Origin of the sequence: Leptospira fainei serovar Hurstbridge str. BUT 6 (genome assembly GCF_000306235.2) — a bacterium.
In the GTDB taxonomy this organism is placed as follows: Bacteria; Spirochaetota; Leptospiria; order Leptospirales; family Leptospiraceae; genus Leptospira_B; species Leptospira_B fainei.
Genome location: NZ_AKWZ02000002.1, coordinates 486,106 through 579,278, shown reverse-complemented (window position 1 = coordinate 579,278; position 93,173 = coordinate 486,106). Strand labels below are relative to the sequence as shown.

The following is a 93,173-nucleotide window of genomic DNA, read 5'->3' as shown; positions in this document are numbered from 1 at the left end:
AGAGATTGCGATCTACAGAAAAAAGGAAACGTATTCCTGGTAGGTTACAATGCTCAAGCGGCGGTCGATTGCAAATCCAACATGATCATTTCTCACAGTGTGGAAACGGAACAATCCGATACTAAGTTTGCGGAGAAAATGATTCGAAAAGTCGAATCTTGCTACGAATTCTTAAGATCGGAAAAACAAGATTTAAATAGAATTCAATATGTCTTAGATGCCGGTTATGCAAGCGAAAGTAATTTCCAGAGATTAAAAGACTTCGATCTTTATTGTCCCGATCAAAAAGTAACAAGGTTATTTCAAGCAGGGAAGATCCCAAAAGTTACCGATTTCTCCAAACGAAGGCCTCCGTTCATCAAATTTATCTATGAAAAGAAAGCCAACAACTTCGTCTGTCCATCGGGCAGAACACTTAAATTCCGATCCGAAAAGTATCTTCATGGACAATACAGTTATTCGGATTACAGATCGACGGGTTGCAACGGCTGTAAGTTGAAACATTTCTGCACAAAAGGTCGATCTAAATCCATTTTGGTGAATTCTAATAACTTGAGAAGAAACTACATTCATTTAAGTCCAAGTAAAAACTACCATCCGAGCGAGCTGAATAATTTCTACACGATGGAAATGCGCAAAAAGTTACAAAACCCGAAATCGAGAAAAATTTATGCCAAACGGTTTTCTTCGATTGAAGGCGTCTTTGGTGCAATGAAAGGATCTCGTGCAGGAAATAGATTCATGACAAAAGGATTGGAAAAAGTTTCTCTTGAATGGTCCGAAAGATGCTCCGCTCACAACATAGGAAAAATTTGCGGATTTCGGTATATTTAAACGATCTGCTACGGCAGTCCTTTCTTCTTTTTGCCATTCGCTTTAAAGAGGAAGAAGAATTTTCAGACAAACCAGGCCTCTTTTTCAACAGGCTCTGGGGGCCGGATCGGTGGTACTCGTTCGAAAACGACGTATCAGATAAGCGCAATTTCTTCAATCCGTTTTTTAAGCCGAATTTTTGTATGAGTTCCAGCAGTTAAGCAGGATCGCTATGCGAAATTGGCATTGTAGCGGATGGGTTGGGCTTAGAAGATTTTTAAGAGAAAGCAGTTATTACAAATTGTAATGTAGTCTTGCCACGAAACGTATTTTCTTCCAGGTATCCCCACAAATCTAGGCTCCCCTTATCCCGGAGAATTTCCGAGAATTCGCTCGCTCGATTCCAGATAATGCAATGAATTGAGTCTGAGGCGGACAATAATTTAAATCTTGCATGTTTCCCTTCGGAGAGAGGTCGGTAAGATAGGATTCTTGCTTCTTTTACGGAGATAATTGGGGTCGGGTTGCCTTGGCCAAATGGCTCAAATATTCCCAATTCCTTATGGATGGAATCCTTTAACTCCGCAGGGTAGAGGCTGACGATGCTTTCTTCCACATCCTGTACGGACAGATTTTTTTCTTCTTTTAGCCATAGTTCCGCTTCCTTGAATAAAATTTCCGCAAGCTCCGGAATTTTATCGATAGGTAAGGAAAAGCCTCCAGCTTCCTTATGACCGCCGAATTGTTGAAAAATCGGCTCGGCTTTCTTTAATAAATTGAGAACATTTTCCGATCCGTAGGCTCGGATGCTTCCTTTTGCGTGACCGTGATCCGGAGCAATAAAGATGACGGGGCGTCGATACTGTTCGACTAAACGAGTCGCAACAATTCCGGATACGCCGGGTTCGAAATCCGGTTCGTAACAAAAGATTACCGGACGCTCGGTTCTTTCCTTTTTTCTTTTTAAAAAACCGTCGACTCTAAATAAATTACGTTTCGTCCTCTCCCTTCTTTCTTCGTTCAGTTTTAATAAATCCTTGGATAGAGATTCAGCCTCGTATTCGGATTCACTGAGTAAAAGTTTCAAAGCTGTTTCCGTCTTATGCATTCGTCCCGCGGCATTTAACGCGGGGCCGATGCTCCAGCCAAGGTCTTTGGAAGTAATTTTCTTCTTACTCAATTCGAGCTGTTTCATCAGCTGGTTAAGACCGGGCCTATGGGTGTATTCGCCCATTCTTATTTTCTGCAGAGTTTCGCAGCCACGCTGAACGATGATACGATTCTCTCCCGTCAATGGCATCATGTCGGTGATCGTCCCGATTGCGGCTAAATCCAAATTCATCAAGATCTCGTTGAGGATTCCAGGATATCTTGAAATTTGAGAAAAAAATACGCTTCGTTCCGGATAATCTTCATTAACGCGTTCTTGCCAATCGACAAACGGAATAGGGTATATTTTTTCCGCCGAAGCTCTATCACCTTGAAATAGGCGCACTCCCTTATGAATGAGAGATCCTTCGAATAAAGTTTCGGTATCTTTGACCCAGACGTATTGGCTCGATTCCTTTAGAGATTCGTAAAGCCAGCCGGTAACTAATTTCCAAGCGATCACGGATGTACAGATTTTTTCGTAAGGATATCTAGAATCGCCGCGCTTAGGAGAGATCAGTTTGCCCGATGGAGAGATCTGCGCCGGGATTTCATGATGGTCTAGAACGATGACCTGAATTCCTTCTTTTGTGAGTTCCTCAATTTCGGAACTATTACTAGTTCCGAAATCCAAAGTAATTAAAAGATCAGGTTTAGCATCTCGAATAAACTTCATTGCCGGAGCGCAGAGTCCGTAATCTTCGCTGCTGGAAGTTTTAATAATTAGATTTCCCGAATGGACTTTTCTCAAAAAGGAACCGAGCAAGCTCGTCGAACTGACTCCATCGCTATCGCGGTCTCCAAATAAGAGGATTGTCTTATTTTCTTTTATAAATCGCCGGATAAGTTCTAAAGAGCTTTCTAAATCAGGTAATAAAAATGGAGAGGGGAGGTCTTCGTAACGATAACTTAAATGAGTTAGCCTAGGCTGGTCTTGTCGAAACCGAATTCGAAATAGATGGGATTGGAGCGCACTTAGACCAGGGATAGCCGAAGAAGAAAGTTCAGAAAGTGAAAGACCATGTTGGGGCATGGTTACATGATACAATTTCCGCTAAATTTTGCTCCTGATTCAATTTCTAAATCGGGAGTCCGGACATCCCCGACTACTTTTCCGGTCTTACGCACTGAGATTTTTTGAACTGCGTTTATATTGCCTTTTAAGTCGCCTTCCACTTCTAAGGTTCCCGTCTCCACATCGGCTTCTACTTGTCCTGTTTCTCCGACGATCAATGTGCCGGATGTTTCTATCGTGCCTTTGAACATTCCTTTAATTTTTAAGGCATTATTAAAGCGAAGTTTACCTCTAAATTGGATATCGTCGCCGATTACTGTGTCGATAGATTCTTCGTTCATCGGTTCCATTTTGATTTTCTAGAGGTGTCTTTCAAATGTTTTTCCCTAATTTACGCAGTTTTTTTCGGAATATTAAAGTCAGCAGTCGCAAGTGACATCTCAGATTTTGTTCGAGTATGATAAAAATTGTTTAGTAAGCTCCGAGCCCGCGGACATGAAGTCGAATTTTTCTTTTGCGCTTCGGGCGGATTTGGAAGGATTCCCCACCGGTACAACCCGTCTTGGGCGGGGGCTGGTCGGTGGTACCTTGCGGCCACTGAAGCTTTCATTATCATAACTTCTTATTTTGGGAAACCCTTTTTCTTACCGGTTTTTCCGTAGGAGCTCCTACACGCTTTCCTTAGAGAAGTTGTTGACTGTTCGTACATTTCGTGATAGCGATTTTTAACGTAAAACCACCCCCGGCCCCCACCCAGGAAGGGCGGGAATTTTCCAATTCAATCTCCACCACCGGGAAAAATGGGATCTTAAAAGGCCGCTACTAAAATCGTTTCAATTTCGTTTTTGGGTAATTCACGCGGTAAGCAGTCTAGAAAAGGAAATGAGGAGGCTAAACTGGCAATTCCAGGAAGGTCGATTTTTCTTACTTCATATTCCGAGAGTCTTTGAGGAATCTTCAACTCGATATAAATTTTTCTGATACCCTCAACCGCTTTAATTGCAGCCTCGATTACTGAAATATTGGAAATATCTTCATCTAATGCTTTTGCGATCAAAACGTATTTTCCGGCGGAAGAGGTCAAATTATATTCCATTACGTGAGGAAGCAGAATCGACATGGCTTGGAAAATATCCAGGTTCGTTAAATTCGAAGAGGCCAAAGATAAAGCGTAACAAAGGCCGAGGGAACTCGAGGAGTGGGACATTCCTACAAGTAAGCTTGCTCCAAAGATTGCATTACGATATTGTAAATTCTTCGGATCCCGAATCGCAGGTACTAAGTTTTTATAAATAATTTCGATTGCTCGTAGCGCGGAAGAGTTTGTAAGTTCGTTCGAATATTTCGATAAAATGCTATCAACTGCAGCGGCTAAAATTCCCACTCCGACTTTCGCGACGTCCGCCGACGTCATGAACGCACCGATTTTAGCGTCTGCGATTACCAATTCCGGAAAAAGATATTCGTGAGTAAAATAACGGACCGTCCTGTCTTCGTCCGTGTAGATGGTAGCGATAGGCGCACACTCCAGGCCCATAATCGGATGGGTCGGTATCAAAACCAAAGGAACCGGTCTTTTTAATTTAGGGACTCTTTTCGCTACGAAGATATCTTCGGCGAAAGTATCGTTCGTTGCAAGCAGGGAGACTAACTTCGCCGCATTAAGACTTTCATAAGAACCGTAACCGATAATGCAATTTGCGTTCGATATTCTCGCGAAGTAGGCAGCAGTATCCAGTTCTTTTAATGTAGGTTCCTTTTCGATATTATCATAAAGAATCACACCGTCTATGTGCTTTTCCAGGGAAGTCTTAATAATGGAAAACTCGTCCATGTTTTCCAACTCGTTCTGAGTAGAAAGTATGACGGCTCGTGTGCCTATATTCTTTACAAAACTACCCATTTTGAATCCGCAATCGGCCTCAAAATGGACTTTGGTGGGAAAACTAAAATTGATCCAGTCGGGGAGTATCGGCACCTGCGGTCCTCCCGCTAATCAGAACGGGGAGATGAATAGAAGCCCGGAATACAAGGGAATCATTCCGGGGTTTAAGGAAAAATCAGCGTCCGAGAAACGATTCGGCGATACGATCTGCAACCGCATTTAAGATCTCTGGACTAAGAGTATCATATTCGCCATTCTTAAGTTTCTCTTTGACTTCCTTAAGTTTGGCAGAGCGCTCGGAGTCTACTGGAGATGAGACGATCTTTTGCGAAATTGTCTGTACTTCGGCTTGCAAACGAGCTTCAGACGCCTTTTGCTTGGCTGTGTCTGAAATAGATATATTATCGAAAGATTCTTTGGCTTCGTTTTTCCTTACAGGTGTCGGTTTACGAGGCTCGTAGGAACCGCCACTGATGCCGCCTACTTTGTCAATGGTCATTGGATTTCCCTCTCACTCCTAAGTATCGGCAACCCCGACACGTCCGTTAAGCATTTTTTTTATATTTCCTTGGATTAGTAGAACAAATTCCCCTTTTTCTGCGAATTTTACCGTTTCTAAGGTCTGCTGGGGGGAAATTTTTATGATTTCTTCATGCATTTTAGTGAGTTCTCGACCGAGCAACAGTTCCGATCGAGGGAAAATTTCTCTGGCTGCTGCGAGCGTATCTCGGATTCGATGCACCGATTCAAAGAGAGCAAGAACTCCCTCAAACTCTTCCCACTCCTTTAACTGATTTCGTTTCCTCCCTTTTTTTTCCGAGAGAAATCCTAGAAAAATACAAGGCTGTACTTGCCAACCCGAAACGGAAAGAAGCGCAGTCAGAGCGCTCGGTCCTGGAATCGGTATAACTGAAATGCCATTCGCTCGCAGGACGCGAACTAATTGGGATCCAGGATCGGAAACGCCAGGCGTACCGGCATCCGATATTAGGGAAAGGGTTTGTCCGGATCTGAGATTTTCGATAATTCCAGCGAAGGGTTGCTCCGATTGATCCTTATATAAAGTTTTAGAAACGGTCCGGATTCCGAAGGTTTGCAATAGTCTTCTACTATGAGTCGCGTTTTCGCAATAAATCGTATCGGATTGTTTTAATACTTCGATTGCTCGGAGCGTGATATCCTCCAGGTTCCCGATAGGTGTCGCAACGACGTACGCAGTTCCCGGAATGATTTTAAACCTGGATTCCCAGGATTGATTCATAAATTGCAACCGGGCGGAAGGGTCCCGGTTGGGCAAGGACATCCCTTACTTGCTAAACTCGGATAAAGACAAGGGTTACAAATGGTTCCTATCGAACACGTCGCTTGAACGGTCGCAGTGCAAGCCGGATCTTGGCAGTACGTAGGATTACAACTCGTGTCCGAACCGCATTCAGTGGCGGGCTGAAGTGAACTGCACCTCGATACTGGCGTTGATTGATTCGACGTAACTCCCGAATTTAGAAGTGCGCGTAACGTGAATGTATAAACCTCGCATTTCTGAAAGGAGGTTATTCCTGGCGGGGGAATAAAATTCTTAATTCGATGGATTGTCAATGTGGTCGTGGAAGCCTGGACCGCCAATTGCGGAAAAGACGGTTGCGTTCCGTTTTCCAAATACAAGCCGCCGCCAGTAGAGGTTTCGGCTATCGAAGGCGTTGCCGAAGTAATATATAAATTATAGCCGACGAATTGAGGTTCCAAATTCGAAATATAATATTTGAGTAAATAATTAGGTTTATAATTTGCGTAATTGATCGAATACAGTGGATCGATTATATTGAAAAAATCATCCATTCCCGGATTTGTAGCTTGCACACTATAAACTTGCGGAACACTTACCGGCGTAATGAATACGAAAGGGGATTGGGCTACTTCGGTATTTGTGCCGCAAGTATTCACGTAAAAAATCAGAACCAGCGAGCCGAGTCCTGTCAGGATTTTCCGGGTTTTTAGGTTGCCCGGATTCCGGTGGTATGAGATCCCAAAAATACGACCCACGGGGATAGGATTCCCTCTTCGGACGGTCTTACAACAAAAAAAAGAGAGGAAGAAACCTTGGGCGGTATTCGTAAATTTTTATTTATCGGCGGGTTTATCGTATTTTTTATCCTACTAATTACCTTTCTTTTTACTAACGGAGATGATTCCGGCGGCGAAGCAAGCCGAAAGAAAGGAGAATTGGATGCCGTTAGCAGTCTTTTGGGTGGAGGCTCTCGTTCTTCTTCCGGTTCCGCTGGAACTGCCGGAGCTGCAGGTTCTGTCTTTGACTCTGATTTCTTTCGGGCAGGAAAAGGAGAATATGTAGAAACCGAAAAGCAAGAATCCGGGCAAGAAAATCGACCGGATGCAGCCGATGCGGATAATCCGGTAAATCCTCAAACCGGTAAGCCTTATACGAATGAAGAAATGGATCGTTTCCAGCAATTAAAGGAACGTTTTCCCGGAAACTCCTTGATTCCTTCTAAGTTAAGTCCCGCAGAAAAAGAACAGCGAAAGCAGTTTGAACAGACGGTTTCCGAGGCGACAAGAGCCGTTTTGGGACGAACAGCCTCACGAGAGCAGACCGTTACATATTACGATTTTATGGAAAAGCAAGCCAAAGATCGCTTGGATATCGTCACCTATTTAGTGGATCTACAAAAAGGTTCCGGCGATGAAGAGCAGGAAAAGAAGTTGGAGGCAATTCGCCAATCGATGGTCCAACAACTTGACCAGGTTCAACAGGATAAACGGAAGTCTTTTGAGCAAATAGGAAAATAAACAGTTTAATCCGGATCGATTTGTTGATCTCTTAAATAATCAAAATGTAATTTCGCTCAAGATCGGAAAACGAAAGCTAGATTTAGGGTCCAAGCCGTAGGAATCTAGATGAAAGGACGGCGGAAGCCTTTCCCGCTTCCATTGGCTAGCCGGGAAAAGACGCAGAAATTTCCGTACTCCTTCTTCGGTTTGTTTGGCATCTGCCCAAGAAATGCTTGCGTTCAAATTTTCCGGGGCTCGTCCGAGTAAAACAAAGGATTCTTCTAATTTTTGTAAAAGAGGATAGGGCATAAGATCGGTTTCGTCTTCTTGATGTTCTTCCAACGGTTTTAGCTCGGCGGTAGGCTTCGATTCTAAAATTCTGCCTAGGCATTTTATGGCAGGAAGAACATGGTCTTTGCCGGAATAAACATGTGCCAACCACCCTAATAAAAATTCCTTACTGATACCGGTTAACGGAGCGACAGAGCCCGATGAATCTCCGTCCATCGTCGTATATCCTACGCTGGCTTCGCTTCGGTTTCCCGTGGATAAAAGCAAATGACCGTTGAGATTCGTTAGGAGCCAGATGAGAGGCGAGCGGACTCTTGCTTGTATATTTTGCAGAGCCAGATTATGATGTTTCCAATCTAGGGGATAGCCTACGACTCCGGAAATTTTTTCGATCATCGCGGATACTTCGGAACCGATCTCAATTGCGGAATATGAAACCCCTAATTCGGCGGCTAGATTCTCCGCACTTTCGCGAGTGTATTCCGAATTATTCTCCGTTCCTTGATAAAGAGTAAAGAGTAGATGATTCTTATCTAGACCGATCGATTTTAAAAAAGAACCCCCCAATTCCGATTCAGCGATTAGAATACCTGCTTTAACCAAGAGAGCGCAGGCCGCGCTATCGGCTCCGCCCGATAAAGAGAGAGTATATCCTTTTGTCTTTGATTTTCTGAGATAATCGAAGAGACCCAGGGAAGTTGCTCTAGTAAAATCCTGAAATGATTGAGTCGGAAAATCTTGAATTTTCACGGAAGGGTTCTTGATTTCATTAGATAAAGCTAATTCAGAAATTCGAATTCGTTGAAGGTTTCTACCTTTGGATCGAAATTCTTTCGTTCCGGAAGAACGGAAATTGCGCGCTCGTCGCGTTCGCAAATCCTGGGGATCTAGATCCAAATGAGTTAATTCAAAATCCGTAAAATGCAATCTTGGTCCTTCCGCGACCAATTCCCCTTCTCTGAATCCTAAAGAACCGCCTTCGAAAATCAATCTTCCGGATTCATTTCCGTCAAGGTTCGCGTACAGGATTGCACCGGCGCCGTTTCTGGAAGCCTCGCCGAATAACCGTTTTCTTATATCTTGTTTTCCTAATGCGAAGTGAGACGCGCCGGGAGAAAGAATCAGGTCGGCGCCGGCATCCACTAATGTCTGACCCGGTCTAGTTTGAACCCAGGAATCTTCGCAGATTTCGATTCCAAAATCGAAGTCTTGCGTCTCAAATATCATGGATCCGAAAGGAATTTCTTGTCCATCGGGAGAGAGGGCATAAGATCCGGCTTCTTCTCCTTTGACAAACCAGCGGTTTTCGTAATGAACGCCTGTTTGGGCTAAATTTTGCTTGGGTACCAGACCCAAGATTTCCCCGTCTCGTAAGATAGCTGCGACGTTAAATAAGTAAGGGCTTTGAAAAAAAGGCAAACCCAGTATTACCGTTTTTTCGCCGACTGCTCGAGCGATTTCCTTTAGACTTTTCCATGAATGTTCCCAGACCCAAGGAAAATAGAACGCATCCTCGCAACCGTAGCCGCTTAACGAAAGTTCCGGAAATAAGACTATCGAAGAAGTTTCGCATTTTTCTAATGCGGATAGAATTCGTTCGCGATTTCCTTTGAAATCAAGCGGGGTCGTTCTGAGGCTTACGGCCGTACAACGGTAGATGGGCATTTCCTCCCCAGTCTCTGCGACCGAGCGGCAGGAGAAAACCTTTTTTCAAAGCGGAGAATGACTCCCGAACCAGGGCGCTTTGACCTGAAGATTCTTAGTCGCGCAAAGCTCTATAGATTCTATCTCCCGCTCCGCGTCCGGTTTCCAAGAAGGATCGATTTGTTTCCGCAATCTCCGTCTTTTTTTCTTCCGATAAGGAAAGGATCGGAATCACGTCTTCCCGATTTCGAATGATGAAGAGTCCTCCGTGACGGTTCAATTCCTTGGCCTCAGGAGAATGATCGATTCTTGGGCCGGTTAATAGTGGAAGACCGAAATACGCGGGTTCCAAGACATTGTGTACTCGGTTATGCAAAGCGCCTCCGACATAGGCGAAATCCACTACTTGGTAAGCATAAGCTAACAGGCCTAAAACATCGAATATGATAACTCGCGAATCGATTTTTTCGAAGGGCTTTGAACTAAATAGACAATAGTTTTCTGTCCGCTTTTTGACCTGGCCGAGAACCGATTGAATTCTGGACGAATCGGTTTTATGAGGGAAAATCCAGAACGCGAAATCCTGAAGGGAAGGTTCGGACAATAGAGGTAACAATAGATTTTCGCATTCTTCATACGTGGATGCGAGCAGAAATATTTTTGAAAAAGGATAGTTCTCAGGTCTTTCAAAGCGTCGAGGGTTCGATTCAACTTTTCGAATCACAGTATCTATTCTACAATCCCCCAACGTCTTGATTTTCGCGGAAGATCCCAATAAATTTCGAAAGCTTTGTTCGGCGGAAGTATGAGAAGGAAAAATTCGATCGAACAAACCGAAGACGGAACGATAAAAACGCTCTTTGAAAAAACCTTCGGGCGGAGTTAAGACCGCGCTTGCTAAAATCGTAAGAGCTCCTCGCCTTCTTGCCTCGAGTAATAAATTCGGCCAACGATCCCAAGCCATGAGAATCAGTAGTTCCGGATGAAATTTTTCGAAAATAAAAGCGTAAGCCCATGGAAAATCCAAAGGAAGATGAAATTTCACATGCGCTGGGAAAGCATCCAATTGAGATTCACGAACGGACGGTGAGAATACGCTTTGAAGTATGAGAGTTTCAGGTTCCTTTTCTCTAAAAACGACGGCTAACGCCTTACACTGATCCAGCTCTCCTACCGAAGCGGCGTGGAGCCAGACCACCCTTTGATTCGATCCGGGCAACGAAGCCGCAAGTATCTTTTTCTTGTCGTCCGACCGAATTCGTAGGAATTCTCGGGCTGCTGGAATAATGAATGAGAAAACATAAAGAGGAGGCCAAAGAAGAATCGTCAAAATCCGATATATGAAAACCATTGGGGTATGCGATCTCCGCTTTTCGTGTTCGATCTGATGGACACTCTCATCAAAGATCCGTTTCATACGGCTTTGAAGGCGCTCTTGTCCAAGGACCAATTGGAATCTTTTCGAAATGGCCGAGAAAGGCAAGCTTTCTTGGATTTCGAAAAAGGGCAGATCACGGAAGAAGAATTCTTTTCCCGGTTTTACTTGGAGTCTCATAGAAACGCCGGACTTCCATCCCCGCAGGAATTGAAGGAACGAATGTTTTCTTCGGTCCATCCGATTCAGGAATCTTTTCAGATCGTGAAGACTCTGAAGGAGAAAGGATTTCAGGTTCTGCTAGCCAGCAATTATTCCGTTTGGTACAAGGAGTTACTCCAATTTCCGGAAGTGGGTTCTCTTTTGCTCTCTTTAGATCGGCTTTACTTTTCCTGCGAAATGGGCGTGCGTAAACCCGCTCAGGAATATTATCAATGGATCCAAACGGATTACCCGGACAGAGAATACGTCTTCGTGGATGATAATGCGACTAATGTCGAGGTTGCAGGATATTTAAATTGGAATGCCTTTCGCTTCGATCCTAAGAATCCGGGGGAACTCCGTAATTTTCTTATAGAGCAGTTCCCCAATTGTCTTTGATCTCCGCTCCCGGGTAAATTTCGTCTCGATTATCGATCAGTATTCCGAATCGATCCAGATAAAATACGAATTCACCTTTCGGTTGAAACGGACTCGGTTTGATTCGAATTGCACTGACTTCCAACGGAAATCGAAGCGATTGGTTGAGACGTATATTTCGACCGGGAACGGAAAGTTTGGTTTCGATTCTCTTCCAACCCTCGAATTTTAAATCTCCGATTTCCAGGCGTACTTCTTTGGACTTTCTTTGTCGGAATACGATTTCGATCGATGCGTTATGGTTGGAAGAGTAGGCCCAGAAAAAAATTCGAATCGGAATGCCGATCGGCAATCGAATCGGTTCTTTCGGTCTGATTTCCAGATGTTCCTCCTTCGGGTTTTCAAAGAAGCTATGAATCATCATGGATCTATATTCTTCCGATGGAGCTTCCTTATAGAGTTCTTTTTCTTTTAAGAAAGCCGCGGAGGAGGGGATTTGGGACGTGAATTCGATTCTGTTGATAAACGAAATTCCTCGGTATATTTCCCAAGGTCTCGAACCTTCGAATGCATCCACTAGAAAAAGGTTGTAGTGTTTCCAATCTCCGAGTACTTTTTCAAGTTGCAAAACTCGACTTGCCTCGTCTTGATCGCGGGTGATAGGCGGAGCCCAGGATGAGTTTGCGGGAATAAAAACTATCGATAAGATCGGTAGTAAGCAGAATAATACGCGCCTGGCCACCCTAGTTCTTTCGGAAGAATTAGGGTTTCCCCTGAGGTAAACCGGGGTTTTTTACCCGTTTGTAGCCCTTAATAGGCCGATATTGTAGAAAGGAAAACGTATGAACCGGGATATTCTGAAAACTCTTCTAGGTGGATTACTAATCCTTTTGTTGGGATGCTTGATCGTTTACGTAATCTTCCAGCGGGATAAAATATCCGCATGGATAAAAAATCAACAAGCGTCGTCGAACGAACAGGCTCCGAACGAGAGAGTGATCATCGGCTTGGACGAAGTTCAACCTAGCAAAGAACTCCCGCCTCCGACGCAAAATTTCGATTCGGAATTCGCACCGCCGAAAGAGACCGGAAACGAAATTTCTAAACCTTTGCCGAAAACGGATTACGAGGTCCCCGGGTTAGGTCCTGAAAAAGGAAAATCTAAAGGAACGGATCGTCATGATGAGGCGACCGGCAAGCGGGAATCGAGTAGGGAAGAGTATCCTGAAGTAAACCAACCTTTACCGAAATCCAAGCGTCCTATGGAATTTAAGGGCGGCGAAGAAGAAACCCCTAAAAAATCAGAAAGGGTCGCCCGTAAACATAGAAAGCATTCATATAAAAAGAAGAAACCTCATGCCGGTAGAATGCAAACTCGCTTGCATTCACTGGAAAAAAGAGTCAATAGACTGGAAAAGAAACTAGGCGTAAAATCGGATAAAGCTGTCCGCGCAAAAAAGAATCTTCCTTTGGAAAAAAGAGTCGAACGATTGGAAAAGGAAATGTCCACTCTGAAAAAGAAATCCAAGGAAGAGTAGCAGCGTAGGATTGCGTCTTGGGAGTTTTAGAACAATATTCTTCATTGCGATCAGAAATCGAATCGATTCGGCCCGAAAATCCCGCTACGATCATCGCTGTCTCTAAATTTCAGCCGAAGGAAAAAGTGGCTCAGGCGATTTCGGGAGGCTGTCTGCATTTCGGAGAAAATCGGGTGCAAGAAGGTTGGGATAAGTTCGCAGATTTCGGAAAAGCCGGAGTGGATTTTATTCTCCATCATATCGGGCCGTTGCAGTCGGGAACTTTAAGAAAATATGCCGGACTATATTCTTACGCTCATGGAGTCGGTTCGACCGGCGCTTTGGAAGAACTGAGAAAACGATTGGAAAGAGATCGATGGAAAATGGGAATCTTCCTACAAGTGAATCTAACGGAAGAAACGTCCAAATCCGGCTTCTCACGTCCCCAGCTGCTGGAATTTTTAAGAAATCATTCTTCTTTTTCTTCGGAATTTTGCAGGATAGAAGGATTAATGACGATGGGCCCCAGTTCCGGAGATGAGGAAATCACACGAAACGTTTTTCATGAATTAGGACGAATTCGTCAGGATTATTTTCCCGAGGCCAAACTTTCTATGGGGATGTCCGGAGATTATAGAATTGCAGTATCGGAAGGAAGCGATTACGTAAGAATCGGAAGCGCAATATTCGGAGAGAGGACATGAGCCAAGAAACTATCGGAATCATCGGTTGTGGAAACATGGGCGGAGCGATTTATCGTTCGCTTAAAAATAGAAAAAAAAATGTTCTCGGCTTCGATCCATATCTGCCCGCAGAGAAAGCGGAGGGAATTCTTCTGGAGAACAACTGGGAAGAGTTTCAAAAAAAATCGGAACTCCTGCTGATTTCCGTAAAACCGGGAGATGTTTCTAAAACTCTTAAGACTTTAGATTCACCTAAGAAAATCCTCTCGGTAGCCGCAGGAATCGATACCATCGCGTTACGCGACTCTGCGCCGAAAGGATCCAAAGTGGTAAGAATCATGCCCAATCTGCCGATTCTCGTCGAAAAAGGAGCATTAGGCTATTTCGGAGATTCTGAACTTTACCCGACCGTTAGAGAAATTTTTTCTCCCATCTCGTATTGCTTAGAAGTATCTAAGGAAGAATTGCTAGACTCTGTTACAGGTTTGTCCGGATCAGGACCGGCTTATGTTTTTCGCTTTATACAAAGTTTGGCGGAAGGTGGAGTTGCATCAGGTCTAACATACAGTCAGTCCTTAGAGCTATCCATTCATACCGTATTGGGTGCCGCGAGTCTCTTGATGGAAGAGAGAGAAAAAAATCCTGACCTGCATCCAGAAGAATTGAAAAATCGCGTCACTTCTCCCGGCGGAACAACTATCGCCGGCTTGGAAGAGTTGGAAAAAAACAAGTTCGCTTATTCAATCCTTGCAGCGGTTAAACGAGCGACAGAAAGATCGAAAGAACTCGGTAAATCCTAATAAGTAATCCTTTCGAATTAGATTTATAGAGAATTCAAAAAGAAATTAAAACAAATTGTCGAATTACGCAAGTTTTGCGCGTCCAATTGTTTGCTTTTACGGATGTTAAGATTGGCGTGACACTCTAGCGCGGACAGGATTCGAACCTGTGACCTTTGGGTTATGAGCCCAACGAGCTACCGGCTGCTCCACCGCGCGGTGTCTTGAAACCATGTTTCACTCGCACGGGCTTAAAGTCAAGTGAAAAAACTAAAAAGAGTTTGATTTCCACAAGGAAACGTTTTTGATGCTACTACCTTGGAGCAAATCGACTTTCATTTCAGTCGAAAATTCTTCGCCGATATGGGCATAGCGAAATAGTAACCATTGTAACCACGGAATGGGAGAATCCAACTTGATCGGAAAAGACAACGATCCTCTAATGATCGAGTACTATGAGAAAAAGATCTACGATCAAAAGCAATTAATCGAGATCAGTAAAGCCCTTAACTCTACACTCGATTACAAGTATCTTATAGACGCCATCTTAAATATCTGCCTTGCTCAACTTCAAACGTTAAGCGCAGCGATTTTTCTGGCGCCCGAAGCGGATTCGAATTATTTCGAACTGGAACCTAGCTTTAAAGGATTCGATTTAAACGAAGATGACGTAAGCTTCCGCATTAAGACCGACGCGCCTTTGGTTACTTTTTTGGAAACCAAATTGAAGGCGATGACTCCCGATCAAGTGGAGGAGGCGATGGGTTTGAGCCCCGAGCTACAGTTTCTCAGGAAGATCGGAGGCGATCTAATCATTCCTCTGAACGCTAAAGGCAAAGTGAACGGACTCTTATTATTGGGAGAAAAAATCACTCTCGGCGAATGGATGGAGGAGGATCGGGACTTTCTAACGACACTGTCGACATTGGCCGGAATTGCGGTGGAAAATTCGCGTTTGTACGAACTCGCTACGGTAGATATGATGACCGGCTTAAAAGTTCATCATTATTTCCAGACAAAACTGAAGGAAGAAATGGAGCGATGCCGTAAAAAAAGGACAGGTCTCGCATTGTTATTCACGGACGTGGATAATTTTAAGAAGTTTAACGATACTCATGGCCATCAGGCCGGAGACGAAGTCTTAATTGCAGTCGCAAAAAGATTGATTGAAAGCGCAGGAAAACATGATATTGCGGCGAGATACGGCGGCGAGGAATTCTGCTTAGTTATGCCCGGAGCCGATCTGAAGAAAGGTTTCGAAATGGGGGAACGAATTCGTAAAGCTGTAGAAGCGACCTCGATTCCGAATCCGAATGGAGGACCTGATTTTAAAGTGACTCTTTCTATCGGAGTTTCCGAATTTTGGGTTTCGGACCGGAATAACAAAGATTTGATCGAAAGAGCGGATAAGGCCCTTTACGAGGCGAAACATTCCGGAAAAAATAGAACCATTATACACCAATCTCTCAACTCAAATTGAGCGCTTTCGAAAGGAATTTTACCTTTAGTTTCCGATTTTGCGAAAAATCAGCGGTTATGTCTTTTGGGTTTTTGCCGATGAATCTATCATGGAAAGACAACTTGCGCTGGACCATTTCTATCTTAGCCAAACTGAAGAAGCGGAGTTAGGCAGAAGGATTCGAAATCGGGCTCTCGGTCGGGAAGAATTCGATTTTTCGCCCTATGCGTGCTTCATAGAATACAAATCCAAGGATGCAAAGACCGGAATCGAATACAGAGATTGCGTAATCGATCATACTCGTTGTCCGAACAATCGTTGTATTAAAAAACTGACCTAACGTATCTCCTCCTTTGCTTGACGGTTCGTCGGAATACGTTTCCTCTATTAGGAGCGTTGAAAGATGGGAATAGTTTTTTTTACGGATCGTTTTTATCGGGTTAAAGATAGTAAACTTGTCGGAGCCGCAAAGAGCTTCTTAAATTTTTCCATCCTATTCATTCGCTTAACAATATTTCTTTTTCCGCTTTCATTCTGCCTTCCGATCCGGTTCTCGGAATTACTTCCGGAATATACTCATGTGGAAGAAGCTCCGGGAGGAAAGTGGTTACGTCTTCCGCTACGTAACGTGGATCATTTGCCGGTTTTGGAATTTTCCTTAGAAGAAGGCGCAGAGCCGATTCGATTTCTTTTAGATACCGGTTCCTTCGCATCTTTCTTGGCCGAAGAACACGTTCCCACGAATTCACCCACAAAAGTTTTGAGTGCAAGTTTTCCCGGCGGCAGCATTCGATCCGTACGAAGAGTTCATTCCGCTCCTCTATTTTTTAGAGGAGGGCGGGTTCCCGGCGAAATCCAATTTTACTCTCATACTTTTCCGCCCGAATTGAGAGTCCAAGGTCTGCTCGGGATGAATGCCTTTCTAGGTCATGTCGTTCTCTTAGAATTACCGAAACGGATTTCGTTCTGGAAGTCCGAGGAATCTAAACCGGCTCCCGGGTTTCAGGAAGATAATCTCTTTCATCTGCAGATTCGTTCCGGTCAGCCCTTGGCTTTTATCCTTAGACCGCCGGGAATCAATATGGAAGCTTGGGTCTTGGATACGGGTGCAAAATATACGGCGATGGAATGGGGAGGTGCGGAAGAACTTCAGTACTCGGAAGGCTCCGAAACGATGGTATTCAATTTCGGAGGAGGGCGTTTATCCGCTCGGACGAGAATTTTTAAACCCTTTTGCCCGGTCTTTGTAAAAAAAATGGGAGAAGCCACGGAGTTTTGTTTATCCGAATTGGAAGTATTTCCGGGTGGAATTCCTCCAGAGGCGATTTCGCAGGATTTTAATAAGGGGATACGAGGAATCCTCGGTCGGAATTGGCTAGAAAACTACCGAATTCTTTTGGACACAAAACGGAGTCTTATTGGTATAGTAGGAAAGGAAACTGGTGTAGGTCATGAGTAAAGGGAAGATCATCGTAGCAATGAGCGGCGGGGTGGATAGCGCCGTAACTGCGGGACTCCTGATGGAAGAAGGTTACGAAGTCATCGGAGTGAACCTTCGAACCTGGGAGTATGAGGCTCCCGCCTGCGATACCACAAAAAAATCCTGTTGTTCCCCGGAAGATATCCGGGATGCGAGAGACGTAGGTCTTTCTTTGAATATTCCTTTTTACGTAATCAAGATGGAAAAGGTTTTTCAAGAGAAAGTGATCGATCGTTTTGTGAACGATTATAAGGACGGAAAGACTCCTAATCCCTGCGTTGAATGCAATACTTTCGTAAAGTTCGGAGCATTATTCGAAAAAGCTAAAGCGTTAGGAATCGATAAAATCGCCACCGGTCATTATTCCAAAGTCGTAGAAGTCGACGGGCGATACGCAATTGCGGATGCGATCGACCAAAATAAAAACCAAGCTTATTACCTATACGGACTTTCGCAGGAAAACTTGAAGAACGTATTATTTCCGTTAGGCGGAATGACAAAGCCGGAAGTTCGCGATATTGCTAGAAGAATGGGTTTACCCGTCGCGGAAAAGGCGGAATCCCAGGAAATATGTTTTATTCCTGAAAACGATTATAGAAAGTTTTTGGCCCGCAAAAATGTGGACTTTACTCCGGGGTTCTTTAAGCTGCGTGACGGCCGAATTGTAGGAAAGCATTCGGGAAAGGAAAATTTTACCATCGGTCAGCGCAAAGGTCTTGGAATCGCTTGGAAAAACCCTTTGTACGTTCTATCCATCGAGGATGATGGCACCGTAATTTTAGGTGAAGATAGGGAAACGTTCGTGGAATCGTTTCTCGTTGAAGATTTAAATTTTCAAGCATGGTCTCCGCTACGACCGGGCCAAGAAGAAGAATGTCGAGTGCAAGTTCGTTATCGTTCTCGACCGATTCTCGCCAAGATCAGACAGGAAGAAGATTCCTCGATTCGCGTTTTCCCCATAGAGGATGTTAAAGGAGTGGCCCCGGGGCAATCGGCTATATTCTATCCTAAGGATGAGAATTATTTATTGGCCGGGGGAATCATTCGAAAAGGAAGCATTCAAACCGTCGAACGGATTCTTGAGAAAACCGACGAAATTCGGGAAATCGGAGCAGCCGTTTTTCCGTGAGTAGGAAAGTCGCAGGCAAAACCATCCTGATAGTGGGTGGGGGCCTCTTACAGGTTCCCATCATCCAAACCGCAAAGACGATGCAACTTCGGACGATCGTTGCGGATATGAATCCCGAAGCTCCCGGATTAAAGATTTGTGATCTTCCGTTGGTAATGTCCACGAAGGATATCGAAGGAATGGTGCGCGAATCCAAAAAGTTAGCGACGACGATCAAAGTAGACGGGGTCATTACTGCCGGAACGGATGCGAGTATGACGGTCGCTGCGGTTTCGAATGCGCTGGATCTTCCCGGGATCCGTTTCGTTGACGCAGAAGCGGCATCCAATAAGGTAAAAATGAGGGAGCGGCTTAAAAAGGCAGGAGTTCCGATTCCGGGTTTTGCTGCGATCTGGAGCATTCAGGATACCAGAGATGCATTAGAGTTTTTGAAATTTCCGTTAGTGATGAAACCTGCGGATAATATGGGCGCTCGCGGAGTGGTAAAAGTCAATAATCGCGAAGAGTTGCAGGCCGCTTTTAAACATGCTAAGAAATATTCACCGACAGGAGAAATGATCCTAGAAGAATACATGCCGGGTCCCGAAGTATCTGTCGATGCATTAGCCTGGGACGGGAATTATGCAATCACCGGAATCGCCGACCGAATCATCGAGCGCGAGCCGTATTTTATAGAGATGGGCCATAATATGCCATCGGCGCTTTCCGAATCCGTTTTGAAAGAAATCGAAGATGTTATGTTTCGGGGTATGAAAGCGCTCGGGATTCATAGGGGTGCAGGCAAAGGGGATATAAAAGTCACTCCCGACGGAGTGAAGATCGGAGAAATCGCCGCTAGATTGTCGGGTGGTTTTATGTCCGCATTTACTTTTCCTCTTTCAAGCGGGATCAATTTGAATCGCGCGGCAATCCTAATAGCTCTCGGAGAGGAACCGGATAATCTCGAACCTTTATATAAGCGCGTTTCGATAGAGCGGGCATTACTTGCGCCTAAGGGAAAGCTTCTCGCGATCGAAGGATTCGAAGAGGCCAAGAAGATCGACGGAGTCACCGATATTTTTTTGCTGCACAAAATCGGAGATATCATCCCGGAGCCGACAAACAATATCGAGAAGACCGGACATGTTATCATCACTGCGGATACGTTGTCCGACGCGGAGAAAATCTTCGACTCGGTGCGTGCTACAGTTCGATTCACCTGCGACGAACTTTATTCCGTTTCGGATAAAGAGATCGCCCAAAATGCAAGAATCAGATTTGGAAAGGAAATTTGTTGGGTTTGCAAAGTTTGCGACGGAACCGACTGCGCCTCCGGGGTTCCAGGAATGGGCGGGGTCGGAAGAATGCTCACGTTTCAGGATAACATAAATGCCTTGGCGGAATATGCAATTCTTCCCCGCTATATTCGCGAACACGTACACGCGTCCACGGAGATCGAATTCTTAGGCCAAAAGCTTTCCACTTCCATAATGGCGGCTCCGATGACCGGTGCGATTACCAATATGAACGGAGCAATGGATGAATACACGTTAGCGTACACCCTGTTGGAGGGTTGTATTGCCTCGGGCACCGTTGCTTGGTTAGGCGACGGCGCTAGCCCTGAAAAATATTCGGTAATGCTCGATGCATTGTCTAAAGTCGGCGGAAAGGGAATTTTAATTTGCAAACCTAGAGAAGACGAGGGATTGCTGAAGGAACGGTTCCAGGAAGCGGAAGAAAGAGGAATCATCGCGCTGGGCATGGATATCGATGCGGTAAATTTTAAAACGATGGTTCAAAAGAAAATACCTTCGATTACCCGAAACTTAGACGCTTTGTCTCGAATCCGGTCCTTAACCAAACTTCCGTTCATTCTAAAAGGGATTATGACTCCCGAGGATGCCTGCTTGGCCGTGGATGCGGGAGCTAACGGTATCGTGGTTTCCAATCACGGTGGCAGGGTACTTGACGATATGCCCGGAACCGCAAGAGTCCTTTCGTCGATTCGGGATTCTATAGGCACGAAAATTCATATCTCCGTGGATGGCGGCATTAGAAGCGGAGCAGATGCTTTTAAAATGCATGCGCTGGGCGCGGATACGGTTTTGGTCGGAAGACCGATGGCAATTTCCGCAGTTGGAGGGGGAGTCGCCGGTGTTCGATTCTTGATTGGACAATATACTGAAACTCTACTTCAAGCTATGAATACTGTCGGGGCTTCCAAAATCTCCGAGATCAAACGCGAATTTATTTTTAAAAAGAAAGAAGAAGAGCGTGTAAACTAGGTCGATTTTGTCCGCTGTCATAAAATTCCGGAAAGAAGAGATTTTTTAATAACTCAAAAGTCGTAGAATCCGTCGGTGAATGGAATATATACTTTTATATAGGCGGTCTTTCAAGATTTCCCTATTCAATCGCTTTCAGAAAATTCGAATGGAAATTTCTTCCCATTGTGAAGGGTATAAGTAAATTCGTCTCTTGATTGTCTGATTGCTAATTCTTTCGGGGGAAAGCCTTGGATAAAACGGTAAAGGAAGCCGATGCATTGGGGAAAATTCTCCAGACACTATTTACACGCCTTCCCGTATCCGTGGATATTAAGGGACGTTCCTATCCGGTAAAAGTCGTCGGTATTAAGGATAATCTTTTTCTCCTCGTGTCCGTTCCGGGTAAACCCACTAACGAAAAGATTCGTATTCTTTTTCTAACGCATAACTATCATTTTTTCCATGGCGTTTTTACCGTCGAAGCGCGTAATGAAAGCAACGGTTTGGAATTGCTTAGAGTCCAGGCCGTAAAGGTATCCGAGGCGAAGAGGGCTCAAGGACGAATCGAATTTGAAAATGCAAATAGCGAACCGATCATCATTTATAATATCATCAACCAACAGCATCTAAGAAAATCATTGGGTTTTGTGGATAAGTCCGTGGATGAGATTATCCAAAGACATTCCAAACGCATCAAAGAAAGCTATAACGATTCGCTCGTATATTTTTCGGATCGGATGGATAACCGTCTCAGGATCATGTACAATTTCGAGCAGTCTATCTTTATCATTGATCGTCATGATAGAAGTTCCGGAGGGGTCAATTTTGTCCCGATGGAAGAGTATTTGAAACTGATCTCATTAAATAAAATCGAGTCCCGTTTCGTTTCGGAAATTTGCGTACTTATAAGATATAAAAACTACACTCCGCTAGGATATATCCAGGTGCTTTCGGAAAAGCCGATGAATACGGAAGATTATAATAAGATTACCCTTTTTTCGGCAGCGATTTCACGCGATGTGATAGGCTCGGGCTTTTTCCAAGAATCGAAAGAAAAATGCCAAGTGGAAGACATTAGTAGAAATGGACTGGGTTTTTTTCATCAGCAATCCATCTTCTTTTCCCGAAGTTTTGCCGTCGGTGAGACTCTGTTATTCGATTTGCAATTGAATAAAGAACTCAAGGGGACGTTTCGTGCCGTGATTCGAAATATTGCGAATACGGATAAAATGTTTCGTGTCGGTTGTCAGTTCTTCAATTTGAATCCGAGAGAAGAGGAGATTTTAAATCAGTTTGTCGATTCCAAACTTGGAAAGGACGGCGGTAAGCAGGCTCCAAGTTCGGAGGAAAAGAAAGCGGAGGAAGAATCCGCAGGTTCCGGAGAATTGAATCAGGACGAAATTCCGACAGTTGGGAACTCGCTGGGCGCAAAAACAATCGAAGGCGATTCCGAATCTCAGGAGGTAGTTACGGAAATTCCCCATTCCGAATCGGATAGTTCAGTCATGGAGGAGATTCCTGAAATGGGATTCGATTCCGGAGAAAAGATCTGAATCAAACTGCGCTTCGCATTCGAGTCGGAAGAGAAGAGGCAGGTGAACGATTGGACCTCTTTTTAGCGAAACGGTTTACTTATCTTTCCCGTTCGAGTTGGAAAAAGCATTTGTCCGACGGAAACATATTATTGGATGGAAAGCCTTGTAAGGCATCGCATATTTTAAGAGAGGGGGACGAAGTCGAATATCTTCCCTCCGATTCCCCCGAACCGAGCGTCGATATCCGATTTTCTCTGCTTCATGATGAAGAACGTTTCTTTGCCGTTAGTAAATCCGGAGATTTGCCGGTACATGCTGCCGGGCGCTATCGAAAGAATAATCTCGTAGATATTTTGGAAGCCGACGGAAGATTCGGACGTCCGCATTTAGTAAATCGTCTGGACCGGGAAACTTCAGGCATTGTTTTGTTTGGCAAAGATGCGGAAACCGCCTCCCGTTTATCCTTCCTCTTTTCGAATCGGAAGGTGCATAAAATATACGCCAGTTTGGTTTGGGGAGATTTTCCGAAACGACTCGTTGCCTCAGGTTGGATAGGTTCCGATGCCGGATCTAAAATTCGGAAAAAAAGGGGATTCTATTATCCGTCCGACCCTAGAATTCCGGACATGCCGACCGAAGATTGGGAGACGAGCAGCACGGAATTTCGATTGGTAAGCGGAGGTTTTTTAGATGGAAAACGATTCTCCCGTATTCTTTGCTTTCCTAAGACGGGCAGAAACCATCAAATTCGAGCAACTCTCTTCTCTCTAGGATTTCCATTAATCGGAGATAAGCTCTACGGAGTTGACGAAACGGTATTTTTAGATTTTATAGAGGGTAGGCAACCGAATTTGATGGATCGGCTCGGGAGAGAGAGACAAGCTTTGCATGCAATATCCTTAAAGTTTCCGCATCCGTATTTTAAAAAGCGGGTAAGCATTTTCTCTCCTCTTCCCGAGGATATGCGGATATGAATCGAGAGGGCCCCGGACTCGCAATTTCATTAATTCCTTTTGCTTTTTTGGTTTTGTCTTTAACGGGAGCCGGATTCGTTTTCGGTCGAGGAATTGCGGAGGGGCCGGCACAGATTCTTTTGTTTAGCGCGGCGGCGCTCTCAGCAGGAATTTCTAGATTGAGGGGAATCCCTTGGGAACGACTTGAAGAAACCGTATTGGACTCTATGCGAAACGTTCTTCAACCGATTCTCATCCTATTATTGATCGGAGCCTTAATCGGTATATGGATTCGATCGGGTATCGTTCCGGGGTTAATCGTTTGGGGTCTCGAGCTTCTTCGTCCATCCGTTTTCTTACCGTCGGCATTGGTACTTTCATCGGTCGTGTCCTTAGCGACCGGAAGTTCCTGGTCGACGGCCGGAACGGTTGGCGTGGCTTTGGTCGGAGTCGGAGCCGCACTGGGAATTCCTTTGGGAATGGTCGCCGGAGCTATCGTTTCGGGAGCATACTTCGGAGATAAGCTTTCCCCTTTTTCCGAAACTACGAATCTGGCGTCCTCCATCACCGGAGTTCCTTTAGTATCACATATTCGTAATATGGCTAGGATGACGGTTCCGCTTTTTTTGCTCTGTATGGCGGCATTTACCTTTCTCGGATTAGGGCTTAATCTCGGAGCAGGAGAAACTTCGGTCGCAGTTCTGCCGGTAGTAAGTGCATTGCGTTCAGGCTGGGAAATCGGTTGGTATCTTCTCATACCGCCTTTCTTGACGTTTTTCATGATTTACCTACGAGTCTCCGCGGTCCCCGCATTGTTTATAGGAATTCTCTCCGGAGCCGTTCTGGCTCTATTTACTCAAGCCGATTTGTATGGACAATCGGGAGATTGGAAAGCCGCGATATCTACAGCATTTCAGAAACTTCTATTAGCCGCTTCGGAAGGAACGAAGGTAAAAACGGGACAACCCGTCGTCGATGATTTATTGTCTCGAGGAGGAATGTCTTCCATGCTCTCCACCGTTTGGTTGATTTTATCGGCAATGTTTTACGCCGGAACAATGGAGGGTGGAGGAATGACTAAAACGATAGCCGATTTCATTTTAAAAAGAGTGAAAACAAAAGGTTCCCTATTTTCGAGCACCGTGCTTACTTGTATCGGGGTGAATCTACTTTGCGCGGATCAATATTTAGCGATCGTCGTGCCCGGAAAAATGTTCCATGAGGCATATGTAAGAAGAGGAATCGATCCTCGAAACCTGTCGCGAGTGTTGGAAGACTCAGGAACGATGACTTCCGCTTTGGTTCCCTGGAACTCTTGCGGCTCCTTTATGGCCGCCGCATTAGGAGTTCCTACTCTAGTATATCTTCCCTTCGCGTTTTTGAATTTACTTTCACCGATTCTTTCCTTAATAACTGGTTGGCTCGGGTTCGGTTGGGCAGGAAAAATGCCCGCTAAAGAAACGGCTTCAAATTCTTAATAATAACAATTGATTGAAAATAAACTTTTTAAAAAATGATTGTATCAATATTGTTTTTGTACGATAATTGTAAAAGATGAGCAAAAGCTCATAAACGAGAGGAGTTCCGATGTCGATTCACAGGAAACACGTCAGGTTGCTTCCCTGGCTAGGACTATTAGTCTTTGGGATTCTATTCGGAGGGATTATTTCTTCCTGTAGCAAGGACGGGGGAACGGAAGGTTTCGCGCATATTGTGATGGTCGATAATGCCTTCTCTCCACCGATGCAAAGAATCCCGATCGGGGGGGTGATCGAATTCGTGAATACCGGAGCAAACCCGCATAATGCGATCGGCGTGGATCGATCCTGGTCAACGGAAAAAGCGTACGGTAATTTGGTGATGCCTAGGGGCGCAAAAGTAAAAGTTACATTTCCGAAGGAAGGAGTGTTTCCTTATTTTTGTTCCTTCCACGCTTCTCCGGACGGCAAGCAGGGAATGGTCGGGGATATCGTAGTCGGTAATGTCCCTTTTAATCCTGCGGCGAAGGCGGGAAAATCCTGGAAGTCCGTCGAAACTTTCTCTGGTGTCACTCGTAAAGTCCCGCAAATTTATCCCACTATTCAAAATGCAGTCGATGCAGCGTCCCCAGGCGATCTTGTATTGATAGACGAAGGGGTATATTACGAAGAGGTAGTCGTAACGACACCTTCGATTACTCTACGAGGAACTGACAGAAATAAAGTCATCCTAGACGGACAATTCCAACGGGGAAATGGGGTTATCGTAGTGGGAGCGAACGGCGTTGCAATCGAAAATATGACAGCCAGAAACGCGACCTTAAACGGCTTTTTCTGGACAGGAGTCAAAGGTTACCGGGGTTCTTATTTAACCGCATACAATAACGGAGACTATGGAATTTACGCATTCGATTCAAGCAATGGAGTACTGGAACATTCTTATGCTTCCGGCTCTCCTGATTCCGGAATTTATGTCGGACAGTGCTATCCCTGCCGTGCAATTTTGTACGATTTAATTTCGGAGAACAGCGCGTTGGGATATTCCGGCACGAATGCTGGAGGAGATTTATACATCCTAAGTTCCATCTGGCGAAATAATATTGTCGGGTTAGCGCCTAATTCTCTCGATCGGGAGTTACTCCCTCCGGAACGCGAAACTACGATTCTAAGCAATTTAATTTATGATAATAATAACCTTAACGCACCTGTTAAGGCTTTGGAATATCCGTCGTACGGAACCGGAGTCTTGATCGCAGGGGGGCTAAGGAACGTAATTAAGAATAATGTGATTATCGGGCACGATAACTTCGGGATCGCGATTCTACCTAACTTGGATGAGAACTTCTGGCTTTCCCATTCGAATATTGTGGAAGAAAATATAGTTCATTCGTCCGGACTCGGAGACCTGAGCCTGAACGGACCGATAAGTATAGGAAATTGTTTTTCCAAGAATAAGTTTCAAACTTCTATTCCGCCTATGCTAGAAAAAATTTCTTCATGCAACGGTGGAATGCGAATCCCTGCCGGTGGGGAACTCTTGCCAACTTATAATATTCTTTCCCTTATGGTCGACGCGACGTTAGGACGCTTCCGAAGCGGGGATTGGAAAAGCCAACCGGTTCCGCCTCTCCAAAAAAATATTCCAGGAGGAGCGGGAGCTCCGGTAAAACCCGCGATTCATCCCTACGAAGATTTCGGATTGAATTTGAAGAAGATCGCTCTTCCGGAAGAGTCGAAGAAAATACTCGCCGAACGAAAACCCAAGTTCGGAAACGTTCTAGGAAGTTTGTCTTTACCCAGGCCTCTCGATCTTCAAGTGTTGCTTTTCCGTTGGTTCGGTTATATTCTTCCGATGCTCCTGTACGTTTGTTTGACGAGTTTGAGCGTAGCGGACTTGATTTATTTGCATCCGGGAAAATCGAACCGATTCGGTTGGCTTGCCTTCATTGCCTTTGTGCCGTATATCGGCGGCGCCTCCTATCTATTATTTGGAAAGAGCGAAATTCCCAAATGGTTGAGACATACTTTACTGGGGACAGGTTTCGGCTTTAGCCTGGCGTTCTTGATAATTTTGGCAGGAATCATAATCGGGAGCGTAGGCGGTTGATGTAAAAAAATGGCGATTTTTTTTGGATCGAACGAGTCGGTATTTTAGTATATTAGGAGATTTTTATGAATACGAATGAAATTTTTGAACCCGGGTTTTTTACGCTTCTATTTAATTTTTACGGTTACTACCTTCCTTACATTCTTTTCGCGTTATGGGCTTCTTTGGCTCTCGTCGATTTAGCCAAGAGGGAGGATGTCACTCCTAAGCAAGGAAGTTTGTGGACAGCCGCAATCGTGGTAGTTCCACTTTTAGGCGCCGGGGCCTATCATATCTTCGGCGGATCTAAGATACCGGATTGGGCTAAGAAGTCTCTAGTTTACGGCGGGGGAGGCTTACTAATTTTAGTGATCCTTGTCTCCTCGTTGGCAAAATTTTAATAGAGGTTACGAATGGATCGTAAGGAATTCCTGCGCTGGTTAGGACTCGGCGGAGTCGGTTTGGCCGCAGGAACGGGGTTGGCAAGAATCGGTTCCGGAAAAAAAGACGATCCCGCCTTCTGCAAAACGGCTCCTACCTCCATCAATTCAAATCCCGCTTCCGTTCGACTTCCCGGGGCTATCGGGGGGAACTCCTACGGAAGTATGGTCCATCCACCCATGTTTATCGATTCCGGTTTTCTGGACCGAATGGAATTGCATAAGTCTTTGCCTCTGCCACCCCCAGGCGGGTCCTTTCAAACGGAAATTAACATTATAGAAATGCCGTTGACGGTCGCACATAATACGATCGTAAATGCTTGGACTTTCGACGGCGTCGTTCCGGGTAGAGTTCTTAGAGCGCGGGAAGGTCAGAGAATGGAAATTCTTTTTCGTAATCAATCCGCTCATCCGCATTCCATTCATTTTCACGGAACTCATGATCCGCAAGAAGACGGATGGGAACCGGTAGTTCCGGGAGGGGAACGATTATATAAAATCCAGGGCGGCCCCGTCGGATTTCATCCCTATCATTGTCACGTTCCTCCGTTGTCGAGCCATATGTCTAAAGGATTGTACGGAGGATTTATCGTGGATCCGCCCGGAGGTAGACCGCTGGCACTTGAATATATGCTGATTCTTTCCGGTTGGGATTTAAATGAATCGGGTAGGAACGATATTTATTCCTGGAACGGAATGGCAGGATTTTATGATCGCTTTCCGATTAAGGTTCCGGTCGGAAAGAAAGTTAGATTATACATTGCGAATATGACCGAGTTCGATCCGATCGCTTCCTTTCATCTCCATTCTCAGACGTTCGATGTTTTTAGAACGGGGACGAAACTGACACCTGACGAGCATACGGACGTAGTCACCCTGGGGCAAACTGAAAGAGTGATTGTGGAATTTACTTTAACGAAACGGGGAAGATATATGTTCCATCCTCACCAGACTTATATGGCGGATAGGGGAGCAATGGGATGGATCGTAGCGGTATGAATCGCATAGAGATCGTTTGTCCGAGTTATTAACGCAGGTATATTAGAATTTATGAATTTAAAAAAAATCATCATCGGTTTTATCGTTCTTTTTACCGGGGTTATGGTCGGATTGGCTCCCCGATTTTTTAAGAGAAAACCGGCTTTTGCCTCGGATTCCCCGATTGCCGAGTGGAAAACGATCTCTCTCAAGAATACGGAAGGGAAAGAAACCGTACTTTCCGGATTAAAAGGGGATATATTCGTCGTTTATTTCGGATTTTCCCATTGTCCGGATATGTGCCCATTGGCCATTGAAGAAATAGGTGCTGCTCTAAAAGGATTAAGAGGCTTTTCGGATAGAGTGACGCCAGTTTTCATCTCGGTCGATCCGGAACGGGATTCCCCGGAAATTTTAAAAAAGTATGTTTCGACGTTTCCCGGAAATTCATTGGTGGCCTTGACCGGTTCTAAAAAGGATATCGATTCACTACAGTCCGGATTCGGTGTAGTTTCCAGAAAAGTGATTCTTCCTTCTAAAGCGGAAGGATACGGAGTGGATCATACTTTGCTAATCTATCTAATAGACAAAAACGGAAATATTTTGGCTGCATTTCCCACGGGAACGAATCCGGAAGATCTCACGAAAGCGATTACAGTTTGGATGGATAAAGTTTAACGGTACGCTTAAGCATGTGCAAATAAATGCGAACTTTTTAGAGAAGCGGCGTGTATAGGCGATTAATATGAATCGTTATTTTTTATCATAGAATGCGAATGCCACTGCTAAAAGGATAAGAAGGAAGCTAACGGCATGATTCCATTTCATCTTTTCTTTTAGAATAAAACTCGCGAATCCGATAAAGATCGTGATCGTGATGATTTCTTGAAGTATCTTCAACTGGAAACCGCTAAAGCCTTCTTCCGAGAAACCGATTCTATTGGCGGGAACCATAAGGGAATATTCGAATAGCGCGATCCCCCATGATATCAAGATCGTTTTCCAGAGCGGTAATTCGTTGAAGAATTTCAGATGGCCGTACCACGCAAACGTCATGAAAAGGTTGGAGAAGGAGAGAAGAATTAATGTCTTCATTTATCCATGGAATTTGATTCGATTGAAGATGGCAAAAAAAAATCCCGGAGTGCAAGCCTCCGGGGAAAATCGGTTTGAACAGAGCATGGCTCGTTCGATTCAGGTGGAGAAGTTCGTTCTAGTTTGTTCTAACTTCGATTTTTTTAGTCGAGGGCTTACGCCGCGGAAGAGTGACTTTCAAAATTCCGTTTGAAAGGACCGCGGATATCTTCTCCTCATCTAACGGTTCTGAAATCGCGAAGCTTCTACGGTAATCTCCCGTTCTATATTCGGAATATCGAAGATCGCCTTCGGTCTCTATGTGGGAAGTTCTACCGATTATCTTGAGTTCATCTTTTTCTAAACTGATCTCAAGATCGCTTTCCTTGACGCCGGGAAGATCGAGGACAAGGAGATATTTTTCATCGTCGGAGTAAACGTCGGTCGCCGGCGTATAAATCGGCTTACGATTCTTTTCGTTCTTAGCGACATCCGATTTGCTATTATCGGTTGTTGTTTCTTGAGTTTTTGTAACTTCTTCAACGCTCATTTTAATCTTTCCTCCTGATTAGGCCTGGGTTTCGATTTTGATTTTTCTCGGCTTTTCACTCTCTTGGACGGGAAGTGTCAACGTAAGAACTCCATCCTTGACAGTTGCCTGTACCTTCTCCGAATCGACGGCGACCGGCAATTCGAGAGTCCGTTTGAATTTTCCGCGAGATCGTTCCAATTTACGAGGTTTCGTTCCTGTTTCTTGGGCCGGATCTTTGATCTCACCATGTATGGTAAGCAAATTATGAGCGACGGTAATTTCCAAATCTTCAGGACGTAAGCCCGGTACTTCCGCGGTGACGGTGATCCGATCGCCGTTTGAATAAACGTTTAATGCGGGAAATGCACGACCACCTTCCCAGACGGGATCAAATAGGTTATGAATTCGGTTTTGCATTCTGCGCATTTCATGGAAAAGGTCGACTTGATGTCTCATTTCTAAATTCTCCTGTGCTCTGGCACTCATATATATAGAGTGCCAATTTTTAAAAAGGTTCCAAATTTTTTTTATAAAATTTAGCAATCATTCTAAAAAAGTGCCAATTGTTGATTTGCAAACGGATTGGCGATATGCGATTTGCGGTAAGATTTGGTTTCGGCAAGGTTGCTCCCCGCCCTTCCTGGGCGGGGGCCGGAGCGGAGCGGCGGTACCCGTGCTCCATTTCACAAAATTTGCAGGCTGGCAATCTATTTTCTGAAAGGAGCCTTTGGGGAACTCCCACAACGGGTTACCTCGCAGGACCAACTATCCAGTAGGCAAAGCAAAAATTTGATTTTGCTTGAATTTCTGCCATTTAGGCCTTTTTGGTCCGTTCAATTCTTGAACAAAATTCTTGACACTCCTCTTTTACGCAATTTACTGGACTCGATTTAACCGGAATGGGACCCAAGGGGCGAAGCTACATCTAGGCGTTCTTTTCTACGGAACCGTCATTCCTAACTGCGTTTTCTTTCAAGTCTTCAGGGGAATTTCCCTTTTGCAAATTCAATGACCGACGAACTCAGGCATAAAATTTTAAAACTGATCGAAGATCGTCCGGACTTTAATCAAAGAGATCTGGCTAATGCGCTCGGGATTAGCTTAGGTAAGACCAATTATTGTCTTAAAGCGCTTCTTGAGAAAGGTTGGATTAAAGCTAAAAACTTTAAAAACAGTAAGAATAAGTTGGCCTATGCTTACATTCTTACCCCCGCGGGTCTTGAAGAAAAAATCAAGTTAACTCTTACTTACTATTCCATTAAAAAAAGGGAATATGAAGAGCTTAGGGAAGAGTTGGAAAAATTGGGAATCGGGGAAGAAGGTCTAACCGAAAATGATGCGCGGATATCAGATGGGCAGTAATTTTGCAATCTCAAATTGACGACAGTGTATTTTAGGAAAATGGATGATAAGTAACATTATACAGAAATTCGGGAAGCCGGAGGTCGTTGATCAAAAATGGGATTTGGTCATTCGTCCGAAAGAAGGGTTGTTTTCATTGCACTTGGCCGATCTTTGGAATTATAAGGATCTAATATTCTTATTTGTTAAAAGGGATTTTATTTCCCTTTATAAGCAGACTATTCTTGGGCCTCTATGGTATATAGTGCAGCCATTGGCTTCTACCGTGATTTATACGATAATTTTTGGTAAAATTGCCAACGTTTCGACGGACGGAGTGCCGCATTTTATTTTTTATTTATCCGGCACTGTCCTTTGGAGTTATTTTGCTGATTGCCTGATTGCTACTTCGAATACCTTTGTGGCTAATGCAGGGATTTTTAGCAAAGTTTACTTTCCTCGGTTGGCAGTCCCGGTTTCGATAGTAGTCAGTAGTCTTATTAAATTCGCGATTCAGTTTGCTACCTTTTTAGCATTTTATTTTTACTTTATTCTTAAAGGCGCAACACTAGAAATGCAATGGTCCGTAATTTTGCTTCCGATTTTTATTCTCCAAATCGCAATTCTAGGTTTAGGATTTGGAGTTATGGTCTCTTCTATGACTACCAAATACAGAGATCTATCGCTTCTTGTGGCATTCGGGGTTCAGCTTTGGATGTACGCAACGCCAGTTGTATACCCTTTATCGCTTGTTCCTGAGCAATTTAAGCTTTTGTATAATTTAAATCCCATGGCTAATTTGATTGAAAATTTTCGATTCTCCTTTTTAGGGCATGGACATTTGGATCTTTATGCCTGGGCGCAAAGCTGGATTATTACTGTTTTGGTTTTTTTCATAGGTATCGTGATCTTTTCGCGGGCAGAAAGGGATTTTGTCGATACCGTTTGATTTTGCGATGCATGTCTGATATATAATGTAAGGATAATATAAATGTTGAATAACTTATCTATTTTAGTAACTGGAGGGACTGGTTCGTTCGGGAAAAAATTTATACAGACTGTCCTGTCTAAATATCCGAATTTGAAAAGGCTTGTTGTGTTCTCTCGTGACGAGTTGAAGCAGTTCGAAATGCAACAGGAAATTCCTGAGTCCAAATATCCTCAGATGAGATATTTTATCGGCGATATTCGGGATAAGGATAGGTTGATGCGTGCGATGGAAGGTATAAATGTTGTAGTGCATGCTGCGGCTCTTAAACAAGTTCCGGCCGCCGAATATAATCCTTTTGAGGCAATAAAAACCAATATTTTGGGTTCTCAAAACGTCATCGATGCCGCAATGGATTCCGGAGTTAAGCAAGTCGTAGCATTAAGTACCGATAAGGCTGCGGCACCGATCAATCTTTATGGCGCCACTAAGCTTTGTTCGGATAAGTTGTTTGTAGCTGCAAATAACTATAAAGGAAAACATGATATTCGATTTTCCGTCGTTCGTTACGGAAACGTGATGGGTAGTAGGGGAAGTGTGATTCCGTTCTTTTTGAAAAAAAGATCGGAAGGCGTACTGCCCATAACCGATGAAAGAATGACCCGCTTTAATATTACTCTTGAGGAAGGAGTCGATTTGGTTCTATATGCTCTGGAAAGTATGTGGGGTGGCGAAATTTTTGTACCCAAGATTCCGAGTTACAATATCAAAGTCGTAGCAGAAGCGATCGGGCCGAATTGTGAACAAAAAGTAGTGGGCATACGGCCCGGAGAAAAACTTCACGAAGAAATGATAACGGAAACTGACGGAATGAGTACAATCGAATTTAAAGATTATTTCGTTATTCTCCCTTCCGTGGAGCTTTGGAGTATCAATGAATTTAAAAAGAAATTTAACGGAGAATATTGTACGAAGGATTTTCGCTACAGTAGCGGTTTGAATGAAGATTGGCTTACCGTCGAGCAGATCCGAAAGTTGATTGTCGAGCATGTAGATCCGGCATTTCACGTATGATTCCTTATGGTAGGCAAAATATAACACAAGCCGATATCGATTCGGTAATCCAGATTTTAAAGTCCGATTTCATTACACAAGGACCAACTATCGATCAGTTTGAAAAAACTGTTTCTGAATATTGTGGATCGCAATATGCATTAGCGGTGTCCAATGCAACCGCAGCTCTTCATATCGCTTGTTTAGCTCTTGAAGTTGGGGCAGGCGACGAAGTGTGGACTTCTCCGAATACCTTCGTGGCTTCTGCGAATTGCGCCTTATACTGTGGAGCTAAAATTGGATTCGTCGATATCAATCCTAAGACGTACAATATGGACGTTGATAAGCTTAGATTAAAACTTATTGAAGCGAGAAATAAGAATAGATTACCTAAAGTTGTGATTCCAGTGCATTTTGCGGGTCAATCTTGCGACATGGAAGAGATTTCGGAACTTAGTAAGCAATACGGATTTAAGATTATTGAGGATGGGTCCCATGCGATTGGCGGAAAATATTTGGGCCAGTTTATCGGAAATTGCAAATATTCTGATATAACAGTGTTTAGCTTTCATCCGGTTAAGATAATTACGACAGGAGAGGGTGGAATGCTTACAACCAACTCAAAGCATTTACATGAGAAATTATCGTTACTGCGATCGCATGGAATTAGCCGAAATCCTGATCTTATGGTTTCCGAATCGGAAGGGGGCTGGTATTATCAGCAACTTGAGCTTGGTTTTAACTATAGGATGACTGACATACAAGCGGCGTTAGGTATTAGTCAATTCGCAAGACTTGAAAGCTTTATTGAAAAAAGACATAGAATAGCTGAGAATTACGATAAGCTGCTGGATGGATTGCCGGTGGTCACACCTTATCGTAGTCCTGGAGTCAATTCTGCATTGCATCTCTATCCGATTAAATTATCGAAGGACGCAAAAATCGGCCGTAAACAATTTTTCGATGAGTTACGACGTCTCGGGGTGGGAGTTCAGGTCCATTATATTCCCGTTCATCGTCAGCCCTATTATCAAAAATTGGGTTTTAAGTTAGGGGATTTTCCGGAAGCGGAAGAATATTATGAATCTGTTGTTAGCCTTCCCATCTATTATGATTTGACGCACGAAGAGCAACTATACGTCGTAGAGATGATCCGAAATTTGCTGCTAAAATGAAGACCGCATTTGTAATCCAAGCTAGAATGACTTCCTCTAGGCTTCCGGGGAAGATTCTGAAAGAAATATTAAATAAACCTCTGCTCGAATATCAAGTAGAACGTTTGCGAAGGGTGAAGGAAGCGGATGGAATCGTAATTGCGACTACGATTAACGAGACCGATCTTCCTGTCGTTGAATTGTGTAAGAAACTGGATGTTCCTTATTATCGGGGATCGGAGATCGATGTTCTTTCCCGTTATTATGAAGCAGCTACTTATTTCGGTTTGAACGATATTATCCGGGTAACTTCGGATTGTCCCGTTATCGATCCGGGGATCGTTAGTAAGGTCATCAAATCTTACTTAGAATCCAAAAATTCAATCGATTATGCTTCCAATTCCTTGGAACGGAGCTATCCTCGCGGGATGGATACGGAAATTTTCTCATATGAAGCTTTAACTAGAGCTCATCTAGAAGCGAGAGAACCTGCTCATAGAGAGCATGTTACCGCCTACATTTACGCTAATCCTGACAAGTTCAGGTTAAAGAGCATAGTTAGTTCGATTGATAATAGCAATTTTAGATTAACTGTTGATACACCTGAAGACTTTCAGTTGATTAAAGTTATAATCGAAGCTCTTTACCCCAAGAATCATGAATTTGGAATTGATGAAATTATAAATTTTCTCAACGAGTTCCCTGAGCATTTAAAGATCAATGAACATGTTATTCAGAAAAAACTATAAAGGATAATCAATGATCAAGTATTGCAGAAGATGCGTAATGCCCGATACAAAGCCGAACCTTTTTCTTGATGAAGAAGGCATATGTAATGCATGTCGAAGTTACGAAAATCGCAAGGTCGTAAATTGGGATCTTCGTAAAGAAGAGCTTATGGTACTTTTGAATAAATACCGCTCCAAGGATTCATCCAATTGGGATTGCATAGTTCCGGTTAGTGGGGGAAAGGACAGTACTTTTCAGGTCGTTCGCTTATTACAACTCGGAATGAATCCGCTTTGCGTTACGGCTTCTACTTGCGACCTAACGGAAATTGGAAGAAAAAATATAGAAAACATTAAGCAGCTAGGAGTCGATTACTTGGAGTTTTCCCCTAATCCTAGAGTTAGGGCTAAACTAAACTACATAGGCTTAACGAAGGTCGGCGACATTTCTTGGCCCGAGCACGTAAGTATTTTTACGATTCCGGTAAGAGTTGCAGTTCAGTATAATATTCCTCTAATTATTTGGGGCGAGAACTCTCAGAACGAATATGGCGGACCCGCCGCCGACTCAGATAGAAATGTCTTGGATCGTAGATGGTTGGAGGAGTTCGGAGGTCTTCTTGGTCTTAGAGTTTCGGATTTGGTCGGAATTGACGGCATCGCGCAGAAAGATTTGATACCGTACACGTACCCGACGGACGATGACCTAAGGAAGGTTGGTGTCACGGGTTTATTTTTAGGTTACTATCTTCCCTGGGACGGCTATTCGAATTCACTTTTAGCTCAGGCGCACGGATTTCAAACTTGGTACAAGGTTACTGAAGGTTCGATCGTAAATTACGAAAATTTGGATAATTATCAGACGGCTATCCATGAATTTTTTAAGTTTATTAAGTTCGGCTTCGGAAGAGCAAGCGATCACGCTTCTTTGCATATTCGAAGGGGCCGATTGACGAGGGAGGACGGGATTTATCTCGTATCGAAGCATGACGGAAAGTTTCCTTCAACTTATTTGGATAGGCCGCTCTCCGAGATTTTAAAACCGCTCGGTATGACTGTGGATGAGTTTGTACGTGTTGCCGATAAATTTACGAATAAAAAGCTCTTTTTAAAAGATTCCCGAGGAAACCTAATTAAAGATAAGGAAATGAATCTTACAAAGGTTAATTATGATAACCTGGATTAACAAATAAGCTAGGTCGATTGAAAAGATGAACGTCATAATAATCGATTATGGAATGGGAAATCTCTCGTCTGTATTGAGGGCTTTTCAGGAATGCGGGGCATCTGCGGAAATTTCGGATAACCCTTTAGATTTGAAAAGAGCAACCCATATCGTTTTGCCAGGAGTTGGGGCTTTTCCTGACGGAATTAATAATCTGAGAGAGAGGAAATTCGATCAAGCGATCGAACATGTCGTTGCCGACGGTATTCCTCTATTAGGAATTTGCTTAGGAATGCAGCTTTTAGCCGATACCGGTTATGAAGTACGGAAAAGTGATGGTTTGGGCTTGATCTCCGGCGAGGTTAAAAAACTCGATGAGGGGGCAGGCGTTCGCATTCCGCACGTCGGCTGGAACGAAGTTAAGTATAAAAAAGATGATTCTCTTTTTGTAGATATTCCCGATAATTCTGATTTTTATTTTGTTCATAGTTATCATTTCGAGCCCGCGTCTGAAAATGCAATTGTTGGAATTACTCCTTATGGTCAAGGTTTTGTTTCGGTTGTTCGGAAGGATAACGTAATGGGGGTTCAGTTTCACCCGGAAAAAAGTAGTCAGTTGGGATTTAAGGTTATTCGTAACTTCCTAGATATTAATTAAAATTTGGAATCTCGAAATTAAAATATGTTAAAGACTAGGATAATCCCGACTTTGCTACTGAAGAATGTAGGCATTGTTAAAGGAATAAAGTTTAATAGCTGGCGTCGGGTAGATACTATATTACCTGCTATCAAAGTTTATAATATGCGGGAAGTCGATGAACTCATTGTAGTTGATATAACCGCTACGAGTGAAGCCAGGGAATTAGATTATGAATCTGTTGCCGAGTTTTCCGAAGAGTGCTTCGTCCCGTTAACTGTAGGCGGCGGAATAAAAAATCTCACAGATATTCGTAAGGTCTTATTATCCGGAGCCGATAAAGTTTGCATAAATTCAGCGGCTTTCGATTATCCGGAACTTATAACGGAAGCGGCTGAAAAATTCGGATCACAATGTATAGTCGGTAGCATCGATTTCGGAGAAGCAGCTCCGGGCGATTATATTTGTTACTCGCATTCGGGAAAGGTCAAGATAGATAAAGATCCGATTGAATGGGCTTTAACTTTGGAAAGGCTTGGTGCTGGAGAGTTGCTTGTAACTTCCGTAGATCGGGATGGTACGATGACTGGTTATGATTTAACAATGCTTCGGAGAATCGCTGATGCGGTAAAAATCCCGGTGATTGCCTCCGGAGGCGCCGGAAACTACGAACATATGCTCGAGGCAATTAAGGAAGGACATGCATCAGCAGTGGCAGCAGCTAGTATCTTTCACTTCACGGAGCAAACACCCTTGGAAGCGAAGAAATTCTTAGGGGCAAACGGGATTCCGGTTCGTAAGTTTCGGGTCCGTTAAGATTTTGATGCGTGCGACATTCTTGACCGAAGGCACTTCGCAAACAGGCTACGGTCATTTATCACGAACGAAATCTTTGTATCAGGCTGCGGAATCGTTAGGCTTCGATTGCTTCATTCTCGCTAACTATGATGTTAATGCATCAGTATATCTGGATGGATTGAATGTAGAGAATTTCGATTGGAAAAAACGATCATTCGAATCCGTCACTTATCTTAATGACTCTGAGTTGGTATTCTTCGATAGCTACCAAGCTGGAATAAAAAACATAAAGGAAATCGTCTCGAACGCGGAAGATTCCGTAAAATTCGCTTACATTGATGATTTTAACCGTCTGGATTATCCGAACGGCACGATCATAAATTATTCGGTCGGTTCGAATTCTGAAATGTATGAAGGTCAGTCCGGGAAAAAATCCTACTTGCTAGGACCGAGATATGCGCTTCTTGCAAAAGAGTATTGGCAACTTTCAAATCAGAGACCGGAAATTAGCAAGAGTATCGAGACGATATTACTTACATTTGGCGGGGCGGATAACGCGAATTTAACAAAAATCGCTTTGGAAACTCTAAGTAAAAACTTTCCGAGTATTTCATTTGAAGTAATTATCGGCCCCGGTAACACGTCCTTCGATTCGTTTTCCTCGAACAACAAAAAGGTCAGGCTTAACAGATCATTATCAATTTCTGATATGAAGACATTAATTGAAAGAGCAGACCTATGCTTGACCGCTTGCGGTCACACGACTTATGAAATTGCTGCTACCGGCCGTCCAATGATTGCGGTTTTAAGTGCGGATAATCAAAAATTAAATGCTCAAGGTTGGAAAGCGAAAGGTATTCCCGTGCTAAATGGACTTGATTCGAATTTTCGAAATAACCTTATCGAAATTTTTCTGAGAACATCGCCCTCAGAGGTCCGAAAATCTCTTTCGGAAATTGCCAGTACTGTCGTTGACCCGAGAGGAGCCATCAACGTGATAAAAACTTTCATCGCATCGAACTAAATTGGAGGAGTTTGTTTTAATAAAAGCGAAGATCGACTTTATTAAGGAAGTTTATGACCTTTCTAATAGTCGAGAAGTCCGAGAGAATAGTCTGAACCCTTCTGAGATCCCTTGGGATGTTCACGTGGAGTGGTATAATTCCAAAATCAAGGCCGCTCCTGAAAATTTATTTCTAATAATCACCGATGTCAATGGCGAGTTTCTCGGTCAAGTTCGATTTCAAGCGGCAAATTCGGAAGAGGCCGTAATCAGTATTAGTTTGTCTAAGACGGCGCGAGGGAGATCTTTAGCTTCAAAAATTTTAGAAGCTGCATGTAAATTGTATGCGGCTGAAAATTTGGAAAAAAGGACAATCCTTGCTCAGATTAGTAAAGATAATATTCCTTCAATAAAGTCTTTTTCTAGAGCGGCATTCATTTATGACTCTGATTTTGAGCTTGATAAAAAGCAATATATACTTATGAAAAAAGTAATATAATAAAGGATCCAATTTGTGGAATCTATAAAGATAGGCAATAAATTCGTCGGCGGCAAAAATGATCCTTGTTTCATTATCGCCGAACTTTCGGCAAATCATAATCAGGATTTTAATTTAGCAGTCGAAACGTTGCATGCTATGAAGGAATCGGGTGCAGACTGCGTAAAATTGCAAACATATACTCCCGATACCATTACGTTAAAATCCGATGCCGAATGGTTTAAGATTCATAAGGGAACAATTTGGGACGGAAAGACTCTATATGATTTATATTCCGAAGCCTACACCCCCTGGGACTGGCAACCGAAATTGCAAGAAATTGCAAAATCCTTAGGCTTAGAAATATTTTCATCGCCGTTCGATAAGAGTTCGGTCGATTTTCTGGAAAAGATGTCCGTTCCCGCCTACAAGATTGCGTCGTTTGAAATTACGGATATCCCTTTGATCAAATATGTCGCGAGTAAAGGAAAACCTATTATCATCTCCACAGGAATCGCTTTTATTGACGATATTAATTTAGCAGTTCAAGCGTGTCGCGAGGTCGGAAACAATCGCATTATCATTTTAAAATGTACCTCCTCGTATCCAGCTCCTTACGATGAAATAAATCTTAAAACAATTCCGAATTTATCCGAAACGTTCGGCGTTGTTGCCGGACTTTCGGATCATACGGAAGGATGGGCGGTGCCTGTAGCGGCAGTTGCTTTGGGGGCGAAAGTTATCGAAAAACATTTTATCTTGGACCGAAAAATTGGCGGCCCAGATTCTTCCTTTTCCATGGAACCGGATGAGTTTAGGACAATGGTAGACGCTATCCGTAATGTGGAGAAAGCTTTAGGTTCCGTAAATTATGATTTATCGGAAAAAGTCAAAACGAGTCGGGAATTCTCCCGCTCACTATTTATCGTTAAGGATATCAAAAAGGGCGAACAATTTACTCACGAGAATGTAAGATCCATTCGACCGGGTTTCGGACTACCTCCAAAATATTTCGAACGAATTTTAGGTAAAACGGCTTTGGAAGATTTTATAGCAGGAACTCCTTTAGATTTCGGTATGATTAGGAATTTTCAATGATTGTAATAAAGGCGGAATCCATTTCCAAAAAATATCGATTAGGCACATTTGGGACCGGATCATTCCGGAAAGATTTCCAAAGCTGGTGGGCCAAGCTAAGAAAGAAAGAGGATCCGAACGAAGTAATTCGCGAGGATCATGAATATCGGGTCGAGGATTCGGAAAATAAAAACCCATTGTTTTGGGCTTTAAAGGATATCGATCTTGAGATCAATGCGGGTGATCGCATTGGAATTATCGGTCGCAATGGAGCTGGTAAATCCACGCTTTTAAAGCTCTTCTCTAGGGTAACAGCACCCACGACCGGTATCATTAAAGTTCGTGGCAGGATTGCCAGCTTGTTAGAAGTGGGGACCGGTTTTCATCCTGAGCTAACCGGAAAGGAAAACATCTATTTGAACGGAGCCATTTTGGGAATGTCCAAGAAAGAGATCCGAATGAAAATGGATGAAATTATCGAATTCGCCGAAATCGAGCAGTTTATCGATACTCCCGTTAAGCGATATTCGAGCGGAATGTACGTTAGGCTTGCGTTTTCAGTCGCCGCTCATTTACAATCCGAAATTTTGATTTTGGATGAAGTATTGGCGGTCGGGGATACCAAGTTTCAAAAGAAGTGCATGCAAAAGATTTCTGAGGTCGGCGGCCAAGGGAGAACGATTTTATTCGTAAGTCATAATTTAAATTCCATATTAGCTTTATGCAATAAGGTCGCCCACTTGAGAGCAGGAAGGTTAGTTGAGTTCGGAGATACTCAGCAGGTAGTCAATAATTATTTGGATTCTCTTGCTGATTCGCAGCTTCAATCTAAGATTCGCAGTGCTGACGGTAATTTAGTCATAAAAAGAATTAGATTTTTAGATAAAAAGGATAAGGTAAAAAATATCTTTCCTATGTTAAGCGATCTTTGTGTGGAGATTACTTACGAAGCGCTTAAAGACATGGGAACGATTACGTTTACCGTCGGCGTCACCGGAGTGTCGGGAGCTCTTTTTATGGGTAGCATGATCTATGATGGCCGTAGACCTAATATCAAAAAGGGGACCGGAGTTCTTAGATGCACTTTCAAGGAAATGCCGCTAATGCCTGGTCAAATGTATTCGGTTTTTTTGGCGATTCGAGGGGTGGATTATGAAACTCCATTGATGGCAGCGTTAGACGTCGGTAGTTTTACGGTCGAAGGCGATTTAAAGAAACTAAAGTACAACGGTCCCTTGGCCAAGCAGACTGCCAAAGTCTCAGGTCCGATTATAATCGACTATAAGTGGGAGCACACATCATGAGCGCAGAATCTTCTATCATGTCGAAGGGGTTATTTCTTGCCGCTTGCTGCCATAGATTGGATTTCGAAGTAGAGATAATACTCAGAAATACTTTAAGAAATCCGCTCGACCCTCTGGCGACCGAAAAAAGAAAAGGGATAACCTATGCCCTGGAAATTTTCGATATAAACGGAAATTCCCTCTTCTCAAATCCGAAGTACGGAAATATTCCTTTTAACTCGTTTTCGAGAGTGCAGCCGTCGGACGCGTTAGATGTAGAGGAAGCAAAGAAAGCCGAATTGATGGTTATTATCCCCGAAATAGTAACGGAGCCTAACGTATGGTTCGAGCAAGAACACGAAATAGTCTACTCTAATAAAACGACGAAATCATTACCGGCAGTAATTTACGATCAATTGCCCCTTCGCTTTGTTGAAGAATATCCTCCTATAATTCTTCTCAATCACAAAATTTACGTATCCAAAGACTTGAATTCTTTTGTTGTCCTGGCCAATTATAGAGGATTGAAAAATAGAAGCGAATCCCCGCAGAATATGGAATTAAGTTTTTTTGATAATTCAGGAGCTTTACTTTTGAGAAAAACGGTTTCTATTCCATATAATTCAACCTTTTATATTGACGTGAAGGCGGAAATCGGCTCTAAGATTGCGTTAAGCGATTCCCCGGTTCTCTTAACCTTAACTGCACGTGGCGGGAATAGTTTATTTGCGATCGAAACGATAACGATTAATGAGAAAACAAAGAATGCTGCGTTAGAACATTCTTTGGCCCCAGTTTACTTTGTAAGTCAGAGCATGAAAGAAGTAAGATCGAGAGCTTTACTCTTTTGATGGATGGAGATTGACTGTGATTATTAAAGATTTATTACGACCGATTTATAGAGCATATTTAGAAATTAAGGATAGCCAAAAGGGGCGAGTAAGTCCTCCAGTGACGCAAATTTTCATAAATGACGAGACCCGGCGCACTAGTTTCTCGATAACCAACTACCCGTCTTTCCTGTTACCGTCACGCATCGGCAAAATTTGGTATGAAATCAGCTTGAGCGATCAGGACGGAAATAAGGTTTTTTCGAAGGATATAAAATTGGCAAAGTACGGAAGTATGGAAATTTCTCCCGACCAATTTTATTCTAAAAAACTACCGAATCGAGGTCTATTTTTCGCTAACATCAAAGAATCGAAGCTTTCATTCGTTCAGAAATTTCACTTGCGAAAATTAGGAAGACTGACCTCCCATTTTTATACGCTCTATCATTCCCCGGATTATAGTAATTTAGCGATGGTCCACCCACAAACGGTAGCCCCCGTTCCGGTCTCAGAAGGTAAGTCTAATTTTTGGTATTCGCAATTTTTAATAAAGGTTTCCGCGATTTCGTCCATAGAGCTTTTTCAAATGAATCCGAGTCCGAGAAAGGCCGATTTGAATCTCATAGTCATGAATATGGACGGAAAAGAGGTCATTTCTTCCGAAGAATCAGTTCCTGCGTTCGGTGTTCGAAATATAAAATTCGATCAAAAGATGTTAGGCGAAAATGAATACGTCTATATCGCTTCCGATACGCTTAGGGGAAATGAGAAACCTATCCTTTTTTCCCATTATCCTGACGGAACTTACACCGCTTTGCATACGTAAAACAGACAAGATTAAAATTAGAAACATTCATTTCGGCTTTAATGAGATTTACGCGGATGGCACCAACGTACCCATCTAAATCTTCCGCTTCCTTCTAGTAATGCCACTCTTTTAACGTTCGAAATTGGAGCGAATTCAGCACGATGGAACATGTGATATCGAAATATACGGATGAAGGCGGTCGTGATTTTTATTATATTCTAAAAACCCGTAAAAATGTAAAAAAGTTGGTGATTCATTTTACGGCATTTTTCGGCGATTGGGGTGATCGAAAGGAATACAAAGAAAACTATCAGGGCTATTTCCATCGTTTGAAAATGTTAGGTTTTCAAAAAGACTTCAATACACTTTTTCTTTGCGATCAGTTCGGTTTCAGCAAGAATGGAACGTACTATACGGGAGAACATGGTGATTTTTTCGTCGAGCGCGCGATGCTCAAAATTATAAAGCGGACAATTGGCGAACTTCAGATTTCGAGCGGCGACATTATAACTATCGGCTCGTCCATGGGAGCCACGGCCGCACTCAAATTCGGTTTATTGTTCGACGTAAAGGGCATAATATCAATAAGTCCGCATATCGATCTGGATATTTGTGCGGAAAAACAAGGTCGCTTCGATCACGTTGCATTTATTTGTCCGGATGGAAATCCGATGTCGGTAGATAACTATATCTATACTAGACAGGTGAATCGTTTGCTTGATAATTGGGATAGAGGTAGAAAATTGCCCGTTCTTTTTATGCATTCTTGCGAAGATGATTATGGCGTACACAGCGAGCAAGTTTTGCCTATCGTGACTCGTTGGAAATTTTTAGGTGGAACCGAGTATTCCGATTTTCGATTAGTTGGGGGACACGGAAGTGATTATTGTACTAAAGCGGTAATTTTGGACGTTATTGATAGGATTTTTAACGATCGAAAAATTCAGCCTAAGAAATACCTTTCTTTCAAATATTTACCCGATAAGGAAAAATTAGAAAAATATCGGGTTGTAAGGAAATCAATAATATTACTCCTAGAAAAATTGCATTTATTGAATTTAGCGAGAAACGCGCGCTCATACTTTCTCGCTAAATTGAAAAAGGATTAAGTCTAGAATTTCGTGAATTTAATAATAAACGGATTTCATAAAGATCAATATTTTCCGGTAATATTATATATAACTGATCGTCTTAAGCCTTCGAAGTGCCACGTGATTTTCGAAACGAATAGAGTGGCGTTAAATGTGGAAACTCAATATTATGCGTGTGCGGTATTATCGCACGAATACAGCTATAGTACTCCTGAAGACGAACTTTTGCCAGTCGGGGCCGATCTCCTTCGGGATCTTTCGGATTGTGAGGGTGTCGTTCTTAAAATGATGGAACGGGACGAAATTCGCGGAGAATGGTCGTATAATAAAAGAAAATCAGTTTATTTGAAACATTTGCGCTATTGGAATCATGTCATTGAAACGGACGATATCGGTTATTTTCTTTCATCGAATATTCCGCATGTAGTGTACGACTATATTATATATTCATTATGTATCCGGAAGGGTATTCCGACTATATTCTTTTATCAATTTCAGCCGGGGCTATCTTTTTTTATGCGCGATTGGAAGGATCCCACCCCGGGTATTGTTAAACTTTTCGAGAGACGATCTGCTGAAAAAAACTTGAATCTTTCCGATAGAATGGAGCGGGAATGGCAAACTTATGCGGTAAGCGCGGAAAATAAGAAGCCTTTCTATATGATGAATTCGATCCCCGATTTATTGAACGAACCGTCATTGAACAAAATTTCTCTGCTTCGGAGATTAGTGCGGGTTATTTTTTTTAAGCCCTGGCGTTTGATCGGATTTCTTTTTACCTTTCGCCGGAAGTTGCATAATTACCTTTCACTTTTTCAACGAATGTTGGATCAAAAAAGAATAATGCAAATCGATAATTTCTATCGAAGCCGATGCGTTGATCCTGTTCCGAATGAGAAATATATATATTTACCTCTTCATTTACAACCGGAGATGTCGACCTCTCCGATGGCTGGGGTGTTTGTGGATCAAGTTCTGATCGCTCAAATGTTAAACGCTTATTTGCCTAAAAATTGTTATATATACATTAAGGAACATCCGAATCAGGATTTAAAATATAGAGATGAGTCTTTCTATGGAACATTGGCCTCGTTGAAATCTGTAAGGCTGATTTCAAGAGATTATGATACTTTCGAATTGATTCAGGGGTGTACGGCCGTTGCAACGTGTACAGGTACGGCCGGTTGGGAAGCTCTCTTAAAAGGCAAGATAGTTCTTTTATTCGGTTATACGTTTTATCAGGATGCACCCGGAGTCTTCAAGATTAGATCCGTAGAAGATTGTCGTGATGCTCTCCATCGTATTTTTGATAGTAGCCTTTCTATCAATGTCGATAGAATTCGGCCTTTCTTGAAAGCGTTGGAGGATTACGCATTCTTTGGGAATATAGATCCTGATTATATGTTAGATGGGGAAATAGATTGGCAGTCTAACATCGATAGGATCTGCAAATCGATCGACAGGTTATTAATTTCCAATCATTCATGAATCTTATTATTTACGGTTTGTATAATTCTCATCATCTTCCGATGATCGAAGATCTCAATAGGGCATTTAAAATCGAATATTGCGAAATCATCGGGAACGCGGAATCGAATTCTATAAAAAGCAATTCCGTCAATGAGTGCCGATTCCATGATTGGCATAGTATTTCTCTCGGATATTCCGACGTCGACTGGAACGTTATAGCGCCGCTCGATCAACCTTTAATAGAGTTAATGCGCGATTGTGAGGTAGAGGTGTATCGCATGATGGACCGAAAATCCTTAAATGTGGCAACATCTTGGTCTTATAATATTCGAAAGAAAATTTACTACGAGCATTTGCGCTATTGGAATCATATTTTAAACGAGCGGAAATTTGATTGCTTCCTTTCTTTGAATATCCCGCACGAAATAATCGATTTCATCATCTATTGGCTTTGTAAGAAGAAAGGAATTGCGACATTTTTTTTCTACCAATTTCAGTATGATATTACCTTTCTGATGTCAGACTGGACTGATCCGCTGCCTAACTATAAGCGAGATTACGAAGCCCTTTCTGTTGAGCTGAAAAAGAAGGATAAATATTCGATCGAATTGTCGGAAAGAATTCTATCCGAATTAGCCATTCAGCGGAATTCGAAGGAAGATTATGTTCCATTCTACATGCGAAAGAGAAAGTCTAATTTTGGACTAAGATGTTTCTCTAAAATAAAGGAAATCGTGTCCGTATTGGCGAGAATCGCGGCTGAAGTCGCTAAAATATTAGCATCTCCTAATATAGATACTATCTATTCAATCATTAATCGATACAGAATAAAATATAGAGTTGAAAAGTATAAAAATGATTCCCTTAAGTCTTTAAGGGAATTGGAATATACTCCGAGAAGCGACGATCGATACATTTATGTTCCTTTGCATTTGCAACCGGAACTCTCGACCTCTCCGATGGCGGGGCGATTCGTAGATCAAAGATTAATACTTGAAATGCTATCATACCATATCCCGGATAATATCCTACTTTATGTAAAAGAGCATCCGAATCAGGATTTGAGTCAGCGTGAATACGGTTTTTATCGAGATATAGCTAAGATTAAAACCGTACGAATTATTTCCCGCGAATTTAGTTCCAGAAATTTACTTTCGAACTGTGTTGCGGTCGCTACTGCCAGCGGAACGGTTGGCTGGGAAGCCATTTTTATGCATAAACCGGTATTATTATTCGGTCATACTTTTTTTCAATATGCTCCCGGAGTATTTAAGATTAGCTCTAGCGAAGATTGTCGTAAAGCTATCGAACGCTTATTTTCAACGAATTCTGAATTTGCCTCGGAGAAGGATCTATTAAGTTTCTTAAAAGTTATAGATGATTCTATCGTTCGCGGAAACATAGATATCGAATATCGAAAAGAAAGCAAGGTGAGCTACGAGAATGATATCGCCGCTTTGAGCACTTCCCTTTCGCGGAAAATTCGGAATCATCTGCAAGAGGGAAGTACTCGGAGAGAAAGTTATTGAAAATTCTCTTTTTTGCCCCGCACTCCGCGATATGGGTGCATTCGTTTCCTGAAGCTTTGATTGCAGAATCATTGCAAAAACTTGGGAATGAAATCGTTTATATTACGTGCGATTCGCTTTACAATGAATATTGTACGGTTATGAGTTCATTAGGAATGGATCAGGAGTCAAGTTTGGATTCCAAATCTTCCGCATGCGATAGTTGTTATGCACGTCGGAAACTATTATATACGCGATTCAAATTTCGAGAAATCGAGATCGGAAAAAAGATTACAGCTGAAGAAAAGGATTTTGTTACGGCGCTTTCTAAAAGCGATTTCCCTGAATTGCTCGATTACACCCGAGACGGTATTCCTGTCGGACGAATTTCGCTATATGAACTCCTTTTGCAGACTAAAAAGGGAAATTTATCTTTTTCTCCTGAAGAGAAGGGTTTTTATCGAATTGCTTTTCGGAACGCTTTACATACTCATATTGCCGCAGAAAGAATTTTACTAGAGGAACAACCCGACATCCTGTTCGTATATAACTCTCTCTATGTTGTTAATCATTCGTTCGCTAAGGTGGCTAAAGAGAAAGGCATCCCGTTTTATTTTCTCCATGCGGGTGAAAATATTTCCGATCGACTATCGCGAATGATCATTTACAACGGATATACTTTCGAATATAGGAAAGAATTAGTAAAATATTGGCCACACTATCGAGATAAGCCAATTGGCCCAGAGGCCGTATCGAATGTCGGAAATCACTTCTTCGAATTGCTCCGCGGAAATCATTTTCTAGTATATTCGTCAAACTTAAAAGAAAGCGTGAGTATCAGAAAGACATTTGATATTCCGGAAGGACGCAAAATTGTTTCGGCAACGATGAGCAGTAACGACGAACGATTTGCGTCGGCGTGCGTCGGGGTTACGATAAAGGATGCTAACCGTATATTTGCCAATCAAGCCGAATGGATTCGCGCAACAATCGAGTATTTTAAGGTAAGGCGCGATCATTATCTAATTATCCGAGTTCATCCTAGGGAATTCCCAAACAGGAGAGATTCGGTTAAATCTGAACATGCAGGAGAATTAGAGAAACTTCTTCAGGATCTTCCGGAAAACGTAAAAATAAATTGGCCGGAAGATAATATATCATTATACGATCTAGCGAAAGAAACCGACGCCTTTTTGAATGCTTGGTCGAGTGTCGGCGAAGAGATGACATTATTAGGAATTCCGGTTTTATTGTATTCTCCCGATTTGATTTTATATCCGGCGGATTTAAATATAACTTGCGTTGATAAAGAAGATTACTTTGAGCAGCTCGATGAGGCCCTTAAACAAGGATGGAACGGCGAAAGAATAATTAAGGCATTTCGCTGGTACGAAATGAAATTTACGGCAGGTACATTTAAAGTTTCGAATTTTTTCCATTATCGAGAATCAGCATCTTACGCTTTCTCTAAACTGCCGCTTTGGAAAAGCAAATTACAAACTGCTTGGTTGCTATTTGCGTCGAAATTTTCTTCGCATTTAAAAAGTTTACTATTATTGAAGAGATCCTTTCCGATGGAATTTTTTGATCTAAGTTACGAGCCGAACATGGTCGAAAGTAGCCCGTTAGAACTGATGTTGGCGAAATCTTTTAAGAGTAAACTCGAGCTTTCTTTAACAGAGAAAACTATTTCCGCTGCTCAAGAAAAAAAAAATATAAAGAGAGAAATGAAGCGAATCTTCGAAGTCCTTTTTTCCGATGAATTAAAATCTAAATCTGGTTCGAATAAAAATCTTTATAGGAATATGGGTTCTTGGTTGTCTAAATAGCAGATTACATACCGTTATTTAATTTAGCCTCTCCGTGATATTTTGAATATTTTTAATTTCTCCAATGTTGTTGCGATTAGCTACCTTTGAATTTCCCAGCGCTTATAATTGTCGATTAATCTCGAGATTAAAATATCTTTTCGGGAAAGCTCGGAATTTCGAAGCGGGATGTCGAAAACCATGAAGAAGATGTTTTACGTTCAAACGATTGGGAAGTATACCGACCTGAATTTCTTCTTATCGAAGTGCTGGATTTTGTTCCAAATAATCCGGATAAGAGTTCAATTCATAATTTTTTGCTTGAAAAGCGATATACGCTAGTGGCTTATACCGGGCGAACGCTCTTTTATAAAGCAAAGTAAGTTTAATTAACCGTCGTTATTTCGATAGTTTAAGGGCTATAAGTTGAATAACAGTAAAGCGCCTATTGCACTTTTTGCTTACCGTCGAGTCGCTCATACTCGTAGAACGATCGAAGCTCTATTGCAAAATCCTGATGCAAAGGATTCACATCTAATATTATTTTGCGACGGCCCAAAAGGTGATGATGACCTCGAATCGGTAGTGGCATTGCGAAATTTTGCAAATACTGTTTCCGGCTTTAAATCGGTTAAAACAATTTTCCGGGAACACAATTTAGGGTTAGCGAAGTCGATCTTAACCGGGGTGACCGAGGTGTTAGAGAATTATAATTCTATTATCGTCCTGGAAGACGATATAGTAACACATCCTCAATTTTTAGAATATATGAATTTTTATCTGACTACTTTCGAGAATGATGAAAGGGTAGGATGTATTCATGGATATGTTTACCCCGTTTTAGGACTTCCGGAATTCTTTTTTTTAAAAGGAGCCGATTGCTGGGGTTGGGCAAGCTGGAAGCGAGTTTGGAAAAAATTCAATCAGGACGGTTCCGAACTTCTACAGCAATTGCAAGTTAAGAAGTTAGAGTCCGATTTTGATTTTTTCAACTCTTTCCCATATACTCAAATGTTAAGAGACCAGATAGCCGGAAGGAACGATTCTTGGGCAATTCGATGGTATGCGGATTGTTTTTTAAAAGGTCTGCTTTGCCTATATCCGGGACGTTCTCTCGTTCAGAATATCGGTTTGGATTTGTCAGGGACTCACTCAGGGTTAGACCCTTCACTCTCACCCGAGTTTTCCATAGATAAAATGAAATTCGATGATAGGCTTCCGATCACAGAATCCATAATGGCTAAGAAGAAAATTTCTCGCTTTTTTAGGATGAAACAAACGAGCGTTGCTAAGATCAAACGGCTACTTCGACGAATCGTTTCATATATTTTAAAATAGGATTCGCGAACTTGAAGCGTTTTGTTGGTAAAGTTTTGAGGCGTCTTTCTCGCTATTTCTTGGAAGAGAAGAAAGAGCATGAATGGTTTTATGGCGATTTCCGATCATGGACAGATGCGCTGGCCGAATGCGAAGGATACGATTCTCCGAATATTTTAGATCAGGTAAAGAAATCGCTTCTAAAGGTTAAATCCGGAGAGGCGGTGTATGAGAGAGATTCTGTCTTATTTGATAGAGTAGAATATTCATTCCCTCTCCTGACTGGCCTTCTCTATGCCGCGGTTTCTGAATCGGGAAGGCTAAGTGTTTTGGATTTTGGCGGTTCTTTAGGTAGCTCCTATTTTCAAAATCGAACTTTCTTGGACACGTTAAGTTCCTTTAGATGGTCTATCGTTGAACAAAAGCATTTTGTAGAAGAGGGAATAGAAAATTTTCAGGATGTTAGTTTAAATTTCTATTATACAGCTTCTGAATGCGTTTTAAAGGAAAGGCCGAATGTGCTTCTTCTTTCGAGTGCACTGCCTTATCTATCGGCCCCTTATGAAATACTTGAAAATTTAATGTCTTTCGGAATATCCTATATTATTGTAGATCGGACCCCTTTTTTTCTCGATGAGAAGCCGGATCGAATATTAGTAGAAAGTGTTCCCCCGGAAATTTACGACGCACGATACCCGATTTGGTTTTTTAACGAAAGAAAGTTTTTGGAATTTATGGACGCCAAATACATGCTAAAAGAGGAATTCTTGGCGATGGATCCTCTCGGGATCAAAGGTGAAAATACGAAGTATAAAGCATTTATATTCGTTAAACGATGATTGTGCTTTTGGTCAAAACCTTCGGTTCCGAAAATATCGAAGATTGGAATATGGTTCAGTTTTTGCTCGATGAAATAACATCAGCGCACTATGAAATAAGGAACTATCGATTTTATGCATGAATCAATAATCGTTAGTAATTCGGGTTACATTTTTTTAAAAAATAAAACCGGAGGATCGGTCGGGAACTTGGTAGTTTTGGAGGGGGAGCGTGATATTCCGTTTCCGATCAAAAGAGTCTATTATATAACTAAAATCGAAAGTTCGACGAATATTCGAGGAAAACACGCACATAGAAGTCTTGAGCAAGTAATATTTTGCGTTAACGGAAGTTTCACTTTAGAGCTGGATGACGGAAGAAAACGACAGAATATTGTCATGAATAAGGAGAACATAGGCGTAAGATTAGGGCCTATGCTTTGGCATACTATGCGGGATTTTTCCGTCGATTGTGTGATATTGGTGATTGCCTCGGATTATTATTCAGAAGCAGACTATATTAGAGATTATGACGAGTTTATTCGCCTTTTGGAATCTTCAATTTGATCGAGTATGAAAATTTAAAGGCAGTTAACGAGGCTTTTTTTAATCAGTTTGAAGAAGAGGCCATCAAAGTAATTCGGGGCGGTTGGTATATTCTCGGAGAGTCGGTGGATAATTTTGAGAAGGAATTTGCCGCATGGAATGGCAATCGTTTTTGCATAGGGACGGCGAACGGGCTGGATGCGCTAGTTTTATCGTTAGACGCTTTAAACCTTCCGAAAGGTTCTGAAATTATTGTTCCTGCAAACACATATATAGCGACGATCATAGCGATAATCAGAACCGGGCATCGGCCAGTCCTAGTTGAGCCTGATCCCGGAACTTTAAATATCGATGTGAATCGAATAGCGGCAAAAATCACTTCCAATACTAAAGCGATTCAAGTAGTGCATATGTACGGTCGGATCTGCGACATGAGCGCAATTATGAAAATTGCCGAAGATTTCGGTTTGTTTGTCCTAGAAGATTGCGCCCAATCGCATGGAGCTAGCTTCAATGGAAAGAAATGCGGAACATTCGGTATCCTGAATTCCTTCAGCTTCTATCCAACGAAAAATTTAGGAGCTCTCGGCGACGCAGGAGCAATTGTAACCGATAACCAGGATTTTGCGGAAAAAATAAGGGAGCTCCGAAATTACGGCTCAAAACGTAAATATCATAACGATACTATCGGCTACAATTCACGATTGGATGAAATACAGGCGGCTTTTTTAAGGATCAAACTTGCGAAGCTTGATAGTATAAATTTTAAAAAGAGAGAGCTTGCGTCGATTTACCGTCGCGAGCTGAGAAACGCTAATATCAGTATCTCGAAATATTGTTCTGATCAGGAGAATGTTTATCACATATTTCCCGTTTTTTGTAAGGACAGAGACGACTTACGTAAATATTTATTAAATTTGGGAATTAAAACGGAGGTGCATTATCCGATAGCCCCGCATAATCAAGTTGCGATGAAACATGCTGCCGCTCTCGGTTTATGGGAACCTGAATTATCCGGATATCCGGTAAGCGAACAAATACATCTTCAGGAAATTAGTTTGCCCATTTCTTACGCTACATCTGCGCAGGAAGTCCAGTCGGTTGCGGATGCTTTAAATAGCTATCGCCAATTCAAATAGACGTTGATCTCATTGTTTATTCAAAAAAATAATAAAATGGTATTTTAATATGGAAAAAGCGGCTAAAATTTATATCGCTGGAATTTACGGAATGGTTGGCTCCGCCATTGCAAGGGCATTGGTTGCTAAAGGATACCAAAATGTTATAGGCCATTCGTCCGAGGAGTTGAACTTAATTCGTCAAGCCGACGTGGAAACGTTCTTCAAGGCAGAACGACCGGATTATGTTTTTCTCGTCGCGGCGAAGGTAGGAGGAATTTATGCGAATAACACTTACCCTGCCGATTTTATTTATAACAATCTTCAAATTCAAAACAATATCTTTCACAGTTCCTACGTATACCGAGCGAAGAAATTATTTTTCCTAGGTTCGTCATGTATTTATCCTAAATTCGCGGAGCAGCCTATTAGAGAAGATTCGTTGTTAACCGGTGCGTTAGAGCCGACAAATGAAGCATATGCAATCGCTAAGATAGCCGGAGTAAAAATGTGCGAGTTTTATAATAAACAATATCATACACATTTTATCTCGGCAATGCCAACGAACTTGTACGGTAAAGGGGATAATTATAATGCAATGAACTCGCACGTAATCCCCGCATTGATTAGAAGATTTCACGAGGCGAAAGAAGCTAATTTGCCCGAAGTTATTATGTGGGGAACCGGGACGCCTTTAAGAGAATTTTTGCATGTGGATGATTTGGCCGATGCGTGTGTTTTTTTAATGGATAATTATTTGGATGATAAAACAATAAATATAGGTAGTGGCCAGGAAGTATCCATCGCAGACCTAGCTAATATCGTCAAATCCGCTGTCGGATATAAAGGAAAAATTGTTTTGGATTCGACGAAACCGGATGGAACCCCGCGTAAATTATTGGATTCTTCTAGATTGATGTCTATGGGATGGGCCCCCAAAACTAAGTTGTCCGACGGTATATTGGCTACTTATGAAGATTTTCTTTCCGGCAATGTAAGGATGTGAAAATTCTCGATTCATGTTAAATTTTTGCACACTCTTTAATTCTAAATATTTTTCGAGAGGTATCGTACTTCTTAAATCCTTAGAGAAATTTTGTCTGACTCCGTATCACGTTTATGTGATAGCTTTCGACTTCGAAACTTTTAACGCTTTAAAGAAACTGAATCTTCCAAATGTCACTGCCATAACTTTGGAGGAATTCGAAGATAAGGAATTGCTGGAGATCAAGAAGAGTCGTACGATCCAAGAATACTGCTGGACGTGCACTCCATCTACTATCGCCTATTGTATCCATACATTTAACCTGGATCAATGCACTTACATTGACGCAGATTTGATGTTTCTTTCAGATCCGAAAGTTCTTCTGGATGAAATGGGCGAAAGTTCGATACTTTTGACCGAACACAGATATACTCCGAAATATGATCAGTCCTCGATAAGCGGCATATATTGCGTACAGTTTATATCCTTCAAAAACGATGTAAGAGGCATGAAAGCGCTCCAATGGTGGCGGCAAAAGTGCATAGAATGGTGTTATGCAACGATCGAGAATGGAAAATTTGGCGATCAGAAATACCTGGACGATTGGTATGACAGATTTGAAGGCGTTCACGTATTAAATAATTTGGGAGCTGGAATCGCTTCCTGGAACGTACAACAGTATTGCTTTTATATTAAAGATAATTCAGTTTTTGGAATAGATTTAAAATCGAAGACGGAATTCCATGTTATATTTTATCATTTTCACGATTTTAAAATTCTAAGCGACGGCTGGTGGGGACACACCGGTGGATATGAAATCTTCGACGGAGCATATAAATGCTTTTATGAAAATTATTTAATTCAATTACTTGAGTATAAAGATCTTTACGCAGGCGTGGAAACCGACGAGGTGAAGTTACCGGATAATCTAAGCACTTATTTCCCGAAACCATCGGCAGCTTTATTAGGAAGGCTATCGGATCGAGACGATATTCTTTATGCTTTATCCATATTGGCGGGTAAAGCATCGTCGTTTGACGATGCTGAAGCGTTACACTTTCTGATCAGAAATAATTTTAGACTAACGTATTCCGATAATGTCTTATCTGAATTAAATTCCTTGATTGACGGCAAACAAGTCGGATTTCAAAAACGAATTCAATCAACATTTTTTCCAGCTAAAGAAAACGTTACCTACTGGGATAGAGGAATCAACGTAGGGCCGCTAGATTTAGAAAATAATTTCTTTGAAATTGATTTTGATTTAGGGAGATTTTCCTCGCGCGATACTCATATTTCTTGGACCCCAATTAATTTTGGATACCTTTCGGTTCGGCTGGAAAGTATTAAGTTTGAATCGACGGGTAACATAAACTCTGAGGTTAGGGTTGATCCCAAGAATATCCGTCACAATGGAATAAGCCAAAGAGGAGGATGGGTTGAATTTATTCGTCTAAATCCGGCGTTCTTGAATATACCGATTCCCGCCGGAGCAGGAAAGATGCGTCTACTCGGTGAATGGAAGCTGCATCGACCGGAGGAATTAGGGAATCGAATTTTTCAAATAATTCGAAGGAGTCCGTTCTATTGGCTGCAATACATGTTTATCAATCCAAGAAGATTTCTAAGGAACATTGTTGGTCGTATTCGCCGATTTAACGATTAAATGGCTGTCATTCCTTGATATTGAAATAAGTCCTCACTTCTGATCGTTGCAGCCGGTCCATTAACTGTTAGCTTGTTCAAGGATATTAATTGCTGTGTGATCGGCTCAATTGGTGATGCACACTAAGCGCATTTTAGCACTGTAAATGAATACCTCGGTTTTTTTAAACAAGGAGCATTCCTTAAGCGTCAGGGAATCGGGATCTTAAATGCTGAAATTTTCGAGACGCCATACTATTTGAACTTTTTTACTAATGCGATCAGCTAGAGATCTGAGAACGTTCAGATCTTGAAAAGTGATTTCAATGACTATTATTACGACTGTCACCCCATCATTCAATCAAGATAAGTACATAGAGAGAACTATACGTTCCGTTTTATCTCAGGAAGGTGAATTTTATCTCGATTATATCATCATGGACGGCGGTTCTACAGACTCGTCCGTTGCAATCATAAAGAAAATCGAAGCGATCATACTATCGGGACAGATTGTCGCAAACATTGACGGTTTGAATTATTATCTTCCGCGAAAAGATAACGAATTATCCGTAGGTTGCTTGGGTTTAAGCTATAGGTGGTTTAGCGAAAAGGATAAGGGGCAAGCTAACGCAATTAATAAAGGATGGAGATTGGCGAACGGTAAAATTCTTTCTTGGCTGAATTCGGATGACATATATGTTTCCGGCGCATTAGCGACAGCAGTATCTGCCTTTAGCGATTCTAATATTCATTTCTTATACGGAGGAAGTCTTCATATAACCGCCGACGATTTGGTCATTGAACCTTACCCTTCGGAGCCTTACGATCGGGAACGGTTATTCGATTATTGTTATATTTCGCAACCTTCCGTTTTTATCAGGAAGGAGGTTTTTGACCAAGCAGGGGAAATCAACGAAAAGCTCGCTTACTGTATGGATTATGAATATTGGCTCAGGATTTCAATGCTATATCCTTTGAATTTTATTTCGAGAATCCTTGCTTGTACAAGAATTCATGGTGAAACGAAAACCAGTTTTAGGCTGAAAGTCCATTCTGAGATATTGGCGATGCAAAATAGCCTCCTCGGAGTCGTTTCGGAGCATTGGTTATATCACTATGTGGGAATTTGGATTAAAGAAAATATCAAAAATTCCATTATAAAAAGAAAATTCGTTTATCGTTCAATATTCGTTCTAGTTTTTCTATTACTTGATTTTAGATTTAATTACGGTCGTATTTCTATAAATAGGTTTTCAACCATCGTCCGAGGGGGATCTCGGTGAAGGAATACTTTATGCATACGCAAAAAATACCTTATGGATGCGAGTTGATCTCCGTTTTGGAAACCGAGAATTCGTTCATAACCAGAATTGTATGTCATAATACGTGGAGCGGAAAGAACATTACATATTCAAATCCGGTAGGGCTAAGAATATCTATATCTTCCTCTATGATTCGAGTTTCTCGAACCGAATTCGAGCGATATGAAAGTAATATTTGATATATCAGTATTAGGTTGGGCACAGAAGGACAATAAAGCCAGAACCGGCGTTTTCCGAGTTATAGAGAATTTATTAACTCAGTTGCTTCAGGATCGAAATATCGAACTATTCCTTTGTTCGATTGATGGAAATTTTGAAAATTGCATTTGTTATTTAAGGGAAAATGAATATGACGATTCTCGTTTCATTTATCCAGGCAAAAAGAGTCGAATTTCCCTTTTCTATAAAGTTATATACAGTAAGTATTTCAGAGAAGAATGGTGGAGCAATCGGCCCCTTCTTTATCCGTTATTTTTTTTATTTGCATTCATCGATAGGATTTTCTTTCTAAAAAAAATGAGGAGAGCCGTTCCGAAGCAATATTTGAATTCTCATTTTATTTTTCATTCTCCTTTTTTGCCTATTCCCGAATATATCAGGTTGTCTAATATCCTCAAAGTCATTACGATTTACGATCTAATTCCGATACTATATCCGAAATATTTCGTTAATTCAGAATTTCATTTAATTCATAGGATTATCGGATCGATCGATCGTAAAACGAACGTGATAGCCATTTCAGAATCTACGAAGTTCGACCTTTGTAAATACAGACCCGATATTAATCCTGCTCAAGTTTTCGTAACTTATCTTGCCGCTTCGGAATCTTTTTATAAGGTATCCGATACGGACGCGATCGAGAAGGTAAAAACGAAATATGGAATACGATCCGAAAAATACATATTAAGTCTCTGTACTATAGAACCTCGTAAGAATTTGGAAGTCATTATTAAGGCGTTTGCGAAGCTGGTAATTTCGAGCAATGTTCCGGATACAAATTTAGTTTTAGTCGGAACGAAAGGCTGGAATTATGATTCGATTTTTGATGAAATTGCACTTTCTTCCGAGGCGAAGGAGAGAATTGTCGTAACAGGTTATGCAGCGGATTCTGATTTGGCCCAATTGTATAGTGGAGCTAGCTGTTTCGTTTATATGTCCTTTTATGAAGGTTTTGGATTGCCTCCATTGGAAGCAATGAAATGCGGAGTTCCAGTGATAGCATCAAATTCCTCATCAATTCCCGAAGTTATCGGAGACGCGGGCATTCTGTTGGAACCGACGGATGAAGAAGGCCTCGCACGAAATATATTGAATGTTTTAACGGATAGAACTTTGAGAGAAGACTTGAGCAAGAAGGCGATCGCTCAGGCTAGAAAATTCGATTGGAGAAGTTGCGAGAGCCGAACAGTGCAGGCTTATTCGAATAGTAGAATGTCCGAGACTGCTGAGATATTTTGAATTAGAATGAAAAAAATTTTAGTAACCGGTGGCGCAGGTTTCATCGGATCCAATTTGGTAGGTAATATATTGAAGAATACGGCCGATTACGAGGTCGTAGTATTGGATAAGTTGTCATACTCGGGTAATCTGAACAATTTATCGGATTGGTTTTCGAATAAGAGATTTTCCTTTAAAAAAATCGATATTTCTAATATTGCCGAGGTCGAGTCTTTTTTCGCTGGGAACGATTTCGACGCGATTATTCATCTAGCTGCGGAAAGCCATGTCGATCGGTCAATCGCATTTCCCGGTGATTTTATAAATACGAACATCGTAGGAACATTTAACTTACTCGAATCGGTTAAAAGAAAAATTATAGCGAGTAAAAGAAAAATACGATTTCTTCACGTCTCGACCGACGAAGTCTTCGGTTCCTTGTCCGAATCGGATCCTTCATTTACCGAAAATTCATGTTATAAGCCCAATTCTCCTTATTCCGCTTCCAAAGCGGCGTCCGATCATTTGGTGAGATCCTATTTTCATACCTATCATTTGGATGTGATTACGACCAACTGTTCGAATAATTTTGGCCCCTTTCAATTTCCTGAAAAACTAATTCCTGTCACGATTATAAATTGTTTGCAATGGAAACAAATACCTGTCTACGGGAACGGAAGTAATATCCGTGATTGGCTATATGTCGAAGACCATTGCAATGCTCTTCGTTTAGTATTAGAAAAGGGAAGAATAGGGGAAAGTTATAATATTGGTAGTCGGAATGAATGTAGAAATCTAGATATCGTAACTTCGATTTGTGAAATAATGGATCGACTAGCTCCTCAACAAATTTCCTATAAATCACTAATTCATTTTGTGGAGGATCGACCGGGTCACGATTATCGTTATTCGATTAATCCCGATAAAATTGAAACGGAATTGGATTGGAGACCTGAGTTCACATTCGATGCCGCTCTAGAGGAAACGATCAAATGGTACATAGCGAATGACGTGTGGTGGAAAGATATACTTACCGGAAAGACCGATAATAAGTTGGAATTTTTAGAAAGGAAAGATCGTTTAACATGAGAAAAGGGATAATATTAGCCGGCGGTTCCGGTACCCGTTTATATCCGGTTACTCGAGTCGTTTCTAAGCAGCTTTTACCGATCTATGATAAACCGATGATTTACTATCCGTTGGCAACCTTAATGCTTGCAGGTATTCGGGAAATATTACTTATAACTAATCCGGAATCGATACACTTATTTAAAACCCTCTTAGGAGACGGAACCCACTTGGGCATCCAAATCGATTATGCAGTGCAACCGAATCCAAACGGCATTGCCGAGGCTTTCATCATCGGGGAAAAATTTATCGAAGGAAGTCCTTCCGTTCTGATTTTAGGAGATAATATTCATTTCGGAAATGCGCTGTCGGAAATGCTGGAGAGGGCCGATTTAAAGACGGATCTATGCACGATTTTTGCTTACCCCGTACATGATCCGGAAAGATACGGAGTGGTTGAATTTAGCAGCGATAGAAGAGCCATTTCTATCGAAGAAAAGCCTGCGGCTCCTAAGTCGAATTTTGCAGTAACCGGACTTTATTTTTATGATAGTAGCGTCGTAGAAATAGCAAAATCTCTAAATCCGTCCTTTCGCGGCGAACTAGAGATTACGGACATTAATAAAGTCTATTTAGCGAATAACAATTTATCCGTCGAAGTTATGGGAAGAGGATTTGCTTGGTTAGACACCGGAACTCCGGAATCTTTGCTCGATGCGTCCGTATTCATCGGTACGATTGAAAAACGACAGGGTCTAAAAGTAGCGTGCTTGGAAGAGATTGCATATCGCAAGGGCTTCATTACTCATTCGGAAATGGAAAAAATAATCGGAAGCTTGAAAGGGAATTCATACGGTCAGTACTTACAAAGAATAATTACCGAGAATATTTTCTAAGGAGATAATCTCAATTTTTACGTGCTTTGTAGTAATTTGAAGATGGATTCTTCGTCGGTATAATCGGATGGGGAGATTTTGTCGTATCCGAGTATCTTTTATCATTAAGATACATATCTAGAAATAACCGAATACTTTCGGAGAATGAAGAAAAGTCTTTTCATCGACTTTTTAAAAAATAAACTCGAATCACCGATGCGCTATGTCCATTCGGAATACTTTAGCCGTTAATATATTATGAAATGATGAAAGTCCTTTTTGATCATCAGATTTTTTCTCTTCAAAGGTACGGGGGGATTTCTAGATATTTCAGTAATTTGATACAAGGATTTCGAACAGATTCGTCTTTCGGAATAGAAGCTGAATTAAGTCTCGAATTCAGTTCCAATGAATATGTCCGTGAAGTTTGGAATCCTCAATTCTATAATCGTCTTTTCCCTCACGACTTTAAAATTCCCGGCAAACGACGTTTGCTTCGTTATGTAAATCTTCCTTTTTCGCTAGCGAGCCTAATTTCTAACGAATTTGACGTATTTCATCCTACCTATTACTTCCCGTACTTTTTGCCTTTTTTAAAGGATAAACCTTTTGTTCTAACGGTTTATGATTTAATTCATGAAAAATATCCGAACGATTTTAAGAACGACCGGACTACCTACTATAAACCTACATTAATCGAAAAGGCCGCACGCATTATCGCTATTTCTGAATGTACTAAAAGAGATCTACTGAAGACATATAAAATCCCGGAGGAGAAAATCGAAACAGTATTATTGTCTATCGATCCTGCAGTGAAATTTTTAAGGCAGGAACGCGTCTCTTTGCCGGAAGGAAAATGTATCTTATTCGTCGGCGGTAGGGGGACATATAAAAATTTTCAGTTCCTTTTGGAGTATCTTCCAATCTTCCTAAAGGAAAACCCTGACAGTTTCCTATTTTGTGCAGGGGGAGGAGGATTTAATCGGATTGAGATAGAGAAAATTCGGAAAGCGAATATGGAAACGAGAATTATTCAAATGGATGTGGATGACGCGCAGCTTCGGTATTTATATCAAAATGCATACGTTTTTATTTTTCCGTCGCTATACGAGGGTTTCGGATTACCGGTTCTTGAATCGATGGCAAATGGTTGCGTGCCACTCTTGGCGAACCGTAGTAGTTTGCCTGAGGTAGGAGGGGACGCCGCTTTCTACTTTGACCCGGAATCGGGCGCTTCCTTTCTCGAATCTCTTGAGGAGGCGTGGAAGGACGGTCCAAAGCGTACCAGGATTTTACGATTGGCTACCTCGCGAATCTTGGACTTTTCTTTGAAAAAAATGGCTACCGGAACTGCAAACGTTTATCGAGCAGTTGCATTCGACAAAACATATTAAAGTTGGATGAGATTATCTATCCAGTGCGCTATTGGGAAGAAATGATTTGCGATTAAGTAGAATTATCAACAAGGGGAAATTTCTTCTATTCTTGCGAGTTCTGCTAAGTTCGCCCGCAATTCTTTTATTGTATGTTCGATTACTTTGGCTGAGTATTCGGTTAAAGAAGCGCGTCGTAGTTTATACCGGAACTTATGGGCAGCTAGGTAATCGATTGATCCTGTTTTTACATTTTATTCAATTCTGTAAAAAGTATGATTGCGTTTTTATTTGTCCTTCCTTCGGCGAATACGCCCATTTTTTTAAGCAATTCGATGCGAATTTTGTCCCGAGTTACCCGGCGCATTTGAAGAATTGGTCTCTTCTCAAGTCGAAAAACTGGAAGCGATATCCTTTTTATCTGAAAGTGATTTCTGCCTTACAATTGAAGATTCGTCTGTTCCCGTTTACTATCGCCGAGAATTTGCATTTTTTTGAATATTCTGATGCAGCTGATTCGGAATCCAATGTGAAGAATTTCTGCGGCAAAACGTTTTATCTTGACTCGGATTCTTTTTTGAAGAAGGCGTTTAAATCGAAAATTTTGCTGATGTCCGGCTGGCGTTATCGTATCGGCGGATTCGATACTAGCCGTCAAATGCATGAAGACGTATTAACATTTCTCGCTTTTAAGGACGAAGCGATTGATAAAGTTGTTAATAGAATTAAAATTCTTCGGAGTCAGTTTGATAAGATTGTCGCGGTCCATCATAGGAGAAAAGATTATCGGGAATGGTTAAATGGAAAATTCTTTTTCGAAATTGACGATATTAAACGGAAAATGGCCGAAGTAAGTGAAGTATTGAAAGAAGCAGGATTTCAGAAAATTCTATTTATTATTTTTTCCGATGAAAAAGATGCGGAGTATTCAATTCCTTCCGTAAATGTTCAAATGTCGGACGGAACTACGGCTGAAGACTTATATTTCATGTCACGATGCGACTTTATTATCGGACCCCCGAGCACGTTTTCAGGTTGGGCTTCTTTTTCCGGAAGAGTGCCGATTTTCCATATATTTTCATTACGCGAGAAAATTCGCCTAGAATCCTTTACTATAATCGAGACTTGGAATGGGGTCGAAGTCCCTCTACTTTCGGGTGAGAAATTTATTCTTTAACCGTAATTTTTGCATGGGAACCGGCGATGCATCCATTAATCGATCGAACTTCTAATTTAATGCGCTAATCGTTTAACCGGTAATCAGGATATATATTGATAGAGGAATTTTATGATGCCTAAAAGTAATAAGATTGGTTCCCATTTTAATGCATGAAATTCAGAGATTCGTCGCTCCGATTTTAAAAGGATCTGAATATCTTTTTTTTGGGACTTCTTCCGGAGTCGGCAATGTTTCTTACTCTCCAGAAAATGATAATTCGACATTAATTCTCTCTGCGAAGGAATCTCTGTCGTTCGCTTCCTATTTTAACGCGATTTTTCCTCGGCATTTGATTAAAATTTACGGACCCGGGAAATACTGTTTTGAATGTTTAATCGAAGGCGACGGGAATATAAGCATTGAATTTTGTTTTCGAGATGGCCGCAAGTCCACCTTCTTTACGAAAGATATAAACAATTCGGACGGTTCACTTTTAATAACAGTCGAATTGGAAATTAATTCTGAATCGCCGGATATGATTTATCCGAAACTGAAAGCCGGGAGTAATTTAAAATTTTCCAACGGAAATCTGAAGAAAACTTCAGCGGCTCGGAGATCAGGCAGATTAGCAGTTTGTATTTGCACCTATAAGCGCGAAGAATTTTTGTTCAGTAATCTAAAAACTTGGCTCGAAGATTCTGTCGTTGCAAAAAGACTTGCGATTTTTATTTCTGATAACGCCGGAACGATTCCATCTTCCCAAATGCCGACAGATTTGGAGAGCTATCTTTTTTCTAATCCAAATTACGGCGGTTCAGGAGGCTTTGCCCGAGCCTATCTTGAAGCAAAAGATAAAGGAAATTTCGATTATTTCGCATTTTGCGACGACGATGCAATCATTCATCCGGAATCTTTTTTTAGATTGATTTCGATACTTGATTCATCGATAGAACCGGATAAATTATTGCTTTCCGGCGCTATGTTCGATTTGAAGCGACCAAGGGAAGTTGTCGAAGCCGGAGCTAAATTTTACGTCGAGGATTCTCGGATTAATTCCTATTATGCAGGAATCGATTTGAGTCGACCGGAAAATTTGCAATCGTATGCAATGGCCGATACTCGAAATGTAAAGAATTATTCGGGCTTTTTTTTTACCGGGTTCGGTACGAAGAAAGATGAAACGACGGCATTATATCCGCCTTTCTTTATTAGGGGCGATGATATAGCATTCGGATTGGTTCGTTCACTTTCCGGATCGGAGGTCTTATCTTTTCCAGGGATGGCGGTTTGGCACGAACCATTTTATGCGAAAGTTAATCCATGGGTAGAATATTATAATTATAGAAATTACGGAATTTTGCATTTTGCCTTGAATAACGAAGGGCGGTGGTCATTAATCAAAGTTTATATCGTTCGTTTTTTCGGTTATCTATTTACATTCCAATATGAGACTCTGAAAGCCGCCATAGACGGGATAAGGGATATTTTGGGCGGTCCGAGCTTGCTATCTGGTTTGGACATGGAAGCGAAACACATCGAGGTAATGAAAAAATATGCTCCTGAAACTGTCGGAACTGGAAAGCCGTTATTAAGACGGAACGGAGTTATGCAAATTATATTTAATGCTGCATTGTTGCCGTTTTCTTTAATTAGCTTCAATTTGATTTCTTTCTCTTTTTTTCCCTCTCGCATGAATCGATCGCGGGGGGTTGCTAAAGCCGTTTTTAATTCTTCAGGGAGTTCCTTACTTTTTGATTTTGACGAACGACGTCCGGAAGTGTACGTGAGAACCAAAAGCGTTGCAAAAACTTTTCGTCTTGCGCTATCCGCTCTTCGTATAATATTTGAAATTGTTATTCATCATCGCCGTTTATCTTCGCTTTGGCGCGAGGAATTTAACGGATTCAGTTCCGAATCTTTTTGGAGACAAAAGCTTGCACCATTCAGGTGATCAAAACTCTCGCAAAATCCTCATCGTAGGCGCCGGTTTTTCCGGCGCCGTTGTCGCTCACGAACTATCGGAAAGTCTATCTCCCAGACCGCAGATAACCGTTTTAGACCAACGCTCCCATATTGCTGGGAATTGTAATACTCATCGCGATGCATCGACCGGCGTAATGCTCCATGAATACGGCCCTCATATTTTCCATACGGATGATTTGGATACTTGGGAATATGTGAACTCCTTCGTTCGCTTCAGACCTTTCGTGAATAGGGTAAAGGGTGTGCATCAAGGCGCCGTATATTCCTTGCCGGTGAATCTGCATACGATCAACCAACTTTTTGGAACTCAGTTAGGCCCCGCAGAGGCGAGAGAATTTTTAAAATCTCAGGCTGCGGTTAATATCGATGAGCCTGCAAATTTCGAGGAACAGGCTTTGAAATTTCTCGGTGAGAAAATATACAAAGCCTTCTTTTACGGTTATACTCGAAAGCAATGGGGTTGCGATCCTAAGGAACTCCCCGCGTCGATTTTGAAACGATTGCCGGTGCGATTTAATTACGACGATAATTACTATGCGGATCCGTACCAAGGTATCCCTGAAGAAGGATATACGGAGATTATCCGTAAGATGCTGGATCATCCTAATATACAGGTAACGTTGAATAGAAAGTTTTTACCTGAACGGGATTCGCTAGGCTTCGATCACATTTTCTATACCGGCCCGATTGATGAGTATTTTTCCTTTCGCCATGGTCGATTAGGATACCGGACCGTGACTTTTGAGCGTAATGAAGGAGAAGGCGATTTCCAAGGGAATGCGGTGTTAAACTATTGCGATGTTGACGTGCCTTGGACGCGAATTCATGAGCACAAGCATTTTGCTCCTTGGGAAGTGCATCAACGAACGGTTTGGTTCAAGGAATTTAGTAAGGAAACTTCGCCGAGCGATATTCCGTATTATCCGAAAAGATTAAACGAAGATATGGAAAAATTCGCTAAATACGAAGCGGAGGCCGTGCAGCAAAAGAACGTGACTTTTTTAGGTAGATTAGCCACGTATCGATATATGGATATGCATCACGTAATTAAAGAGGCAAGGGCGATAGCAAAAGAATTTATCGGGAAGGCGGAATAATAGTTCGTTTAATGACCCATGTCGGTTGCGGAATCCTTTTTATTATCTAAATTCAGATATTCGGACCAAAAAGGGAATCTATAATAACGGTCCGCATTCTTTCTGATTTTAGTCGAAAGCTCGGGAAAAATTTTCCAAATTCGAAACGTTAAAGACAAACATTCAAGGCCCAGCTTAATCAAAGAATCTGTTCCCGGCTTCAATGCAAGGACGGACTTCTGGAGCAGTTGAGCCTCGCTCGATTCGGGGAGCTCGCCGGTTTGAAAATCGTATAAGGCTTTTCTTGTATACTCTAACGCGAGATGGTTTCTCGTAAACGTGTTCTTTATCAATCGATAAAGAGAGAACTTTAAAAGATCGGTTCGGTCATAATTTTCAAATCTAAGGACGCTTAAGAAAAGATAATTTCTGATTTGATAATAGTAATTCCATTTTCGCGTCTTCTTCGGAAAGGCTTCGTGCCAGGCTGCAATACCGTTTACTGTAAGAATTTTCGATTCATTCCGCAAAGAATATTCGACGTCGTCTCCCTTTAGAAAGAATGGGAGAGGGAAACCTAATTTTTTAACCGATTTTACCGGAAGGCAGCAAAACCACCAGCCCGCATATAATCCTTGAGTTTCATCTTCGATCTCGTTCCGAATTAGATTCTCGGTTATTCTAAGGTCAAGATTGCTTCCGTTGATTCTGGTCGATACTCCGTTCCACGAAGCGTTTCTTTCGTATTGAAGATAAGGTATTTCTAAATCGATCAACCCGCCTCCTATGAAATGCTCGGCGTAGTCTTCTTTGATCGCCGATATAAACGAATAAACGATTTCCAAAGATGTAATGGAGAATTTTATATCGTCGTCTAATAGGAGGATGTGACTGAACGAGGAATTCGAAAGAACTTCAATAATTCCTCGCGTAAATCCGCCTGCTCCCCCTAAATTCGGGTTAGGAATTACGCGTATGAAATCCGGAATATTCTCATTGTTAAGCGTTCGTCCGTTATCGATAACGTACGTTTGAATGCGGTTCCTCAGAAGAGAATTCCGATGCTCTAATATTCCGGATTTTAGGTTTTTCAGATTTTCCTTGATAAAATCTTCTCGCTTGAACGTACAAAATACGACCGCGAGTCGTGCTTCATTCTCGCCGAATCCGGAATGATAGCCTACTTCGTATATTTCGCAATTAGCCTTCTTAGCGATGATCTCGGGGTACAATAGATCGCAGTCTATGACGTTTAAATTAATCTTTTCGTTAAAATTCCCCTGACATTCTCGTTCTAAAAGAACATCATACACAATTCCTGCCTTCGCCAATTTCGCTCCGACAATTCGAACCGAAAATTCCCCTTTTCCTTCAACACGTATTTCCAGATCGGACACGGAGGTGTATTTCTTCCATTTTCTGACCGAAAATGAATTGAAATAAGTGCCGAAGCTAATTTGGGTCCCTTTCTCCAAGGATAAGCGATTATCGACAATCGATATCGGACCGCTACTTTTTAGATAAAGTTCGGATTCCTCCGTTTTGCCTTCTGATGAAAATCGGATTTCGTACAATCGCATGAGCGGAATTATATTCGATTAAAGTAATATTTCTTCAAGGCCACTAAGCCCCATACGCCGGTATAAAACGCCGCGGCTAACCAGCCCAATCGTTCTCGGTTTTTCAACATTCGGAAATGTGGGAGAATTACGTTTTTCTTATTGGATGTTAGGGCTCCCTTTCGTACGCGGTAGCTCGCGAGTATTTTAGGATTTCCGACGCTGTATGGAATCTTTTTGAGAATGTCCAGCCAAAGTGCGTAATCGTCCCTAAGGCTTTTTAAGCTTACGTCGAAATACATTTTTCCGAGAGTTTCGGCGTCGTAAATCGCCGTTAAGAGACCTACGCGATTGTATAACAGATTTTGCCAATAGGTGATCGGGCCGCCGGCGGCCATATACGGTTTCAAAATTTCCCGATTCGTTTCGTCTACAATTCTGTAGGAAGAAAATGAAAACGCCACATTCTCATCCTGCATTAATTTGATCTGTTCGCTTAGAAACTCGGAGTCCCAAAGATCATCCGAATCCAAGAAGGCGATGTAACGACCTTTAGCCACAAGAATTCCCTGATTACGACTATCCGCCGAACCTGAATTCCTTTCTTTGAAAATGGATTTGATTCTGGAATCCCGCTTCGAATAGGCCTGCATAATCTCTCGACTGGAATCTTTGGACTGATCGTCGACCATCAACAATTCCCAAGAAGTGTATTTCTGATTTAAGACGCTCTCTATACTGGCTGCAATAAACTTCTCGGCGTTATAAACCGGCATGATGATGGATACGAGTTGTGTCATTAGGATAGCTTCTGAATTGAAGTCATTTTTTTACGGAGAGTTCGTCGGACTACAATTTTTTATGCCGAAGAATTCAAAGAAAGATTAAGACATAGCGCGCACTAAAGATTGACAGAATATGAACTTGTTGTTGGAATTCCCGAACGTTCTACTCTATTATCTCGATTAAAATAACATGACCAATACGTTCATAAAGCTCCTTATTTCAGTCCTTCTTTCCTTCCTTCCTCCTCTATGTTCTCATTTCGGCTTGCTTCCGTATTCCGTCGGAGCGATGTTTTCTATACTACTACTCGCTGCGTGTTTTTGGATTTTTGAAGTGATTCCCGGGCATGCGACTTCCTTGCTTGTCATTTTTTTAGAAATTTTGCTCTTCTCTAATCCGGGAAAATGGGAATTTTTGAATTTAATTCGCCCGATTGGCGGAAAAAATCCCGCACCAAACGTATTCCTTGCCGCAATTGCCGACTCTGCAGTGATTCTCTTCCTGGGGAGTTTCGCTTTGGCTAAAGGATGCGTAAAAGTCGGAGTCGATCGATGGCTAGCGAATCGAATTCTTCCCGCTTTCGGTGATTCTCCCCGTTTCGTTTTAATGGGTTTAATGCTTGTTACTGCGGGTATCTCTCTGTGGATGAGTAACACGGCAACCGCTTCGTTAATGATCGCGTTAGTGTTTCCTTTGCTGCAGATTCTGCCGACGGATGAAAAGTTTCGGAAAGGAATTTTAATAGGAATTCCTTTCGCCGCAAATTTAGGTGGAATCGGTACGCCTATCGGATCTCCTCCTAATATAATAGCTTTTGCTAATTTAAAAAATCACGGTTTTGGTGATTCCATTTCTTTCGGATCCTGGATGCTGGTCGCGATTCCCTTACTCTTGATACTTTTATTTTTTGCATGGATTTGGATTTTAAAAGCGTTTCCTCCCAGCGTTGATTTGAAGCTTTCATTGCGATTCGTCGAAGAAAGCGATAAGGCATCAAAACGAAAATTGCATTTTGTGCTAGCTAGTTTCCTTTGTACCGTTTGCCTTTGGTTGTCCGAATCGTTTCATGGAATTCCTGCCGGAGTGGTGGCGATGCTTCCTTTGATCCTATTTACTTCGTTCGGAATTTTAGATTCGAGCGATATTCGTTCTCTAGAGTGGGATGTACTGATTCTCGTAGCGGGAGGCATAGCGCTAGGTACGGGGATCGAAAAGAGTGGAGCGGGAGAATGGTTCGGCTCGTTGATCGGCTCGAAGGCAGGCCCTGGAGAAAGTCTTTGGGTTCTCGCGCTCTTCTTTTCCGTCGGATTGTTTCTTTCAACGTTCTTATCCAATACGGCGACCGCGAATTTGCTCGTTCCCTTAGCCTTACCTGTCGCAGCTCTACTTCTTCCGGGTGACGAAGCCTACGTGATTCAATTAGTGTTGGGCACCGCATTAGGAGCTTCTCTCGCGATGTCCTTACCTGTTTCTACTCCTCCGAATGCCGTCGCGTACGCGGTAGGAGGATTTGAGATAAAGGACATGGCGAAAATCGGAATAAGAATCGGATTATTAGGATTGGCTTTGGTTCTCTTAGGATTTTTTGTCTTCGGTTAACGAATAAGAATGAAAGTTTTGCTTACCGGATCGAACGGATTTGTGGGAAGTCGTCTTGTACCGCTTTTAAAATCCCAGGGTATTCAAATAGTCGTTGCATCCTCGAATCGCTTAGCGACCGGGGATACGTCGGAATTGGATGGGTTATTGTCTAATGAGTCGGGAAATATCGATGCCATCTTACATTTAGGAGGGCGTGCTCATGTCGTACATGATAGCGAGCAAGATCCGAGGCTTGCTTTCTTTAAAGCGAATGTCGAGTCTACGAGACTTTTAGCGGAAGCTGCGATTCGATATAAGATTCGGAAATTTATTTATGTTAGTTCTGTGAAGGCTCTGGGAGAACGGTCTCCGGCCGTCGATAGACCGCTGACTGTCGAAGATAAGCCGAAACCGGAAGATGATTATGGCAGGACTAAGCTCGAAGCGGAAGAAACCTTACGCTTTATTTGTTCCAATGGTTCCCTGCAGTTTACCATCCTACGACCTCCCTTGATCGTAGGAGCCGGAGCAAAAGGAAATCTCGATCGTCTAACTTCACTCATAAGAAAAGGAATCCCGCTACCTTTCGCCGGGATCAAAAATAGAAGAAGCTTAGTGGGTGTTCGAAATTTTTGCGATGCTATATTGTTTAGTCTTACTCACGCAAGCACGGACAATAAGGTTTTTCTAGTCGGCGATTCCACACTTTCCACACCGGAACTCTTTCGTTTTTTTTCCCAGGCCCTCGGAGTGCGCGATTCGCTCTTCTATTTCCCCCCGACGATTCTCCGCCTTTTGAAACTATTACCCGGATTCGGGGGAATAATCGACCGTTTGCTCGGGTCCTTAGAGATCGATTCGTCTCCGTTGTTTGAACTCGGTTGGAGTCCTAAAGTCCCGATTCAAGAGGAAATACGAGCCCTTTGTTCTAATTCGACAGCCGGTCCTTCGAATTGAATGTTTCATATTTTCATTTCCGTTGAATCTCAGTTTTCCCTCCTTCAAAACTTATTTCCAAATTCCGTTCATCTTCCATGATGGTCGGGCGATGGGATTACTTTTCAAAATCAGCAAAGACTTTTCCCTAGCACGATCGCGTTTACTCTTTCTTTCGTCGGTTCCTATCATCTGCGCATTCATGTCTGGATGCACCAGTTCTTCCAAAATTACCGCCTCGACTTCGCCGGCAGCTTCACCAACCGAAACATCCGGATTTGCCGACCAAATTCGTAGCGGATTTGAAAAGCTGATCGGACACGAGGATGATCCGGAGGTCTTAAAAGTTCTCATCGGTGGAGACGTCATGTTCAATTGGGGAATTCGTGATACAATTCGAGCTAAGGGAGAATTAGCGCCCGTTCAAGGGTTGAAAAGTATATTCGAAGAAGTTGATTTACGAATGTTGAATTTGGAAACTCCGGTCGTATCCGAAAAATCCTGGGATATGGGTAAGTCCTACGTATTCCAGGCGAAGGACAAGGATCTGGATTCCTTTTCTTATCTAGGAGTTGATCTTGTTTTTCTAGGAAACAATCATGCGATGGATCACGGTCTCGAGGGAATCGCAGAAACTAGAAAATTCCTAAAAGCGAGAGGGATTTCTTTTATCGGCGCCGGCAAAAATTTGGATGAGGCCTTAGGCCCATGGTCTCTCGAAAAGAAGGGGACTAAGCTTCTGGTTTATTCCGCTACGAATGTAGCCGAAACTCGCGAGAATTATGCGAGTGATAAACCTGGGGTTTTATATTTCGAGCCCTCGGTTATCTTGCCGAATTTGAAAAAGGACACGCCGATTTTGCCCGTGAAATTAGGAAGGAAGGGTCGAAAGTTTAAGAAAGTCAGACCGGTTCCGCAATTACGTAGGGCGTCTGCGATTCTAGAAAAAGGTTTTAGAATCGTATCTCTTCATTGGGGGGTGGAGTATTCCCCGCTTCCGACTAAAGAGCAGAGGGATCAGGCAAGACTTTTACTTGGTAACGGAGTGCAAGTGATCGTTGGTCACCACCCGCATATTCCGCAGGGTATCGAGCGGATCGGTGGAGGGATCGTATTCTACTCGCTGGGAAATCTTATTTTCGGAAGCCGTAATACGTATCTAAACCATAACCTGATCGCAATACTTCATATAAAAAAAGGAAAATTACTTCGAGCCGAACTGGTGCCGATCTTCGGAAAATTCCAAACGGAAATTCATCAAGTGCGCCCTTTGGAAGGAGACGATGCTAAAGCGTTTTTAAAAGAAATCGCCGTCCTTTCGGAGGATTTAGGAACTAAGATTCGAATCGATGGTGATCGGGGCTGGATCGATTTAGAGGATCCGAAATAAAGGGGTCGATTTTGAAAAACGGAATGATCTGGAACGTTCGATTTAGGCTTTTGATGACAAATCAAGCTTGACCCCTCGACCCACTGCACAAACATAGGGGAAAATCCGATTCTTCTGCTCGCCGCGAATCGCAGACGGGCTTTTTCCATAGGAGAAACTTTTGAGAAACTACGAGATAACCACAATTACGCGTTCCACCGCGAAGGAAGCCGCTAAGACTGAAGTTGTTGACATCTTCAAAAAGCATTCCGTCGACGTGACCGCTGAAGAAGATTGGGGCCAAAAGAAACTTTGGCATCCCATTAAACACCAGGACTATGGGACTTACACCCATTTCAAGGTCAACGCCGAACAAGCAGCTATCGAAAAGGTAGAACGGGACTTCAAACTAAACCAGAACCTTCTCCGTTCTATGATCGTCCGGCTCAATGGCTAACGATATCAATCGGGTGACCCTGGTTGGGCGCCTAACCCGAGATCCGGAATTTAAAACGGTGAACGGGACTTCCCTGGTGAATTTCTCCCTGGCCAACGGCCGCACCTACTTCTCCAACGGTGAGAAGAAAGAGGAAACTCATTTCTTCGACTGTGAAGCTTGGGGCAAGGGAGCAGATATCATCCAGCAATACTGCAAGAAGGGCAAGCAGCTCGTCGTCGAAGGACGGCTTAAGCAGGATACCTGGGAAACCATGGAAGGCAAAAAAGCCTCCCGGATCCGAATCGTCGTGGAGAACTTCCAGATGATCGGAGCAAAGGAAAGTGGCGGCGGAGACTACGGTTCATCCGCTACTACCGGAGGATCTTCTTATGCAACTACTTCGCACGAAGAGTTCGGAAGCTCCGGAACCGACGACGACATACCCTTTTAACGAGGACACGAAACAATGGCAGAAAACGAAGTACAAGAAGAAGTTGGAAGAGCAGAAGCTTCCATGGACGGCATCCCCGCCGGGGAACACGAAGGTGGCCGTCCTCCAAAAAAACAGAATAAATATAAGAAGAAAGTTTGCCGCTTCACTGCGGATCCCGAACTTGCTAAGCAGATCAACTATAAGAACATCGAGCTTTTGGAAAGATTTATCACCAACCGCGGTAAGATCATTCCTCGCAGAATCACCGGTACTTCCGCCAAGTACCAGAGAATTCTTGCCCGCGAGATTCGCAAGGCGCGCAGTATCGGTCTTCTTCCCTTTAAGGTGAACTGAGGAGAGCACGAATGAGAGTTGTTTTACAGAAAGACGTGTCAAATCTCGGCGACGCCGGGGATATCAAGGAAGTTGCGGACGGATTCGCTCGTAATTACCTTTTTCCGCAACGCCTAGCGGTTCGTGCCGACGAAGGCAAAACCAAGATGGCAATCCATCAAAAGAAATTAGCGGATCTTAAAAAAGAGAAACGCAAAAAAACGATGGAATCGGTTTCCTCCGGCTTAAACGGAAAGGAATTCGAAATCATCGTTAAAACCGGTGGTGGAGATAAATTATTCGGCGCCGTGACCGCTGCAGATGTCGCTCTTCTTTTGAAGAAAGACGGTTATGAAGTGGATAAGCGTAAGATCGAATTTCCGGAGCCGATTCGTAATTTGGGTTCCTACAAATTGAAAGTCCGCTTAGCGGAAGGTATCCTCCCTACAATCACCGTTAACGTGAAGAAAGAGGAAGAAGCCGTAGCCGAAGGCTGATTTAAGCCAGATGCAAGCCGACTCCCTTTTCGAACTTGAATCCGAGAAGTCTTTCTTGGGTTTCTTGCTCTTAAAGGGAGCGGAGAACTTGGTAGATATTCCGCTTCAGGCTGAAGACTTTTACCATGACACTCATAGACGGGTTTATAAGGCGATCCTAGATCTGGTCGATAAGCGAACCGCAATCGATCCCGTTTCCGTTCTAAACTTCTTAAAAGAAAATTCACTCCTTAAAGATCCCGAAAAAGAATACGATTATATCTATTCACTTTATCGAGATACGGTCGTTTCCCATCCGTTAGGTTATTATGCCGAGAGGATTAAGCGACTCTCCGAACGCAGAACGTACGCTAAGCTTTTACATAGCGCTCTCGAATTAGTTCAAAAAGAGCCCGGCGAGAACGAGTCCGTCTTTAACCAAATCGAGAGAAGCTTAACCGAAGTTTCCAGGGCAACCGACGTAAAGGGTCTTTTACCGGTTTCTCAGGACAAAGCCGCATTATCCGAATATATAAAAGATATCATGCAGAGTCGGGGCCAAATCAAAGGCCTTCGAACGAACTTTACTCAATTCGACGAAATGACTTCCGGTTTGAAGGAATACGAGCTGATGGTTTTAGCGGCTCGTCCCGGAAACGGAAAAACGACGCTCGCGATGAATATCGCTTCGAATGTGGCTTTGATGCATAATAAGCCGGTCGTTATTTTTTCCTTGGAGATGAGTAGGATGGAGCTCCTACTAAAATTGGTTTGCGCTCACGCGCAAGTCGAATCGAACAAACTAAAACGTTCGGAAGTGACAAAGTCCGACGCACCCAAGCTTCTGGATGCGATTATTAAAGTTACCTCGGCTCCCATCTACATAGACGACTCGGGTGCCTTGACTGTGGACGATTTTAAAGGAAGGATTCGTAAGCTTCTGACTAACGAGACGTTGGGATTAATCATCGTTGATTATCTTCAGTTGATGAGTGATCCTAAAAGTAGAGACGGCGGAAGGCAACAAGAAGTGGCTTCCATTTCCCGTACCTTGAAGCAGATCGCCAAGGAAGCAAGATGTCCGGTCGTGGCTTTGTCTCAGATGAACCGCTCTATCGAACAACGGTCCAAAGATCAGCGGCCTCAATTAGCCGACCTTCGGGAGTCCGGAGCCATCGAACAGGACGCGGATATCGTAACGTTTATCTATCGCGGAACTGGAAAGGACGGCGAGCAGGACGATAGTGTTAAACCCGGAACCGCCGAAATTATCGTCGCCAAGAACCGTTCGGGACCTACCGGCTCTTTTCCACTTGCCTTCCGACCCGAACTTTCCAGATTTGATAACATCTAATTCGCTTAGCAGATCGTAAGAATGCAGGAAAGTACCGTAGAAATCATAGACACTCATAAAAGGAATGGAATTTTTTTGGAAGATTGGATTCTAAATAATTACAAGAACAGATCCTGGGCGGGAGAAACTACTCAAGCACAAGAAGGAAAGACGATCGGACTGTTCGGCTGGGCCTTTCGCTTCCGCGATCAAGGCGGAGTCATTTTCGTGGATTTGAGAGATCGTACCGGTATATTGCAAGTCGTTCTCCGAAAAGAGATTTTAGGCGAGGACTTCCACCTTGCCGAAAAAATTCGTTCCGAATACGTGATCGCCGTCCAAGGAATCCTGCGTAAGAGAGATCCTGAAAGCATCAATCCGAAGATGCAAACGGGAACGGTCGAACTCGTAGTCGATAAATTGCAGATCTTAAATTCGGCAAAAACGCCTCCCTTTTCTTTGGACGAATTCGAGGAAATATCCGAAGAACATAGGCTTAAATATCGCTACCTGGATTTTCGCCGGGACGAATTAAAAAATCGTATCATTAAGCGACATGAATTCATCTTCGCCATCCGTAGTTATTTGAATTCCAGAAGGTTCTTGGAAATAGAGACTCCGATTTTGAATAAGTCGACTCCGGAAGGGGCCCGCGACTTTTTAGTTCCATCCAGGTTGAATCCGAATTCATTTTACGCTCTTCCTCAGTCGCCTCAGATATTTAAGCAAATTCTAATGGTCGGAGGAGTCGAAAGATATTTTCAGATCGTAAAATGCTTCCGAGACGAGGACCTGCGGGCGGATAGACAACCCGAATTTACGCAGTTGGATATGGAATTTGCGTTTGTTTCCCAAGAGGAAATCCTGGCGGAAATAGAAGGCTTATTTTCGAAAGTTTTTCAGGAAGTATTCGGCGTCTCGTTCAAGGGCCCTTTTTCTCGTATGCCTTACAGACAGGCAATGGAAGAATACGGCTCGGATAAGCCGGATTTGCGTTTTGGAATGAAACTCGTAAACGTATCCGAATTCGTGAAAGATAGCGATTTCCAGGTTTTTTCCGGAGCGGTCAATAATGGCGGCGTTGTAAAAGCGATTTGCGTTCCGGGTGGGTCGGTCATTTCTCGGAAAGAGATCGAAGATCTAACCGCATGGTTGAACCGAGATTACAAAGCCAAGGGCCTTGCTTATATGAAGCACGGCGCTGACGGGCTCGAGTCAACGATCACAAAACGTTTTTCCAAGGAAAGCTTGGACGCAATTGCGAAAGCCGTCGGTTCGAAAGAAGGCGATATGGTTTTCTTCGGAGCGGACGAAGCGGGAATCGTAAACCATTCTCTAGGCGCATTGCGTCTAAAGTTATCGGAAAGATTTGACAAACCGAAAGAAGGAAGCTTTCATATTTCCTGGATTGTGGATTTTCCTATGTTTGAATGGAATAAGGATGCGAAGCGTTGGGATTCACTTCATCATCCGTTTACTTCTCCGGGGGACGAAAGCTTGGAAATTTTTTCTTCCGAAGAGGCTCTTCAAAAGGATGCGGGTAACTCTCTCGCAAAAGCATATGATCTCGTTTTAAACGGAGTTGAAATCGGAGGCGGATCAATCCGGATTCATTCTCAAGAAATCCAAAATAAGGTCTTTTCCGTCTTAGGAATCGGTCCCGAAGAGGCAAAAGAAAAGTTCGGATTCCTTCTTGATGCTTTGGAATACGGAGCTCCTCCCCACGGTGGAATTGCGTTCGGGATCGATAGGATTCTAATGCTAATGACCGGTGGAAAATCGATTCGAGATGTGATCGCATTTCCAAAAACTCAGAAAGGCGTTTGTTTGATGAGCGAATGTCCTTCCGAAGTAGAGGAAAAGCAACTGCAAGAACTGAAGTTAAGATTAGTAAAGGTATAAACCCCATCAGGAAAGAACAATTTATTTTCGAGAGCCAGGATCTCTATCGTAAGATCTGCGGGATTAACGATAGCGGTGTGAAGATTCTGGAAAAGCAATTAGAGGTCGATTTGATCCCGAGAGGGAACGGTTTTCAACTGGAAGGCGGTTCTCCCAAGGTCGATTTCGCGTTGGATTTTTTTCGTCTTCTTGAAACGAATTACCGAGATCGTCCGGACAGGGAATTTACCGACTCTTTCGATTTTGCCTACCTTTTAAAGCAGGTCACGAAAGAAAAGAAAAAAGAAGAACGGAAAGGCGAGGACGAACCTTTTAAACCTTCCGAAAAGATTCTTACCACGTATCGGGGCAAGCATCTCTATCCTAGAACCAAAAACCAAGATAAGTATATTCAATCTTTCTTAAATAATCTGATTACGTTCGGGATAGGTCCTGCCGGAACCGGAAAAACGTTCCTATCCGTCGCGATGGCCTGCAGGTTCTTACAGAATGGAATGGTCGATAAAATTGTCCTTACACGCCCGGCCGTAGAGGCGGGAGAAAACCTCGGTTTTCTTCCCGGCGATTTAAATCAAAAAGTGGATCCTTATTTACGACCCGTCTATGATGCGTTGAACGAATGCATCGGTTTCGAAAAGACCCAGGAATATATCGCGTTAACAAAAATAGAAATCGCCCCCGTCGCCTTTATGCGAGGGCGAACATTGTCTAAAAGTTTCATCATTTTGGACGAGGCTCAGAACTGCACTTTGTCCCAACTAAAAATGATTATGACTCGTTTAGGCAGAAACTCTCGTATGTGCATATCCGGCGATGTCACCCAGATCGATTTGGAGCACGGACGTTCCGGTTTCGATAAGGTCGTAAATTTATTTAGAAGTACGGAAAGTATTGGTCAGATATTTTTTGGAAAGGAAGATATTACCAGACATCCTTTGGTGGAAACCATAGTAAGGAAATTCGAAGAGTTATAAAGAAATGTTTTCCTTAACTTCTTACTTAGAAAACGGAATGGCTTGGATCACGGATACCTTGACCAAGGTGCGCCCGATTTCTTTCGTAAGAAAATTTCAGGTTACGCTCACTGTAATCACTTTGCTCGTCGTAACTTGGATGTTAGCGATTCCTTTTTTCGGTCAGGACAAAATCGATCTATCCCAGGACGGTCCTTATTCGGAAGGAAAGACCGCTTTAGATAAGATCGTTTCCACCAAAGACATCGTTTACGAGGATGATGAGAAGACTAAAGCTAAGAAACTGAAGGCATTCCAATCCGCTCCGAATTTTTTCGACAGAGATTATACGGTTCTCACGGAAACGATTCGACCTGCGATCCAAGAGGATATGGAAAACTATCGAAATCTTCGTCCGAGTGTCGAGGGAAAGGGCGCACAAGAACTCTTGAACGTAGTTCCCCGCTGGAAAAATAGATCCAAGGAAGAATTGGAAACTCTACTGAAGGCTCCTAGTAAGGCTCGAGTTCGAGATATGGTGCTTCAATACAGCAATCTCGTTTTCTCCAATTTTTGCGTTTTGAGAGATTCGCCTCCCGATTACCAATCCATACGGACGGTAGAAGCACGGGTTCGGAATGCCGGCGCCGGCAGCAATAAAGAACAAGTGTCTTCGTTGGAAGGAAGCCAAGTCGTTCATAGGACACTTTTATATCGGGATGATGCCACAATCACCGCCTTAAATAGGATCGCTTCCGAAAAACTTCAAACCATAGATCCTTCGCTTTTGGGGATAATCCAAAGACTTTCCCTTACGTACATTTATTCTAATCCTGCCTGTACGTATAACTCTCAAGAAACTGCCGCCCAAAAGAAGTTTGCGATGGATAGGGTCGAGCCGGTCAACAGTCGGATCAATGCCGGTGAGATCATCGTTCGCGCGGGAGAGATCATTACTCCCGATATTTATCAAAAATTATTAATCGTTAATAAATATGCGACTCGCGCCAATATAGCGTCTATACTTTCAATCTTATTGATTCAATCTATTTTCGTAATCATCGTCTATGCTTTCCTGAAGAAATATAATCCTAAACGGTTAAACGACGTTTCGAGTAACGTGATCGTTTTTACTTTGATTTGGGCGCTTGTGCTTTGGGCTTACCTGGCGTCGAAAGCCTTCTATAATTTCGAGAATAGTTACGATTCGGCTTTCTATTTCGCTCTAGTCGTTCCTACGGGAATGGTATGTCTGATTTTATCGATGGTTTACGACGAGCAATTGTCGATTGCAATCGGGTTCTTTCTGGCTTTTTTCGTTTTTGCCGCCTCCAGATACAATCCGACCTCCTTTATTTTGGCGTTCGTAATGACGGTCGTGGCGGCCACGTACGGCCGGAAAATGCGCAAGCGAATCGATTTTATCAAGGCCGGATTTTATATGGCTTTGGTTCAAATGTTGATCTCATCCTCCGGATATCTCTTTGATTCTAGAAATTACTGGGTCGCGGTTCCTTCCGGTTCGTATTTAAGAGATTTATGGGAATCTAATATATTCAAATTGTATCTACTTTGTCTTGTAAACGGATTCGTTTGTTCCACTTTGACCCAATTATTATTGCCGATTTACGAATACGTATTCAATATACCGACCCGTTTTAAGTTAATGGAATTGGCCGATACTGGGCATCCGTTATTGCAAAACCTTTTGACGAAAGCTCCTTCAACCTATACCCATACGTTTTTAGTGGCGGCTATGTCCGAAAGAGCGGCTCAGAATCTAGAGTTGGATTGGCTTTTGACACGCGTCGGAGTCTATTTCCATGATATCGGAAAGATTCCGAATGCAGGGTTTTTCGTCGAGAATCAGCATTTAATTCCTAAGAAAGAAAATATCGATAAGAACAACCCGGCATTGGCCGCGAAGATCGTAATCGACCATGTCCTGGACGGAATCGAAATGGCTAAGAAGGCCAGGTTACCTCGCGAAGTAATAGATTTCATTCCGGAGCACCATGGCACATCCACGATGGCGTTCTTTTATCACAAAGCGTTATCTGAACTTTCTCCCTCCCAAAGAAAGAAACTGAGAAAGGAAGATTTTCAATACCCGGGTCCCAAACCTCAGCGGAAGGAAACGGCAATCGTTATGATTGCGGATAGCCTGGAAGCGGCGAGTAGATCCTTGGAGGAAGTCACTCCGGAAGCGTTGGAAAACCTTATTACAAAAATCGTAAATAGTAAGCTGGCCGAGAATCAATTGGACGAATGCGGTTTGACTTTGGGAGATTTAGAAGTCGTAAAATCCTCGTTTAAGGAGGTACTTCTTTCGAGCTTACATTCTCGGCCAAAATATCCTAAGCCGGAAGAAACGAAGGCTTTGGAAGAGAAAAATAAGAATGTTCTCCTTAAGTCCGGGAGAAAGGCTTCTTAGGTCTAGGTTTGATTGATTTTTCCTCGGACATTCCTGAGAGCCAACTTCCTTCATGGCTGTCGAGCAACGAACTCCTACCTAGAATAAATAAACTTTTAGAATTTTCGTTTCCCAAAACGGAATGCTCCCTTTCCATTCTTCTCGTCGATGATGAAGCGATTCGGGAGATCAACCGAATCCGTCGAAATAAAGATAAATCGACGGACGTATTATCTTTTCCATTAAGTTTTGATAAAGAACCTTGGGTATTGCCTCCGAATAAAAGCAAACGTATCTTCGGACCGATTTTGAGTCTGGGCGAGATAGTAATTTCCTGGGAAACTTGCAAAACCCAGGCAAAGGAAATCGGACATACCGAAGAGGACGAATTCTTTCGCTTACTCGTGCACGGCTTTCTCCATCTGATCGGATATGATCATGAGCGCGGGCCTAAAGACGAGGAGTTGATGAAGCGAAAGGAGGACCTATGTCTGGATCTCATTCTGGAGCCCTAAGAAAGGCTAAGGGAATCGTGATGGAAAGTCGCATTCTTCCGGAAGGGGACGCTTTTCTCCGACTTCTACCGGAGGAAGGCGAGGTTTCAAGTTTTCGAGTTAAAGGGATAAAAAAGAGTAAATCGCGTCCTATCGCCGCCGTAGAGCCGGGTTCCTTAACCGCTTTGGATTATTATATGACCCAGGGGCGGGATACTTACAATGTAAAAGAAATCGGTCTTATAGAACGATTCGACAATGCAAAGAAAGGCTACGCGGGAACGGTCTTGGTATCTTACTTAGTCGAGTTAGTGTCGTCATTTTTAACGGAAGGCGGCGTACATCCCCAAGAATACAAATTACTATATGCCGCGTTAAAGGAACTGGACGAAGGAGGCTATCGTCCGATTTTTTTGCCTTTCTTTAAGTTCAAGCTACTCTACGTTGCGGGATTTCTCTCCAAGGAAATTTCCTGTTCGGTCTGCGGGAAGGAATTGGGAGAAATGAGCTCCTGCAGTTTGGAGGACGAACATTTTGACGTCATTTGCGGAGATTGTCGTACTCCCCATCCCGATCGGATCGGTTTGGTCCGATTGATATACGATTGTCTTCGTAGCCGGTACAAGGATTTAAAGGAAGAAAAGATTTCCCTTGAACTCCTCAAGGAAGCGGATAGGTTGAGTAACCGGGCGCTCAAACCTCTGCTTGGCCGAAGATTAAAATCTGAGGCGATGCTTTACGAATCCCTGGGAGAAGCTCTTGGATAAAGTCTTTAAAACTTGTTTCGTTCTCATTTATACTATAGGTCTGCTATTTCTTATCCTTCTTGATATTCGGTGGGGTAAAAAAGATCCCATTCCAAAACCGGGCCTTCGGGAAGAAGGGAGAACCTGCGTAAATCTTGAATGTATCCTTAGGGAAAAGAATGTGGTATTAAAGTCCCTGGATAAAAGTTGGGAAATCATTTCGTCCAAGCGTTTGTTCCCTGATTGGGATCGGGCCTCTTCCAAAAAATAGGAAAACAAAAACCGTAAGAATGAAAGAAACGGAAACTATAAAACAAATCGTACTCAAAGTCCTAAACGAAGCTATAAACGTTTATTGTAAGACCGAAGCGACTTCCGTAAACCGTCAGGACCTTAAAGTCCGAATCGAATATTCTAGAGAGGAAGCCTTCGGGGATTATTCGACATCGTTCGCGCTTGAGAATTCGAAACTTTTAGGGCGTAAGCCGACGGAGTCCGCCGCTAGTTTGGTCGAAATCTTAGGAAAGAAAACGGATCTATTCGAAAAGGTGGATTATACTCCTCCCGGTTTTGTTAATTTTAGAATTTCTCCTTCATACTTGATTCAATTTTTGGAATCGTCGGTTCTTGCCGATCAGGCGTTTCCGCAAGTACTACATTCCAAAAAGATAAATTTGGAATTCGTAAGCGCAAATCCCACCGGACCCTTAAATATCGTTTCCGCAAGAGCCGCCGCAACCGGAGATGCGATGGCAAACGTATTGAAAGCCGTCGGGCATAAAGTTGAGAAAGAATTTTATGTGAACGATTACGGAAACCAAGTGTTTCTACTGGGAGTATCCACTCTCGTTCGAATTCGGGAGCAATTAGGGGAGCCGTCATCCGTTCAGGAGACCGAAGACGGTACCCCCTTGGACGAGTTACTTGCGAAAAATGTAATTCCGTCGGAAGGATATCGCGGAGAATACTTAAGAGAGATCGCAAAACGATTGCTTGAGAATATTAAGACTGGCGAGGAAATAAAAAGCCTCCTAAAGACTTCGCAATATAGATTGTTGGCGGAAAAATGTTCCGGCTGGGCCGTAGAATCCAATCTTGTTTGGCAAAGAAAGGATTTGGATTTATTCGGAGTCGAATTTGATCGTTTCTTTTCGGAGACTAGTCTGCACGAATCCGGCAAAGTTTTGGATGCCTTAGAGGATTTAAAAAAATCCGGTAAGATATTCGAGGAGGACGGTAAGCAGGTCTTTCGTTCCTCGGATTACGGAGATGATAAGGATAGAGTGGTAGTCAGGGACGACGGTCGCCCCACGTATTTATTAGCGGATATCGCATACCACAAAAATAAGATAGAAAGAAATTACGATCGGATCATTGATATTTGGGGTCCGGACCATCACGGCTATATTGCGAGATTGGTCGGGGCGGTACAAGCTCTTGGATTCTCTAAGGAAAATTTCCAAGTAGTGATCGCACAACAAGTGAATTTATTGATGGCCGGACAAAAAATGAAAATGAGCAAGAGAGCCGGAGAATTTCAAACGATGGAGGATTTGCTCGGCTACCTCGGAAAACATGCGAGAGACGTCGCAAGATATTTCTTTGTCATGAGATCTTTGGATTCCCCCTTGGATTTTGATTTGGACCTTGCGAAAGATGAATCGGACAAGAATCCCGTTTTCTATCTGCAGTATGCTCATGCTAGAGTCTCGTCCATTTTTAGAGAAGTTGGAACCGACTCTGACTCGGAGGCATTAAGGAATTTGGAGATGACGGAAGAACGGAAACGTTTGCTTTTTTGGGCAGCCCGTTTTCCCGAGGAAGTCGCCGATGCCGCGCAAAGTTTGGAACCGCATAGGCTTACCAATTATCTTCAAAATTTAGCTAGAGCTTTTACCCAATTCTATATCGCTAAAAACAATCGTTTGAAAGACGCGGACGAGAATACGAGACTAGGTTTGGCTAGAATTTGTAAATCGGCGCAAACCGTTTTATCCTTGGGCCTCGGGTTATTGGGCGTTTCCGCTCCGGAGAGATTGGACAAGGAGCTATGATGAATTCTGCGCATTTTGTAATCGTTTCTACCGGATCGGAACTGACCGCAGGTCGTAGTCAGGATACAAACTCATCCTGGATTGCAAACGAACTCTTTGGTCTCGGATTTATCGTCCAAAAATTTCTAGTTCTCCCGGATTCTCCGGATCTGATTCGTAATGAGTTAAAATCTCTTACGGTCGGCGCCTCCTCGGATCGGCCTATCGTAATCATAATGACCGGGGGCCTAGGTCCTACCGAAGACGATTATACTTTGGAGGTCGTTTGTCAGCTGACGGACTCGCAACCTGTCCAAGATTCCACGGCTTTGGACCGACTAAAAGCTATCTATCGGTTACGGGGAAGACCCTTTGAAGAAACTTTAGAAACTGCCGTTCGCCAAGTATCGATTCCATCTAAATCCAAGGTTCTTCCGAATGCAGTCGGAATTGCGCCGGGATTTTGGTCGGAACTAGGCCCGAACGTGTATCTCGGATGTATGCCCGGCGTTCCAAAAGAAATGACTGCGATGTTCTCCAACGAGCTGAGTCCTATCCTCACTCGTCTATTCCGTTCTGAAGAATTATATTCAGATTTTCTATTCATCTGGGGAATGAGCGAATCCACGTTTCAGCAGGAATTCATACAAGGAATTCCTGCTTTAAAAGAAGGAAAAGCAATTTGGGGTGTGGCAGCAAAGCGAGGTTTTTTGCGGGTCACTTATCAATCCTCTGATCGAAAAATCGTCGACCAACTGATCTCCGCAACGCAGGAACGATACGGCGATCTATGTACTGGAGACGTTTTCGAAGACTTACCGAAATTATTAATGGGAAGAAAGCTGACGGTCGGCACTGCGGAGAGTTGTACCGGGGGTTTGGTGGCTAAGTTGTTCACGGATCGCGCGGGATCTTCCGAGTATTTTATCGGATCCATCGTATCATATGCCAACTCGGTTAAGGAAGCCCAGCTAGGAGTTCGACGAGAAACCTTAGAAACCTACGGAGCGGTAAGTTCCGAAACGGCAAAGGAAATGGCGGAAGGAGCTGCACAAGTTTTAAATACCGACTTAACAATCAGTATTACCGGAATTGCCGGACCGGGTGGGGCGACGGAGACTAAGAGAGTCGGGACGGTCTTTATCGGAATTTATGTGCGCGATAAAGGATCGACGGTTAAGGAACTTTATTTTCCGTTCAAAAGGGATTTGTTTCGCGATGCAGTCGCGACGACCGCATTATATCTGCTTTATGATCGCTTAAGGAAGAACGCATGATTGCACAGGTGTCGGGGTTAACTTTAATTTTCTTTTTGGGCTTTTATTTTTTTCTAGGGAATCCCTATGACACTGCGCGAGGGATTCAAAGAACCTGGGCCTGGAGCAAGGAGGGAAAGCTAGGAATGTTTCCCGACCCTAGAACCTCCTTTGAGCCGGAAAAAAAATTAAACGGATATAAGACTAAATCAAGCTATATCAGGATTCCGGAAGGAACTGAAACTCCCATCGATGATTCAAATCGAATCGAATACCCGACTACTGCAAAGGGTTTTCTTGCCTATAAAAAGATAGGGTCGGCTGTTGAGCTTTTTTCGGAAGCGGGAGAATTACTTTGGACGAAGGAATATAAAAGTTATCCGCGAATTCATCCGGACGGAAATATTATCCTATTTTTATCGGGAGATAATAATCAGGTTTTAATTTCCGACATTAACGGGAATTCGATGGGGATAAAAAAAATGGACGGGCGGTTTCTTACCGATCTTGCTTTTTCTCCCAAGTCTTTCTCCAAGGGAGAAAGCGCGGTTCTCTTTTCGGGAGGAGAGATTTTCCTACTGGACGGTAAAGGCGATCTGCTGTTTTCAAAAACGATCGGAGATAAAGATCCTGTTTTTGCAAAGAGTTTGGCGATTTCTTCCAACGGAGATCGGATTGCCGTTCATTTTCTAAAGGGAAATAGGGATTATATTCGCGTCTTTGATCACGGAGGAGGGGAAAAAGAAGAATGGAATTTGGGGAAAGTATTTCCTCATAAAATCAATCTCGCAGTTTCTCCGGAAGGGGAGGTCCTTGCCGGATTTCCCGACGCACTGATTTTATATTCAAAAAACGGAAAGATACTTTTCGAAAAGAAAAGGACAAAGATGAATTCGGTATACCAGACCGTTTTCCATTCCGGAACTTGGTTTGCCGGAGAAGCGGAGGGAATTTTGTACTTTCTAAACGAGAAAGGCGTTTCTCTCCGGGAAGAACGGATTCCTAGTTCTGAGAAGCCGTTTCGGTTTTTTTCGACAGGAACAATCGGAGCAGCGTTTATGGAAGGAACGAAAGAGATCGTTCTTTTTCAAGAACAGCTTAGATAAACTGAATCTTTTTACGCTTCGTAAATGGAAAGCGATTTGTATCCTTTATTCGTTTGCTTGTCAAGCAGAGCGATGATCTCAGTTTTCCGATTTTTTGCGATATTGAAAATCAATTGATCGGAAATTTCCCGGCAGATATAAAGACCCCTGCCGTGTGAATCGGCTAACCCGGCGGGTAGCCCGTTTGAGTCCTCAACGGTAATATGGCGATCCAAACGCTTTAGAATTTCCTTTTTATTCAAGGATCCGAAATGGTCCCTAACTACGATAATATAAGAATTATCCGCAATCCCGTATCCGATTTCAAAATAGTCGGTATCTGCGAGCTGAATATTCTCCAGCGGAACCAATAAATCGCGGGAAGGCAATTCGAACTGATACTTGGAATTTCCTTTAGAATCTCTCGGGGCCCGAATCATTGCGTTCGAAGTTAACTCTTCCAGAATCTGGTGAACCGCGTTGGGAGCTCCTTTTTCGATTAGGTATTTTGCGATTCGGTTGCAAAGATAATTCCGCTCGTCATCCGAACTGATTTTTTTGAATACGACTCCGTTTTCGGGAGGAAGGCTAAATCCTTCGGAATCACCGTCCATCAAGGAAAATCCGGGACCGAAGTATTTTTCCACGCCGAATATATCCTTATTCAGTAATTTATGGACCATCACCGAAATAAGGTTAATATCTAGGAAGGAATACTTAGGAATGATATTCCAGATATCGTGTTCGTACGCGAATTTTATGTAATCATTAATATTGTACGCAGTCATCAGGGAGTATAAAACTTGCGGGTGATCTTTCTGAATCGTTTTGATAAGATCCAATCCTGATTTTCCCGGCATTCGTATATCGGTGATGACTAAATCCACCGGATTCGAAGATAGAATCCTCACTGCCTCGTCGTAATTTTCCGCATCGAATACTTGGTAATTGCGAGTCAAAATATCCTTGATCGCTTCGCGTATGGAATGAATATCTTCGACGACTAAGATTCGATGCTTGGACAAAGCTAGTTCCCTCGAGGTTGTTCTAGGGGAAGGGAAACTCTAAACCTAGTTTTACGATCGTAGGAGCGAACGGTCAATTCCCCGCTGTGTTCCCTAACTATGGAGTGGCAGATCGATAATCCCAAACCAGTGCCGACTCCCGATTTATTCTTAGTAAAGAAGGGGGAGAAGATTTTGTCCAACATGTTTTCCGGAATTCCGCCGGCAGTATCTTCGACGAAGATATGCAACATGTTTCTGGTCCGTCGAACTTCTACTCGTATCTTGCCTTCCCCATAATCGTACGCTTGCAGGCTATTTTTAAATAAATTTATAAACAGTCTTTCTATCTTTACAGGATTAAACTGGAAATAAATTCCCGGTTCGCAAAGTATTTCCCACTCGATATTCTTCGATAAAACCGGATAAACCCAGATGACCGAATCCTTGGCCTTCATTATGGTTTCGTAAATATCAGCCGAAGTAGTCACCAATTTATCGGGTTTGGCAAAACTGATGATATCCGCTACGATCATTGCCGCTCTAGTCAGATCTTCCTTAATCATTTCGAGTCTTTTCCGAAAAAAATCCGGATCCATACTCGAAAGATTATTCATAAGATTTTGGAGAGTTAGACTCATTCCGGTAAGAGGGTTATTCAGCTCGTGCGCTACTCCGGAGATAAAAATTCCAAGGGAAGCAAGGTTTCGGATCCGGAGATTCTCTTCCTCTTTCTCTTTGATCCGAGTTATGTTGCTGATTTTCTCAACGACCGAAACTATATTGCCGTCTTTCTTGATAGGAAAAAAGTCAAGATACAGCGTTTCTTTTTGATTATTTGATACATGGAAGATTTCGCGACTGATACCGTTTCTGCCTTCGAACTCCCGATTGAAATCGGATTCATTTTCATAATGATCTTTCATCGGACAGAAAGGACATATGGCGGAACGATTGTATAAGAGAGAATAACACTTCCTTCCCAATACCGATGGGAAATCCGTTTCTTCAGAGAACTCCAATGTGGCTCTGTTTACACGACGAATTCTGAACCCAGAATCGATTAATACGAGGGGTTCCGTAATACCGTCGAGAATTGCTTGGAGTTCCTCCGCCCGCTCGTGGAGGTTTTCCATTAGGGATGACATCCGAATCAATATTCTAGGGATTCTTTAAAAGTTTGCAGTAATTTTTTTTGATTTTTCGCAGTTTGTTGATTCTGCATTTCCTGAATTCTGAGAACGTGAATGAAAAAATCTTCGATCAGCTTTAGATAGAATTCCTTCTTAAATTCCGATCGTTCGCGATTTACGCCTTCGTCCGGAAGATAATTGAGGGGGTATTCCGCCTCTCGGCCGTTTCGATCGGCATGAATCAATAGATCGTCCACGTTGTTATCCAGAGGAGTAGTATCGGTCATGCGTACTGAAGTCGTATCTTCCGTAGCGTAATTCGCGGTCTTTATTTCGGATTCGACTTTTGATAGTGTGGATCCGTTAAATTCCAGCAAAATGGATTTTTCTTCCGATCGATCGATTCCGCCAGGAATTTGCCGGGATTGGGTTACGGAGAATTTAGTGATTTTTACTCCCTTCCGATTGGGAAAATTTCCTACCCAGGTGACGACAGTCCCTTGAGGGAGGCTTTCCATTCTTTCTAATTTTAAGAGTTCTCGGGCAACACCTAGACTTTCATAGGCTTTTAAAATCCTTTGATTCAGGATTTGCGCCGTTTGAGAGGATTGTGATTTCTGAGGGTCTTGGGATTGGGAAAAAGCGGGGAATGCGGTTATTAGAATTATGAAAACGCAGCCAAGAACGGTTCTTTCGACCGATCTCGGCTTTGCAGAGAAAAAATTACGGTTTTGTTTGTCCTTGGGGAGCGGTTGCCGCATTTGGAGTCGGCTGAGCTGGCTGGGCATTGGAGCCTCCTTGGTTCTCTGGGGTTCCATCAACCGGAGCGGACTGAGCAGGTACCACTTCCGGAACCGGAGTCGTATTGTATCCACTAGTCTTAGCAAAAAGGAAAGAAAGAATCAAAGAGAGCGCCAAAAAAAGAAGACCTGCAACGCGAGTTGCTTTTGTCAAAACATCTGCGGTCGAAGAACCGAATACTGATTGGCTTGCCCCGCCGCCCAAAACGCCGCCCATCCCACCTTTTCCGGTTTGGATCATTACCAACAGGATGAGAAAAAGGCTAACGAAAACGAAGAGGACAAGAATAGTTCCAGTAATAAATCCCATATTGCGAAAATCCTATATGATTGGGTCAGTTTGCGGATTAAAAGAAGCCGCCACGATCCAAGCTATGCCGAGCGCCCGTGGTGACAATTAAAAACCCACCCGGATCGTTTCAGCCGAAGGGACGTTCCGTCGATTGCAGAGGAATCGATCGAATTCGAATACCCTAGCGCTTAAAATAAACCTAGGAAGCTTTCCAACTTTTGGCTAGCTCCGCCTACTAACCCGCCATCGATATCCGGCTGGGATAAAAGTTCTTTTACGTTATCCGGTTTAACCGATCCGCCATATAAAATTGGAAGTGAGGCGGCAATTTCCGTCCCATTTTGGAAGAGGCCTTCGATTTCTTTCCGAATGAAAGAATGTGCTTCTTGGGCCTGAACAGGTGTAGCTACTTTCCCTGTTCCGATCGCCCAAACCGGTTCATAGGCGACCCAGATTCGGGGGAATAAATCGCTATGAATGTTTGCCAAGCCTTCCCATATCTGTGTTCCCAAAATTTCGAAAGTTTTACCCGCTTCACGTTCCGCTAGGGTTTCTCCCACGCAGTAAATGGCGGTAAAGTCATGAGAGGCTAGGTATGAGACTTTTTGGTTACAAAACGAATTCGTTTCTCCTAAAAATTGGCGACGTTCCGAATGGCCGACCAAAGCGAATTTGAGACCGAGCTCTTTCAGATGGTCGGGACTGGTTTCTCCCGTCATTGCAGTGAGCGGAGAAGGGTAGATGTTTTGCGCGCCTACACCGATTCCGGAACCCTCCAAAATTTTGGATATGGACGCCAGGTGAATCGAAGAGGGAAAGACGATCGCTTTTTTGTCCTTCTGAATCGACGGTAACTTCTCCTTGAGTCCGGCCGCTAATGAGAGCGCTTCTTTTTCGGAGAGATTCATTTTCCAGTTACCGGCAATTATTTTAGGTCGCATATCGTCTTTCCTCGACTATAAATTAGAATCTTACGCGGGGATTATTCCGCTTTTTTCAGAAGAGCCTGTACGCCGGGAAGTTTTTTTCCTTCCAGGAATTCCAAAGAGGCTCCTCCACCGGTAGAAACGTGAGTGATCTTGTCTTCCACTTTCGCCTTATTAATGGCCGCAATGGAATCGCCGCCGCCTACGACGGTTTTTGCTTTCGATTTTGCGACCGCTTTCGCGATTGCCATAGTTCCTTCAGCAAATTTATCAAACTCGAAAACCCCCATCGGTCCGTTCCACACGATGGTCGCAGCGTTCTTTATCACTTTTTCGTAATTTGATATCGTTTTCGGGCCGATGTCCATTCCCATCCATCCGTCCAAAATTCCCATCTTATCCACGGTTTTACTTTTGGCTTTCGGATCGAATTTATCTCCGATGATATGGTCGACCGGAAGTTGAAAATCGACTCCGGCGACTCCGGCTCGTTCGATTAGCTGGAAGGCTTCGACTTCGAAATCCTTTTCGACTAAGGAATTTCCCACGGGAACCGCGCGAGACTTGAGGAAGGTATAAGCCATTCCTCCGCCGATCAAAATATGGTCCACTTTATCGATCAGGTTTTTAATTACACTGATCTTTGAAGAGACTTTGGAACCGCCTATAATGGCTACGAAAGGTTTCGCGGGCCTGGAAAGTAGGCTGGATAGCTCGGCGATTTCCTTATACATCAGAAGGCCCGCAAATGACGGAAGGAGATGAGCGATTCCTTCAGTAGAGGCGTGCGCCCTATGAGCCGCTCCGAACGCATCGTTCACGTAAACGTCGGCTAATGCCGCAAGCTTTTTCGAAAACCCGGGATCGTTCTCTTCCTCTTCTTTATGAAAACGTAAATTTTCCAGAACTAAAATTTCACCGTCTTTCAAGTCTTTGGAGAGTTTGACTACTTGGTCTCCTACGACGTTTTTCGAGAAGGAAACAGGTACGTTAATTAATCCTTTGAAGACTTCAAAAACGGGCTCCATAGAAAATTGGGGATCGGGTTTTCCTTTCGGGCGACCGAGATGGCTTCCGATGATAATCCGGGCTCCTTTTTTTACAAGGAGCTCGATGGTTGGGATTGTTTTTTCAATTCGGGTCGAATCCGTGACTTTACCGTTCTCAATAGGAACGTTAAAATCAACACGGAGGAAGACTCGCTTGCCTTTAAGATCTTCGTGCTCGAGTCTAGGTAGTTGTTGCATCGATCAACCTTTTTTCGCCATGTAGCGAATTAAGTCTAATACGCGATTGGAATATCCCATCTCGTTGTCGTACCAAGAAACCAGTTTAAAGAATCGAGAATTCAATTCGATACTTGCATCGTGGTCGAATATCGAAGACAGGGTCGAACTTAAGAAGTCGGTGGAGACGACCATTTCATCGGTGTATCCTAAAATGCCTTTCATCGCGCCTTCAGAGGCGGCTTTCAATTTTGCCGAAATCTCTTTTAGGCTCGTTTCCTTTACGGTTCGAACCGTCAGGTCCACAACTGAGACGTCGGGAACAGGAATACGAAAAGACATACCGGTAAGTTTTCCGTTCACTTCAGGAATACAAAGGCCGACAGCTTTGGCCGCACCGGTGGAAGCAGGAATGATATTTTGCATCGCTCCTCTTCCGCCCCTCCAGTCTTTCTTAGAAGGACCGTCAACGGTAGGTTGAGTGGATGTTGTCGCGTGAATCGTAGTCATCAAGCCTTCTTCGATTCCGAAATTATCTAAAACCACTTTTACGATCGGAGCCAGGCAGTTAGTCGTGCAGGAAGCGTTCGATACTACATGATCGTTTGCCGCGTTATATTTCTCGTTATTGACTCCCATTACGAAAGTAGGAATGTCTTTATCTTTCGCAGGAGCTGAGATTACGACTTTTTTGGCTCCTGCCTTGAGGTGCTTCTCCGCACCGGATCTATCCGTAAATAGACCGGTAGATTCCACGACGTAATCGACCTTAAGATCTTTCCAGGGGAGCTTTTCAGGATCTCTTTCGGAAACACAAAGAACTTTCTTCCCGTCTATAATGATTTCTTTGTCGGTGTGTTCTACCGTTCCGTCGTAGCGGCCGTGGGTAGAATCATATTTTAATAGATAGGCCAGGTTATCCGGCGTTACGAGGTCATTGATAGCTACAAATTCGAGATTCGGATCTTTGATGCCGGCCCGAAATACCAGTCGTCCGATCCTTCCAAAACCGTTGATAGCGATTCTTGTCATGTTCTTCCCTTTTTTCCTTAGGCTTTCTGTTTGAGATTGCGCGCGTTGAAACCCGCTCAGGAACATATTTTTAGGACAAAACCTTCCTGAAAATCCGTTTTTTGACGGGAAACGAGAGACTTAGGACAATCATTTTAACTTGAAATTAAGAGGACTAAGGGGGGATCTTCCTAAGCGAAACCCAAGAATGAAAACACAGAAAATCCGGTTACTTCTCGTCTTCATCTCCGTTGGAATTGCCATCGGTTTTACGGCAAATCTGCTTGAATTCTACTCATCCTTCCTACGATGGCCGGCGTATTTGAGTTTGGACGCATCTCAATTACGGTTAGAATCCGTTTTATTCGGTTTAGGAAAATTACCGTATCTCGATTTTTATTCGTTTAACCTTCCTGGCACGCACTGGACGAATTTGCTTCTTTTGCATATTTTTGGAACTTCCGATTTTGGGATTCGGCTTTCGGAACTGATTTGGATTTTGGTTTGCGCCGGGTTACTTTGCCTTTTTTTATATCGCAGCTCCGGATTCGTCCCTGCCTTTGTCGGCGGATTCTTATTTCTAACGCTGCCTGAGGAGGCGGCTCCCTACGGGAGTTTTCAGAGAGAAACTATCTTTCTCCTTCCTCTTTTCTTGCTTTGGAATGTACTCCTTCCGCAAAAAGGAGAGGCTAATCCTACCCAGGACGGATATTTGCGATTATTCCGGAGATTACCGATCATAGTCGCGCTCTCCGTCTTCTCGGCTATGATTAAGCCTTTCTTTCTTTTGTTTCCCATCATTCTGCTCGGAGAAAGATATTATTCATTTCTAAAACAATTTAGGAAGTCAGGACAAGGAGTTCCGAGTC

89 protein-coding genes and 1 tRNA gene (1 of these 90 running past the window's edge) are annotated in these 93,173 nt (G+C 42.8%); 68 read left to right on the top strand and 22 right to left on the bottom strand.

The genetic code is table 11. From position 1 onward, the window contains the following. The coding region (locus tag LEP1GSC058_RS04120; protein ID WP_016548171.1) for a transposase at nucleotides 1-834 on the top strand (834 nt) is incomplete at its 5' end. Between the two features lie 256 nt (nucleotides 835-1,090). Here the strand turns inward: LEP1GSC058_RS04120 and recJ are convergent. The 6 genes from recJ to LEP1GSC058_RS04085 all read right to left on the bottom strand — a co-directional run bounded on the left by recJ (nucleotide 1,091) and on the right by LEP1GSC058_RS04085 (nucleotide 6,842). Further along, nucleotides 1,091-2,995: a single-stranded-DNA-specific exonuclease RecJ gene (gene recJ, locus LEP1GSC058_RS04110; protein WP_016547823.1), complete on the bottom strand. Its 1,905-nt coding sequence runs from the start codon at nucleotides 2,993-2,995 to the stop codon at nucleotides 1,091-1,093. Nucleotides 2,996-2,997: 2 nt separating this feature from the next. Next, nucleotides 2,998-3,318 (bottom strand): bactofilin family protein, encoded by a 321-nt coding sequence (locus LEP1GSC058_RS04105; protein ID WP_039948009.1) that lies wholly within the window; start codon nucleotides 3,316-3,318, stop codon nucleotides 2,998-3,000. A 467-nt stretch (nucleotides 3,319-3,785) separates the two neighbouring features. Continuing rightward, nucleotides 3,786-4,955: an iron-containing alcohol dehydrogenase gene (locus tag LEP1GSC058_RS04100; RefSeq protein ID WP_039947956.1), complete on the bottom strand. Its 1,170-nt coding sequence runs from the start codon at nucleotides 4,953-4,955 to the stop codon at nucleotides 3,786-3,788. A gap of 82 nt (nucleotides 4,956-5,037) precedes the next feature. Continuing rightward, on the bottom strand, nucleotides 5,038-5,361 hold the full coding sequence (locus LEP1GSC058_RS04095; RefSeq protein WP_010418295.1) for a flagellar biosynthesis anti-sigma factor FlgM: 324 nt from the start codon (nucleotides 5,359-5,361) through the stop codon (nucleotides 5,038-5,040). An 18-nt stretch (nucleotides 5,362-5,379) separates the two neighbouring features. Continuing rightward, the gene (gene rsmI, locus LEP1GSC058_RS04090) at nucleotides 5,380-6,123 is read right to left on the bottom strand and encodes a 16S rRNA (cytidine(1402)-2'-O)-methyltransferase (RefSeq protein ID WP_016548233.1); all 744 of its coding nucleotides are present in this window, start codon (nucleotides 6,121-6,123) and stop codon (nucleotides 5,380-5,382) included. After that, nucleotides 6,120-6,842 carry an LIC11073 family putative lipoprotein gene (locus LEP1GSC058_RS04085; RefSeq protein ID WP_039948008.1) on the bottom strand — a complete coding sequence of 241 codons (723 nt, stop codon included), beginning with the start codon at nucleotides 6,840-6,842 and terminating at the stop codon, nucleotides 6,120-6,122. Before LEP1GSC058_RS04085 ends, rsmI begins: the two co-directional genes overlap by 4 nt. A gap of 117 nt (nucleotides 6,843-6,959) precedes the next feature. On the opposite strand from LEP1GSC058_RS04085, the gene LEP1GSC058_RS04080 reads away from it, so the two are divergent. After that, the gene (locus LEP1GSC058_RS04080) at nucleotides 6,960-7,664 is read left to right on the top strand and encodes an LIC_20245 family lipoprotein (protein ID WP_016548069.1); all 705 of its coding nucleotides are present in this window, start codon (nucleotides 6,960-6,962) and stop codon (nucleotides 7,662-7,664) included. 39 nt (nucleotides 7,665-7,703) lie between these two features. Here LEP1GSC058_RS04080 and nadE read toward each other — a convergent pair whose 3' ends face one another. Both nadE and LEP1GSC058_RS04070 read right to left on the bottom strand, forming a co-directional pair. Next, on the bottom strand, nucleotides 7,704-9,602 hold the full coding sequence (gene nadE / locus LEP1GSC058_RS04075; RefSeq protein WP_016548112.1) for an NAD(+) synthase: 1,899 nt from the start codon (nucleotides 9,600-9,602) through the stop codon (nucleotides 7,704-7,706). A gap of 94 nt (nucleotides 9,603-9,696) precedes the next feature. After that, nucleotides 9,697-10,932, bottom strand: coding sequence for a 3-deoxy-D-manno-octulosonic acid transferase (locus LEP1GSC058_RS04070; RefSeq protein ID WP_016548082.1), 1,236 nt, complete (start codon nucleotides 10,930-10,932; stop codon nucleotides 9,697-9,699). 6 nt (nucleotides 10,933-10,938) lie between these two features. On the opposite strand from LEP1GSC058_RS04070, the gene LEP1GSC058_RS04065 reads away from it, so the two are divergent. Then, nucleotides 10,939-11,556 carry an HAD family hydrolase gene (locus LEP1GSC058_RS04065; RefSeq protein ID WP_016547914.1) on the top strand — a complete coding sequence of 206 codons (618 nt, stop codon included), beginning with the start codon at nucleotides 10,939-10,941 and terminating at the stop codon, nucleotides 11,554-11,556. Here LEP1GSC058_RS04065 and LEP1GSC058_RS04060 read toward each other — a convergent pair. Then, nucleotides 11,528-12,277 (bottom strand): flagellar filament outer layer protein FlaA, encoded by a 750-nt coding sequence (locus LEP1GSC058_RS04060; protein ID WP_016547985.1) that lies wholly within the window; start codon nucleotides 12,275-12,277, stop codon nucleotides 11,528-11,530. The genes LEP1GSC058_RS04065 and LEP1GSC058_RS04060 overlap by 29 nt on opposite strands. 100 nt (nucleotides 12,278-12,377) lie before the next feature. Between LEP1GSC058_RS04060 and LEP1GSC058_RS04055 the strand changes: the two genes are divergently transcribed. From LEP1GSC058_RS04055 to proC, 3 genes are read left to right on the top strand one after another with little or no spacing between them, the layout of a single operon-like run. Beyond that, complete coding sequence (locus LEP1GSC058_RS04055) at nucleotides 12,378-13,073, top strand: lipoprotein (RefSeq protein ID WP_016548224.1); 696 nt, start codon at nucleotides 12,378-12,380, stop codon at nucleotides 13,071-13,073. Between the two features lie 17 nt (nucleotides 13,074-13,090). Continuing rightward, nucleotides 13,091-13,756, top strand: coding sequence for a YggS family pyridoxal phosphate-dependent enzyme (locus LEP1GSC058_RS04050; RefSeq protein ID WP_016548008.1), 666 nt, complete (start codon nucleotides 13,091-13,093; stop codon nucleotides 13,754-13,756). Next, on the top strand, nucleotides 13,753-14,535 hold the full coding sequence (proC, locus tag LEP1GSC058_RS04045) for a pyrroline-5-carboxylate reductase (protein ID WP_016548291.1): 783 nt from the start codon (nucleotides 13,753-13,755) through the stop codon (nucleotides 14,533-14,535). The genes LEP1GSC058_RS04050 and proC overlap by 4 nt, the downstream gene beginning before the upstream one ends. A gap of 125 nt (nucleotides 14,536-14,660) precedes the next feature. On the opposite strand, the gene LEP1GSC058_RS04040 is transcribed toward proC, so the two are convergent. Further along, nucleotides 14,661-14,733 (bottom strand) — tRNA-Met (locus LEP1GSC058_RS04040). Nucleotides 14,734-14,929: 196 nt separating this feature from the next. Here LEP1GSC058_RS04040 and LEP1GSC058_RS04035 point away from each other — a divergent pair. The 12 genes from LEP1GSC058_RS04035 (at nucleotide 14,930) to LEP1GSC058_RS03980 (ending at nucleotide 28,976) form a co-directional block, all read left to right on the top strand. After that, on the top strand, nucleotides 14,930-15,994 hold the full coding sequence (locus tag LEP1GSC058_RS04035; protein ID WP_039947955.1) for a sensor domain-containing diguanylate cyclase: 1,065 nt from the start codon (nucleotides 14,930-14,932) through the stop codon (nucleotides 15,992-15,994). An 88-nt stretch (nucleotides 15,995-16,082) separates the two neighbouring features. Then, nucleotides 16,083-16,313, top strand: a complete 231-nt coding sequence (locus LEP1GSC058_RS04030) for a hypothetical protein (RefSeq protein ID WP_010569328.1) — start codon at nucleotides 16,083-16,085, stop codon at nucleotides 16,311-16,313. 63 nt (nucleotides 16,314-16,376) lie between these two features. Then, nucleotides 16,377-17,432, top strand: coding sequence for a pepsin/retropepsin-like aspartic protease family protein (locus LEP1GSC058_RS04025; RefSeq protein ID WP_016547892.1), 1,056 nt, complete (start codon nucleotides 16,377-16,379; stop codon nucleotides 17,430-17,432). Further along, entirely contained in the window at nucleotides 17,425-18,582 is a 1,158-nt protein-coding gene (mnmA, locus tag LEP1GSC058_RS04020; RefSeq protein ID WP_016547842.1) for a tRNA 2-thiouridine(34) synthase MnmA, read from the top strand. Before LEP1GSC058_RS04025 ends, mnmA begins: the two co-directional genes overlap by 8 nt. Next, on the top strand, nucleotides 18,579-20,846 hold the full coding sequence (locus LEP1GSC058_RS04015; protein WP_039947954.1) for an alpha-hydroxy-acid oxidizing protein: 2,268 nt from the start codon (nucleotides 18,579-18,581) through the stop codon (nucleotides 20,844-20,846). Before mnmA ends, LEP1GSC058_RS04015 begins: the two co-directional genes overlap by 4 nt. Nucleotides 20,847-21,076: 230 nt before the next feature. Then, nucleotides 21,077-22,381 carry a PilZ domain-containing protein gene (locus tag LEP1GSC058_RS04010; protein ID WP_039947953.1) on the top strand — a complete coding sequence of 435 codons (1,305 nt, stop codon included), beginning with the start codon at nucleotides 21,077-21,079 and terminating at the stop codon, nucleotides 22,379-22,381. 50 nt (nucleotides 22,382-22,431) lie between these two features. Further along, nucleotides 22,432-23,337, top strand: coding sequence for an RluA family pseudouridine synthase (locus LEP1GSC058_RS04005; protein WP_016547793.1), 906 nt, complete (start codon nucleotides 22,432-22,434; stop codon nucleotides 23,335-23,337). Continuing rightward, nucleotides 23,334-24,794, top strand: a complete 1,461-nt coding sequence (gene nhaC / locus LEP1GSC058_RS04000; protein WP_016548023.1) for a Na+/H+ antiporter NhaC — start codon at nucleotides 23,334-23,336, stop codon at nucleotides 24,792-24,794. Before LEP1GSC058_RS04005 ends, nhaC begins: the two co-directional genes overlap by 4 nt. Before the next feature lie 109 nt (nucleotides 24,795-24,903). After that, nucleotides 24,904-26,901: a PLDc N-terminal domain-containing protein gene (locus tag LEP1GSC058_RS03995; protein ID WP_039947951.1), complete on the top strand. Its 1,998-nt coding sequence runs from the start codon at nucleotides 24,904-24,906 to the stop codon at nucleotides 26,899-26,901. 65 nt (nucleotides 26,902-26,966) lie between these two features. Beyond that, nucleotides 26,967-27,281 (top strand): PLDc N-terminal domain-containing protein, encoded by a 315-nt coding sequence (locus tag LEP1GSC058_RS03990; protein WP_016547814.1) that lies wholly within the window; start codon nucleotides 26,967-26,969, stop codon nucleotides 27,279-27,281. A 12-nt stretch (nucleotides 27,282-27,293) separates the two neighbouring features. Then, on the top strand, nucleotides 27,294-28,319 hold the full coding sequence (locus tag LEP1GSC058_RS03985) for a multicopper oxidase domain-containing protein (RefSeq protein ID WP_016548238.1): 1,026 nt from the start codon (nucleotides 27,294-27,296) through the stop codon (nucleotides 28,317-28,319). A gap of 51 nt (nucleotides 28,320-28,370) precedes the next feature. Then, complete coding sequence (locus LEP1GSC058_RS03980; protein ID WP_016548169.1) at nucleotides 28,371-28,976, top strand: SCO family protein; 606 nt, start codon at nucleotides 28,371-28,373, stop codon at nucleotides 28,974-28,976. Between the two features lie 75 nt (nucleotides 28,977-29,051). Here the strand turns inward: LEP1GSC058_RS03980 and LEP1GSC058_RS03975 are convergent, their stop codons facing one another. The 3 genes from LEP1GSC058_RS03975 to LEP1GSC058_RS03965 form a co-directional block, all read right to left on the bottom strand. Then, the gene (locus tag LEP1GSC058_RS03975) at nucleotides 29,052-29,393 is read right to left on the bottom strand and encodes a DMT family protein (protein ID WP_016548152.1); all 342 of its coding nucleotides are present in this window, start codon (nucleotides 29,391-29,393) and stop codon (nucleotides 29,052-29,054) included. Nucleotides 29,394-29,511: 118 nt separating this feature from the next. Beyond that, nucleotides 29,512-29,922, bottom strand: a complete 411-nt coding sequence (locus tag LEP1GSC058_RS03970; RefSeq protein ID WP_016548204.1) for an Hsp20/alpha crystallin family protein — start codon at nucleotides 29,920-29,922, stop codon at nucleotides 29,512-29,514. Nucleotides 29,923-29,940: 18 nt separating this feature from the next. Then, entirely contained in the window at nucleotides 29,941-30,360 is a 420-nt protein-coding gene (locus tag LEP1GSC058_RS03965; protein WP_016548031.1) for an Hsp20/alpha crystallin family protein, read from the bottom strand. A gap of 552 nt (nucleotides 30,361-30,912) precedes the next feature. Between LEP1GSC058_RS03965 and LEP1GSC058_RS03960 the strand changes: the two genes are divergently transcribed. The 32 genes from LEP1GSC058_RS03960 (at nucleotide 30,913) to glf (ending at nucleotide 65,806) form a co-directional block, all read left to right on the top strand. Beyond that, a complete protein-coding gene (locus LEP1GSC058_RS03960; RefSeq protein WP_016548218.1) occupies nucleotides 30,913-31,266 on the top strand; it encodes a MarR family EPS-associated transcriptional regulator in 354 nt (117 codons plus the stop codon). Between the two features lie 43 nt (nucleotides 31,267-31,309). Next, nucleotides 31,310-32,194 carry an ABC transporter permease gene (locus tag LEP1GSC058_RS03955; RefSeq protein WP_016548146.1) on the top strand — a complete coding sequence of 295 codons (885 nt, stop codon included), beginning with the start codon at nucleotides 31,310-31,312 and terminating at the stop codon, nucleotides 32,192-32,194. 42 nt (nucleotides 32,195-32,236) lie between these two features. Then, nucleotides 32,237-33,247, top strand: coding sequence for a UDP-N-acetylglucosamine 4,6-dehydratase (inverting) (gene pseB, locus LEP1GSC058_RS03950; RefSeq protein WP_016547839.1), 1,011 nt, complete (start codon nucleotides 32,237-32,239; stop codon nucleotides 33,245-33,247). Beyond that, nucleotides 33,244-34,401 carry a UDP-4-amino-4,6-dideoxy-N-acetyl-beta-L-altrosamine transaminase gene (gene pseC, locus LEP1GSC058_RS03945; protein ID WP_016548285.1) on the top strand — a complete coding sequence of 386 codons (1,158 nt, stop codon included), beginning with the start codon at nucleotides 33,244-33,246 and terminating at the stop codon, nucleotides 34,399-34,401. Before pseB ends, pseC begins: the two co-directional genes overlap by 4 nt. Then, entirely contained in the window at nucleotides 34,398-35,129 is a 732-nt protein-coding gene (locus LEP1GSC058_RS03940; protein ID WP_016547933.1) for a cytidylyltransferase domain-containing protein, read from the top strand. The genes pseC and LEP1GSC058_RS03940 overlap by 4 nt, the downstream gene beginning before the upstream one ends. 10 nt (nucleotides 35,130-35,139) lie before the next feature. After that, nucleotides 35,140-36,294: an N-acetyl sugar amidotransferase gene (locus tag LEP1GSC058_RS03935; RefSeq protein ID WP_084680338.1), complete on the top strand. Its 1,155-nt coding sequence runs from the start codon at nucleotides 35,140-35,142 to the stop codon at nucleotides 36,292-36,294. A 25-nt stretch (nucleotides 36,295-36,319) separates the two neighbouring features. Beyond that, nucleotides 36,320-36,931 carry an imidazole glycerol phosphate synthase subunit HisH gene (gene hisH, locus LEP1GSC058_RS03930; RefSeq protein ID WP_016548109.1) on the top strand — a complete coding sequence of 204 codons (612 nt, stop codon included), beginning with the start codon at nucleotides 36,320-36,322 and terminating at the stop codon, nucleotides 36,929-36,931. A gap of 24 nt (nucleotides 36,932-36,955) precedes the next feature. Then, a complete protein-coding gene (hisF, locus tag LEP1GSC058_RS03925; RefSeq protein WP_016548077.1) occupies nucleotides 36,956-37,726 on the top strand; it encodes an imidazole glycerol phosphate synthase subunit HisF in 771 nt (256 codons plus the stop codon). 7 nt (nucleotides 37,727-37,733) lie between these two features. Beyond that, complete coding sequence (locus LEP1GSC058_RS03920) at nucleotides 37,734-38,732, top strand: PseG/SpsG family protein (protein WP_016548242.1); 999 nt, start codon at nucleotides 37,734-37,736, stop codon at nucleotides 38,730-38,732. A gap of 1 nt (nucleotide 38,733) precedes the next feature. Further along, the gene (locus tag LEP1GSC058_RS03915; RefSeq protein ID WP_016548158.1) at nucleotides 38,734-39,210 is read left to right on the top strand and encodes a GNAT family N-acetyltransferase; all 477 of its coding nucleotides are present in this window, start codon (nucleotides 38,734-38,736) and stop codon (nucleotides 39,208-39,210) included. A gap of 15 nt (nucleotides 39,211-39,225) precedes the next feature. Beyond that, the gene (gene pseI / locus LEP1GSC058_RS03910; RefSeq protein WP_016548104.1) at nucleotides 39,226-40,287 is read left to right on the top strand and encodes a pseudaminic acid synthase; all 1,062 of its coding nucleotides are present in this window, start codon (nucleotides 39,226-39,228) and stop codon (nucleotides 40,285-40,287) included. Then, entirely contained in the window at nucleotides 40,284-41,570 is a 1,287-nt protein-coding gene (locus LEP1GSC058_RS03905; protein WP_016548036.1) for an ABC transporter ATP-binding protein, read from the top strand. Before pseI ends, LEP1GSC058_RS03905 begins: the two co-directional genes overlap by 4 nt. Next, complete coding sequence (locus LEP1GSC058_RS03900; RefSeq protein ID WP_016547938.1) at nucleotides 41,567-42,400, top strand: hypothetical protein; 834 nt, start codon at nucleotides 41,567-41,569, stop codon at nucleotides 42,398-42,400. Before LEP1GSC058_RS03905 ends, LEP1GSC058_RS03900 begins: the two co-directional genes overlap by 4 nt. A 16-nt stretch (nucleotides 42,401-42,416) precedes the next feature. Beyond that, entirely contained in the window at nucleotides 42,417-43,205 is a 789-nt protein-coding gene (locus LEP1GSC058_RS03895; protein WP_016547809.1) for a hypothetical protein, read from the top strand. Between the two features lie 143 nt (nucleotides 43,206-43,348). Beyond that, nucleotides 43,349-44,296 carry an accessory Sec system protein Asp2 gene (locus LEP1GSC058_RS03890; protein ID WP_016548296.1) on the top strand — a complete coding sequence of 316 codons (948 nt, stop codon included), beginning with the start codon at nucleotides 43,349-43,351 and terminating at the stop codon, nucleotides 44,294-44,296. Nucleotides 44,297-44,308: 12 nt separating this feature from the next. Beyond that, nucleotides 44,309-45,766, top strand: a complete 1,458-nt coding sequence (locus LEP1GSC058_RS03885) for a capsular polysaccharide export protein, LipB/KpsS family (RefSeq protein WP_084680336.1) — start codon at nucleotides 44,309-44,311, stop codon at nucleotides 45,764-45,766. Then, on the top strand, nucleotides 45,763-47,277 hold the full coding sequence (locus tag LEP1GSC058_RS03880) for a capsular polysaccharide export protein, LipB/KpsS family (protein ID WP_016548201.1): 1,515 nt from the start codon (nucleotides 45,763-45,765) through the stop codon (nucleotides 47,275-47,277). The genes LEP1GSC058_RS03885 and LEP1GSC058_RS03880 overlap by 4 nt, the downstream gene beginning before the upstream one ends. Then, the gene (locus tag LEP1GSC058_RS03875; protein ID WP_016548124.1) at nucleotides 47,274-49,085 is read left to right on the top strand and encodes a capsule polysaccharide biosynthesis domain protein; all 1,812 of its coding nucleotides are present in this window, start codon (nucleotides 47,274-47,276) and stop codon (nucleotides 49,083-49,085) included. The genes LEP1GSC058_RS03880 and LEP1GSC058_RS03875 overlap by 4 nt, the downstream gene beginning before the upstream one ends. Nucleotides 49,086-49,490: 405 nt before the next feature. Continuing rightward, nucleotides 49,491-50,402 carry a glycosyltransferase gene (locus LEP1GSC058_RS03870; protein WP_016547924.1) on the top strand — a complete coding sequence of 304 codons (912 nt, stop codon included), beginning with the start codon at nucleotides 49,491-49,493 and terminating at the stop codon, nucleotides 50,400-50,402. Nucleotides 50,403-50,413: 11 nt separating this feature from the next. Further along, on the top strand, nucleotides 50,414-51,220 hold the full coding sequence (locus tag LEP1GSC058_RS03865; RefSeq protein WP_016547871.1) for a methyltransferase, TIGR04325 family: 807 nt from the start codon (nucleotides 50,414-50,416) through the stop codon (nucleotides 51,218-51,220). Between the two features lie 114 nt (nucleotides 51,221-51,334). Continuing rightward, nucleotides 51,335-51,766 carry a sugar 3,4-ketoisomerase gene (locus LEP1GSC058_RS03860; RefSeq protein WP_016548255.1) on the top strand — a complete coding sequence of 144 codons (432 nt, stop codon included), beginning with the start codon at nucleotides 51,335-51,337 and terminating at the stop codon, nucleotides 51,764-51,766. Then, complete coding sequence (locus LEP1GSC058_RS03855) at nucleotides 51,763-52,884, top strand: DegT/DnrJ/EryC1/StrS family aminotransferase (protein ID WP_016548177.1); 1,122 nt, start codon at nucleotides 51,763-51,765, stop codon at nucleotides 52,882-52,884. The genes LEP1GSC058_RS03860 and LEP1GSC058_RS03855 overlap by 4 nt, the downstream gene beginning before the upstream one ends. Nucleotides 52,885-52,933: 49 nt before the next feature. Next, nucleotides 52,934-53,869 carry a GDP-L-fucose synthase family protein gene (locus LEP1GSC058_RS03850; protein WP_016547877.1) on the top strand — a complete coding sequence of 312 codons (936 nt, stop codon included), beginning with the start codon at nucleotides 52,934-52,936 and terminating at the stop codon, nucleotides 53,867-53,869. Between the two features lie 13 nt (nucleotides 53,870-53,882). Beyond that, the gene (locus LEP1GSC058_RS19770) at nucleotides 53,883-55,514 is read left to right on the top strand and encodes a hypothetical protein (protein WP_016547803.1); all 1,632 of its coding nucleotides are present in this window, start codon (nucleotides 53,883-53,885) and stop codon (nucleotides 55,512-55,514) included. Nucleotides 55,515-55,818: 304 nt separating this feature from the next. Beyond that, entirely contained in the window at nucleotides 55,819-56,775 is a 957-nt protein-coding gene (locus LEP1GSC058_RS03840) for a glycosyltransferase family 2 protein (RefSeq protein ID WP_016548132.1), read from the top strand. A 201-nt stretch (nucleotides 56,776-56,976) separates the two neighbouring features. Continuing rightward, nucleotides 56,977-58,272 carry a glycosyltransferase family 4 protein gene (locus LEP1GSC058_RS03830; protein WP_016548021.1) on the top strand — a complete coding sequence of 432 codons (1,296 nt, stop codon included), beginning with the start codon at nucleotides 56,977-56,979 and terminating at the stop codon, nucleotides 58,270-58,272. A gap of 6 nt (nucleotides 58,273-58,278) precedes the next feature. Beyond that, nucleotides 58,279-59,340 carry a dTDP-glucose 4,6-dehydratase gene (gene rfbB, locus LEP1GSC058_RS03825; protein WP_016547961.1) on the top strand — a complete coding sequence of 354 codons (1,062 nt, stop codon included), beginning with the start codon at nucleotides 58,279-58,281 and terminating at the stop codon, nucleotides 59,338-59,340. Next, nucleotides 59,337-60,215, top strand: a complete 879-nt coding sequence (gene rfbA, locus LEP1GSC058_RS03820; protein ID WP_016548237.1) for a glucose-1-phosphate thymidylyltransferase RfbA — start codon at nucleotides 59,337-59,339, stop codon at nucleotides 60,213-60,215. The genes rfbB and rfbA overlap by 4 nt, the downstream gene beginning before the upstream one ends. A 242-nt stretch (nucleotides 60,216-60,457) precedes the next feature. Beyond that, nucleotides 60,458-61,588: a glycosyltransferase family 4 protein gene (locus LEP1GSC058_RS03815; protein ID WP_016548283.1), complete on the top strand. Its 1,131-nt coding sequence runs from the start codon at nucleotides 60,458-60,460 to the stop codon at nucleotides 61,586-61,588. 46 nt (nucleotides 61,589-61,634) lie between these two features. Beyond that, complete coding sequence (locus LEP1GSC058_RS03810; protein WP_016548150.1) at nucleotides 61,635-62,744, top strand: O-fucosyltransferase family protein; 1,110 nt, start codon at nucleotides 61,635-61,637, stop codon at nucleotides 62,742-62,744. A 148-nt stretch (nucleotides 62,745-62,892) separates the two neighbouring features. Then, a complete protein-coding gene (locus LEP1GSC058_RS03805; protein ID WP_016548206.1) occupies nucleotides 62,893-64,677 on the top strand; it encodes a glycosyltransferase family 2 protein in 1,785 nt (594 codons plus the stop codon). Next, nucleotides 64,661-65,806 (top strand): UDP-galactopyranose mutase, encoded by a 1,146-nt coding sequence (gene glf, locus LEP1GSC058_RS03800; protein ID WP_016547922.1) that lies wholly within the window; start codon nucleotides 64,661-64,663, stop codon nucleotides 65,804-65,806. The genes LEP1GSC058_RS03805 and glf overlap by 17 nt, the downstream gene beginning before the upstream one ends. Before the next feature lie 8 nt (nucleotides 65,807-65,814). Here glf and LEP1GSC058_RS03795 read toward each other — a convergent pair whose 3' ends face one another. Next, a complete protein-coding gene (locus LEP1GSC058_RS03795; RefSeq protein WP_016548084.1) occupies nucleotides 65,815-67,365 on the bottom strand; it encodes a glycosyltransferase in 1,551 nt (516 codons plus the stop codon). A gap of 8 nt (nucleotides 67,366-67,373) precedes the next feature. Then, nucleotides 67,374-68,144, bottom strand: a complete 771-nt coding sequence (locus LEP1GSC058_RS03790; RefSeq protein ID WP_016547777.1) for a glycosyltransferase family 2 protein — start codon at nucleotides 68,142-68,144, stop codon at nucleotides 67,374-67,376. A gap of 175 nt (nucleotides 68,145-68,319) precedes the next feature. Here LEP1GSC058_RS03790 and LEP1GSC058_RS03785 point away from each other — a divergent pair, with 175 nt between their 5' ends. The 17 genes from LEP1GSC058_RS03785 (at nucleotide 68,320) to LEP1GSC058_RS03705 (ending at nucleotide 85,933) form a co-directional block, all read left to right on the top strand. Then, on the top strand, nucleotides 68,320-69,729 hold the full coding sequence (locus tag LEP1GSC058_RS03785; RefSeq protein WP_016547977.1) for an SLC13 family permease: 1,410 nt from the start codon (nucleotides 68,320-68,322) through the stop codon (nucleotides 69,727-69,729). A 9-nt stretch (nucleotides 69,730-69,738) separates the two neighbouring features. Next, nucleotides 69,739-70,668, top strand: coding sequence for an NAD-dependent epimerase/dehydratase family protein (locus LEP1GSC058_RS03780; RefSeq protein ID WP_016548297.1), 930 nt, complete (start codon nucleotides 69,739-69,741; stop codon nucleotides 70,666-70,668). Nucleotides 70,669-70,759: 91 nt separating this feature from the next. Then, nucleotides 70,760-72,037 carry a CapA family protein gene (locus LEP1GSC058_RS03775; protein WP_016547852.1) on the top strand — a complete coding sequence of 426 codons (1,278 nt, stop codon included), beginning with the start codon at nucleotides 70,760-70,762 and terminating at the stop codon, nucleotides 72,035-72,037. 160 nt (nucleotides 72,038-72,197) lie between these two features. Continuing rightward, on the top strand, nucleotides 72,198-72,473 hold the full coding sequence (gene rpsF / locus LEP1GSC058_RS03770) for a 30S ribosomal protein S6 (RefSeq protein ID WP_016548145.1): 276 nt from the start codon (nucleotides 72,198-72,200) through the stop codon (nucleotides 72,471-72,473). Further along, nucleotides 72,466-72,906 (top strand): single-stranded DNA-binding protein, encoded by a 441-nt coding sequence (locus tag LEP1GSC058_RS03765; RefSeq protein ID WP_039947949.1) that lies wholly within the window; start codon nucleotides 72,466-72,468, stop codon nucleotides 72,904-72,906. The genes rpsF and LEP1GSC058_RS03765 overlap by 8 nt, the downstream gene beginning before the upstream one ends. A gap of 15 nt (nucleotides 72,907-72,921) precedes the next feature. Then, entirely contained in the window at nucleotides 72,922-73,242 is a 321-nt protein-coding gene (rpsR, locus tag LEP1GSC058_RS03760) for a 30S ribosomal protein S18 (RefSeq protein ID WP_016547884.1), read from the top strand. Nucleotides 73,243-73,253: 11 nt separating this feature from the next. Beyond that, nucleotides 73,254-73,718 carry a 50S ribosomal protein L9 gene (gene rplI / locus LEP1GSC058_RS03755; RefSeq protein WP_016547800.1) on the top strand — a complete coding sequence of 155 codons (465 nt, stop codon included), beginning with the start codon at nucleotides 73,254-73,256 and terminating at the stop codon, nucleotides 73,716-73,718. A 10-nt stretch (nucleotides 73,719-73,728) separates the two neighbouring features. After that, a complete protein-coding gene (dnaB, locus tag LEP1GSC058_RS03750; protein ID WP_016547998.1) occupies nucleotides 73,729-75,051 on the top strand; it encodes a replicative DNA helicase in 1,323 nt (440 codons plus the stop codon). Nucleotides 75,052-75,126: 75 nt separating this feature from the next. Beyond that, nucleotides 75,127-76,932, top strand: coding sequence for an aspartate--tRNA ligase (aspS, locus tag LEP1GSC058_RS03745; RefSeq protein WP_039948004.1), 1,806 nt, complete (start codon nucleotides 75,127-75,129; stop codon nucleotides 76,930-76,932). Between the two features lie 5 nt (nucleotides 76,933-76,937). Further along, entirely contained in the window at nucleotides 76,938-77,906 is a 969-nt protein-coding gene (locus LEP1GSC058_RS03740) for a PhoH family protein (protein WP_039948003.1), read from the top strand. A gap of 4 nt (nucleotides 77,907-77,910) precedes the next feature. Continuing rightward, nucleotides 77,911-80,319 carry an HD family phosphohydrolase gene (locus tag LEP1GSC058_RS03735; protein ID WP_016548227.1) on the top strand — a complete coding sequence of 803 codons (2,409 nt, stop codon included), beginning with the start codon at nucleotides 77,911-77,913 and terminating at the stop codon, nucleotides 80,317-80,319. A gap of 83 nt (nucleotides 80,320-80,402) precedes the next feature. Further along, a complete protein-coding gene (gene ybeY, locus LEP1GSC058_RS03730) occupies nucleotides 80,403-80,813 on the top strand; it encodes an rRNA maturation RNase YbeY (RefSeq protein WP_232224605.1) in 411 nt (136 codons plus the stop codon). After that, the gene (gene recO / locus LEP1GSC058_RS03725; protein WP_016548266.1) at nucleotides 80,786-81,559 is read left to right on the top strand and encodes a DNA repair protein RecO; all 774 of its coding nucleotides are present in this window, start codon (nucleotides 80,786-80,788) and stop codon (nucleotides 81,557-81,559) included. The genes ybeY and recO overlap by 28 nt, the downstream gene beginning before the upstream one ends. Continuing rightward, nucleotides 81,552-81,809: a hypothetical protein gene (locus LEP1GSC058_RS03720; protein WP_016547832.1), complete on the top strand. Its 258-nt coding sequence runs from the start codon at nucleotides 81,552-81,554 to the stop codon at nucleotides 81,807-81,809. The genes recO and LEP1GSC058_RS03720 overlap by 8 nt, the downstream gene beginning before the upstream one ends. 19 nt (nucleotides 81,810-81,828) lie before the next feature. Then, complete coding sequence (gene argS, locus LEP1GSC058_RS03715) at nucleotides 81,829-83,592, top strand: arginine--tRNA ligase (protein WP_016547921.1); 1,764 nt, start codon at nucleotides 81,829-81,831, stop codon at nucleotides 83,590-83,592. Further along, nucleotides 83,592-84,848 (top strand): CinA family nicotinamide mononucleotide deamidase-related protein, encoded by a 1,257-nt coding sequence (locus LEP1GSC058_RS03710; RefSeq protein ID WP_016547973.1) that lies wholly within the window; start codon nucleotides 83,592-83,594, stop codon nucleotides 84,846-84,848. Before argS ends, LEP1GSC058_RS03710 begins: the two co-directional genes overlap by 1 nt. Further along, entirely contained in the window at nucleotides 84,845-85,933 is a 1,089-nt protein-coding gene (locus LEP1GSC058_RS03705; RefSeq protein ID WP_016548013.1) for a WD40 repeat domain-containing protein, read from the top strand. The genes LEP1GSC058_RS03710 and LEP1GSC058_RS03705 overlap by 4 nt, the downstream gene beginning before the upstream one ends. Nucleotides 85,934-85,944: 11 nt before the next feature. Here LEP1GSC058_RS03705 and LEP1GSC058_RS03700 read toward each other — a convergent pair whose 3' ends face one another. The 7 genes from LEP1GSC058_RS03700 to gap form a co-directional block, all read right to left on the bottom strand. Continuing rightward, nucleotides 85,945-86,937: a response regulator transcription factor gene (locus LEP1GSC058_RS03700; RefSeq protein WP_016548139.1), complete on the bottom strand. Its 993-nt coding sequence runs from the start codon at nucleotides 86,935-86,937 to the stop codon at nucleotides 85,945-85,947. A gap of 2 nt (nucleotides 86,938-86,939) precedes the next feature. Continuing rightward, on the bottom strand, nucleotides 86,940-88,064 hold the full coding sequence (locus LEP1GSC058_RS03695) for an LIC_12097 family sensor histidine kinase (RefSeq protein WP_039947948.1): 1,125 nt from the start codon (nucleotides 88,062-88,064) through the stop codon (nucleotides 86,940-86,942). Nucleotides 88,065-88,069: 5 nt separating this feature from the next. Further along, complete coding sequence (gene lenA, locus LEP1GSC058_RS03690) at nucleotides 88,070-88,810, bottom strand: endostatin-like outer membrane lipoprotein LenA (protein WP_016548159.1); 741 nt, start codon at nucleotides 88,808-88,810, stop codon at nucleotides 88,070-88,072. After that, the gene (secG, locus tag LEP1GSC058_RS03685) at nucleotides 88,773-89,159 is read right to left on the bottom strand and encodes a preprotein translocase subunit SecG (RefSeq protein ID WP_016547830.1); all 387 of its coding nucleotides are present in this window, start codon (nucleotides 89,157-89,159) and stop codon (nucleotides 88,773-88,775) included. The genes lenA and secG overlap by 38 nt, the downstream gene beginning before the upstream one ends. 170 nt (nucleotides 89,160-89,329) lie before the next feature. Continuing rightward, nucleotides 89,330-90,082: a triose-phosphate isomerase gene (gene tpiA, locus LEP1GSC058_RS03680; RefSeq protein WP_016548038.1), complete on the bottom strand. Its 753-nt coding sequence runs from the start codon at nucleotides 90,080-90,082 to the stop codon at nucleotides 89,330-89,332. Between the two features lie 41 nt (nucleotides 90,083-90,123). Next, entirely contained in the window at nucleotides 90,124-91,314 is a 1,191-nt protein-coding gene (locus LEP1GSC058_RS03675) for a phosphoglycerate kinase (protein ID WP_016548003.1), read from the bottom strand. 3 nt (nucleotides 91,315-91,317) lie between these two features. After that, complete coding sequence (gene gap, locus LEP1GSC058_RS03670; RefSeq protein WP_039948001.1) at nucleotides 91,318-92,325, bottom strand: type I glyceraldehyde-3-phosphate dehydrogenase; 1,008 nt, start codon at nucleotides 92,323-92,325, stop codon at nucleotides 91,318-91,320. Between the two features lie 187 nt (nucleotides 92,326-92,512). On the opposite strand from gap, the gene LEP1GSC058_RS03665 reads away from it, so the two are divergent. Then, nucleotides 92,513-93,173 carry the 5' portion of a dolichyl-phosphate-mannose--protein mannosyltransferase gene (locus LEP1GSC058_RS03665; protein WP_016547854.1) on the top strand. Its footprint extends 1,016 nt past the window's final position, so 661 of the gene's 1,677 nt are visible here — the first part of the coding sequence; it begins with the start codon at nucleotides 92,513-92,515; the stop codon falls past the right edge of the window.

Bases quoted from the DNA above. Each gene is read 5' to 3' on its own strand.
- recJ (WP_016547823.1), bottom strand. From the start codon at position 2,995: ATGCCCCAACATGGTCTTTCACTTTCTGAACTTTCTTCTTCGGCTATC.
- LEP1GSC058_RS04105 (WP_039948009.1), bottom strand. From the start codon at position 3,318: ATGAACGAAGAATCTATCGACACAGTAATCGGCGACGATATCCAATTT.
- LEP1GSC058_RS04095 (WP_010418295.1), bottom strand. From the start codon at position 5,361: ATGACCATTGACAAAGTAGGCGGCATCAGTGGCGGTTCCTACGAGCCT.
- rsmI (WP_016548233.1), bottom strand. From the start codon at position 6,123: ATGAATCAATCCTGGGAATCCAGGTTTAAAATCATTCCGGGAACTGCG.
- nadE (WP_016548112.1), bottom strand. From the start codon at position 9,602: ATGCCCATCTACCGTTGTACGGCCGTAAGCCTCAGAACGACCCCGCTT.
- LEP1GSC058_RS04070 (WP_016548082.1), bottom strand. From the start codon at position 10,932: ATGGTTTTCATATATCGGATTTTGACGATTCTTCTTTGGCCTCCTCTT.
- LEP1GSC058_RS04065 (WP_016547914.1), top strand. From the start codon at position 10,939: ATGCGATCTCCGCTTTTCGTGTTCGATCTGATGGACACTCTCATCAAA.
- LEP1GSC058_RS04055 (WP_016548224.1), top strand. From the start codon at position 12,378: ATGAACCGGGATATTCTGAAAACTCTTCTAGGTGGATTACTAATCCTT.
- proC (WP_016548291.1), top strand. From the start codon at position 13,753: ATGAGCCAAGAAACTATCGGAATCATCGGTTGTGGAAACATGGGCGGA.
- LEP1GSC058_RS04030 (WP_010569328.1), top strand. From the start codon at position 16,083: ATGGAAAGACAACTTGCGCTGGACCATTTCTATCTTAGCCAAACTGAA.
- LEP1GSC058_RS04025 (WP_016547892.1), top strand. From the start codon at position 16,377: ATGGGAATAGTTTTTTTTACGGATCGTTTTTATCGGGTTAAAGATAGT.
- mnmA (WP_016547842.1), top strand. From the start codon at position 17,425: ATGAGTAAAGGGAAGATCATCGTAGCAATGAGCGGCGGGGTGGATAGC.
- nhaC (WP_016548023.1), top strand. From the start codon at position 23,334: ATGAATCGAGAGGGCCCCGGACTCGCAATTTCATTAATTCCTTTTGCT.
- LEP1GSC058_RS03995 (WP_039947951.1), top strand. From the start codon at position 24,904: ATGTCGATTCACAGGAAACACGTCAGGTTGCTTCCCTGGCTAGGACTA.
- LEP1GSC058_RS03990 (WP_016547814.1), top strand. From the start codon at position 26,967: ATGAATACGAATGAAATTTTTGAACCCGGGTTTTTTACGCTTCTATTT.
- LEP1GSC058_RS03985 (WP_016548238.1), top strand. From the start codon at position 27,294: ATGGATCGTAAGGAATTCCTGCGCTGGTTAGGACTCGGCGGAGTCGGT.
- LEP1GSC058_RS03980 (WP_016548169.1), top strand. From the start codon at position 28,371: ATGAATTTAAAAAAAATCATCATCGGTTTTATCGTTCTTTTTACCGGG.
- LEP1GSC058_RS03975 (WP_016548152.1), bottom strand. From the start codon at position 29,393: ATGAAGACATTAATTCTTCTCTCCTTCTCCAACCTTTTCATGACGTTT.
- LEP1GSC058_RS03970 (WP_016548204.1), bottom strand. From the start codon at position 29,922: ATGAGCGTTGAAGAAGTTACAAAAACTCAAGAAACAACAACCGATAAT.
- LEP1GSC058_RS03965 (WP_016548031.1), bottom strand. From the start codon at position 30,360: ATGAGACATCAAGTCGACCTTTTCCATGAAATGCGCAGAATGCAAAAC.
- LEP1GSC058_RS03960 (WP_016548218.1), top strand. From the start codon at position 30,913: ATGACCGACGAACTCAGGCATAAAATTTTAAAACTGATCGAAGATCGT.
- LEP1GSC058_RS03955 (WP_016548146.1), top strand. From the start codon at position 31,310: ATGATAAGTAACATTATACAGAAATTCGGGAAGCCGGAGGTCGTTGAT.
- pseB (WP_016547839.1), top strand. From the start codon at position 32,237: ATGTTGAATAACTTATCTATTTTAGTAACTGGAGGGACTGGTTCGTTC.
- pseC (WP_016548285.1), top strand. From the start codon at position 33,244: ATGATTCCTTATGGTAGGCAAAATATAACACAAGCCGATATCGATTCG.
- LEP1GSC058_RS03940 (WP_016547933.1), top strand. From the start codon at position 34,398: ATGAAGACCGCATTTGTAATCCAAGCTAGAATGACTTCCTCTAGGCTT.
- LEP1GSC058_RS03935 (WP_084680338.1), top strand. From the start codon at position 35,140: ATGATCAAGTATTGCAGAAGATGCGTAATGCCCGATACAAAGCCGAAC.
- hisH (WP_016548109.1), top strand. From the start codon at position 36,320: ATGAACGTCATAATAATCGATTATGGAATGGGAAATCTCTCGTCTGTA.
- hisF (WP_016548077.1), top strand. From the start codon at position 36,956: ATGTTAAAGACTAGGATAATCCCGACTTTGCTACTGAAGAATGTAGGC.
- LEP1GSC058_RS03920 (WP_016548242.1), top strand. From the start codon at position 37,734: ATGCGTGCGACATTCTTGACCGAAGGCACTTCGCAAACAGGCTACGGT.
- LEP1GSC058_RS03905 (WP_016548036.1), top strand. From the start codon at position 40,284: ATGATTGTAATAAAGGCGGAATCCATTTCCAAAAAATATCGATTAGGC.
- LEP1GSC058_RS03900 (WP_016547938.1), top strand. From the start codon at position 41,567: ATGAGCGCAGAATCTTCTATCATGTCGAAGGGGTTATTTCTTGCCGCT.
- LEP1GSC058_RS03890 (WP_016548296.1), top strand. From the start codon at position 43,349: ATGGAACATGTGATATCGAAATATACGGATGAAGGCGGTCGTGATTTT.
- LEP1GSC058_RS03880 (WP_016548201.1), top strand. From the start codon at position 45,763: ATGAATCTTATTATTTACGGTTTGTATAATTCTCATCATCTTCCGATG.
- LEP1GSC058_RS03860 (WP_016548255.1), top strand. From the start codon at position 51,335: ATGCATGAATCAATAATCGTTAGTAATTCGGGTTACATTTTTTTAAAA.
- LEP1GSC058_RS03850 (WP_016547877.1), top strand. From the start codon at position 52,934: ATGGAAAAAGCGGCTAAAATTTATATCGCTGGAATTTACGGAATGGTT.
- LEP1GSC058_RS19770 (WP_016547803.1), top strand. From the start codon at position 53,883: ATGTTAAATTTTTGCACACTCTTTAATTCTAAATATTTTTCGAGAGGT.
- LEP1GSC058_RS03840 (WP_016548132.1), top strand. From the start codon at position 55,819: ATGACTATTATTACGACTGTCACCCCATCATTCAATCAAGATAAGTAC.
- LEP1GSC058_RS03830 (WP_016548021.1), top strand. From the start codon at position 56,977: ATGAAAGTAATATTTGATATATCAGTATTAGGTTGGGCACAGAAGGAC.
- rfbB (WP_016547961.1), top strand. From the start codon at position 58,279: ATGAAAAAAATTTTAGTAACCGGTGGCGCAGGTTTCATCGGATCCAAT.
- rfbA (WP_016548237.1), top strand. From the start codon at position 59,337: ATGAGAAAAGGGATAATATTAGCCGGCGGTTCCGGTACCCGTTTATAT.
- LEP1GSC058_RS03815 (WP_016548283.1), top strand. From the start codon at position 60,458: ATGATGAAAGTCCTTTTTGATCATCAGATTTTTTCTCTTCAAAGGTAC.
- LEP1GSC058_RS03805 (WP_016548206.1), top strand. From the start codon at position 62,893: ATGCATGAAATTCAGAGATTCGTCGCTCCGATTTTAAAAGGATCTGAA.
- LEP1GSC058_RS03795 (WP_016548084.1), bottom strand. From the start codon at position 67,365: ATGCGATTGTACGAAATCCGATTTTCATCAGAAGGCAAAACGGAGGAA.
- LEP1GSC058_RS03790 (WP_016547777.1), bottom strand. From the start codon at position 68,144: ATGACACAACTCGTATCCATCATCATGCCGGTTTATAACGCCGAGAAG.
- LEP1GSC058_RS03785 (WP_016547977.1), top strand. From the start codon at position 68,320: ATGACCAATACGTTCATAAAGCTCCTTATTTCAGTCCTTCTTTCCTTC.
- LEP1GSC058_RS03780 (WP_016548297.1), top strand. From the start codon at position 69,739: ATGAAAGTTTTGCTTACCGGATCGAACGGATTTGTGGGAAGTCGTCTT.
- LEP1GSC058_RS03775 (WP_016547852.1), top strand. From the start codon at position 70,760: ATGGGATTACTTTTCAAAATCAGCAAAGACTTTTCCCTAGCACGATCG.
- LEP1GSC058_RS03765 (WP_039947949.1), top strand. From the start codon at position 72,466: ATGGCTAACGATATCAATCGGGTGACCCTGGTTGGGCGCCTAACCCGA.
- rpsR (WP_016547884.1), top strand. From the start codon at position 72,922: ATGGCAGAAAACGAAGTACAAGAAGAAGTTGGAAGAGCAGAAGCTTCC.
- rplI (WP_016547800.1), top strand. From the start codon at position 73,254: ATGAGAGTTGTTTTACAGAAAGACGTGTCAAATCTCGGCGACGCCGGG.
- dnaB (WP_016547998.1), top strand. From the start codon at position 73,729: ATGCAAGCCGACTCCCTTTTCGAACTTGAATCCGAGAAGTCTTTCTTG.
- LEP1GSC058_RS03735 (WP_016548227.1), top strand. From the start codon at position 77,911: ATGTTTTCCTTAACTTCTTACTTAGAAAACGGAATGGCTTGGATCACG.
- recO (WP_016548266.1), top strand. From the start codon at position 80,786: ATGTCTGGATCTCATTCTGGAGCCCTAAGAAAGGCTAAGGGAATCGTG.
- argS (WP_016547921.1), top strand. From the start codon at position 81,829: ATGAAAGAAACGGAAACTATAAAACAAATCGTACTCAAAGTCCTAAAC.
- LEP1GSC058_RS03710 (WP_016547973.1), top strand. From the start codon at position 83,592: ATGAATTCTGCGCATTTTGTAATCGTTTCTACCGGATCGGAACTGACC.
- LEP1GSC058_RS03705 (WP_016548013.1), top strand. From the start codon at position 84,845: ATGATTGCACAGGTGTCGGGGTTAACTTTAATTTTCTTTTTGGGCTTT.
- LEP1GSC058_RS03695 (WP_039947948.1), bottom strand. From the start codon at position 88,064: ATGTCATCCCTAATGGAAAACCTCCACGAGCGGGCGGAGGAACTCCAA.
- lenA (WP_016548159.1), bottom strand. From the start codon at position 88,810: ATGCGGCAACCGCTCCCCAAGGACAAACAAAACCGTAATTTTTTCTCT.
- secG (WP_016547830.1), bottom strand. From the start codon at position 89,159: ATGGGATTTATTACTGGAACTATTCTTGTCCTCTTCGTTTTCGTTAGC.
- tpiA (WP_016548038.1), bottom strand. From the start codon at position 90,082: ATGCGACCTAAAATAATTGCCGGTAACTGGAAAATGAATCTCTCCGAA.
- LEP1GSC058_RS03675 (WP_016548003.1), bottom strand. From the start codon at position 91,314: ATGCAACAACTACCTAGACTCGAGCACGAAGATCTTAAAGGCAAGCGA.
- gap (WP_039948001.1), bottom strand. From the start codon at position 92,325: ATGACAAGAATCGCTATCAACGGTTTTGGAAGGATCGGACGACTGGTA.